Origin of the sequence: Methylobacterium oryzisoli (assembly GCF_046557895.1) — a bacterium.
Lineage (GTDB): Bacteria > Pseudomonadota > Alphaproteobacteria > Rhizobiales > Beijerinckiaceae > Methylobacterium > Methylobacterium oryzisoli.
This window is the reverse complement of the sequence record NZ_JBKIBX010000005.1, coordinates 3,484-115,736: the sequence shown is the minus strand read 5'-3', so window position 1 is coordinate 115,736 and position 112,253 is coordinate 3,484. Positions and strand designations below refer to the sequence as shown.

Annotated in this window: 101 protein-coding genes and 1 riboswitch (1 of these 102 running past the window's edge); of the genes, 61 read left to right on the top strand and 40 right to left on the bottom strand. The window is 72.1% G+C overall.

Annotation, left to right across the window (positions count from 1 at the left end):
- From ugpE to ACKUB9_RS07185, 4 genes are all read left to right on the top strand, one after another.
- Positions 1-444, top strand: partial view of a sn-glycerol-3-phosphate ABC transporter permease UgpE gene (gene ugpE / locus ACKUB9_RS07200; protein ID WP_407519688.1) — the 3' portion only. The gene continues 399 nt to the left of window position 1, outside the view; only the last 444 of its 843 coding nucleotides appear in the window; its start codon lies off the left edge, out of view; its stop codon occupies positions 442-444.
- Positions 445-472: 28 nt separating this feature from the next.
- Positions 473-1,552, top strand: a complete 1,080-nt coding sequence (locus tag ACKUB9_RS07195; protein WP_407519689.1) for an ABC transporter ATP-binding protein — start codon at positions 473-475, stop codon at positions 1,550-1,552.
- 156 nt (positions 1,553-1,708) lie between these two features.
- The gene (locus ACKUB9_RS07190; protein WP_407519690.1) at positions 1,709-3,010 is read left to right on the top strand and encodes an MFS transporter; all 1,302 of its coding nucleotides are present in this window, start codon (positions 1,709-1,711) and stop codon (positions 3,008-3,010) included.
- 236 nt (positions 3,011-3,246) lie between these two features.
- The gene (locus ACKUB9_RS07185) at positions 3,247-4,530 is read left to right on the top strand and encodes an arsenic transporter (protein WP_407519691.1); all 1,284 of its coding nucleotides are present in this window, start codon (positions 3,247-3,249) and stop codon (positions 4,528-4,530) included.
- A 7-nt stretch (positions 4,531-4,537) separates the two neighbouring features.
- On the opposite strand, the gene ACKUB9_RS07180 is transcribed toward ACKUB9_RS07185, so the two are convergent.
- From ACKUB9_RS07180 to ACKUB9_RS07160, 5 genes are all read right to left on the bottom strand, one after another.
- The gene (locus ACKUB9_RS07180; protein ID WP_407519692.1) at positions 4,538-4,789 is read right to left on the bottom strand and encodes a hypothetical protein; all 252 of its coding nucleotides are present in this window, start codon (positions 4,787-4,789) and stop codon (positions 4,538-4,540) included.
- A gap of 122 nt (positions 4,790-4,911) precedes the next feature.
- Positions 4,912-5,124, bottom strand: a complete 213-nt coding sequence (locus ACKUB9_RS07175; protein ID WP_407519693.1) for a hypothetical protein — start codon at positions 5,122-5,124, stop codon at positions 4,912-4,914.
- Positions 5,125-5,450: 326 nt separating this feature from the next.
- The gene (locus tag ACKUB9_RS07170; protein ID WP_407519694.1) at positions 5,451-6,947 is read right to left on the bottom strand and encodes an ATP-binding protein; all 1,497 of its coding nucleotides are present in this window, start codon (positions 6,945-6,947) and stop codon (positions 5,451-5,453) included.
- 96 nt (positions 6,948-7,043) lie between these two features.
- Positions 7,044-7,733, bottom strand: a complete 690-nt coding sequence (locus ACKUB9_RS07165; RefSeq protein WP_407519695.1) for a glutathione S-transferase family protein — start codon at positions 7,731-7,733, stop codon at positions 7,044-7,046.
- Between the two features lie 87 nt (positions 7,734-7,820).
- Entirely contained in the window at positions 7,821-9,491 is a 1,671-nt protein-coding gene (locus ACKUB9_RS07160) for an L-lactate permease (RefSeq protein ID WP_407519696.1), read from the bottom strand.
- Between the two features lie 194 nt (positions 9,492-9,685).
- Between ACKUB9_RS07160 and ACKUB9_RS07155 the strand changes: the two genes are divergently transcribed.
- From ACKUB9_RS07155 to ACKUB9_RS07125, 7 genes are all read left to right on the top strand, one after another.
- The gene (locus ACKUB9_RS07155; RefSeq protein ID WP_407519698.1) at positions 9,686-10,105 is read left to right on the top strand and encodes a CopG family transcriptional regulator; all 420 of its coding nucleotides are present in this window, start codon (positions 9,686-9,688) and stop codon (positions 10,103-10,105) included.
- A 92-nt stretch (positions 10,106-10,197) separates the two neighbouring features.
- Entirely contained in the window at positions 10,198-11,391 is a 1,194-nt protein-coding gene (locus ACKUB9_RS07150; protein ID WP_407519699.1) for an extracellular catalytic domain type 1 short-chain-length polyhydroxyalkanoate depolymerase, read from the top strand.
- A gap of 190 nt (positions 11,392-11,581) precedes the next feature.
- The gene (locus ACKUB9_RS07145) at positions 11,582-11,953 is read left to right on the top strand and encodes a PepSY domain-containing protein (RefSeq protein ID WP_407519700.1); all 372 of its coding nucleotides are present in this window, start codon (positions 11,582-11,584) and stop codon (positions 11,951-11,953) included.
- A gap of 78 nt (positions 11,954-12,031) precedes the next feature.
- Entirely contained in the window at positions 12,032-12,709 is a 678-nt protein-coding gene (locus tag ACKUB9_RS07140) for a response regulator transcription factor (RefSeq protein ID WP_407519702.1), read from the top strand.
- Positions 12,706-14,184, top strand: a complete 1,479-nt coding sequence (locus ACKUB9_RS07135) for a sensor histidine kinase (protein ID WP_407519703.1) — start codon at positions 12,706-12,708, stop codon at positions 14,182-14,184. Before ACKUB9_RS07140 ends, ACKUB9_RS07135 begins: the two co-directional genes overlap by 4 nt.
- A gap of 95 nt (positions 14,185-14,279) precedes the next feature.
- A complete protein-coding gene (locus ACKUB9_RS07130; RefSeq protein WP_407519704.1) occupies positions 14,280-14,507 on the top strand; it encodes a hypothetical protein in 228 nt (75 codons plus the stop codon).
- Positions 14,504-14,782, top strand: coding sequence for a type II toxin-antitoxin system RelE/ParE family toxin (locus ACKUB9_RS07125; protein ID WP_407519705.1), 279 nt, complete (start codon positions 14,504-14,506; stop codon positions 14,780-14,782). Before ACKUB9_RS07130 ends, ACKUB9_RS07125 begins: the two co-directional genes overlap by 4 nt.
- Positions 14,783-14,791: 9 nt before the next feature.
- Here ACKUB9_RS07125 and ACKUB9_RS07120 read toward each other — a convergent pair whose 3' ends face one another.
- Positions 14,792-16,027: an MFS transporter gene (locus tag ACKUB9_RS07120; protein WP_407519706.1), complete on the bottom strand. Its 1,236-nt coding sequence runs from the start codon at positions 16,025-16,027 to the stop codon at positions 14,792-14,794.
- A 335-nt stretch (positions 16,028-16,362) separates the two neighbouring features.
- Between ACKUB9_RS07120 and ccmI the strand changes: the two genes are divergently transcribed.
- From ccmI to ACKUB9_RS07100, 4 genes are all read left to right on the top strand, one after another.
- Positions 16,363-17,490: a c-type cytochrome biogenesis protein CcmI gene (ccmI, locus tag ACKUB9_RS07115; protein WP_407519707.1), complete on the top strand. Its 1,128-nt coding sequence runs from the start codon at positions 16,363-16,365 to the stop codon at positions 17,488-17,490.
- Between the two features lie 168 nt (positions 17,491-17,658).
- Complete coding sequence (gene ccmE, locus ACKUB9_RS07110; protein ID WP_407519708.1) at positions 17,659-18,171, top strand: cytochrome c maturation protein CcmE; 513 nt, start codon at positions 17,659-17,661, stop codon at positions 18,169-18,171.
- A 106-nt stretch (positions 18,172-18,277) separates the two neighbouring features.
- Positions 18,278-20,266 (top strand): heme lyase CcmF/NrfE family subunit, encoded by a 1,989-nt coding sequence (locus tag ACKUB9_RS07105; protein ID WP_407519709.1) that lies wholly within the window; start codon positions 18,278-18,280, stop codon positions 20,264-20,266.
- Between the two features lie 4 nt (positions 20,267-20,270).
- The gene (locus tag ACKUB9_RS07100; protein WP_407519710.1) at positions 20,271-20,747 is read left to right on the top strand and encodes a cytochrome c-type biogenesis protein; all 477 of its coding nucleotides are present in this window, start codon (positions 20,271-20,273) and stop codon (positions 20,745-20,747) included.
- A 4-nt stretch (positions 20,748-20,751) separates the two neighbouring features.
- On the opposite strand, the gene ACKUB9_RS07095 is transcribed toward ACKUB9_RS07100, so the two are convergent.
- The gene (locus ACKUB9_RS07095) at positions 20,752-21,897 is read right to left on the bottom strand and encodes a GGDEF domain-containing protein (protein WP_407519711.1); all 1,146 of its coding nucleotides are present in this window, start codon (positions 21,895-21,897) and stop codon (positions 20,752-20,754) included.
- A 361-nt stretch (positions 21,898-22,258) separates the two neighbouring features.
- On the opposite strand from ACKUB9_RS07095, the gene ACKUB9_RS07090 reads away from it, so the two are divergent.
- The 3 genes from ACKUB9_RS07090 (at position 22,259) to lanM (ending at position 24,890) form a co-directional block, all read left to right on the top strand.
- Positions 22,259-22,858, top strand: a complete 600-nt coding sequence (locus tag ACKUB9_RS07090) for a PilZ domain-containing protein (RefSeq protein WP_407519712.1) — start codon at positions 22,259-22,261, stop codon at positions 22,856-22,858.
- A 157-nt stretch (positions 22,859-23,015) separates the two neighbouring features.
- The gene (locus ACKUB9_RS07085; protein WP_407519714.1) at positions 23,016-24,338 is read left to right on the top strand and encodes a hemolysin family protein; all 1,323 of its coding nucleotides are present in this window, start codon (positions 23,016-23,018) and stop codon (positions 24,336-24,338) included.
- A 147-nt stretch (positions 24,339-24,485) separates the two neighbouring features.
- Positions 24,486-24,890 carry a lanmodulin LanM gene (gene lanM, locus ACKUB9_RS07080; protein ID WP_407519716.1) on the top strand — a complete coding sequence of 135 codons (405 nt, stop codon included), beginning with the start codon at positions 24,486-24,488 and terminating at the stop codon, positions 24,888-24,890.
- A gap of 37 nt (positions 24,891-24,927) precedes the next feature.
- Here lanM and ACKUB9_RS07075 read toward each other — a convergent pair whose 3' ends face one another.
- Positions 24,928-25,155 carry a hypothetical protein gene (locus ACKUB9_RS07075; RefSeq protein WP_407519717.1) on the bottom strand — a complete coding sequence of 76 codons (228 nt, stop codon included), beginning with the start codon at positions 25,153-25,155 and terminating at the stop codon, positions 24,928-24,930.
- Positions 25,156-25,434: 279 nt separating this feature from the next.
- Between ACKUB9_RS07075 and ACKUB9_RS07070 the strand changes: the two genes are divergently transcribed.
- The 3 genes from ACKUB9_RS07070 to ACKUB9_RS07060 all read left to right on the top strand — a co-directional run bounded on the left by ACKUB9_RS07070 (position 25,435) and on the right by ACKUB9_RS07060 (position 27,848).
- Positions 25,435-26,460 carry an adenylate/guanylate cyclase domain-containing protein gene (locus ACKUB9_RS07070; RefSeq protein ID WP_407519803.1) on the top strand — a complete coding sequence of 342 codons (1,026 nt, stop codon included), beginning with the start codon at positions 25,435-25,437 and terminating at the stop codon, positions 26,458-26,460.
- A 324-nt stretch (positions 26,461-26,784) separates the two neighbouring features.
- Entirely contained in the window at positions 26,785-26,925 is a 141-nt protein-coding gene (locus tag ACKUB9_RS07065) for a hypothetical protein (RefSeq protein WP_407519718.1), read from the top strand.
- A gap of 467 nt (positions 26,926-27,392) precedes the next feature.
- Complete coding sequence (locus ACKUB9_RS07060; protein WP_407519719.1) at positions 27,393-27,848, top strand: Ros/MucR family transcriptional regulator; 456 nt, start codon at positions 27,393-27,395, stop codon at positions 27,846-27,848.
- A 46-nt stretch (positions 27,849-27,894) separates the two neighbouring features.
- Here the strand turns inward: ACKUB9_RS07060 and ACKUB9_RS07055 are convergent, their stop codons facing one another.
- Positions 27,895-28,677, bottom strand: a complete 783-nt coding sequence (locus ACKUB9_RS07055) for a DUF1194 domain-containing protein (protein ID WP_407519720.1) — start codon at positions 28,675-28,677, stop codon at positions 27,895-27,897.
- Positions 28,678-29,017: 340 nt separating this feature from the next.
- Between ACKUB9_RS07055 and ACKUB9_RS07050 the strand changes: the two genes are divergently transcribed.
- The 3 genes from ACKUB9_RS07050 (at position 29,018) to ACKUB9_RS07040 (ending at position 31,115) form a co-directional block, all read left to right on the top strand.
- Positions 29,018-29,767, top strand: a complete 750-nt coding sequence (locus ACKUB9_RS07050) for a restriction endonuclease (RefSeq protein WP_407519721.1) — start codon at positions 29,018-29,020, stop codon at positions 29,765-29,767.
- A 128-nt stretch (positions 29,768-29,895) separates the two neighbouring features.
- A complete protein-coding gene (locus ACKUB9_RS07045; RefSeq protein WP_407519722.1) occupies positions 29,896-30,153 on the top strand; it encodes a hypothetical protein in 258 nt (85 codons plus the stop codon).
- Between the two features lie 86 nt (positions 30,154-30,239).
- Entirely contained in the window at positions 30,240-31,115 is an 876-nt protein-coding gene (locus ACKUB9_RS07040; RefSeq protein WP_407519723.1) for an SDR family oxidoreductase, read from the top strand.
- Positions 31,116-31,155: 40 nt separating this feature from the next.
- Here ACKUB9_RS07040 and ACKUB9_RS07035 read toward each other — a convergent pair whose 3' ends face one another.
- Positions 31,156-31,422, bottom strand: coding sequence for a DUF6894 family protein (locus tag ACKUB9_RS07035; protein WP_407519724.1), 267 nt, complete (start codon positions 31,420-31,422; stop codon positions 31,156-31,158).
- Between the two features lie 285 nt (positions 31,423-31,707).
- Here ACKUB9_RS07035 and ACKUB9_RS07030 point away from each other — a divergent pair, with 285 nt between their 5' ends.
- Together ACKUB9_RS07030 and eutC are read left to right on the top strand one after the other, a co-directional pair.
- Complete coding sequence (locus ACKUB9_RS07030) at positions 31,708-33,087, top strand: ethanolamine ammonia-lyase subunit EutB (protein ID WP_407519725.1); 1,380 nt, start codon at positions 31,708-31,710, stop codon at positions 33,085-33,087.
- Positions 33,084-33,878 (top strand): ethanolamine ammonia-lyase subunit EutC, encoded by a 795-nt coding sequence (eutC, locus tag ACKUB9_RS07025; protein WP_407519726.1) that lies wholly within the window; start codon positions 33,084-33,086, stop codon positions 33,876-33,878. Before ACKUB9_RS07030 ends, eutC begins: the two co-directional genes overlap by 4 nt.
- A 6-nt stretch (positions 33,879-33,884) precedes the next feature.
- Here eutC and ACKUB9_RS07020 read toward each other — a convergent pair whose 3' ends face one another.
- The 7 genes from ACKUB9_RS07020 to urtA all read right to left on the bottom strand — a co-directional run bounded on the left by ACKUB9_RS07020 (position 33,885) and on the right by urtA (position 42,780).
- The gene (locus ACKUB9_RS07020) at positions 33,885-35,144 is read right to left on the bottom strand and encodes an MFS transporter (RefSeq protein ID WP_407519727.1); all 1,260 of its coding nucleotides are present in this window, start codon (positions 35,142-35,144) and stop codon (positions 33,885-33,887) included.
- 312 nt (positions 35,145-35,456) lie between these two features.
- The gene (locus ACKUB9_RS07015; protein ID WP_407519728.1) at positions 35,457-36,137 is read right to left on the bottom strand and encodes an invasion associated locus B family protein; all 681 of its coding nucleotides are present in this window, start codon (positions 36,135-36,137) and stop codon (positions 35,457-35,459) included.
- Between the two features lie 515 nt (positions 36,138-36,652).
- Positions 36,653-37,135 (bottom strand): Ros/MucR family transcriptional regulator, encoded by a 483-nt coding sequence (locus ACKUB9_RS07010; RefSeq protein ID WP_407519729.1) that lies wholly within the window; start codon positions 37,133-37,135, stop codon positions 36,653-36,655.
- A gap of 648 nt (positions 37,136-37,783) precedes the next feature.
- Positions 37,784-38,494, bottom strand: a complete 711-nt coding sequence (urtD, locus tag ACKUB9_RS07005; protein WP_407519804.1) for an urea ABC transporter ATP-binding protein UrtD — start codon at positions 38,492-38,494, stop codon at positions 37,784-37,786.
- Between the two features lie 104 nt (positions 38,495-38,598).
- On the bottom strand, positions 38,599-39,756 hold the full coding sequence (gene urtC / locus ACKUB9_RS07000) for an urea ABC transporter permease subunit UrtC (protein ID WP_407519731.1): 1,158 nt from the start codon (positions 39,754-39,756) through the stop codon (positions 38,599-38,601).
- Positions 39,757-39,760: 4 nt separating this feature from the next.
- Entirely contained in the window at positions 39,761-41,371 is a 1,611-nt protein-coding gene (gene urtB, locus ACKUB9_RS06995) for an urea ABC transporter permease subunit UrtB (protein WP_407519732.1), read from the bottom strand.
- 122 nt (positions 41,372-41,493) lie between these two features.
- Positions 41,494-42,780: an urea ABC transporter substrate-binding protein gene (urtA, locus tag ACKUB9_RS06990; protein ID WP_407519805.1), complete on the bottom strand. Its 1,287-nt coding sequence runs from the start codon at positions 42,778-42,780 to the stop codon at positions 41,494-41,496.
- Between the two features lie 261 nt (positions 42,781-43,041).
- Between urtA and ACKUB9_RS06985 the strand changes: the two genes are divergently transcribed.
- Positions 43,042-44,706, top strand: a complete 1,665-nt coding sequence (locus ACKUB9_RS06985; protein ID WP_407519733.1) for an alpha-amylase family protein — start codon at positions 43,042-43,044, stop codon at positions 44,704-44,706.
- A gap of 190 nt (positions 44,707-44,896) precedes the next feature.
- Here the strand turns inward: ACKUB9_RS06985 and ACKUB9_RS06980 are convergent, their stop codons facing one another.
- The 5 genes from ACKUB9_RS06980 to ACKUB9_RS06960 form a co-directional block, all read right to left on the bottom strand.
- Positions 44,897-46,567 (bottom strand): SpoIIE family protein phosphatase, encoded by a 1,671-nt coding sequence (locus ACKUB9_RS06980; RefSeq protein WP_407519734.1) that lies wholly within the window; start codon positions 46,565-46,567, stop codon positions 44,897-44,899.
- A complete protein-coding gene (locus ACKUB9_RS06975; RefSeq protein WP_407519735.1) occupies positions 46,564-47,394 on the bottom strand; it encodes a GGDEF domain-containing protein in 831 nt (276 codons plus the stop codon). The genes ACKUB9_RS06980 and ACKUB9_RS06975 overlap by 4 nt, the downstream gene beginning before the upstream one ends.
- Positions 47,391-47,780, bottom strand: a complete 390-nt coding sequence (locus ACKUB9_RS06970; RefSeq protein ID WP_407519736.1) for a DUF1987 domain-containing protein — start codon at positions 47,778-47,780, stop codon at positions 47,391-47,393. The genes ACKUB9_RS06975 and ACKUB9_RS06970 overlap by 4 nt, the downstream gene beginning before the upstream one ends.
- A 14-nt stretch (positions 47,781-47,794) precedes the next feature.
- Positions 47,795-48,346 carry a SiaB family protein kinase gene (locus ACKUB9_RS06965; RefSeq protein WP_407519737.1) on the bottom strand — a complete coding sequence of 184 codons (552 nt, stop codon included), beginning with the start codon at positions 48,344-48,346 and terminating at the stop codon, positions 47,795-47,797.
- Between the two features lie 288 nt (positions 48,347-48,634).
- Positions 48,635-49,873 carry an ABC transporter substrate-binding protein gene (locus tag ACKUB9_RS06960; protein WP_407519738.1) on the bottom strand — a complete coding sequence of 413 codons (1,239 nt, stop codon included), beginning with the start codon at positions 49,871-49,873 and terminating at the stop codon, positions 48,635-48,637.
- 245 nt (positions 49,874-50,118) lie between these two features.
- Between ACKUB9_RS06960 and secA the strand changes: the two genes are divergently transcribed.
- The gene (gene secA / locus ACKUB9_RS06955) at positions 50,119-52,989 is read left to right on the top strand and encodes a preprotein translocase subunit SecA (protein ID WP_407519739.1); all 2,871 of its coding nucleotides are present in this window, start codon (positions 50,119-50,121) and stop codon (positions 52,987-52,989) included.
- A gap of 183 nt (positions 52,990-53,172) precedes the next feature.
- Here the strand turns inward: secA and ACKUB9_RS06950 are convergent, their stop codons facing one another.
- Both ACKUB9_RS06950 and ACKUB9_RS06945 read right to left on the bottom strand, forming a co-directional pair.
- Entirely contained in the window at positions 53,173-54,300 is a 1,128-nt protein-coding gene (locus ACKUB9_RS06950; RefSeq protein ID WP_407519740.1) for a M20 family metallopeptidase, read from the bottom strand.
- A 92-nt stretch (positions 54,301-54,392) separates the two neighbouring features.
- Positions 54,393-56,003, bottom strand: a complete 1,611-nt coding sequence (locus tag ACKUB9_RS06945) for an SUMF1/EgtB/PvdO family nonheme iron enzyme (RefSeq protein WP_407519741.1) — start codon at positions 56,001-56,003, stop codon at positions 54,393-54,395.
- A gap of 238 nt (positions 56,004-56,241) precedes the next feature.
- Between ACKUB9_RS06945 and ACKUB9_RS06940 the strand changes: the two genes are divergently transcribed.
- From ACKUB9_RS06940 to ACKUB9_RS06930, 3 genes are all read left to right on the top strand, one after another.
- Complete coding sequence (locus ACKUB9_RS06940) at positions 56,242-57,162, top strand: DUF4399 domain-containing protein (RefSeq protein ID WP_407519742.1); 921 nt, start codon at positions 56,242-56,244, stop codon at positions 57,160-57,162.
- Between the two features lie 171 nt (positions 57,163-57,333).
- On the top strand, positions 57,334-57,477 hold the full coding sequence (locus ACKUB9_RS06935; protein WP_407519743.1) for a hypothetical protein: 144 nt from the start codon (positions 57,334-57,336) through the stop codon (positions 57,475-57,477).
- A 177-nt stretch (positions 57,478-57,654) separates the two neighbouring features.
- A complete protein-coding gene (locus ACKUB9_RS06930) occupies positions 57,655-59,232 on the top strand; it encodes a caspase family protein (RefSeq protein ID WP_407519744.1) in 1,578 nt (525 codons plus the stop codon).
- 24 nt (positions 59,233-59,256) lie between these two features.
- On the opposite strand, the gene ACKUB9_RS06925 is transcribed toward ACKUB9_RS06930, so the two are convergent.
- Complete coding sequence (locus ACKUB9_RS06925; protein WP_407519745.1) at positions 59,257-60,216, bottom strand: TAXI family TRAP transporter solute-binding subunit; 960 nt, start codon at positions 60,214-60,216, stop codon at positions 59,257-59,259.
- A gap of 233 nt (positions 60,217-60,449) precedes the next feature.
- Between ACKUB9_RS06925 and ACKUB9_RS06920 the strand changes: the two genes are divergently transcribed.
- On the top strand, positions 60,450-61,664 hold the full coding sequence (locus tag ACKUB9_RS06920; RefSeq protein ID WP_407519746.1) for a CoA transferase: 1,215 nt from the start codon (positions 60,450-60,452) through the stop codon (positions 61,662-61,664).
- Between the two features lie 12 nt (positions 61,665-61,676).
- On the opposite strand, the gene ACKUB9_RS06915 is transcribed toward ACKUB9_RS06920, so the two are convergent.
- On the bottom strand, positions 61,677-62,357 hold the full coding sequence (locus tag ACKUB9_RS06915) for a TerC family protein (RefSeq protein ID WP_407519747.1): 681 nt from the start codon (positions 62,355-62,357) through the stop codon (positions 61,677-61,679).
- A gap of 261 nt (positions 62,358-62,618) precedes the next feature.
- Positions 62,619-64,040: an SLC13 family permease gene (locus ACKUB9_RS06910; RefSeq protein ID WP_410824685.1), complete on the bottom strand. Its 1,422-nt coding sequence runs from the start codon at positions 64,038-64,040 to the stop codon at positions 62,619-62,621.
- A 153-nt stretch (positions 64,041-64,193) separates the two neighbouring features.
- Here ACKUB9_RS06910 and ACKUB9_RS06905 point away from each other — a divergent pair, with 153 nt between their 5' ends.
- Positions 64,194-64,847, top strand: a complete 654-nt coding sequence (locus ACKUB9_RS06905) for a GntR family transcriptional regulator (protein ID WP_407519748.1) — start codon at positions 64,194-64,196, stop codon at positions 64,845-64,847.
- Between the two features lie 33 nt (positions 64,848-64,880).
- Here the strand turns inward: ACKUB9_RS06905 and ACKUB9_RS06900 are convergent, their stop codons facing one another.
- The 3 genes from ACKUB9_RS06900 to ACKUB9_RS06890 form a co-directional block, all read right to left on the bottom strand.
- Positions 64,881-65,111 (bottom strand): hypothetical protein, encoded by a 231-nt coding sequence (locus ACKUB9_RS06900; RefSeq protein ID WP_407519750.1) that lies wholly within the window; start codon positions 65,109-65,111, stop codon positions 64,881-64,883.
- A gap of 238 nt (positions 65,112-65,349) precedes the next feature.
- Positions 65,350-67,431, bottom strand: a complete 2,082-nt coding sequence (locus tag ACKUB9_RS06895; protein ID WP_407519751.1) for an alkaline phosphatase — start codon at positions 67,429-67,431, stop codon at positions 65,350-65,352.
- A 156-nt stretch (positions 67,432-67,587) separates the two neighbouring features.
- Positions 67,588-68,127, bottom strand: a complete 540-nt coding sequence (locus ACKUB9_RS06890; protein WP_407519752.1) for a DUF5872 domain-containing protein — start codon at positions 68,125-68,127, stop codon at positions 67,588-67,590.
- 189 nt (positions 68,128-68,316) lie between these two features.
- On the opposite strand from ACKUB9_RS06890, the gene argC reads away from it, so the two are divergent.
- The 6 genes from argC (at position 68,317) to ACKUB9_RS06860 (ending at position 75,630) form a co-directional block, all read left to right on the top strand.
- Positions 68,317-69,264, top strand: coding sequence for an N-acetyl-gamma-glutamyl-phosphate reductase (argC, locus tag ACKUB9_RS06885; RefSeq protein WP_407519753.1), 948 nt, complete (start codon positions 68,317-68,319; stop codon positions 69,262-69,264).
- Between the two features lie 681 nt (positions 69,265-69,945).
- Complete coding sequence (locus ACKUB9_RS06880; protein ID WP_407519754.1) at positions 69,946-71,199, top strand: pilus assembly protein TadG-related protein; 1,254 nt, start codon at positions 69,946-69,948, stop codon at positions 71,197-71,199.
- A 100-nt stretch (positions 71,200-71,299) separates the two neighbouring features.
- Positions 71,300-72,610, top strand: a complete 1,311-nt coding sequence (gene serS, locus ACKUB9_RS06875; protein WP_407519755.1) for a serine--tRNA ligase — start codon at positions 71,300-71,302, stop codon at positions 72,608-72,610.
- Entirely contained in the window at positions 72,610-73,371 is a 762-nt protein-coding gene (surE, locus tag ACKUB9_RS06870; protein ID WP_407519756.1) for a 5'/3'-nucleotidase SurE, read from the top strand. The genes serS and surE overlap by 1 nt, the downstream gene beginning before the upstream one ends.
- A 9-nt stretch (positions 73,372-73,380) precedes the next feature.
- A complete protein-coding gene (locus ACKUB9_RS06865) occupies positions 73,381-74,028 on the top strand; it encodes a protein-L-isoaspartate O-methyltransferase family protein (protein WP_407519757.1) in 648 nt (215 codons plus the stop codon).
- 132 nt (positions 74,029-74,160) lie between these two features.
- Entirely contained in the window at positions 74,161-75,630 is a 1,470-nt protein-coding gene (locus tag ACKUB9_RS06860; protein ID WP_407519758.1) for a peptidoglycan DD-metalloendopeptidase family protein, read from the top strand.
- Positions 75,631-75,687: 57 nt separating this feature from the next.
- Here the strand turns inward: ACKUB9_RS06860 and ACKUB9_RS06855 are convergent, their stop codons facing one another.
- Positions 75,688-76,203 carry a TspO/MBR family protein gene (locus tag ACKUB9_RS06855; RefSeq protein ID WP_407519759.1) on the bottom strand — a complete coding sequence of 172 codons (516 nt, stop codon included), beginning with the start codon at positions 76,201-76,203 and terminating at the stop codon, positions 75,688-75,690.
- A gap of 95 nt (positions 76,204-76,298) precedes the next feature.
- Between ACKUB9_RS06855 and ACKUB9_RS06850 the strand changes: the two genes are divergently transcribed.
- Both ACKUB9_RS06850 and ACKUB9_RS06845 read left to right on the top strand, forming a co-directional pair.
- The gene (locus tag ACKUB9_RS06850) at positions 76,299-77,453 is read left to right on the top strand and encodes a trans-sulfuration enzyme family protein (protein ID WP_407519760.1); all 1,155 of its coding nucleotides are present in this window, start codon (positions 76,299-76,301) and stop codon (positions 77,451-77,453) included.
- 96 nt (positions 77,454-77,549) lie between these two features.
- Entirely contained in the window at positions 77,550-78,002 is a 453-nt protein-coding gene (locus ACKUB9_RS06845; protein WP_407519761.1) for a hypothetical protein, read from the top strand.
- 73 nt (positions 78,003-78,075) lie between these two features.
- On the opposite strand, the gene mdoH is transcribed toward ACKUB9_RS06845, so the two are convergent.
- Complete coding sequence (mdoH, locus tag ACKUB9_RS06840) at positions 78,076-79,968, bottom strand: glucans biosynthesis glucosyltransferase MdoH (protein WP_407519762.1); 1,893 nt, start codon at positions 79,966-79,968, stop codon at positions 78,076-78,078.
- 377 nt (positions 79,969-80,345) lie between these two features.
- On the opposite strand from mdoH, the gene ACKUB9_RS06835 reads away from it, so the two are divergent.
- From ACKUB9_RS06835 to ACKUB9_RS06800, 8 genes are all read left to right on the top strand, one after another.
- Entirely contained in the window at positions 80,346-81,509 is a 1,164-nt protein-coding gene (locus tag ACKUB9_RS06835; protein WP_407519763.1) for an NAD-dependent epimerase/dehydratase family protein, read from the top strand.
- Complete coding sequence (locus tag ACKUB9_RS06830) at positions 81,506-82,603, top strand: NAD-dependent epimerase/dehydratase family protein (protein ID WP_407519764.1); 1,098 nt, start codon at positions 81,506-81,508, stop codon at positions 82,601-82,603. The genes ACKUB9_RS06835 and ACKUB9_RS06830 overlap by 4 nt, the downstream gene beginning before the upstream one ends.
- A 110-nt stretch (positions 82,604-82,713) precedes the next feature.
- Entirely contained in the window at positions 82,714-84,012 is a 1,299-nt protein-coding gene (locus tag ACKUB9_RS06825; RefSeq protein ID WP_407519765.1) for a TIGR04295 family B12-binding domain-containing radical SAM protein, read from the top strand.
- Positions 83,997-85,154 carry a glycosyltransferase family 4 protein gene (locus tag ACKUB9_RS06820; protein WP_407519766.1) on the top strand — a complete coding sequence of 386 codons (1,158 nt, stop codon included), beginning with the start codon at positions 83,997-83,999 and terminating at the stop codon, positions 85,152-85,154. The genes ACKUB9_RS06825 and ACKUB9_RS06820 overlap by 16 nt, the downstream gene beginning before the upstream one ends.
- Positions 85,151-86,263, top strand: a complete 1,113-nt coding sequence (locus tag ACKUB9_RS06815; protein ID WP_407519767.1) for a CgeB family protein — start codon at positions 85,151-85,153, stop codon at positions 86,261-86,263. Before ACKUB9_RS06820 ends, ACKUB9_RS06815 begins: the two co-directional genes overlap by 4 nt.
- 556 nt (positions 86,264-86,819) lie before the next feature.
- Positions 86,820-87,917 (top strand): CgeB family protein, encoded by a 1,098-nt coding sequence (locus ACKUB9_RS06810; protein WP_407519768.1) that lies wholly within the window; start codon positions 86,820-86,822, stop codon positions 87,915-87,917.
- Positions 87,914-89,038, top strand: a complete 1,125-nt coding sequence (locus ACKUB9_RS06805) for a CgeB family protein (protein WP_407519769.1) — start codon at positions 87,914-87,916, stop codon at positions 89,036-89,038. The genes ACKUB9_RS06810 and ACKUB9_RS06805 overlap by 4 nt, the downstream gene beginning before the upstream one ends.
- A 91-nt stretch (positions 89,039-89,129) precedes the next feature.
- Positions 89,130-90,152, top strand: a complete 1,023-nt coding sequence (locus ACKUB9_RS06800) for a UDP-glucuronic acid decarboxylase family protein (RefSeq protein ID WP_407519770.1) — start codon at positions 89,130-89,132, stop codon at positions 90,150-90,152.
- A 13-nt stretch (positions 90,153-90,165) separates the two neighbouring features.
- Here the strand turns inward: ACKUB9_RS06800 and dusA are convergent, their stop codons facing one another.
- The 3 genes from dusA to ACKUB9_RS06785 form a co-directional block, all read right to left on the bottom strand.
- Positions 90,166-91,197, bottom strand: coding sequence for a tRNA dihydrouridine(20/20a) synthase DusA (gene dusA / locus ACKUB9_RS06795; RefSeq protein ID WP_407519771.1), 1,032 nt, complete (start codon positions 91,195-91,197; stop codon positions 90,166-90,168).
- A 120-nt stretch (positions 91,198-91,317) separates the two neighbouring features.
- Entirely contained in the window at positions 91,318-92,361 is a 1,044-nt protein-coding gene (locus ACKUB9_RS06790; protein ID WP_407519807.1) for a Ppx/GppA phosphatase family protein, read from the bottom strand.
- Positions 92,362-92,619: 258 nt separating this feature from the next.
- Entirely contained in the window at positions 92,620-93,087 is a 468-nt protein-coding gene (locus ACKUB9_RS06785) for a response regulator (protein ID WP_238235881.1), read from the bottom strand.
- Between the two features lie 200 nt (positions 93,088-93,287).
- Here ACKUB9_RS06785 and ACKUB9_RS06780 point away from each other — a divergent pair, with 200 nt between their 5' ends.
- Together ACKUB9_RS06780 and ACKUB9_RS06775 are read left to right on the top strand one after the other, a co-directional pair.
- Complete coding sequence (locus ACKUB9_RS06780; protein ID WP_407519773.1) at positions 93,288-94,214, top strand: 3-hydroxyacyl-CoA dehydrogenase NAD-binding domain-containing protein; 927 nt, start codon at positions 93,288-93,290, stop codon at positions 94,212-94,214.
- Positions 94,211-95,044, top strand: coding sequence for a beta-keto acid cleavage family enzyme (locus ACKUB9_RS06775; protein ID WP_407519775.1), 834 nt, complete (start codon positions 94,211-94,213; stop codon positions 95,042-95,044). The genes ACKUB9_RS06780 and ACKUB9_RS06775 overlap by 4 nt, the downstream gene beginning before the upstream one ends.
- Before the next feature lie 56 nt (positions 95,045-95,100).
- Here ACKUB9_RS06775 and ACKUB9_RS06770 read toward each other — a convergent pair whose 3' ends face one another.
- A complete protein-coding gene (locus tag ACKUB9_RS06770; protein WP_407519776.1) occupies positions 95,101-96,522 on the bottom strand; it encodes a S8 family serine peptidase in 1,422 nt (473 codons plus the stop codon).
- 11 nt (positions 96,523-96,533) lie between these two features.
- Positions 96,534-96,812 carry a hypothetical protein gene (locus tag ACKUB9_RS06765; RefSeq protein ID WP_407519777.1) on the bottom strand — a complete coding sequence of 93 codons (279 nt, stop codon included), beginning with the start codon at positions 96,810-96,812 and terminating at the stop codon, positions 96,534-96,536.
- Positions 96,813-97,128: 316 nt separating this feature from the next.
- Between ACKUB9_RS06765 and ACKUB9_RS06760 the strand changes: the two genes are divergently transcribed.
- From ACKUB9_RS06760 to ACKUB9_RS06750, 3 genes are all read left to right on the top strand, one after another.
- Positions 97,129-97,515 carry a hypothetical protein gene (locus ACKUB9_RS06760; RefSeq protein ID WP_407519778.1) on the top strand — a complete coding sequence of 129 codons (387 nt, stop codon included), beginning with the start codon at positions 97,129-97,131 and terminating at the stop codon, positions 97,513-97,515.
- 266 nt (positions 97,516-97,781) lie between these two features.
- Positions 97,782-99,002: an efflux RND transporter periplasmic adaptor subunit gene (locus tag ACKUB9_RS06755; protein WP_407519779.1), complete on the top strand. Its 1,221-nt coding sequence runs from the start codon at positions 97,782-97,784 to the stop codon at positions 99,000-99,002.
- Positions 99,003-99,014: 12 nt separating this feature from the next.
- The gene (locus ACKUB9_RS06750; RefSeq protein ID WP_407519780.1) at positions 99,015-102,209 is read left to right on the top strand and encodes a multidrug efflux RND transporter permease subunit; all 3,195 of its coding nucleotides are present in this window, start codon (positions 99,015-99,017) and stop codon (positions 102,207-102,209) included.
- Between the two features lie 149 nt (positions 102,210-102,358).
- Here the strand turns inward: ACKUB9_RS06750 and ACKUB9_RS06745 are convergent, their stop codons facing one another.
- Together ACKUB9_RS06745 and ACKUB9_RS06740 are read right to left on the bottom strand one after the other, a co-directional pair.
- Positions 102,359-102,550: a hypothetical protein gene (locus ACKUB9_RS06745; RefSeq protein ID WP_407519781.1), complete on the bottom strand. Its 192-nt coding sequence runs from the start codon at positions 102,548-102,550 to the stop codon at positions 102,359-102,361.
- Between the two features lie 70 nt (positions 102,551-102,620).
- Complete coding sequence (locus tag ACKUB9_RS06740) at positions 102,621-102,923, bottom strand: hypothetical protein (protein ID WP_407519782.1); 303 nt, start codon at positions 102,921-102,923, stop codon at positions 102,621-102,623.
- Positions 102,924-103,404: 481 nt separating this feature from the next.
- On the opposite strand from ACKUB9_RS06740, the gene ACKUB9_RS06735 reads away from it, so the two are divergent.
- Entirely contained in the window at positions 103,405-103,608 is a 204-nt protein-coding gene (locus ACKUB9_RS06735; protein ID WP_407519783.1) for a CsbD family protein, read from the top strand.
- Positions 103,609-103,792: 184 nt separating this feature from the next.
- On the top strand, positions 103,793-104,542 hold the full coding sequence (locus tag ACKUB9_RS06730) for a sigma-70 family RNA polymerase sigma factor (protein WP_407519784.1): 750 nt from the start codon (positions 103,793-103,795) through the stop codon (positions 104,540-104,542).
- A 7-nt stretch (positions 104,543-104,549) separates the two neighbouring features.
- Here ACKUB9_RS06730 and ACKUB9_RS06725 read toward each other — a convergent pair whose 3' ends face one another.
- Positions 104,550-105,221 carry a hypothetical protein gene (locus ACKUB9_RS06725; RefSeq protein ID WP_407519785.1) on the bottom strand — a complete coding sequence of 224 codons (672 nt, stop codon included), beginning with the start codon at positions 105,219-105,221 and terminating at the stop codon, positions 104,550-104,552.
- Between the two features lie 234 nt (positions 105,222-105,455).
- Positions 105,456-105,662: riboswitch (cobalamin riboswitch) on the top strand.
- A gap of 27 nt (positions 105,663-105,689) precedes the next feature.
- Between ACKUB9_RS06725 and ACKUB9_RS06720 the strand changes: the two genes are divergently transcribed.
- From ACKUB9_RS06720 to ACKUB9_RS06700, 5 genes are all read left to right on the top strand, one after another.
- Positions 105,690-107,963 (top strand): TonB-dependent siderophore receptor, encoded by a 2,274-nt coding sequence (locus ACKUB9_RS06720; protein ID WP_407519786.1) that lies wholly within the window; start codon positions 105,690-105,692, stop codon positions 107,961-107,963.
- Positions 107,963-108,703: an ABC transporter ATP-binding protein gene (locus tag ACKUB9_RS06715; protein WP_407519787.1), complete on the top strand. Its 741-nt coding sequence runs from the start codon at positions 107,963-107,965 to the stop codon at positions 108,701-108,703. Before ACKUB9_RS06720 ends, ACKUB9_RS06715 begins: the two co-directional genes overlap by 1 nt.
- The gene (locus ACKUB9_RS06710) at positions 108,700-110,094 is read left to right on the top strand and encodes a DUF3526 domain-containing protein (protein ID WP_407519788.1); all 1,395 of its coding nucleotides are present in this window, start codon (positions 108,700-108,702) and stop codon (positions 110,092-110,094) included. Before ACKUB9_RS06715 ends, ACKUB9_RS06710 begins: the two co-directional genes overlap by 4 nt.
- The gene (locus ACKUB9_RS06705) at positions 110,091-111,572 is read left to right on the top strand and encodes a DUF3526 domain-containing protein (RefSeq protein WP_407519789.1); all 1,482 of its coding nucleotides are present in this window, start codon (positions 110,091-110,093) and stop codon (positions 111,570-111,572) included. Before ACKUB9_RS06710 ends, ACKUB9_RS06705 begins: the two co-directional genes overlap by 4 nt.
- The coding region (locus ACKUB9_RS06700; protein ID WP_410825786.1) for an acetyltransferase domain-containing protein at positions 111,569-112,253 on the top strand (685 nt) is incomplete at its 3' end. The genes ACKUB9_RS06705 and ACKUB9_RS06700, both read left to right, overlap by 4 nt.

The following is a 112,253-nucleotide window of genomic DNA, read 5'->3' as shown; positions in this document are numbered from 1 at the left end:
GTCGCGGCGGACCTGCGCCTGCTCGACACCTATGCGGGCCTGACCCTGCCGCTGATCGCCTCGGCCACCGCGACCCTGCTCTACCGGCAGTTCTTCCTCACCGTGCCGACCGAACTCGTGGAAGCCTCCCGCATCGACGGGGCCGGGCCGGTGCGGTTCTTCTTCGACACGCTGCTGCCCCTCTCGCGCACCACCACGGCGGCGCTGTTCGTCATCCTGTTCATCTACGGCTGGAACCAGTACCTCTGGCCCATTCTCGTCACCACGCGGAGCGACATGCAGACCGTGGTGATCGGCCTGCGCAAGATGACCACCATCACCGACCAGCTCACCGAGTGGCAGCTCGTCATGGCGACCGCCATGCTGGCCATGCTGCCGCCCGTCGTCGTGGTGGTGGCGATGCAGAAGCTGTTCGTGCGCGGCCTCGTCGAGACCGAGAAGTGACCGCCCCCCTGTTCGATCGGATCTCTTGATGGCGCGCCTCGTCCTCGACCGGTTGGGCAAGACCTACGCGGGCGGCGTCGAGGCCGTGCGGGGGGTGAGCCTCGACGTGCCGGACGGCGCCTTCTGCGTCCTCGTCGGCCCGTCCGGCTGCGGCAAGTCCACGGTGCTGCGGATGATCGCCGGGCTCGAGACCGTGACGGCGGGCGCCATCAGCATCGGCGCGCGGGTGGTGAACGAGGTCGAGCCGGCCGATCGCGACATCGCGATGGTGTTTCAGAACTACGCGCTCTACCCGCACATGCGCGTCTACGACAACCTCGCCTACGGCCTGCGCAACCGCGGTACGCCGAAGGGGGAGATCGAGACCCGGGTGCGCGAGGCGGCGCGGATGCTCGGCCTCGGCGACTTCCTGACCCGCTACCCGCGCCAGCTCTCGGGCGGCCAGCGTCAGCGCGTCGCCATGGGGCGGGCGATCGTGCGCAAGCCCCAGGTCTTCCTGTTCGACGAGCCGCTCTCCAACCTCGACGCCAAGCTGCGGGTGCAGATGCGGGTGGAGATCCGCCGCCTGCAGCGGCAGCTCGGCGTCACCACCGTCTACGTCACCCACGACCAAGTGGAGGCGATGACGATGGCCGACCGGCTCGTGGTGATGAATGCCGGCCGCATCGAGCAGGTCGGCACCCCGCTGGAGATCTACCGCCGGCCGGAGACGCGCTACGTCGCGACCTTCATGGGCGCCCCGCCGATGAACATCCTGCCGGGCGAGGCGGTGCCGGAGGGCGTCCGGCTCGCCGGCGCGCACTTTCCCGCGCGGCACGGCCTCGCCCCCGGAAGCCCCGTGGAGATCGGCCTGCGGCCGGAGGCGCTGCGCCTCGCGCCGGAGGGCCTGCCGTTCCGGGTCGCCTTCGCGGAAGAACTCGGCGCGACGCGGCTCCTGCACGGGGAGCTGGCCGGGGCGCCCCTGGTGGTGCAGGTGCCGGCGGGGCCCGAGCCCGCCGAGGGCGCGAGCGTGTCGCTGGCCGTCGACCCGGCCGACCTGCACCTGTTCGACCCCGCGAGCGGCCGGCGGATCGATCCGGACGGCCCGGCCCCGGACCGGACAGCTTAAGCGCCCGGCCCTGCGGTCAACGAGGCCGGGCGGCTGGCCGTCAACTCCCTCTGCGTCACCGCGTCGCAACATCGGATTACAATGGCACGGATCGCCGTAACGGTCGTTCAGCAGACCGGACGGGGTTTGCCTGTCGCTTCCGCAGAGAGAGCGAAGATGCCACAGTCGATCGCGGGTGCCTCCGCGCGCCAGCCCTCCGCCCGCGCCCTGCGGGGACTCGACGCGCTGAACTTCACCCTGGCGGACGTGCGTGACGGGCTCGGCCCCTACCTCGCCATCTACCTCGTCGCCGTGCGCGGCCCCGACCAGGGCTGGAACGAGGCGACCGCCGGCCTCGTGATGACCATCGCGGGCCTCGCCGGCCTCGTGGCCCAGACGCCCGCGGGCGCCCTGATCGACCGCAGCCGCAACAAGCGGGCGATCGTCATCGCGGCGGCGCTGGCCGTGACCCTCTCCTGCCTGTCGCTGCCCTTCCTGTCGGGCTTCGCCGCGGTGGCGGCGAGCCAGTCGCTCGCCGGCATCGCCGGGGCGATCTTCCCGCCCGCGCTGGCCGCCATCACCCTCGGGGTCGTCGGGCCGGCCCACTTCTCGAAGCGCATCGGCCGCAACGAGGGTTTCAACCACGCGGGCAACGCGGTCTCGGCCGGGCTTGCGGCAGGGCTCGCCGCGCTGTTCGGACCGGTCGTGGTGTTTTGGCTGATGGGGCTGATGGCGGCGCTGTCGATCGGCGCGATGCTGATGGTGCCCGCCCGCGAGATCGACGACGACCTCGCCCGCGGCCTCGACGGGCAGCAGGCCGAGCACCATGCCCCGCCCTCCGGCTTCGCGGTGCTGCTCCAGAACCGCACCCTGATGCTGTTCGCGCTGCTCGTGGCCCTGTTCCACTTCGCCAACGCGGCGATGCTCCCGTCCGTCGGGCAGCAGCTCTCCCACCTGATCGGCAAGGACTACGCCACGTCGCTGATCGCGATCTGCATCGTGGCGGCGCAGTGCGTGATGGTGCCGGTGGCGCTGGTCGTCGGCGCCAAGGCGGATGCCTGGGGCCGCAAGCCGATCTTCCTCGCCGCCTTCGCGGTGCTCGCCCTGCGCGGCGTGCTCTACACGCTGTCCGACAACCCGTACTGGCTGGTGGGCGTGCAGCTCCTCGACGGGATCGGCGCGGGCATCTACGGGGCGCTGTTTCCGATCGTGGTCGCCGACCTCACCCGCGGCACCGGGCGCTTCAACGTCAGCCAGGGCGCGGTCGCCACGGCCCAGGGGCTCGGTGCGGCGCTGAGCGCTTCCTTCGCCGGCATGCTAATCGTCGGCGCGGGCTACGCCACGGCCTTCCTGGCGCTCGCCGCCATCGCGGCGGCCGGCTTCGTCCTCTACCTCGTCGCCATGCCGGAGACGCGGGAGCAGGCCGGCGCGGACACCGTCCCGCGCGGGGCGGCGCCCGCGGGCGCGCCGGCGGAGTGATGGCGGCCGGCTCTCGCCCGGTCGCCCGCCGCAACGATTCCGTATAGAGCGCGGGATTCCCTCTCCCGTGCGGGAGAGGGGTAGGGGATCGAAGATCCCCATGCCCTTCTCCCGCACGGGAGAAGGGTTCCCCGCGCTTCACACCGGGCCGTTGGCGCGGGTGAGCGCCCGAACCCCCAGCCCCCGCGCTCGCTCCACCGCCCGCGCCTCCCTGCGTCAGGATCTTCAACGCCGCCATGCCCGCCTTCCTGCCCACCACCCCGGCGGCGATCGATGCCGCCACCTGGGGCATCGCCGGCCTCGCGACGGCCGGGGTGATCGCCCGCCCGTTCCGCTGGCCGGAGGCCGTCTGGGCGGTGACGGGGGCGGCCCTGCTGGTACTGCTCGGCCTGCTCAAGCCCGAGGCCGCGCTCGCCGGCATCGCGCGCGGCACCGACGTCTACCTCTTCCTGATCGGCATGATGGTGCTGGCCGAACTCGCCCGGCAGGAAGGGCTGTTCGACTGGCTCGCCGCTCTCGCGACGCGCGCCGCCGCCGGCTCGGCGACGCGCCTGTTTCTCCTCGTCTACGCGGTCGGCACCCTCGTCACGGTCTTCCTGTCAAACGACGCGACGGCGGTGGTCCTGACGCCCGCGGTCTACGCGGCCTGCCGGGCGGCGCGGGTGCGCGATCCCCTGCCCTACCTGTTCGCCTGCGCGTTCATCGCCAACGCGGCCTCCTTCGTGCTGCCGATCTCGAACCCGGCCAACCTCGTGGTGTTCGGCGCGCAGCTGCCGCCGCTCGGCGCGTGGCTCGCCCGCTTCGCCCTGCCCTCGGCGCTGGCCATCCTGGCCACCTACCTGGGCCTGCGCCTCGTCTTCCGCCGCGCCCTGGCGGCCGAGACCGTCGCCACGGCCGTGGAGCGCCCGAGCCTGTCGCTGGGCGGGCGCCTCGCCGGCCTCGGCATCGCGGCCGCGGCCGCGATCCTCACCGGGGCCTCGGCGCTCGGGCACGACCTCGGCGTGCCGACCCTCGCGGCCGGGCTCGCCACCGCGGCGCTGATCCTGCTGGCCACCCGCAAGGGGCCGGGCGATCTGGTGCGCCACGTGTCGTGGAGCGTGCTGCCGCTCGTGGCCGGGCTGTTCGTGCTGGTGGAGGCCCTGGAGCGCACCGGCCTGATCCGGCTCCTGGCCGGGATGCTGCGCGAGGCGGCCGGCGGCCACGCCGCCGCCACGGCCTGGGGTGCCGGTCTCGTCACGGCGTTGGCCTGCAACCTCCTCAACAACCTGCCGGCGGGGCTGATCGCCGGCAGCACCGTGCAGGCCGCCGGGGTGCCGGATTCCGTGACCGGGGCGGTGCTGATCGGGGTCGATCTCGGCCCGAATCTGTCCGTCACCGGCTCGCTCGCCACGATCCTGTGGCTCGCTGCGCTGCGGCGCGAGGGCGAGCAGGTGGGGGCGTGGCGCTTCCTGAAGGTCGGGCTGGTGGTGACGCCGCCCGCGCTCGTCCTGGCGATCGCCGCGCTGGTCGCCATCGGCTGAGACATTCTCAGGGGCGGCGAAATCGGCCCGCGCCGGTCTCCGCGCCGGGGGAACGCAGGAAGGCCGGATCGACCAGGGGGGCGGGCAGGTCCCCGTCGGCGCTGAGCGCGTCCGCGATCGCGTCGGCCTCGTCCATGTCGAGGCCGACCTGCAGCACGCCCTCGATGATCGCCGTCAGGCCCGTGCGCACGTCGTAGACGGTCCAGCCCCGACGATCGCGGCGGATGTCGTACCGGATCAGATCTGCTTTCGCGTTCATCGTCGCCGTCCTGTCGTTCGACTGTGCTGATGGGGGACATACCCCCCGGGATGACCGGCTCGCGTGCTGCCGCGCACACGGCTTCGCGGTGCCCTCGACTCGGTCGTGCACGCCCTCCGGGCTCACCGGGGCGGCAGCGCGCCCCGGACGTAGCCGCGGGAGATCCATCGCTCGCAGCGGCGCTCGCGCCGCTCGGCCTCGCGCAGATCGGCGAGGGCGTCCGCGATCGCCCGGTGCAGCGCCGTGGCCGCATCGCCGCCCGACGCCTGCAGGTAGGCCGCGGCGATCGCCTCGACGGTCGAGGGCGCTGCGTCCGCTTCCAGACCCTGCGCCATCGCCGCCCGACTCACGTTGAGAACATAACGTGAACAAACCACGAGCGGCCGGATCGGTCAAGCTGGCGCCGGGGCCGTATGGATTGCGGGGACGCGGCGGAGCAGCGCACCCTATGGTCGCCAAATTATTGATTTCTTTACCAATTCACGCGGACGCGGCGGCCCGTGGCGGGACGCGCTCAGTCTCCCCCGGTGTCATACCCGGGAGGCCCCGGTCCGGTGCGACGGCGGCTCCGACGCCGTGATCCCCCAGGCGCGCGAAGCCGCAGCGGCGCCGTGCGGCCCGGGCCGTCCGGAGGCCGGACCGGTCCTGTCCGGCGGTCCGATCACTCGGCGGCGAACAGGCCCGGCAGGGAGGCACCCTGCGCCTTGGGATCGCCGGGGCCGGTCTCGCAGCCGAGCGCCGGCACCGCGACGATGCGGTTGCCGCGGAAATCGGTGCGGCAGACCACGGCGCCCCGGTTCTCCACGAAGGCGAGGAGCCGGCGCGCCCGGCCGGGGGAGCGCGAGCCGATGGCGCGGGCGAGCGCGTCGTCGGAGGGGCAGGGCGCACCCTCCCGGGCGGCGCGGGCGAGGAGCAGGAAGAGCCCCTGCACCTCCTCGGGCAGGCCGGCGCAGGCGCCCAGCACCGTGTCGGCCTGCGCATCCGCCCCGTCGAGGCCGGCGCGGGCGGCGGCGAGCCGCCGCCGGAAGGCGGGCAGGTCGAGGGGGTCGGGGCCGAGCCGGCGCATCCGGCAGCGCACGAGGAAGTCCTGGTAGAGCACCGCCACGGTGTGGTGGCCGGCATCCGGGTCGGCGGCGATCTCGCGCAGGATCGTGTCGAGGGCGGCTTCGCGCTCGGCCTCGCTCAAGGGGCTCGCCTCCTCGGCGGGCTCCGCGGCCGGGCGCGCCTGCGCGAGCTGCTGGAGGAGATCGGCGGGCGAGGGCCGCGGCGCCGCCGGGCGGGGGCTCGGCAGGCGCAGCGGCTCGTCGGCGGACGGCGTCAGGATCAGGTCGCGCAGGTCCTCGGCGGCGGGCGCGGGCAGCGGCACGAGCTTGGGGCTCGTGGAGCGCGGCGAGGTCTCGACCGGGCCGATGCGCAGGGGCAGAGGGCGCTTCGACAGGGCCGGCCCCAGCGCCACGAACTGGCCGCGCTCCAGATCGCGAAAACTCTCGGCCTGGCGCCGGTCGAGGCCGAGCAGGTCGGCGGCGCGCGCCATGTCGATGTCGAGGAAGGTGCGGCCCATCAGAAAATTCGACGCCTCGGCGGCGACGTTCTTGGCGAGCTTGGCGAGGCGCTGGGTGGCGATGACGCCCGCGAGCCCCCGCTTGCGGCCGCGGCACATCAGGTTGGTCATGGCGCCGAGCGACGCCTTGCGGGCCTCGTCCGAGACCTCGCCGGCGGCGGCGGGGGCGAAGAGCTGCGCCTCGTCCACCACCACCAGCACCGGATACCAATGGTCGCGCTCGGCCTCGAACAGGCCGCCGAGGAAGGAGGCGGCGGCGCGCATCTGCGCCTCGACGTCGAGGCTCTCCAGCGTCAGCACCACCGAGACCCGGTGGGCGCGGACCCGCGCGGCGATGCGCTGGAGATCGGCCTCGCCGTGGGCGCCGTCCACCACCACGTGGCCGTAGCGGTCCGCCAGGGTGACGAAATCGCCCTCGGGGTCGATCACCACCTGCTGCACGTGGGCGGCGCTCTGCTCCAGGAGGCGCCGCAGCAGGTGCGACTTGCCCGAACCCGAATTGCCCTGGACGAGGAGGCGGGTGGCCAGCAGTTCCTCGAGGTCCAGCGATGCGGGCCCCTGCCCGGCCGCCACGCCCATCTCGACACTGATCGTCATCGCGGCTCCGCGCTCACCCGGTCGAACCGTCTAACACGGCCGGCGGCGGGGCGATCCGCGGGAGGCGGGCGGGTCCACAGGAGTCGCGGGGAGCCTTCAGGCCGCGACGAGCGCCCGCGAGTCCGGGCCGAGCCGCGCCAGCATCCGCTCGCGCCACGCCGCCACGGGGTCGTCGGGTTCGAGGAGGGCGCGCGGGCTCACGCTGCGCGCCCACAGGAAGGCGCCCATCACGATGTGGTCGGCGTAGAGCGGGCCGTCGCCGCCGAGGAAGGGCTGGGTGCGCAGGGTCGCGCGCAGGGGCGAGAGGGTGCGCCGGAAGACGGCGAGCTGGGCGTCGGGGTCCGGGCAGACCGCCTCCAGCGTCCTGCCGAACCGCGCCTCGCGGGATTGCCGGAAATATTCCCGGTCCTGCGGGGCGATGACGCCGTAGATGTCGGTGAGGAGGAGCGGCACCAGCGCCGGATGCAGCACGCCGTCGGCCCAGTGCCCGATGAAGCGGGTGAGCGCCTGCGCCTGCGGCCCGCCGAAGAGGCGCGGGCCCTCGGGATAGATCTCTTCGAGGTAGGCGGCGATGGCGGCGGATTCGGCGAGGCTTCGCTCGCCGTCCACCAGCACCGGCACCTTGTCGCTGCCCGCGAAGGCGATCGCCTCCTTCTCGGTGAAGCGCCAGGGCCGCCCCTCGAAGGGCAGCCCCTTGTGCTCCAGGGCGAGGCGGATGCGCCAGCAGAAGGGGGAGAAGCGCCGGTCCGGCTCGGCCCCGGCGAGTTCGTAGAGGAGGCGGGTCATCGAGGGTTCCGCAAGGAGTGTCCGGGGGCACGCCGCCCCCGGCCGTGCACGTCGGTGCAGCTCAGCGCGTCAGTGCAGCACCGCACGTCAGTGCAGCACCATGGCGGTGAAGGGATACACGTAAGCCTGGAGCATCACGAGTCCGCCGACGAGGCAGGCCAGCACGATCGAGTGCCAGAACACGAAGCGCAGGATCCGGCTCTCCTGGCCGAAATAGCCGGTGGCCGTGGAGGCAACCACGATCGACTGCGCGTCGATCATCTTGCCCATCACGCCGCCCGACGAGTTCGCCGAGGCCATGAGCACGCCCGACAGGCCGAGCTGCTCCGAGGTGATCCGCTGCAACCCGCCGAACAGCACGTTCGAGGCCGTGTCCGAGCCGGTGAGCGCGACGCCGAGCCAGCCGAGCAGCGTGCCGAAGAACGGGTAGAGCAGCCCGGTGCCCGCGAAGGCGAGGCCGAGCGTGGCGTCGACGCCCGCGTAGCGCGTGAGCACGCCCAGCGCCAGCATCGCCGCGATGGTGATGAGCGAGGTGCGCAGGACCCAGATCGTCTCGAGGTACGCCTTCGCCATCCGCACCGGCCCGAAGCCCATGATGAGGCCCGAGATGATCGCCGCGAACAGCACGCCCGTGCCGGTGAACGACATGTAGGTGAACAGGAACACGGCGGCCTCGGGATGCGGCTGGGCCACCACCGGGGGCACCTTCATGATCAGGTTGTGCAGCCCCTCGACCTCGTAGCGCCACGTGAAGAGCGGGTTGACCAGGGCCTTGAACCAGCCCGTGCCCCAGATCGCCACGATCACCGAGAGGATGATCCAGGGCACCCAGGCCATCACGATCTCGCGCTGGGAGGCGGTGCGCCCGACCGCGGCGGCGGCCGGGCGCGGGGGCGCGTAGCTCATGGAATCGTCGTGGGTGCGCAGGGCCGTCGAGGTCCAGGCCTGCGCCGGGTGCCAGACCTTCAGGAAGGCGACGAGCGCGCCCATCGAGATCAGCGAGGCGCCGATGTCGACGATCCACGGGTTGACGTAGTTCGAGATCAGGAACTGGGCCCCCGCGAAGGAGGCGCCGCAGACCAGGATCGCCGGCCAGACCTGCATCATGCCGCGGAAGCCCGCGAAGACGGCGATCAGCCAGAAGGGCACCAGGACCGAGAAGAACGGCAGCTGGCGCCCGATCATGGCGCCGAGCACGTAGGGGTCGTAGCCCGTCACCGAGGCGAGGCCCTGGATCGGCGCGCCGAGCGCCCCGTAGGCCACCGGCGCCGTGTTGGCGATGAGCGACAGGCCCGAGGCCGCGAGCGGCGAAAAGCCGAGGCCGATCAGGATCGCCCCCGTGACGGCGACCGGGGTGCCGAAGCCCCCCGCCCCCTCGAAGAAGGCGCCGAACGCGAAGGCGACGAGGAGGAGCTGCAGCCGCCGGTCCGTGGTGATGCCGGCCACCGATTGCTGCAGGGTCGCGAACCAGCCCTTCTCGACGGTGAGCCGGTAGAGGAAGATCACGTTGAGGATGATCCAGCCGATCGGAAACAGCCCGGTGGCGACGCCGAGCGCGGTGGCCCGGAGGGCGAGCCCGGTGGGCATCCCGAACAGCACGATCGCCACGAGGAGCGCGATCACGAGGGAGATCACGGCCGCGATGTGCGCCTTGACCTTGCCGCTCGCGATCAGCCCGAGGAGCGCCACGACCGGGACCGCGGCGGCGAGCGTCGACAGCCACGCGTTCCCGAACGGGTCGTAGACCTGATTCCACATGGCGACATTCTCCGTCCTGCCTTGCGCGGGGCGCTTAACAGACGGACTTGGCGCACTCAACGCAGCCTTGCAGATGGCGCCCTGCTCTCTCTCGGCGCGAAATACGGGACGGCGAGATTTTTGCTGCAGCGCACTTGCTGCATCTGCGAAGAAGCCCCATCTTCCATCCGACCGGATGGTGACGGGATGGTGCGATGAGCGGGAGCGTTCACGAGTTGCGGCCGCGGCCGGGCGACAGCGAGAAGATCACGATCAATCTCGGCTACGTCGACCTCGGCCATGTCGACCTCCTGGTGCGGGACGGTTTTTACGCCAACCGCACCGACTTCATCCGCACGGCGATCCGCAACCAGATCGACCGGCACGACGAGGCCACCCGGCGCTCGGTCGCCCGCAAGGCGGTCGAACTCGGGCTGCGCCACTTCGACCGCGCCGACCTCGAAGCGGCGCGCGACGCCGGCCGGCCGCTGCACATCCGGGTGCTCGGCCTCGCCACGATCGCCGCCGACGTCCCGCCCGACCTCGCGCGCGAGGCCATCGCCTCCGTCGAGGTACTGGGCGCACTCCACGCGAGCCCGGCCGTGAAGGCCGCGCTCGCCGACCGGATCCGCTGAGGGTCCGGCCGCCACCGACGATTGCCGGCCGGGTCCCGCACCCGGCCCCCGCGACTCCGCGACCGCTCGGTCGCTTCGGAGAGAGATCCCTCATGCGCAACAAGCGTCTTCCCGGCATGGCCGAAGCCACCCGCCTCACCCGCGAGGGCCGCCTCGGCGAGGCGATGGCCCTGATCCAGCGGGCGGTGCGGGGCGCGCCCGCCGCACCCCCCGAGCCCGGTCCCCGCTCGCTGCGCCTGCCGCCGCCCGAGGGGACGCCGCCGGCCGGCCCGGCGCCGTCCGAACCCGCGCCGTCCGACCGGGCGCCGTCCGACCGGGCGCCGTCTTGGACCGGCCCCGCGCTGCCGGACCTGCAGGAGACCCTGCGCAAGGCGATGCGCGAGGTCGGCCGCACGGTCGGGCCGCTGTTCGAGGGCGTGGCCGAACCCGCCCCGCGGCCCGCGACGGAGCCCGGCCGCTTCCTCGACCTCAGCTTCGCCAATGCCGAGGGGCAGCGCGCCTACAAGCTCTACGTGCCGAGCGGCTACGACGGCCGGCCGGTGCCGCTGGTGGTGATGCTGCACGGCTGCACCCAGAACCCGGACGATTTCGCCGCCGGCACCGGCATGAACGGCGTCGCCGAGGCCGAGACCTTCCTGGTCGCCTACCCGGCCCAGACCGCGGCGGCCAACCACGCGCGCTGCTGGAACTGGTTCGTCACCGCCGACCAGCGCCGCGACCAGGGCGAGGCCTCCCTCATCGCCGGCATCGCCCGCGCGGTGATGGCCGAGTACGCGGTCGATGCCGACCGGGTCTACGTGGCCGGGCTGTCGGCCGGCGGGGCGGCGGCCGCGAACCTCGCGGCGGCCTATCCGGACCTCTTTGCCGCGGTGGGCGTCCATTCGGGCCTCTGCGCCGGGGCCGCGCACGACCTGCCCTCGGCCCTGCGCGCCATGCGCCAGGGCGGCGAGTGCGGCTCCTCCTTGCGCGACCCGCTGCCGACCATCGTGTTCCACGGCGACCAGGACGGCACGGTCCATCCGCGCAACGGCGAGGCGATCATCGCGGCCACCGGCGCCACGCCCCTGCGCGAGGAGGCCGGCGTGTCGCCCGGCGGACGGGCGTGGCGGCGGCGCATCCTGGCGGACGGGCGCGGCCGCCCGGCCCACGAGCACTGGGTGGTGGAGGGCAGCGGCCACGCGTGGTCGGGCGGCACCGCGGCGGGCAGCTACACCGACCCGCAGGGCCCCGACGCGGCGCGCGAGATGTGGCGGTTCTTCCGCGAACATCCGAAGCCGCGCCGGTGAGGCGGCCGCGCGCCGCCTCTCGCTATCCCCGGAAGACCGGGTGACGGCGGGCGGTCCCGGTCGGGCACCCGCCGAACCCCGGGTTCGTCAAGTGGCGGGAGGGACACGAGGATGTGACGCGGCAGGACCGGCGAAACCGGTCATCCTGCCATTCAGGCCGCATTCAGTGCCCCGGCCCGATGGTCGAGTCATGCGTCACGTCGCCCTCATCCTGCCTGTCGGAGCCGCCGCCCTCGCCGCGATGGGCTGGTACGCGCTCGCGCAGGAGGCGACCGAGCCGGCCGCCGCGGTCCAGACCCAGTCGGTGCGGATCTCCCAGGCGGCCCAGACCTGCCTGTCGCCGGGCGACCTGCGCGAGGCGGTGGCCGAGAAGCGGGTGGTGGAGCCGGTGGCGGCGATCCGCGCGGCGCGCACCGCCGTGCCGCGGGCCGAGATCGTGCGGGCCAACCTCTGCCGCCGGGACGAGGTGCTCGTCTACATGCTGACGGCCTTGCGCCGGGACGGGCAGTTCGTGCACGTCATGGTGGATGCCCGCTCCGGCCAAGTGGCCGGCCAGTGGTGAGGCGCCGGCCCGGGCTCGGGCCGGCCGGGACCGCCCGCCGCCCGCGCCGGGCCGGGATTGTGAGGAACGAGGCTCGCCGTGCGTCTGCTCGTCGTCGAGGATGACCGGGATCTCAACCGGCAGGTGGTGACCGCCCTGGAACAGGCCGGCTACGCAGTCGACAAGGCCTTCGACGGCGAGGAAGGCGCGTTCCTGGGCGAGACCGAGCCCTACGACTGCATCATCCTCGACATGGGCCTGCCGAAGGCGGACGGGGTGTCGGTGCTCTCAGGGTGGCGGCGCGCCCAGGTGAAGACGCCGGTCCTGATCCTCACCGCCCGCGACCGCTGGAGCGACAAGGTCAACGGCTTCGACGCGGGCGCCGACGACTACGTGACCAAGCCCTTCCACATGGAGGAGCTGCTCGCCCGGGTGCGCGCCATCCTGCGCCGCGCGGCCGGGCACGCGTCGAGCCAGATCAGCGCCGGTCCGGTCACCCTCGACACCCGCTCGGGCCGGGTGTTCGTGGACGGCAGCCCGGTCAAGCTCACCTCGCACGAGTACCGCCTGCTCTCCTACCTGATGCACCATACCGGCCGGGTGGTCTCGCGGGCGGAACTCACCGAGCACCTCTACGACCAGGATTTCGACCGCGACTCGAACACCATCGAGGTCTTCGTCGGCCGGCTGCGCAAGAAGCTCGCCGTCGACCTGATCCAGACCGTGCGGGGCCTCGGCTACCTGATCGATCCCGGCACGGGCGCCGCCCCGCCATGAACGCGCCGGCCCGGGGCGTGGCCGGCAGCGTCGGCCCGGAGACGGAGGCGGTCGCGCCCGCCACCCCTCCCCTGTGGCGCCCCTGGCGGCGGCGCTCGATCGCGGTCCGCCTCGCGGTCTCCTCGCTGCTGTCGAGCGCCCTGATCCTGCTGGTGGCCGGGCTCATCCTCTCGACGCTCTACCGCGAGACGACGGAGCGCGCCTTCGACAGCCGCCTGATCGTCTACGCCAACGATCTGGCCACCAACCTCGTCACGCCGGGCGAGCCGGATGCACGCGCCTTCGGCAGCCTCGGCGACCCGCGCTTCGACCTGCCGCTCTCGGGCTGGTACTGGCAGGTGGGCCGCCCGAACGCCAAGCCGCGGGACCTGCGCACCTCGCGCTCCCTCGTCGGCGTGCCGCTGCCGCCCCCCGACCACGCGGTCGGCGAGGCCGGGGCCGGACAGCTGCGCAAGGGCTACGGCCGCGCCCAGGACGAGCGCCCCTTGCGCATCATCGAGCGGGCGGTGGATCTCGGCGAGGAGGGCCGATACCTCGTGCGGGTCGCCGGCCCCTCGGACGAGATCGAGTCCGACATGCGCCGCTTCACGGTGGCGCTCACCACCACCTTCGCGCTCCTCGGCCTCTCGCTCGGGCTCGCGGCCTTCCTGCAGATCCGCTTCGGCCTCGCGCCGCTGATCAAGCTGCGGGCGGCGCTCGGCGCCATCCGGCGCGGCGAGGCGGACCGCATCTCGGGCGAGTACCCGCGGGACATCGCGCCGCTCGCCGGCGAGGTGAACCTCCTGATCGAGACCAACCGCGAGATCCTGGAGCGCGCCCGCACGCAGGTCGGCAACCTCGCGCACGCGCTGAAAACCCCCCTGAGCATCATCGTCAACGAGGTGGGGGCGAGCGACGCGTCGAGCGATCTCGCGATCAAGGTGCGCGAGCAGGCCGCGATCATGCGCGATCAGGTCAACTACCACCTCGACCGCGCCCGGGCGGCGGCGCTCGCGGGCGCGCTCGGCACCTTCACGGACGTGGAGCCGGTGGTCGCGGCGCTGACCCGCACCTTCGGCAAGATCTACCGCGACAAGGCGCTGACCTTCGACACCGCGATCACCCCGGGCCTGCGCTTCCGGGGCGAGCGGCAGGATTTCGAGGAGATGATCGGCAACCTCGTCGACAACGCCTCGAAATGGGCCACCGCGACGGTGGCGATCCGCGCCGAGGTGATCGGCCAGGGCGACTATCCGCACCTGATCGTCACCGTGGAGGATGACGGCCCCGGCCTGCCGCCGGAGGACCGGGCGGCGGTGCTCAAGCGCGGCAAGCGCCTGGACGAGACCAAGCCCGGCTCCGGCCTCGGCCTCTCCATCGTCTCGGACCTCGCCACCCTCTACCGCGGCCGCCTGCGGCTGGAGGCGGCGAGCCTCGGCGGCCTGCGGGCGGTGGTGGAGATCCCGGGCGACGTCAGCCCGGCGGCGCAGCGGTGAACGAGGCCCGGCGTCCACGTGATCGCGGGCTATGCACAGCGGCCCGTCGGACGGACTCGCTTCCCGCCTGCATGATCCCCAGGCATACTCGCGGCATGACGGACCTTCTGGAGAAGGCGGTGGCGACCGCACGGGGCCTTCCCCCCGAGATGCAGGACGACATCGCGCGCATGGTTCTCGCCTTCGTGGGCGACGACCTGTCCATCTACCGGCTCACTCCGGAGGAAGAAGCCGACCTCGATGCATCCGACGCCGAGGCCGCGCGCGGCGAGTTCGCCACGGATGAACAGATGCGCGCCCTCTGGGCCAAGCATGGCCGGTGAGGGTTCGCTACACCCTCACCGCCGCCCGGCAGATCGAGGCCGCGCTCGACTATCTGGCCGCACACTCTCCTCAGGCCGCACGCGGCCTGCAGGATCGCATCCTGTCCGTCGTCGCGCTGCTGCAGGCGCATCCGCAGACGGGACGGATGACGAGCAGGTCGCATATCCGCCGGTTTCCGCTCGGCACCCATCCCTATCTGCTGGATTACGCCGCGACGGACGATGAGATCGTCGTGCGCCGCTTCCGGCATGCGGCACGCCGGCCCCTGCCCTGAACCTCCCGGCTACTCCGCCGCCGCGGGCCGCGCCTCGCGGCGGAAGGCGGCCTCGGCGGCGAGCGAGACCGCCCAGACCGCGAGGCCCGCCAGCGCGAGCCCCGCGCCGACGAAGCCCGTGTCCGGCAGGGCGAGGCCGTGCGCCAGGGCGAGGCCGGCGAGCCAGGGGCCGAGCGCGTTGGCGGTGTTGAAGGCCGAATGGTTGAGCGCCGCCGCCAGGGTCTGGGCGTCCTCGGCGACGTCCATCAGGCGGGTCTGCAGGATCGTGGCGAGCCCGCCGCCGCAGCCGATCAGGAAAACCACGCCGCCGAGCGCCCACAGGCTGCCGGTGGCGAAGGGGTAGAGCGCGAGCGCCCCCGCGCTCCAGGCGAGGGTGAGGCCCGCCGCCGGCATCTGCGCCCGGTCGGCCGCCCAGGCGCAGACGAGGTTGCCGATCGTCAGCCCGACGCCGAACACCCCGAGCACCACCGGCACCGTGGCGGGCGCCGCCTGCGTGACGGTGAGCAGCGTCGAGGCGAGGTAGGTGTAGACCGCGAACAGGCCGCCGAAGCCGACCGCCCCGGTCGCCAGCGTCAGCCAGACCTGACCGCGCTTCAGGGCGCCGAGTTCCGTGAGCGCGCTCGCGCCCGGGGCCGGGCGCCCGGCCGGCGCGAAGCGCCAGACCAGGGCCGCCGTCGCGAGCGCGAGCAGCGCCACGAGGCCGAAGCTCCAGCGCCAGCCGAAGGCTTGGCCGATGCCGTTGGCGAGCGGCACGCCCACCACGGTCGCCACCGTGAGGCCGGCCAGCACCCGCGCCACCGCCTGCGCCCGGCGCTCCTGCGGCACAAGCGAGGCGGCGACGAGGGCCGCGACGCCGAAATACGCCCCGTGCGGCAGGCCCGCCAGGACCCGGAAGGCGAGCATGACGGGGTAGGTCGGCGCCAGCGCCGAGAGGCCGTTGCCCAGCGCGAAGAGCAGCATCAGGCCGACCAGCAGCGTGCGCCGGGCGAGCCGCGCGGCGAGCACCGCGATCACCGGCGCCCCCACCACGACGCCGAGCGCGTAGGCGCTGATGACGTGGCTGGCGGTCGGCGCGTCGATGCCGAGGTCGGGCGCGAAGTCCGGCAGCAGGCTCATGGCCGCGAACTCGGTGGTGCCGATGGCGAAGCCCCCCATCGCCAGCGCGAACAGGACGAGGGCCGGATGGCTGGCGCGGCGGGCGTCGTCCCGCGCGGGAGGCGGAGAGGCAGGGATCGTGTCGGGCATGGCGGCTCAGGGCAGGCGGGAGCGCGGGGGAGCCGGACCAAAGTTGCATCGCAGCAATTGTTTCGCAATGCAGCATCCGCAACCCGGACCTGCGGGAACCGGCGGCTCGCGTGACACCGTGTCGCCACGTCGTGCGATCGTGTCGCCGGGACCCCGGCGCTAAGCATCGTTCGCCAAAGGGGTTCACCGGTCCGGCGGCCGAACCGTCGAGGCGCTTGAACGTCGAGGTGCTTGGCCGAACCGCCTTCGGGCCGTTCTGCTCGGCCTCTCGTCCCTCCATCCCGTTTGCCGCCGGACCGGTCACCGCCTCGGCGAAGGGTACTTCGAGGAAACGGATGGCGATCTGGGTTGTCTTCGCGCTGATGACCGGGGCGGCGGTGTTCGCGCTGCTGTGGCCGCTGTCGCGCCGGCCGCATCCGTCGGCCCCGGACGGGAGCGCGGAGGCCGTGCTCGCTACCGAGACCGGGTTCTACGAGGACCAGCTGCGCGACATCGCGCGGGATGCCGCCCGGGGCCTCCTCGCCCCGCAGGAGGCGGAGGCCGCGAAGGCGGAGGCCGCGCGCCGCCTGCTGCGGGCCAGCCGCGTCACCGAGGGCGCCGCCCCGCCCCGGGTCGGAGAGCCGGCCCTGCGCCACCGCCGCGCGGCCTCCGCCTTCGCCCTCTCGACGGTGCCGCTGCTGGCCCTGCTGATCTACGGCCTCTACGGCTCGCCCGACCTGCCCGCCCAGCCGCAGGCGCAGCGCCTCGCCGCCGCCCGGAAGGACGCGGGCGATCTCTCGGCGGCCGTGGCGCGGATCGAGACCCACCTCGCTCGGGAGCCGAACGACGGCCGCGGCTGGGAGGTGCTGGCCCCGGTCTACCTGCGCGCCGGGCGTATGGACGACGCGGTCAAGGCCTACGAATCGGCGCTGCGGCTCCTCGGCGACACCGCGCCCCGCCTCTCCGATTACGGCGAGGCGCTGGTGGCGGCGGGCGACGGCATGGTTTCGGACAAGGCCCGCGGCGCCTTCGAGCGGGCGCTCGCCCTCGACCCCGAGGCGGTCAAGCCGCGCTTCTACCTCGCCCGCGCCGCCGAGCAGGACGGCAAGCGCGACCTCGCGCTGGAGCGCTACACGGCGCTCGCCGCCGCCTCGCCGCCCGACGCGCCCTGGCTGCCGGTCCTGCGCGACAGCATCCAGCGCCTCGGCGGCAGCGCACCGGCGCCTTCGGCCGCCCCGTCCCTGAGCGAGGAGCAGCGCACGGCGATCCGCGGCATGATCGCGGGCCTCGACCAGCGCCTGTCCGAGAAGGGCGGCACGCCCGACGAGTGGGCGCGGCTCGTGCGCTCCTACGGGGTGATGGGCGAGCGCGACAAGGCCGAGGAGGCCCTGCGCCGCGCCCGTGCCGCGCTGGCCGACAAGGCCGCGCCCGTGGACGCCGTGGCGCGCGACCTGGGACTGACTGCCGCGCCGGCATCCCCCTGATGTCGCAGGGCGTTCCGGGCCGGCACCGCTTACGCGCAGGCTCGAACTGCTCTACACAACGGGCGGATCCGCAAGCGTGCCGGGAGACGCATCCGATGTCCGCGACGCCGCAGCGCCTCCGGCGACGGGCCGCGCCCGCCCGGGAGGCACGCCCATGAAGGCTCACCCATGACGCGCAAGCGGCGGCGTCTCGTCACCATCGGCGTCTGCGGGGCCGTGCTGGCCGTCGCCCTCGGCCTCGTCCTGTGGGCGATGCGCGGCACCATCGTGTTCTTCCGCTCCCCCAGCGAGGTCGCGCAGGCCGTGGTCGCCCCGGGGGTGCGCTTCCGCCTCGGCGGCCTCGTGCAGGAGGGTTCGGTCTCGCGGGGCCCCAACGAGACGGTGAGCTTCACGATCACCGACACCGCCGCCGCCGTGCCGGTGCGCTACCGCGGCCTGCTGCCCGACCTCTTCCGCGAGGGCCAGGGCGTCGTGACGGAGGGCGTGCTGGAGCCGGGCGGCGTCTTCCGGGCCGACACGGTGCTGGCCAAGCACGACGAGACCTACATGCCGCGCGAGGTCGCGGACGCCCTCAAGGCGCAGGGGCGCTGGCAGGAGGGCGCCAAGGAGGCCGGCAAGCCGGGAGAAGCGCCCCAAGCCGCCCCCAGGGCGGCGTCCGGGACGGACACGGCGACGCGCTGAACCGCCGCACGGGCGTGCGGCGGAAGGTCTTCGCGGCGCGGCCTGCGAAGGGGACTAGGATCACTGAGGGCTTTTCTCGGCCCGGCACACCGGAGAGGCGGCTTCCTTGCTGATCGAGGCTGGTCACTACGCGCTCGCGCTGGCGCTCGCCCTGTCGCTGGCGCAGGCCGTGATGCCGTTCTGGGCGGCGCGGATCGGGGACCCGGTGCTGCGCAGCGTCGCCGGACCGGCGGCGCTGGCCAGCTTCCTCTGCATCGCTTTCGCGTTCGGCGCACTCACCTATGCGCATGTCACGTCGGATTTCTCGGTCCAGAACGTCTTCGAGAACTCCCACGCGCTGAAGCCGCTGATCTACAAGTTCTCCGGCGTCTGGGGGAACCACGAGGGCTCGATGCTGCTCTGGGTCCTGATCCTGGCGCTGTTCGGGGCGATCGTGGCGCTCGCGCGCGACGCGGTGCCGGCAACCCTGCGCGCCAACACCCTCGGCGTGCAGGCCGCCATCACCTTCGTCTTCCTGCTCTTCATCCTGACCACCTCGAACCCCTTCGCGCGCCTCAACCCGGCGCCGTTCGAGGGGCGCGACCTCAACCCGATCCTCCAGGATCCCGGCCTCGCGATCCACCCGCCGCTCCTCTACGTCGGCTATGTCGGATTCTCGATCAGCTTCGCCTTCGCCATCGCGGCCCTGATCGAGGGGCGCATCGACGCCGTCTGGGCGCGGGCGGTGCGGCCCTGGACGCTGATCGCGTGGTGCTTCCTCACGGTCGGCATCGCGATGGGCTCGTACTGGGCCTATTACGAGCTCGGCTGGGGCGGCTGGTGGTTCTGGGACCCGGTCGAGAACGCCTCGCTGCTGCCCTGGCTCGCCGGGACGGCGCTCGTCCATTCCACGGTGGTGATGGAGAAGCGCGACGCGCTGAAGGTCTGGACGGTGCTGCTCGCCATCCTGACCTTCTCGCTCTCGCTGCTCGGCACCTTCCTGGTGCGCTCGGGCGTCCTGACCTCCGTCCACACCTTCGCCACCGACCCCACCCGGGGCACCTTCATCCTGGGCATCCTGATCCTGTTCATCGGCGGGTCGCTGGCGCTCTACGCGTGGCGGGCGCCGACCCTGCGCCAGGGCGGCCTGTTCGCGCCGATCTCGCGCGAGGGCGCGCTGGTGCTCAACAACCTCTTCCTGTCGGCGGCCTGCGCGACGGTGCTGGTCGGGACCCTCTACCCGCTGGTGCTGGAATCGCTCACCGGAGACAAGATCTCGGTCGGCGCGCCGTTCTTCAATCTCACCTTCGTGCCGCTCGTCGTCCCGCTCCTGCTGCTGGTGCCCTTCGGGCAGTCGCTGGCCTGGAAGCGCGGCGACCTGCGTGCGGCGGTGCAGCGCCTGCTCGCGGCCTTCGGGGTCGCGATCGCGGTCGCGCTCGGGCTCGCCGCCCTCACCTGGGGCGGGCCGGTGGCGGCACCGCTCGGCATCGGGCTCGGCGCCTACCTGGTGATCGGCGCGGTCATGGAGATCGCCGCGCGGGCGAAGGGCCGCTCGTTCGGCCTGTCGGTGCGCCGGGCCGTGGGCCTGCCGCGCTCGGCCTGGGGCACGGCGCTGGCGCATGCCGGCGTCGGCCTCACGGTGATCGGCATCGCCGCCCAGGCCTGGAGCGTCGAATCCCTCGCCACCGTGCCGCGGGGCGGGAGCCTGACCGCCGGTCCCTACACGGCGACGCTCGACGGCGTCGTGCCCCGCACCGGCCCGAACTACACCGAGACCGTGGCGCAGCTGACGATCCGCGACCGCGACCGGACCCGGATCGGCAGCCTCGAACCCGGCCGGCGCTTCTACAGCACCCGCAACATGGCGGTGAGCGAGGCGAGCCTGCTGACCGTCGGCGTGAGCCAGGTCTATGCCAGCGTGGGCGAGAGCCAGCCCGACGGGTCGCTGGGCCTGCGGCTCTACTACAAGCCGCTGGTGCTGCTGATCTGGATCGGCGCCGTGGTGATGGCCCTCGGCGGCGGGCTCTCGCTCACCGACCGGCGCTTCCGCGTCGGCGCGCCGGTCGCGCGCCGCGCGCGGGAGGCCGCCCTCCCCAAAGCCGTCCCGGCGGAGTAGCGGCATGCCTCGCACCGCAGCCCGGCGGGGCCTGGGCCTCGCTCTTCTCGCCCTAAGTCTTCTGGTCTCGCCGACCGCCCGCGCGGTGCAGCCCGGCGAGGTGCTGCCCGACCCCAAGCTCGAAGCCCGTGCGCGCGACATCTCGGCGGGCCTGCGCTGCCTCGTCTGCCAGAACCAGTCGATCGACGATTCCGACGCTCCCCTCGCCCGCGATCTGCGGCTGATCGTGCGCGAGCGCCTGCGCCAGGGCGACGACGACAAGGCGGTGGTGGATTACGTGGTGCGCCGCTACGGCGAGTTCGTGCTGCTGCGCCCGGTGCTGGCGTGGCACACGGCGCTGCTGTGGCTGACGCCGCTGCTCGCGCTCCTCCTCGGCGGGTTCGCCCTCTGGCGCGGCGCGCGCCGCCGCCGCCCGCCCGCGCCCGCCGCCCTGTCGCCCGCCGAGGAAGCGGCGGTGGCCGACCTGATCCGCCGGCCCTGACCGCTCAGGCCGCCCGCTCCCGCGCCGAGATGGCCTCCGCGAAGACGACGCGGTCGCGCCCGAGCGCCTTGGCCCGGTAGAGCGCCCGGTCGGCCCGCGCCAGCAGGTCGTCGAGGGCCGCCCCGGTGCTGCCGCCGATGCTGACCGTCACGGCGAGCCCCGCCACGCTCTCGGCCCGCATCCCGGCGACCGCCCGTAGGACGGTGCGGGCGAAGGGCCCCGCCGCGATCGATCCCGGCAGCAAGCAGGCGAATTCCTCGCCGCCGACGCGCCCGAACGGGGCGTCCGCAGGCAGCAGCGCCCGCACGACGGCGCAGAAGCCGACCAGCACCGCGTCCCCGACCCCGTGGCCGTAGGTGTCGTTGACGCGCTTGAAGTGGTCGATGTCGAACAGGAGCAGCGTGGCCGGCCCGCGGGCCAGCAATGCCGCGGCCTGCGCCTCGAAGGCGCGGCGGTTGGCGATGCCGGTGAGCGGATCGGTCTGGGCCGCGAGGCGCTGCTCGCGCTCCAGCCGCTCCTTGGCGAGCGCCATGAACAGGAAGGCGATCGCCACCGTGTAGAGCAGGGCGGCGAAGCACAGGATCGCCACCCACGGCGTCGCGGCGGGCGGCACGTCGCGCGGCAGCGGGAAGGCGAGCGTGACGGGCACCCGCACCGCGTAGAGCAGCGCCTCGCTCGCGAGGAGCAGCGCGGCCGGGTAGCGGGAGACCAGGGGCTCCGCCTTCCGCCCGCGCCAGATCTCGGCCGCGGCGGCGGCGCAGTAGAAGGCGCCGAGGCTCGATGCGAGGATCACCCGGGCGTCGATCGAGGCGTAGAAGGCCGGCACCGCGCAGGCCGTCAGCCAGGCGAGCGGACCGGCGAGCAGCCAGGCCGGGGGCGTGCGCCGGCCCGCGAAGCTGCGCGCCCCGCACCAGATCAGCCCGTAGGCCCCGAGCATCATCGCGTTGGCGGCGCCGATCGACAGGACGTCCGGGATCACCCCGCGCCCGCAGAGCAGCGCGGAGGCCGCGGCCCCGAGGAGGTGGGCCACGCCCAGGATCGCCAGGGCGCGCATGCGCCGCGCCTGGCTCCACGACAGCAGGAACAGGATCCCGACGATCAGGGCGACGAAGACCGTCACGGCCATCAGGGTCGAGGCATCGAGCGTCATCGGCGCGTGTCTGGGCTGGCCGTGGGGGTGCGATGCCGCGGGAGCCCGGTGGGACCGGGCCTGAGTCGCCTCACCACACCACGTGATGGTGAACATTTTTCGTCATCCGGCGATGAGCGCTTCCTGCCGTTGCAGAAGCGGCCGGCCAGGAGATGGGCCCGACCCGGGACGGGTGCCTTGGCCATCCACGTGAGGCTTCCCGAGCGGAAGGCCGCGACAGACCCCTTCGGCGCGCCGAATTCGACGGATTGTCGCGTCGCATTAAGGGCCGGGCAACCCTGGCGGCGCCAAGCTCGCGCGGCTCGGAACTCGCGCGACCCGCCTCCGCGAGCACATGCCGGGCGAGTGCAGGAAGAGCTTGATGCAACAGTCGAGAGAGGGTTCGGCATCGACCCGGCGGTCCGATTCGCGCGCGACCGCGCTGCGCGTCGTCGGACGCTTTCTCCTCCCGAACGGCGCGGAGCACGCCTGCGAGACGCGCACCCTCTCGCCCGATCACGCCGAACTCGTCACGGCGGTGCAGGGGCTGCCGGGCGATTCGGTGACGATCTACCTCGACAACATCGGCGTCCTGTCGGGGGTGATCACCGGCGTGACGCCGTCCGGCTTCTCCGTCGCCATCACGGTCGGCGCCGAGCGGCGGGCGCGCATCGCGGCGCGGCTCGACTGGCACGCGGCGCGCGCCAGCGGCATGGCCGAGCAGCGCAGCGACACCCGCATCGTGCCGGCGGAGACCGCCGTGCGGGTCCGGCTCCCGGACGGCGGCGTGATGTCCGGCCGGCTCATCGACCTGTCGATGACCGGCGCGGCGCTGGCGGTCGCGGCCCGCCCCGATCTCGGGGCCACCGTGACGGTCGGCAAGCGCTTCGCCACGGTGGTGCGCCACCTCGACGGCGGCATCGCGGTCACCTTCAAGCTCCCGTTCCGGCCCGAGACCTTCAACGAATCCGTCGTGCTCTGACCCGCGCCAGGGCGGGCGGGCCGCGGCGGCGCCCCCGTCCCGGCCCGCGGACGCTGCGGAAATGCCGCCGGGCGGATAGCCCTGCCGGCCGCAGACGGGCTATGACAGGAGCCGCGGCGCGGGCTGAGCCTGCCGCCGCGACGCGCCACGGGAGGCGGTGATTTTTTCCGACAGTCCTTGGGGAACAGGCCTCGGCTTGTTCGCCGTCGTGTTCCTGGTCTTCGCGAACGGGTTCTTCGTCGCGGCCGAATTCGCCCTCGTGGCGGTGCGGCGCAGCCGGGTTCAGGAACTGGTGACCGAGCGGCGCACGAACGCCGCCACGCTGCAGCAGGCCACCGACCATCTCGACGCGCATCTCGCGGCGACGCAGCTCGGCATCACCATCTCGTCCCTCGCGCTGGGCTGGGTCGGCGAGCCGGCGCTGGCCCACCTGATCGAACCCCTGCTCGCGTGGCTGCCGGAGCCGCTGGGCCGCACCGGCGCCCACGCCATCGCGGTGGTCATCGCCTTCGTGGTCATCACCTCCCTGCACATCGTGCTGGGCGAACTCGCGCCCAAGAGCCTCGCGCTCCAGCGCAGCGAGCGCACGGCGCTGGCGGTGGTGCGTCCGCTGCGCGTCTTCCTCTTGGTCTTCCGGCCCGCCATCCTGTTCCTCAACGGCCTCGGCAACGCGGTCCTGCGCGCCTGCGGGCTCCAGCCGGGCTCGGGCGAGGACAGCCTCCACTCGCCGGCCGAACTCACGCTCCTCGTCGCGGCGAGCCAGGAGGCGGGCCTGATCCGGGAATCGCAGCAGGAGGCGGTGTCCCGCATCTTCGGCATCGGCAAGCGCCGGATCCGGGACATCATGACTCCGCGCCACGAGGTCGACTGGATCGACGTCGAGGATTCCCGCGAGGTGATCCTCGAGACCATCCGGGCCTGCCGCCACGAGGGCTTGGTGGCGAGCCGGGGCGAGATCCACGAGATCATCGGCGTGCTGCGCAAGCAGGACGTCCTCAACCAGCTCCTCGACGGCGCGCCGATCGAGGTGAATGCCCTCATCCGCGAGCCGATCGTGGTCCACGAGGGCATGCCGATCCTGCGGGTGCTGGAGACCTTCAAGGCCAAGCCGGTGCGGATGGCCATCGTGGTGGACGAGTACGGCGACCTCGAAGGCATCGTCACCCAGACCGACCTGCTCGAAGCGATCGCGGGCGACATCCCGGACACCGAGGACGAGGAGCCGATGGTGGTCGAGCGCAGCGACGGCTCGCTGCTCATCGACGGGATGATGCCGGTGGTGGAGGCGTTCGACCGCCTCGGCCTGGGCGAGCGGCCGGACACGGACGATTTTTCCACGCTGGCGGGCTTCGTGATCTCGGAACTCGGCCGCATCCCGACCTCGGGCGACCACTTCCAGTGGCACGGCTGGCGCTTCGAAGTCGTCGACATGGATGGGCGTCGGGTCGACAAGGTGCTGGCGGAGCGCACGGACGGCTGAGTCCGGATCGGTCGGCGCGAGCGGATTTCTCGTGTGCCGAGATCTGGCCGCGCGCCGGGACGCCCCTACGTCAGGCAGGCATTGGCCGGATGCCGGGCCGCGGCCTCGACGGCTCGTCCAGCGGCGCCGGCGCGGAGGATGTCTTCGATGCTCACGACCCGCCACATCGTTCTGCTCGGCGCGCTCGCGACGGCCGTGCCGTTCGCCGCCCAGGCCAAACCGGCGCCCCGCGACGCCGTCATCAAGGCGGTGGACACCGACGCCGACGGCACGATCGACCTCCCCGAGGCCAAGGCTGCGGCCGCGGCGGTCTTCGACCGGCTGGAGAAGGATGCGGACGGCACCCTCGATGCCCGGGAACTGCGCGGCCGGGCGAGCGCGCGCGACCTCAAGGCGGCGGATCCGGACAGCGACGGGACGCTCACGAAGGACGAGTACCTCGCCCTGGTGGAGGCCCGCTTCAAGCGCGCCGATCCCGACAACGACGGCACGCTCGACGCGAAGGAGATGCGGACGCCGGCCGGCAAGGCCCTGGGGCGTCTTCTCCGGTGAGCGGAGGGCGGGCCCGGCGGCCCGCCTCTCCCTCGTGTCAGTCGCAGCGCTCGCTGCGGACCGTCTTGGTGTCGCCGAACTCGTTGGTCTTGCGCACGGTCTTGGTCTCGCAGTCGCCCACCGAGCCGGTGGTGTCGACCGAGCGCTTCTCGATCACTGTGGAGCGCTCGCGCTCGACCGGCGCGTCGCGGCGGATGATCACGTCCTGGGCGAAGGCGGGCGCGCAGGCGAGGGTCGCGAGGGCGGCGAGGGTGAGGATGCGCATGGAAGCCTCCTGGCTTGAGCGTAGGTTGCGCCTCAAACGCGGCCGCGGCGAAAACGGTTCCTGAATCGCCGGACCGGCGCGGGATGGTCTCGGCGAACGACGGCTCCGATCGTCCGGGTGATGCCGGAGCGCCCTGAAAAGAGCCCCAATCGGGTCCTACGCGCGGGTCCGACCCGTACTGGAGGGCTCCGTCCCGTGCCCGGCGCCGCCCCGCTTCCCCGCACCCCGACCGACCCGCAGCCGGGCCGGACCGCGCGGGCACCGCTCCGGAGTGCCCCGCTGACGGTCATCCCGCAGCACGCGTGGTTCTGGGTCGCCATCCTGGCGCTCAGCGCCGGCGCGGGGGTTCTCTACGACACCCTCTTCAACAACGGGATCCCGCTCGTCGCGGCGATCTACGGTTTTTGCACCGGGGCCTGCGCCCTCACGCTGGAGCGCGGGGTGCTGATGCCGCGCCTCCAGTCGCGCTTCCGGCGCCTGCCGACCTTCCTGTACGTGCCGGTGGCCGAACTCGCCTATGTGGGGATGATCGCGCTCGGCCACGGGCTCGGCGGCCTCGTGGTCTGGAGCACCGGGCTGAGCCAGGACCGCTTCGCCGACGCGGTCGTGCCCTCGCTCCGGGTTCTCGTCTACGCGCTGGCCGTCTCGGCGCTGCTCGTCTTCGTGGTGCGGATGCGCGACCTCATCGGGGCTGAGGTCTTCGTCAACCTGATGATCGGGCGCTACCACAAGCCGGTCGAGGAGCAGCGCATCTTCCTGTTCGTGGACGTGGTCGGCTCCACCGCCTACGCGGAGACCTACGGCGCCCTCAAGGCCCAGGCCTATCTCGGCGCCGTGTTCGCCGCCCTCGCCGAGCCGGTGCGGCGCTGCCAGGGCTCGACGGACGATTTCGTGGGCGACATGGCAATGATCACGTGGCCGATGGGCCGCGGGCTGCAGGACGCGCGCTGCGTGGCCTGCGTGTTCGCGATCCGCGACACGCTCGCGCGCGAGGCGGCGTCCTGGCGCGAGCAGTTCGGCACGGTGCCGGAGATCCGCGCGGCGCTCCACGGCGGCTCCGTCGTCACCGCCGAGGTCGGGGTCGACCGGCACAAGATCGCGTATTTCGGCGATGCCGTGAACGTGACCGCCAGGATCGAGACGCTGTGCCGGACGCTCGACACGCCGGTCCTGATCTCCGCCGACCTCCTCGACCGGCTGCCCCGGCTGCCCGAGGGCATCCGGGCGCGTCCCCTCGGCCGCCACGCGGTGCGCGGGCGCGACCAGGCGCTGTCGGTGGTCGCCCTGGAGCGCGCGGCGGGCTGAGGTCCCATCGCGGCGGGCGGATCCCCGTCTCCGAGGCCGCATGGCTGTCCGGGGAAAATGCCTCGACAAGGATGGCGCGGGGAACCCCTCTCCCGTGCGGGCTAGCCTATTCACACATCGCCGAATGAGGCGCGGGATCTCCTCTCCCCACACGCGGGGAGAGGAGAACCTGCACGACCCGACGTGTGAACCCGCAAGCCCGCACGGGAGAGGGGTTCCCGCGCCATCCTTGTCGAGGAATTTTCTCCGGACAGGCCTGCCGTGGCCGGAGCCAGGAACCGGTCGCGACGCGCCGCCGTTCCTTGTTCGGAGCGAGGGCCGGACATGCCTCCCATCCGCAAGCAGACGAGCGAGGACGGGCGGTGCACGCTCGTGATCGGCGATTCCGTCATTCTCGCGGACCTGAGCGAGGCCGACGCCGATGCGATCATCGCGGCTTACGGTCGTATCATCGCCGCGGCCTGATCCGGCATTCGGACCTTTGACGGTTCCTTAGCGCCCGTCTAAGTTGCGTCAGGCCGATCTGCGGCGACACGCCGCGCGTCGGTCGTCACTCCCAACGCACGAGCCCTGCATTCAGAGCCTTCGCATTCGACCCGGCCGCCGGGCAGGCTCTCGCTGCGTTCAGCAATACCAGTACTTTTCTACCTAGAACTCCGCCAAGAAACGGAATGCAGCGCCTCGGAGCCCCTCCCAAGGGTTATGCCGAGTGACCGTCTGTGACGTAATTTACAACCGTGAGCCGCGAAAGCGACACGAACCCCACGGTTGCAAGTGAAGACCGTGGGGATTTTGTTTTCCTCTTGCACGAAGGGCTTGAACGCAATATTTGGTAAAGCCGGCAGTAGGCAAACCTGCCCCGGCTCACCTGACTCATGCGGCCGGAATGTCTCGACGTTTGCAGGTTCCCCGGCGCAATGAGGGCAGGCAGGATGAGTGAGAGTACAGCTTCGACGGACCACATCGAGCTGGCGGCCGACATCGTGTCCGCTTTCGTGAGTAAGAACTCGGTTCCGGTGGCGGAACTGCCCGGTCTGATCGCCATGGTTCACACGGCCCTGGGCGGGCTGGGGAAGGCGACGGCCGAGGAGAAGCCGGCCGCCCTCTCGCCGGCGGTGCCGATCAAGCGCTCGATCACTCCGGAATTTCTCATCTGCCTGGAAGACGGCAAGAAGTTCAAATCGCTCAAGCGGCATCTCCGCTCGCGTTACGGCCTCAGCCCCGAGCAGTACCGGTCGCGGTGGAATCTGCCGCCGGATTATCCGATGGTGGCGCCGAACTATGCGGCGGCCCGCTCTGAGCTGGCCAAGACGATGGGCCTCGGGCAGCAGCGGCGGAAGTCCTATCCGGTCAGCCGCAAGGGGCAGGCCGCCCGGGCGGCCGAGTAGCGGGCCTCGTCGGCCGGCCGCCCTGGCGGCCGGCCCCTCTAGGATATCAGTCCCATTCGGGACTCGGCCGGTCCCCGACGAGGCAGTTCGCCCGCGGCCCGGCCTGGATGCGCTGCACCCGGGGCGGCTCGGGCTGGCCCGCCACCTCGCGCACGATCTTGGTGCGGATGGCGTCCGCGAACTGCTCGCGCTCGCGCACCGGCACCATGAAGCTGCCGTTCCCGCCGATCACGCAGTCCCGGTAGTAGAGATCGAGGTCCTTGATGTCCCAGGGACCGCTCGGCTCGCGGATCATCAGCGGCAGGCCGTTGATCACGATGCCCTGCGCCACCGCGTCGTCGCGCGCGCGGGTCACCGGGCGCCCCTGGTTGTTCGGACCGTCGCCCGAGACGTCGATGACCCGCCGCAGGGGCTCCAGCCCGGCATTGGCGAACAGGCCCACCGAGAAATCGATGGCGCTGGCGATCGAGGTCCAGGTCGAGCGCCGCGGCGGGCTCTGCGACAGCAGGTCCGCGAAGGCGAGAGCCTCCTCCCGCCCGGCGATCAGCGTCCAGGGCACCACCACGCGCTGGTTGCCCACGCCGGCCCACTCGACGTAGGTGACGGCGATGCGGCCGAGGAGCCCCTGGCGCACGGCCTGATGCACCACGGCGGAGCGGAACGCCTCGACGTAGCCGCTGCGCTGGATGAACTGCTCGTCGGCGGTCATCGACAAGGAGACATCCACGGCGAGCACCAGGGCGACGTCCACCTCCGTGGGGGGTTCGGCGCCGCGACTGCTGGTGACGCAGAGCAGGCAGGCGAGAACGGCGGCAACCCAAGGCCTCATCGGCGAACTCCCGCGCGCCGGACCCAGGGGATCGGCGCGGCCACGCCCCGTCGATCCGCCCGGATCTCCTTGATGTCACATCCTCTTCTCAACCGAACCGAGGACCGCTTCGGCGAATGATGCGCAAGGGCCGGCCGGCCGAGCATCGGCCGAGTGACGGCCCGGGTGCAAGCGCCGCGCCGCCCTTGCGCTGATCGGCCCCGCCCCCGGCCGCGTTCCGGCCGGGAGGCCGGCACAAGACGCCTGTGGACGCCGCGCCCCGTCCGCGCCCGGTTAGCCCGCGGGCAAGCGCCCGCTGCCAGGGTGCCGGCGTGAGGAGGGAGGCATTGAGGAGGAAGGCATGGCCGCGCCGCGCAGCATCGCCGATCTGCTGTTCTGGCCCGTGGTGGCGGGCGGGGCGGCGAGCCTGTGGTTCGGGCGTCCGGCACTCGTGGTCACGGCCCTGGTCGTCGCCGCCGTGCTGGCGCATCGGCTCGGACGCGGGGGCCGCTTCCGGCGGCGGGTGCGCCGGCTGGTGGCGCCGCACGGCGAAACACTCGCCCTGCGGCGGCGCCAGGAGACCTATGTCGATCCCTACGACAACGTGATCCTCGACGGCTGGCTGCGCGAGCGGGACTACTTCGTGGCCCGCACCCTGCGGCCCCGGCTCGACGCCGAGGGCTACGGCGACCTCGCCGAGGCCCGCCGCGAAGAAATCCTGGCGATCGTCGAGGCGGCCTCGCTCGCGGAGGAAGCGGACGCGGCGGAGGCGTGGCCGGAGGACGGGATCGCCTACGAGCGGTTCTGCGCCGCACTGCTGGAGCGCGCCGGCTGGCAGGCCCGCGCGACCCGGGCGGCCGGGGACCAGGGGGCCGACGTGATCGCCGAGTGGGACGGCCTGCGCCTCGTCCTGCAGTGCAAGCGCTACGCGAAGCCGGTGGGCAATGCCGCGGTGCAGGAGGTGGTCGCCGCCCGCAGCTACTGGAACGCCGACCGGGCCGCCGTGGTCTCGAACGCGGGCTTCACCCCGGCGGCGCGCAAGCTGGCGGGCGCGACCGGCGTGCTGCTGCTCCACCACGACGATCTGGCGAGCCTGCGGCCGCGGCGCTGACGCGCGCCGGCCCGGGGCGCGGACGGGGCGCGGAACAGCTTTCGCACGGGACCGTTGGTCAGGCGTCGCGCACGGGCCCTCCCGGGACCGGAGCCGCGCGACGGATGCCACATCTGGGAGATCGTTCGATGCGCGCGCTCGGCCTCGTGCTGGCCCCGCTATTCCTGGCCGCTCCGGCCTCGGCGCAACCCCTTCCGTTCTTCGACGACGGGCCGGAGGTGACCGGCAGCGTGCGCGCGGCGCCGCCCGGCGCCTACGCGGTGCAGCCCGACGGGTACGGCCCCCGCGTCTGCCAGAAATGGTGCCCGGCCGACATGGTCCCGTGCGATCCGCCGAACTTCAAGATCGCGGACGGGCGCTGCCGGCCGAACAGCGGCCGTTTCTGACACGGCCCACTCATCCTTCCGGGTGATCCTCCCGGTCGCGGCTCGGCGCGCGACCGGTCCCTGTCCTGCGTCCAGGAGCCACCGCCATGCCGGATTTGCCCAAGCCGGATTTCCCCAAGCCGCCCTTCAGCCGCCAGAAGCAGATCCCCATGCCGGGCCGGGATTCGGAGATGGATCCGCGGCCCGATTACGGCGAGACGCACTACCGCGGCACGGGGCGCCTCGCCGGCCGCAAGGCGATCATCACCGGCGGCGACAGCGGCATCGGCAAGGCGGTGGCGCTGGCCTTCGCGCGCGAGGGCGCGGACGTGCTGATCAGCTACTACGACGAGCACGACGACGCGCGCGAGGCCGGCCGCCTCGTCGAGGAGGCCGGGCGCAAGGCCGTACTGGTGCCGGGCGACATCAAGGACCCGGCCCATTGCCGCGCCATCGTCGAGAAGGCGGTGGCGGCCTTCGGCGGGCTGGACATCCTCGTCAACAACGCCGCCCACCAAGCCACCTTCCAGTCGCCCGAGGAGATCAGCGACGAGGAATGGGACGTCACCTTCCGCACCAACATCCACGCGATGTTCTACCTGACCAAGGCGGCGATGCCGCACATGCGGCCGGGCAGCGCCATCATCAACACGACCTCGATCAACGCCGATACGCCGAGCCCGCAGCTTCTCGCCTACGCCACCACGAAGGGCGCGATCCAGAACTTCACCGGCGGCTTGGCGCAGTTGCTGGCCGAGAAGGGCATCCGCGTGAACTGCGTCGCGCCGGGTCCGGTCTGGACGCCGCTGATCCCCTCGACGATGCCTCCGGAGAAGGTCGAGAATTTCGGCAGGCAGGTGCCGATACAGCGGCCGGCCCAGCCCTTCGAACTGGCGCCGGTCTACGTCATGCTGGCGGCCGAGGAGGCGAGCTACGTCTCGGGCGCCACCGTGGCGGTCACGGGCGGCAAGCCGCTGATCTGACCGCATCCCTCGCCCGCGCCGAGCGCCGCGGGCGGGATCCTCAGGCCGCCAGGCCGTCGGCCCGGGCGGCGCCGCTCGTCACGATGGCGCCGAGCGCCACCCGCATCACGGTCTGGCCGGTCTCGTCGCGCACCCGCAGCGCGAGATCGGCGCGCCGGCCGCAGGGCAGCGGCACGGCCGCGCAGGAGCGCAGCGCCCGCACGGCCTCGGCCCGCGCGACGCCGTCGTCCGCCAGAACCACGCCGACCTCGTCCCGGGCGTCAAAGCCCTCCGCTTCGAGATCGAAGAAGTAGCGATGCACGGGCATCCTCCTCACTGACCGCCTTGTGAAACCCCAAGTGGAAGCGGGCCGCTTTCACATGTGATAGTTGCTTGGCCTTGTTGCCCGGCCCGATCGTTGGCCACGAGGCAAGACGCATTCCAGCGGCGCGGCATCAGCCTAAATAGTCGGACGGCATGATCGGGCGAGGGCCGCGCCCGACAAAATCCGCGGATGGGGTCCGCGGGTGACATCCACGCGGCATGCGCCTCCCGCCGGATCGCGTCCCGCACGGCGTTTGCTAAGGTCGTGCGTCGAGGCAGGAGATCGCCCATGGCCTACCGGCACGTCGTCGGCCCCCGCAGCTGGGTCTTCTCGGATCTGGCGGACCTCATGGCCAAGGCGAGTCCGATCCGCTCCGGAGACCGGCTCGCCGGCATCGCGGCGGGCTCGGCGGAGGAATCGGTGGCGGCGCGCTGGTGCCTCGCCGACCTGCCGCTCACCGACCTGATCAACCGGCCGCTCATCCCCTACGAGGAGGACGATGTCACCCGGCTGATCCTCGACACCCACGATGCCGCGGCCTTCGCGGCGATCGCCCACCTGACGGTGGGGGACTTTCGCGAGTTCCTGCTCACGGCGGACGCCGCGACGCTGAGCGCGATCGCGCCGGGCGTGACGCCCGAGATCGCCGCCGCGGTCTCGAAGATCATGCGCAACCAGGATCTGATCCTGGTCGCCCGCAAGGCCCGGGTGGTGACGCGCTTCCGCAACACGATCGGGCTGCCCGGCACGATGGCGGTGCGCCTGCAGCCGAACCACCCCAGCGACGATCCCGCCGGGATCACCGCGGCGATCCTCGACGGCCTCGCCTACGGCTGCGGCGACGCGGTGATCGGCATCAACCCGGTCTCGGATTCGGTGCAGGCGCTGACGGGCCTGCTCCACCTCCTCGCCGAGACGATCGACCGCTTCGCCATCCCGACCCAGGGCTGCGTGCTCACCCACGTCACCACCACGCTCGAGGCGATGAACCGGGGCGTGCCGGTCGACCTCGTCTTCCAGTCGATCGCCGGCACGCAGGGCGCGAACGCCTCCTTCGGCGTGACGCTGCCGATGCTCAAGGAGGCGCACGAGGCGGCGCTCGCGCTCCGGCGCGGCAACCTCGGCGACGACGTGATGTACTTCGAGACCGGCCAGGGCTCGGCCCTGTCGGCGAACGCGCATCACGGGGTCGACCAGCAGACGCTGGAGGCGCGCGCCTACGCGGTGGCCCGCGCCTTCCGGCCGCTCCTCGTCAACAGCGTCGTGGGCTTCATCGGCCCCGAATACCTCTACGACGGCAAAGAGATCATCCGGGCCGGGCTGGAGGACCACTTTTGCGGCAAGCTGATGGGCGTGCCGCTCGGGGTCGACGTCTGCTACACCAACCACGCCGAGGCCGACCAGGACGACATGGACACCCTGCTCACGCTGCTGGGCGCGGCCGGCGTGACCTACGTGATGGGCGTGCCGGGGGCCGACGACGTGATGCTGAACTACCAGTCGACCTCCTTCCACGACCAGCTCTACCTGCGCGAGGTGCTGGGCCTGAAGCGGGCGCCGGAATTCGCCGCGTGGCTCGACCGCATGGGACTCGCCGATGCCGAGGGCCGGCTCCTGCCCGGCGGGGCGGCCCCGCTGCTGGCGGGTGCGCCGGGTCTCGCCGCATGAGCCCGGAGGAAGCGTGGCGGCGCCTCGCCGCCCTCACCCCGGCCCGCATCGGCCTCGGCCGGGCCGGATCCGGCCTGCCGACCCGCGAGGTGCTGCGCTTCGCCCTCGCGCACGCGCAGGCGCGCGACGCGGTGCACGCCGCGCTCGACGGGGGCAGCCTGCAGGCGGGCCTGGCCGGTCTCGGCCTCCCGGCGGTCGCGGTCGCCTCCGCCGCCCCGGACCGGGCGACCTACCTGCGCCGGCCCGATCTCGGCCGCCGGCTCGACGCGGCGAGCCTGGAGCGCCTGCGCGGCGCGGCGCACATGCCCGTCGACCTCGCACCCGTGGACCTCGCGCTCGTGGTGGCGGACGGCCTCTCGGCCCGGGCGGTGCACGAGGGCGCGGTGCCGCTCCTCGCCGCGCTTGCGCCCGCGATCGCCGCATCGGGCTGGTCGCTGGCGCCGGTGGTGATCGCCGAGCAGGCCCGCGTCGCGCTCGGCGACGAGATCGGGGCGGCCCTGCGGGCCAGGGCGGTCGCGGTGCTGATCGGCGAGCGGCCCGGCCTCTCCTCCCCCGACAGCCTCGGGGTCTACCTCACCTTCGCTCCCCGCCCGGGCCGCACCGACGCGGAGCGCAACTGCCTCTCGAACGTGCGCCAGGCCGGGCTCCGGCCCGACCTGGCGGCCTTCAAGCTGCACTGGCTCCTCACCCAGGCCTTCGCGCGCGGCCTCACCGGCGTGGCGCTGAAGGACGAGAGCGACCGGCTGCTCCCGGCCGAGCCGGACCCCGCGGCGCTCGACGCGCCGCGGTGAGCCGGTTCAGGCGCGCTGCGCGCCCGGGATCAGGCCGGGTTCGGGCTGCGCCGCCTCGGCGGGGGCGAGGACCTTGCCGCGCGGGCCGACCCAGGTGCCGACCCAGCGGCGCGACCACAGGGCGAGGCAGCCGAGCACCACGGCCGTGAAGACCGCGTAGCCCACGAACCCGGCCGCGAATCCGCCGGTGAACTGCTTCGAGAGGCCCATGGCGTTCGGCAGGATCGCGCCGCCGAGCGCGCCGACCTCACCGATCATCGACCCGGCCACCGCGGTGTTGGTCGGCCAGCGCAGGGGCACGAGCTGAAACAGTGCCCCGTTGCCGGCGCCGAGCGCCGCGAAGCAGACCATGAACAGGATCGTGGTGAGGAGGAGCGACGGCGAGGCGGTGAGCAGCAGGAAGGAGCCGACCGCGGCGAGCAGGACCACGGTGAGCACCAGGATGCCGCCGATGCGGTCGGCGAAGTAGCCGCCCACCACCCGGATGCCCGAGCCCATCAGCGCCGCCAGCATGGTCAGGCGGCCCGCCTCGACCTTGGTCACCGCGAACTGCTCGTAGAAGAAGGTGGGCAGGAAGTTCGACAGGCCGATGAAGCCGCCGAAGGTGATGACGTAGATCAGGTTGAAGGCCCAGCCGTCCTTCTCGAACAGGCAGGAGACGTGCTCGCGGAAGCTCTGGTGCTCGCGGTCCGGCGGCTCCTTGGCGAAGACGATCATGACGACGAGCGGCAGCGCCATGACGAGGCCGGCGAAGCCGTAGACCGCCTGCCAGCCATAGGCCTGGGCGAGGGGCGGGGCGAACAGCACGGCGAGCACCGTGCCGGAATTGCCCGCCCCCGCGATGCCCATCGCCAAGCCCTTGTGCTGGGGCGGGAACCAGCCCGAGCCGAGCGAGAGCGCGACCCCGAAGGACGCGCCCGCGATGCCGAGCAGCACGCCCATGGCCAGCACGTCGCCGTAGCTGTGGATGAAGAAGAACCCGTAGGCCATCGCCACCATGATCAGCACCATCTCGGTGATGGCGGCGTTCTTGCGGCCGATGTACTGGGCGAGCACGCCGAGCGGAAAGCGCATGATGGCGCCGGCCAGGATCGGCAGGGAGATCATGAAGCCGGTCTGGGCCGGCGAGAGCTTGTAGGTCTCGGTGATGAACGGGCCCATCGCGCCGTTCAGGACCCAGATCGCGAAGCAGAAATCGAAGTACAGGAACGCGGCGAACAGGGTCGGGGGATGCCCCGACTTCATCACGGTCTTGAAGCTGGCCATGCGTCGAGCCTCGAACTGGACCCCCGCGGGGGCTTTCGTCACGTCGCTGGAGGAGGACGATGCGCGGGGCCGGCCGCAGCCGCCTCCGTCATCCCCGATCGAACGGACAACCCTGTCCAAGGCACGGGCGCCCTTGCCCGGAGGCCGCGTGACGGCCTGCCCGGGCGGCACGTAGCAGCTATCGTGCCAGTGAGGCCGAAGCGGAGGCGGCCGGCATCCCCCTGGGCGGGTGGCGCGCGCGCCGCGCCGCGGCCTCGCGGCTCTGCCGCGAAATCAGGCAGGCAGGCGGCGCCTGCCGCCCGCGAAGGCAGATCAGCCCGCGAGAACGCCGAGCCGGGCCAGGGCAGCGGCGAAGCCCGCCAGCGGCACCGTGATGGTCTCCGCCTCCCCGTTCGGCCGCGTGCCGGTGACGCGCAGCGCGACCGCGGTCTTCATCGCGTCGGTGGCGACGGTCGGGAAGCTGATCGGCACGATGCAGCCCGCCGCCACGCAGGTCGTGTAGACCGCTCCCTTGCCGAGGGTGGCGTCGTCGAGCTTGAAGCTGATCCCGGGCTCGAGCTGCAGGCCGAGCGGCATCAGCACCACGCCCTCGCTGCGGCCGTCGCGGGGCTGGCGCAGCTCGATGCTGAAGCGCCGCCGCCCGGTCTGCGCCTCGCCCTGCGCCTGCGAGAGCTGGCACTCGCGCGCCTCGCCCTCGCGGGTGCAACTCACCGTCCAGTCGCCGTAGACCTCGGTCACGGCGCTGGCGCCCGGCGGCCAGCCGGCCGCCGCGGGCGCCCGGGCCGCCTCGGGGGCGGGGGTGGGCGCCGGCGCCGGGGCGGGCTTGCGGGCGGGCGGCGGGCGGCGCGGCGCGGGCTTAGCCGGAGCGGCGGGGGCCGCCGGCTCCTCCGCCGGGGCGGCCTCCTGGGCGCGGGCGGGCGGGGCGGCGAGGCCGAGCGCGAGAGCCAGCGCGAGGGCGAGACCGGGCGAAACGGGCGATCGGCGAGACGTCATGCGGGCTCCCTAGGGGACCGCCGGCCGCGGCGGCCGGTCCGGACTCGGGTCCCTCTAGAGCCGCCCGGCCCCGATGGAAAGCCGCGTCCGCGCGCAACATGTCATTGATACTGTTTTGACTTTGACCAATGAAAGAGCACCGCGCCCGGCTCCGGGGTTCCTCGGGCCGGGCGTGGGCAGCTCTGAATGAGGTCGTGGGTGGCCAGAGCTGCAAACCCAGTCGATCAGGGTCTCGCACCCGCCTCTTTCCCGGACGACCGAAACGAAGTGGAAGGAGATCCGGGATCCAGCCGAGGAAGTGCCGCGCAGCAGCTCAGATTTTCACCGTTGCAGACACAGAGACGCTTCGCGACATCTTGCTCTGGATCCCGGATCTCTTTCCGCTTCGCTTCAGTCGTCCGGGAAAGTGGAGGAATCGGCAGCGGGGTATCTCACCGCTCGACAAGGCCGTGTGCAACGGTCGTGCATGTGAGGCCGCGTCCGGTCGCACCGCGACCGAGCGCGGCTCCGGCCGCTCAGGGATCGCCCGGCCCGGGGGTGGGCTTCTTCCACTCCATGAGTTGCGCGAGCGGCCCGAGGTCGGGGTCCGCGCCGCCCTCGTCGTCGGAATCCTTGCGCAACCGGCCGCGCACCAGCGCCCCGCGGGCGATCTTCGCACGCTTGGCCGCGTAGTTCGGGGCGATCATCGGATAGGTGGGGTCGAGGCCCCACTTCGCCCGGTACTGGTCGGGGGTGAGCCCGCGGCTGGTCAGGTGGCGGCCCAGGGTCTTGTAGGGTTTCCCATCCTCCAGGCTGATGATGTAGTCGGGCGTGACGGTGCTCTCGACCGACACCCGCGCCGTCGGTCGCTCCGGGGCAGGCGCCCCAGCGTCGTCCACATCCTTCAGCGCCGAGTGGACGAGACGGATCAGTTCCGGCACTTCGGCGACCGATATGCTGTTTCTCGCCAGATAGACAGAGACGATGTCTATTGTTTTTTGTGTTAACTCTGTCGTCATGGCGCTTCGTTTCGGCTCGTTCGACCCGGCGGAGTTTAATATGGAGGACGGGTTCCGACTGTCAACGGCGGGCTCGTTCGGAATTGCTCAGTAAACAACCGCAATTGGATCGCGCCATCACATCTGAGTAGATCATGCTCACGACTTTCGGCTGCGTCAGAACGCCGGCCCGGATCGATGGTTCGCGTCCAGAATCGGTCTCTTTGGACTTCGACGCAGACATTCCGGCCGTATTTTCAGTTGGTTCCTGAATAGTTCAGCACATCTGCCTCGCGATCCACGGCAGCGTCGATGTAAAATCCTGAGGCGCGCGCAGGGGCAACGATCGCGCGACGATGTCGCCGACCCATTGATCGGCACGCGAGCGGATCCTGCGGAGACTTGAACGGATCGAAGACCGGATGGACGGGCGCTGACGCGGGCGCAGCCAGTATTGTGAGCCGGCATTACGACGCGGCCCGCCAACTTCACTGGCAGCGGGCGTGGTTCGACGCCGTTTCTGCGCGACGCGTCCGGCCCCGGTTGCCGCGCGCCAGGATGGCCGCCGGGGCCGTCACGGCTCCTGCGCCGCGCGCCTGCGACGCCGAATCGCGTGGATATTCGCGCCCCGCGGATCTGGGACCCCGCGGCTGCGGCCGTCGCGCCGGCTCAGCGGCCGAGATAGACCTCGACCACCCGCGGATCGGAGGACACGGCGTCGATCGATCCTTCGGCCAGCACCGCCCCCTCGTGCAGGCAGGTGACGCGGCAGCCCAGCGCGCGCACGAAATGCATGTCGTGCTCGACCACCAGCACCGCGTGATCGCGGGCGATGCCGCGCAGGAGCGCCGCCGTCGCCTCGGTCTCCGCGTCGGTCATGCCGGCGACGGGCTCGTCCACGAGGAGGAGCTTGGGGTCCTGCGCCAGCAGCATGCCGATCTCCAGCCACTGCTTCTGGCCGTGCGACAGGTCGGCGGCGGGGCGTGCGCGGTGGGCGAGGAGCCCGGTCGTGCTCAGGATGGCGTCGATGCGCTCGGCATGGCGCCGGTTGCGCCAGCCGAACAGCGAGGCGGCGGCCTCCCGCGGCCCCTTCAGGGCGAGCAGGATGTTGTCGGCCACGGTGTGGCTCTCGAACACGGTCGGCTTCTGGAACTTGCGGCCGATGCCGAGCTGGGCGATCGCGGCCTCGTCCATCCGGGTCAGGTCGTGCACGCCGTCGAAGACCACCTCGCCCGTGTCGGGCCGGGTCTTGCCGGTGATGCAATCCATCATCGTGGTCTTGCCGGCCCCGTTCGGCCCGATGATCGCCCGCATCTCGCCGGGCATCAGCGTCAGCGACAGGCCGCGCAGGGCGCGGTAGCCGTCGAACGTCACCCGGATGTCGTCGACGTAGAGGAGCGCGGTGGTGAGGCGGCGCTCCTGCGGGACCGCCTGGGTCGTGGGGCGGCGGTCGTGCGGGACCGCCTGGGTGGCGATGGCGGCGCTCACGATCCGCGTCCCTCCTCGGCGAGCTTGGGGGCGATCTCGCCGGGGGCGGGCCCCGGCAGGGCGGCCCGGGCGCGCCGGCCGCCGATGGCCTCGACCAGCGTGCCGACGATGCCGCGGGGCAGGAAGAGCGTGACGACGACGAAGAGCGCGCCGAGCATGAACAGCCACGCGTCCGGCATCGCTCCGGTGAGCAGGGTCTTGGCGTAGTTGACGAGCACGCCGCCCAGCGCCGCGCCCACCAGCGTGCCGCGCCCGCCGACCGCCACCCAGATCACCGCCTCGATGGAGTTGGCGGGCGCGAACTCGGAGGGATTGATGATGCCGACCTGCGGCACGTAGAGGGCGCCCGCCACCCCCGCCATCATGGCCGAGACTGTGAAGGCCAGGACCTTGAAGTGCTCGGTGCGGTAGCCGAGGAAGCGGGTGCGCGATTCCGCGTCGCGGATCGCGATCAGCACCTTGCCGTAGGCCGAAATCGTCATGGCGCGGGCGATCAGGTAGGCGAGCGCCAGCGCCAGCGCGGTGAGCACGAACAGCGTCACCCGCGTGCCCTGCGCCTGCACGGAAAAGCCCAGGATGTCCTTGAAGTCGGTGAGGCCGTTGTTGCCACCTAACCCCATGTCGTTGCGGAAGAAGGCGAGCATCAGCGCGAAGGTCATCGCCTGGGTGATGATCGACAGGTAGACCCCCGTCACCCGCGAGCGGAAGGCGAGCCAGCCGAACACGAAGGCGAGCAGCCCCGGCACCAGCAGCACCATGAGGGCCGCGACCGGGAACCAGTCGAAGCCGTACCAGTACCAGGGCAGGTCCTTGTAGTTCAGGAAGACCATGAAGTCCGGCAGCACCGGATGGCCGTAGACGCCGCGCGGGCCGATCTGGCGCATCAGGTACATGCCCATCGCATAGCCGCCGAGCGCGAAGAAGGCGCCGTGGCCGAGCGAGAGGATGCCGCAATAGCCCCAGACGAGGTCGAGGCTGAGCGCAAGCATCGCGTAGGCGAGGTACTTGCCCATCAGCGAGACCGCGTAGGTCGGCACGTGCAGGGCGGAATCCGGCGGAGTGAGGAGGTTGAGGACCGGGACCGCCACCGCGAAGGCGGCGAGGATGCAAAGGAAGATCCAGCCCTTGCGGTCGATGAGGCCGTCGAACGTCATGGGGTCAGGCCTCCACCGCGCGGCCCTTGAGCGCGAACAGGCCGCGCGGGCGCTTCTGGATGAACAGCACGATGAAGACGAGGAGCAGGATCTTGCCCAGCACCGCGCCCGCGAAGGGTTCGAGGAACTTGTTGGCCACGCCCAGCGTCAGCGCCGCCACCAGCGTGCCCCAGAGGTTGCCGACGCCGCCGAACACCACGACGAGGAAGGAGTCGATGATGTAGCTCTGGCCGAGGTTCGGCGAGACGTTGTCGATCTGCGACAGCGCGACGCCCGCGATGCCGGCGATGCCGGAGCCGAGCCCGAACGTGAAGGCGTCGACCCAGGGGGTGCGGATGCCCATGGCGGCGGCCATGCGCCGGTTCTGCGTCACCGCACGGGTCTTGAGGCCGAAGGAGGTGGCCTTGAGGATCAGGTTGAGGCCGAGGAAGACCGCGAGCGCGAACAGCACGATCCAGAGCCGGCCCCAGGTGATCGAGAGGCCGAACACGTCGACGGCGCCGGCCATGTAGGAGGGCGCGCCGACCTCGCGGTTGGTGGGACCGAACAGCGAGCGCACGGCTTGCTGCAGGATGAGGCTGACGCCCCAGGTGGCGAGCAGTGTTTCCAGGGGCCGGCCGTAGAGGTGGCGGATGATGCCGCGCTCGATCAGGATGCCGACGCCGCCCGCGACCACGAAGGCGAGCGGGATGGCGATCGGCAGCGACCAGTCGAACAGGCCCGGCATCTGCTGGCGGATCACCTCCTGCACCAGGAAGGTGGTGTAGGCGCCGAGCATCACCATCTCGCCATGCGCCATGTTGATGACGCCCATCACCCCGAAGGTGATGGCGAGCCCGATGGCGGCGAGCAGCAGCACCGAGCCGAGCGAGATCCCGTACCAGGCGTTCTGGAGGTTCGCCACGATGGCGAGCCGGGTCTCGACGCTGGCGATCGCCCGGGCGGCGCCCTCGCGCACGCCCTGGGACGGGTCGGCGGAGAGGCCGCGCAGGATCGCCAGCGCGTCGCCGTCGCCGCGCCCCTGCAGCACCGGGACCGCGCCGATGCGGGCGGCTTCCGGGGCGTCGGCCTTGGCGAGGAGGGCGGCGGCGCGGGCCTCCTCCATCGCGCGCTTCACGCCCGCATCGGTCTCGCGGGCGAGCGCCGCGTCGAGGGCCGGGAGCGCGGCGGCGTCGCGGGCCTTGAACACCGCATCGGCGGCGGCCCGGCGCAGGCTCGGGCTCGGTGCCACGAGGTTGAGGGCGCCCTGCGCGGCGTCGATCGCCCGGCGCACGCGGTTGTTGACCCGGACCGGCTTGAAGCTCTCCGTCCCCGGGAGGGCGGCGCCGGTGCGGGCGTCCGCAAGGCCGGCCCCCGTGCCGCCGGCGCCCTGGATCGCCAGGGTCTTGTCCTCGGGGCGGTAGAGAAGCTTGCCCTCGGCGAGCGCCTTGAGGACGGCCCCGGCTCTCGGATCGCCGCTGAGCGCGAGCGCGGCGATGCCGCCCTCGATGTCCGAGTAGCTGTCGCTCGCGAGCTTCGCGTAGGCGGCGTCGGCCGGCGTCTGCGCCCCCGCCGGCTGCAGGCCGGCCGCGCAGAGGGCCGCGAGGGCGAGGAGGAGGGTGAGCCAGCGGCGCATCCGGGGGTGTCCGATCGGGGAGAAGGGCCGCGCCTCACGGAGGCGGCGCGGGCAGCGCGTGAAGCATCCCCTCTCCCTTGCGGGAGAGGGGTTCCCCGCGGGTCACGCGGGACCGGAAGGGCTCACGCCCCGCCGCACTTCTTGGTCTTGGTGTTGTAGTTGCCGCAGTTGAGCTTGACCCAGTCGGCTTCGAGGTCCTTGGAGCCGTCGAGCTCCTTCGACCACGCGTCGCCCGGCACGAGGCCTTCGGTCTTCCACACCACGTCGAACTGGCCGTCGCCCTTGATCTCGCCGATGAAGACCGGCTTGGTGATGTGGTGGTTCGACAGCATCTCGGAGGTGCCGCCGGTCAGGTTGGCCTGCTTGGTGCCGGGCAGGGCCGCGATGATCTTGTCGGGATCGACGGTGCCGGCCTTCTCGACCGCCTTCACCCACATGTTGAAGCCGATGTAGTGGGCCTCCATCGGGTCGTTCGTCACCCGCTTCGGGTTCTTGGTGAAGGCCTTCCACTTGGCGATGAACGCCTTGTTGTCGGGCGTGTCGATCGACTCGAAGTAGTTCCAGGCCGCGAGGTGGCCGAGCAGCGGCTTGGTGTCGATGCCGGCCAGTTCCTCCTCACCGACCGAGAACGCCACCACCGGGATGTCGGTCGCCTTGATGCCCTGGTTCGCCAGCTCCTTGTAGAACGGCACGTTGGCGTCGCCGTTGATGGTCGAGACCACCGCGGTCTTCTTGCCGGCGGAGCCGAAATTCTTGATCGCTGCGACCCGTGTCTGCCAGTCGGACTGGCCGAAGGGCGTGTAGTTGATCGAGATGTCCTCAGGCTTCACGCCCTTCGACTTGAGATAGGCTTCGAGGATCTTGTTGGTCGTGCGTGGGTAGACGTAATCGGTGCCCTCCAGCACCCAGCGCTCGACCTTCTCCTCCTTCATCAGGTAGTCGACCGCCGGGATCGCCTGCTGGTTCGGCGCCGCGCCCGTGTAGAACACGTTGCGCTCGCTCTCCTCGCCCTCGTACTGGACGGGATAGAACAGGATCGAGTTCAGCTCCTTGAACACCGGCAGCACGGACTTGCGCGATACGCTGGTCCAGCAGCCGAACACCGCCGACACCTTGTCCTTCGCGATCAGCTCGCGCGCCTTCTCGGCGAAGAGCGGCCAGTTGGAGGCCGGATCGACCACGACGGCTTCGAGCTTCTTGCCGAGAACACCGCCCTTCTTGTTCTGCTCATCGATGAGCATGAGCATGACGTCCTTGAGGGTGGTCTCGGAGATCGCCATCGTGCCCGACAGGGAGTGCAGGATACCGACCTTGATCGTCTCCTGCGCGGAAGCGGCGGTCGCCGAGAGGGCGCCCAACGCCACGCCGCCCGCGACCGTCGCGCGTGCGAGCCATGCCTTCCAGGACATCGTCATGTTTTCCGTTTCCCCGACCCGTTCTTGCGGTCGCGGAGGCACCGGCAAGCGATGTGCCAAGTGGCAGGCCGGACCGGAGCCGTGCCGAAAACGCGCGCAGGCGCCTGAAAACCAGGGCAGTTCCGCGACGGCCCGGCCGCGGCCTGCCTAATTCTGAGGCAGAGAGCCCATTCTCCCGGCGCAGGCGCCCGTCCGGCTACGCCGCGGCCAAGCCGGCCCTACCTTCCTCAGCGGGCAGGCCGGGCGCGAGGGCGCATGATCGACGACCTCTGGTACAAGAACGCGGTGATCTACTGCCTGTCGGTGGGCACCTTCATGGATGCCAACGGCGACGGGATCGGGGATTTCGAGGGGCTGGAGCGGCGCCTCGACTACCTGCAGGGCCTCGGGGTCACGGCGGTCTGGCTGATGCCGTTCCAGCCCTCGCCCCAGCGAGACCACGGCTACGACATCACCGACCATTACGGGGTCGACCCGCGCTACGGCACGCTCGGGGATTTCGTGGCCTTCACGCACGCGGCCAAGCAGCGCGGCCTCAAGGTGCTGATCGACCTCGTGATCAACCACACCTCCGACCAGCACCCGTGGTTCCGCTCCGCGCGCTCCGACCCGGATTCGCCCTACCGCGACTGGTACGTCTGGTCGAAGACGAAGCCGGCCCACGCCGACCAGGGCATGGTGTTTCCCGGCGTGCAGACCACCACCTGGACCTACGACAAGGTCGCGCGGGCCTACTACTTCCACCGCTTCTACGAGTTCCAGCCCGACCTCAACACCGCCAACCCGCGGGTGATGGCGGAGATCCTGAAGATCATGGGCTTCTGGATCCAGCTCGGCGTGTCGGGCTTCCGCATGGACGCGGTGCCGTTCGTGATCGCCCGCAAGGGGCCGGAGGTCTCGGGCAAGCCGGACGAGCAGTTCGGCATGCTGCGCCAGCTCCGCGAATTCCTGCAATGGCGCTGCGGCGACGCGATCATCCTGGCCGAGGCGAACGTGCTGCCCGAGCAGGATCTCGACTATTTCGGCGACGACGCCGACCGCATGCACATGATGTTCAACTTCCAGGTCAACCAGGCGGCCTTCCTGGCGCTCGCCACCGGGCGGGCGGAGGCGGTGGGCGCGGCGCTCGCCCGCACGCGCGAGCGTCCGGCCTCCGCGCAATGGGCGCAGTTCCTGCGCAACCACGACGAACTCGATCTCGGGCGGCTCTCGCCTAAGGACCGCAAGGCCGTCTTCGCCGCCTTCGGGCCCGAGCCCGACATGCAGATCTACGGGCGCGGCATCCGCCGCCGCCTGCCGCCGATGCTGGGCGGCGACCGCCGCCGGCTCGAACTCGCCTACAGCCTGATGTTCACCCTGCCGGGCACCCCGGTGCTGCGCTACGGCGACGAGATCGGCATGGGCGACGATCTTTCGCTGCCCGAGCGCGAGAGCTGCCGCACGCCGATGCAATGGTCGGACGAGCCGCAGGGCGGCTTCACCAAGAGCGCGCGCCCGACCGCGCCGCCGATCGGCACAGGCCCCTACGGCTTCGAGCACGTCAACGCCGCGGTCCAGCGCCAGGACCCGAACTCGTTCCTCAACTGGCTGGAGCGCATCGTGCGGATGCGCAAGGAGGTGCCGGAGATCGGCTGGGGCGACTTCGCGGTGATCGAGACCGGCGCCGAGAGCGTGCTCGGGCTGCGCTACGACTGGCGCAACAACGCGGTGCTGTGCCTGCACAACTTCGCCTCGCAGCCTCTGGAGATCACGTTCTCGACCGAGCTGCCGGAGCTGGGCGGGCTGCTGATCGACCTCCTCACCGGCGAGCGCAGCCGGGCGGACGAGGCGGGCCGGCACCGGGTGCTGCTGGAGGGCTACGGCTACCGCTGGTACCGGGTCGGCGGGCTCGACTACCTGCTCCGGCGCAGCGAGTTGTGATACCAACGGTCATTTCCAATGACCGTTGGTTCCGCTCTCGAATTTTCGTCAAGCCCAGGATCCCGGATTTCTGGGCTTGATGTCGAAAATTCGAGATAACTCAACGGCCCCGTCGATCCCGGGCCTGCCCGGGATCGAGATCGATGCGTCAGCATCCTGGGCCGTTGGTATGAGCCCCCTCCCCTGCCGGTCAGGGGAGCCGGAAGGCGACGAGGGTCATGTCGTCGCGCCGCGGCTCGGAGCCGCGATAGGCGGCGAGCGCGGCGTCGAGGGCCGCGACCTGCTCGGGCAGCGGCCGGTCGGCCGCGGCGGCGAGGCGCTCGGAGACGGCGCGGTAGCCGAGCAGGCGCGACGGCTCGCCGGGCGCGGCCCCCATCTGGTCGGTGACGCCGTCGGTCATCAGGTAGAAGGTCGCGTCGGGCGCGACCGTCACCACCGTGTCGGTCTCGGGGAGCGCCTCGCGGCCGGTGCGCGGGTAGCCGAGGCCGCGGCGTCCGCCGCGCAGGCGCTCCGTGCGTCCCCCGCACACCTGCAGCAGCGACAGGCCCGCCCCGGCGAAGCGCAGCGTCCGGCTCGCCGGATCGACGACGCAGATGCCGCAATCGAGCCCGTCGTCGGATTCCGCCCCGCGCCCGTCCTGGCGCAGGCGCGCCCGCACCATCGCGTCGAGCCCGGAAAGGATCGCGGCGGGCGAGCGCAGGCCGCGCTCGTGCAGCAGCCGGTCGAGGGCGGTGGCGACGATCAGGGTCAGGAAGGCGCCCGGCACCCCGTGCCCGGTGCAATCCGCCACCACGATCACGCCCTGCCCGTCGATCGTCTCCAGCCAGAAATAATCGCCGCCCACGAGGTGGAGCGGCTCCCACAGCACCGCGACGTCGAGCCCGGCGCCGGCGAGCGCGGCCCGGTCGGGCAGCACCGAGGCCTGGATGCGGCGCGCATAGGCGATGCTCTCGATCACCTGCCGGTTGGCCGCTTCGAGCTTGGCGTGGGCGGTCTCCAGCTGCTGGAGCAGCTGCTTGGCCTCGTCCCCGCTGCGCAGGCCCTCCACCATGCTGTTGAAGGCGGAGGAGATCGCGTCGATCTCGTTGCTCGGCCGGACGACGCCGAGATCCACCATCGCCCAGCGCTTGTGCTCGACCTCGCGCATGGCGCCGAGCAGGCGGGTGAGGGGGCCGAGCACGTGCCGCCGCACGGTGGTGCGCAGGGTCAGCACGAAGGCGAGCATCAGGACGAGGCTGGTGCCGAGCGCGAGCAGCGCCTGCTTCTCGGCATTGCCGCGCAGCGCCTCCGCCGAGAGGACGAGCGAGAGGCTGCCCGCGCGGTCCTCGCCCGGCGCGGCCAAGTCGGCGGAGAGGTGCAGGAGGTCGAAGGCGCGCCGGCCCGGCGCCTCGCCGGCGCTGGCGACGAGCCGCCCCTCGCCGTCGCGGAGCGCGGCGTACCGGAAGGCCGGGTCCAGGGCGAGCGCCTGGAGCGCCGCGTGGGCCCGCTCCGGCGCCGCGCTCCAGCCCGGCTGGGCGAGGTTCGCGGCGGTCACGCCCGCCAGGAGCGCGCCGCGCTCGCGGTAGAGGCGGAACTCGTCGGCGTAGTTCACGCAGGCGATGCCGATCTGCGTGGCGAGGACCACCGCAGCGATGACCGGGTAGATCCGCAGGAAGAGCGTGTGGGCGAGGCCGTCGAGGTTGCGCCCGCGCGCCGCCCCCCGCAGCGCCCCCGGGCGCATGATGCCGGCCACGGTCTCGGCGCCCGCCGGCTCGGCGAAGCCGAGCTGGGTCAGCACCTCCCCGCCGCGCAGGGGGCCCGCGCCGCGCAGCGAGCCGCCGCGGCGCGGCGCGGGGTCGGCGGGGGTCTCGGCGAGGCTCACGGCGCCTGCGCGCCCCGCACGCAGTTGCGGCCCGCGGCCTTGGCCGCGTAGAGCGCCGCATCAGCGCGCCGCAGCAGGTCGGCGAGGGAATCCTCCGGCTCCAGGACCGCGAGCCCGACGCTGACCGTGATCGAGAGCGGTCCCTGCTCGGTGGAGACCGGCACGGCGGCGACCGCGAGGCGCAGCCGCTCCGCGAGCGCCAACCCCTCCGCGCGGTCGGTATCGGCGAGCAGGATGGCGAATTCCTCGCCCCCCGTGCGGCCGATCGCGTCGAGGGAGCGCAGGTGGCCGCGGCAGACGCCGACGAAGGCGGCGAGCGCCGCATCCCCGGCCCCGTGGCCGAAGCCGTCGTTGATCATCTTGAAGCGGTCGAGATCGAGCATCAGCAGGCAGGCCGGGATGCGGCTGCGCTGGCTGCGCAGGGCCTCGCGCTCGCCGATCTCCAGGAAGCGGCGGCGCGTCAGCGCCCCGGTGAGGTGGTCGGTGTCGGCGAGGCGGCGCAGCTCGGATTCGAGGTGGATGCGCTGCTCGATCTCCCCGGACAGCGCGTCGTTGAGGGCCTGCAGCTCCCGCTGCTGCTCGGCCAGCCGCGTGTTGGCGCGCTGCAGGTCGCCCTGCATGCGGTCGCTGAGGCGCACGAGCCGCCGCTGCTCGCGGTAGCCCCGGCGGTAGGCGCCCGCGAGCTCCTGCACGCCCTCGGCGACCTCGGCGAGGCGCGCGAGCATCACCTCGGTGCGCCCGAGGATCGCCTCCTCGGTGTCGAACAGGCTGAAGCCGTCGCCCGCGGCCTGCGGCAGTTCGGTGACGGTGGCCTTGCGCGCGGTCACGCCCGGGCCTCCCTGACCATCTCGAAGCGGGCGTGATCGAAATCGGCCGCGAAGTCCTCGCCGGCCTCCTCGATCGTGTCGTCGCCCTCGGCGTAGACCCAGCGGATCGTCACCGGGCGGCCGTCCGCCGCCGCGTCCTCGAGCGGCATGAACAGGTTCATCAGTGCCTTGGCGCTCGACGAGTTGAAGTAGGCGAGGCCGACCTCGAACACGATCGGCCGGGGATCCGAGGCGCCGAGGAAGCTGCGCAGGGATTGCAGCAGCGGCCCGTAGAAGGCGGCGGCGTCCTCCGGGTAGGATTCGCCGCGCATCGAGAGGTGGCCGGCCGCGAAGTCGAAATCGACCCGGGGCGAGCGGTCCGTGGGCGGGAGTTGGATGCGATCCATCGTGGCGCCCCGTCTCAGATGTAGGCCTTGAGGCAGAACAGGCTGAGATCGGCGCCGATCTCCTGGAAGTCGTACTCGACCGGGGCGCTGGAGCGCCGGGCGATCTCGATCAGGCCGATGCTGCCCCCGAGGCTGCCCTCGTCGGGCGGCTGGCGCAGCTTCTCGCGGTAGGTGCGCCGCAATTCCTCGGCCGAGAGCCCGGCGAGGTGATCGAGCCGGTCGCGCAGGGCCGGCACCTCGGCGCTGCTGACCTCGTTGCCGCAGACGACGAAGAAGCGGCCGGCGTCCGCCCCGACCGCGATCATCCCGGCGCTCACGCGGGGCAGGGGCGCGTCCGCGGCCGTCACCTTGCGGGCCGAGTAGCGGATGATGTTCTGCGCCTGCTCGACGAAGATCGAGAAGACCCGCTTGGCCACGGTGGCGTCGGTCTCCGCCTGCTGCATGCGCAGCTTCAGCACCTCGCCCAGCGACACCATCACGTTCTCGGACAGGTCGCCGCCGAACGAGAGGATCACGCCGTTGCGCTTCGAGGCCTCGTGGAAGGAGCGGAATTCGTGCGCGAGCAAGGAGGCCTCCCCGCAGGGCGGCCCCACGCCAGCAGCCGGCCCGCACTATCGAAAGACGAGCCTTCTTGTATCAGCGCAAGCCTCAACGGATTCTTACTGAATCCAGGAACAATCGGGCGAGCAGATCACGTTGATCGCGCCAGCCCGCCCCTGATCGATCATTTTTCAGGCAGAATGCTCAGCAAATATACTTGCCGGCGATCGAAGTGCGCGGCGGGCAGCGACGGAACGGCGCCCGACCGGAACGCGGGGCGGGATCCGGGGGCGGCCCCCCGGATCCCGTCAGCCTCACTGCGTCAGCGGGCAGCCGCTGTCCTTGGCCGACAGGAACGCCTTGTCGCCGGGAATCGTGGCGAGCAGCTTGTAGTAGTCCCAGGGGGCCTTCGATTCCTCCGGCGTCTTCACCTGGAACAGGTACATGTCGTGGACCATGCGGCCGTTGGCCTGCACCTTGCCGCCGCGGCCGAAGAAGTCGTCCACCGGCAGTTCGCGCATCTTCTTGGCCACCGCCTCGGTCTCGTCGGTGCCGGCCGCCTGCACGGCCTTGAGGTAGTGCGTCACCGAGGAGTAGGTGCCGGCCTGGATCATGCTCGGCATGCGGCCGAACCGGGCCATGTAGCGCTTGGCGAAGGCGCGGTTCTGGTCGTCGAGGTCCCAGTAGAAGCCCTCGGTGAGCACGATGCCCTGCGCGGCCTTGAGCCCGATGCCGTGCACCTCCGCCAGGGTGAAGAGCAGGGCGGCGAGGCGCTGGCCGCCCTGGACGATGCCGAACTCGGCCGCCTGCTTGATCGAGTTCGAGGTGTCGAGGCCGGCATTGGCGAGCCCGATGATCTTCGCGCCCGAGCCCTGCGCCTGGAGCAGGAAGGACGAGAAGTCCTGCGCGCTCAGGGGATGGCGCACGGCGCCCAGCACCTTGCCGCCCTTGGCCTGCACGAACTTGCCGGTGTCGTTCTGCAGCGCGGTGCCGAAGGCGTAGTCGGCGGTGAGGAAGAACCACGTGTCGCCGCCGTTCTCCACGAGCGAGCCGCCGGTGCCGACCGCGAGCGCGTGGGTGTCGTAGGCCCAGTGGAAGCCGTAGGGCGTGCACTGCTTGCCGGTGAGGTCGGTGGTGGCCGCCCCGTCGACGATGGTGATCTTCTTCTTCTCGCGCGAGAGGCCCTGCACGGCGAGCGCCACCGAGGAGGTGGTCAGCTCCATGATGGCATCGACCTTGTCGGTGTCGTACCATTGCCGGGCGACGTTGGAGGCGATGTCCGGCTTGTTCTGGTGGTCGGCGTCGACGACCTGGACCGGCACGCCCAGGACCTTACCGCCGAAATCCTCCACCGCCATCCGGGCCGCCTCGACCGAGCCGCGCCCGCCGAAATCGGCGTAGACGCCCGACTGGTCGTTGAGGATGCCGATCTTGACGATGCCGTCGGAGGCACCGGTCTGGGCCTGGGCGCCGGGCAGAGCGGCCAAGGGAACGGCCAAGAGGCCGGCGGCGAGCGCGGTCGTGCGGGCGAGCGCCCGGGCCAGGTTCCTCATCGCGTGTCACTCCCCGTGGGCGGTCGGTGGCGGCCGCCACTCTTGATCGGCTCGCACTTATGTCGCAGGAACGAGGCGAATCAAGCGCCCGGCCGGGCTTGCCCCGTACGCCTTTCGCAGCACGCCGCTGCGGCGGCGGACCGCCCGGCGGCGCGCAGTGCCTTTCTGGTGCGCGCGCGCCTATATGGCTCTATAACGCGCGCCGTCGCGCGCCCCCAGACTGTACGATCGATCGCAGGTTCACGATGCTCGGTGCCATCGCCAAGAAGATTTTCGGGTCGTCGAACGACCGCCGGGTGAAGGGCTACCGGCCCCGGGTCCAGGCCATCAACGCGCTGGAGCCCGAGATGGAGGCCCTGAGCGACGAGGCCCTGCGCGCCCGCACCGACGCGCTCAAGGCGGATCTCGCCGCCGGAAAGGCACTCGACGACATCCTGGTCCCGGCCTTCGCCACGGTGCGCGAGGCGGCCAAGCGCGTGCTGGGGCAGCGCCACTTCGACGTGCAGCTCATCGGCGGCATGGTGCTGCACGAGGGCGGCATCGCCGAGATGAAGACCGGCGAGGGCAAGACGCTGGTGGCGACGCTCGCCACCTACCTCAACGCGCTCGCCGGCAACGGCGTCCACGTCGTCACGGTCAACGACTACTTGGCGCGGCGCGACGCGGAGTGGATGGGCCGGGTCTACCGCTTCCTCGGGCTGAGCGTCGGCGTCATCGTGCACGGGCTCGACGACGGCGAGCGCAAGGAGGCGTATGCCTGCGACATCACCTACGGCACCAACAACGAGTACGGCTTCGACTACCTGCGCGACAACATGAAGTACGAGCTGAACCAGATGGTTCAGCGCGGCCACGCCTTCGCGATCGTGGACGAGGTCGACTCGATCCTGGTGGACGAGGCGCGCACGCCCCTCATCATCTCGGGGCCGATCGACGACCGCTCCGACCTCTACGTCGCCATCGACGCCCTGATGCCGCGGCTCGCGCGCGAGGATTACGACCTCGACGAGAAGCAGCGCACGGTCTCGCTCACCGAGAGCGGCAACGAGCACATCGAGGAATTGCTGCGCGAGGCGGGCGTGCTGAAGGAGGGCGACCTCTACGACGCCCACAACATCACGCTCGTCCACCACGTGAACCAGGCGCTGCGCGCCCACACCCTGTTCACGCGCGACAAGGACTACATCGTCCGCAACGACGAGGTGGTGATCATCGACGAGTTCACCGGCCGCATGATGCCGGGCCGGCGCTACTCGGAGGGGCTGCACCAGGCGCTGGAGGCCAAGGAGCGGGTCACGATCCAGCCCGAGAACCAGACGCTCGCCTCCATCACCTTCCAGAATTACTTCCGCCTCTACAAGAAGCTCGCCGGCATGACCGGCACCGCCTCGACCGAGGCGGACGAGTTCCAGGAGATCTACAACCTCGGCGTGGTCGAGATCCCGACCAACAGGCCGGTCGAGCGCGTGGACGAGGACGACGAGGTCTACCGCACCGTCGAGGAGAAATACGCGGCGATCATCACCGAGATCGACAAGGCGCATGCCCGCCACCAGCCGGTGCTGGTCGGCACCGGCTCGATCGAGCGCTCCGAGCACCTCGCGGCGCTCCTCGTGAAGCACGGCTACAAGACGCTGGACTACAGCAACGCCTCGGCGATGGAGGAGGTCTACGCGGCGGCCCGCGAAGGCCGGGTGACCAGGAAGTTCGCGGTGCTGAACGCCCGCTTCCACGAGCAGGAAGCCTACATCGTGGCCCAGGCCGGCGTGCCCGGCGCCATCACCATCGCGACGAACATGGCCGGCCGCGGCACCGACATCAAGCTCGGCGGCAACGTCGAGATGCGCGTCGAGCAGGAGCTCGCCGGGATGCCCGAAGGGGCCGAGCGCGAGGCCCGCGTCGCGGCGATCAAGGCCGAGATCGAGGAAAACCGCGCCAGGGTGCTGTCCTCCGGCGAGGCGGCCGACCCGGAGGCGGGCCGCAAGTCCGCGCTCCCGGGCGGCCTCTACATCGTCGGCACCGAGCGCAACGAGAGCCGGCGCATCGACAACCAGCTGCGCGGCCGCTCGGGCCGCCAGGGCGACCCCGGCCGCTCGAAGTTCTACCTCTCGCTTCAGGACGACCTGATGCGGATCTTCGGCTCCGACCGCATGGACGGCATGCTGCAGAAGCTCGGGCTGGAGCAGGGCGAGGCGATCATCCATCCCTGGATCAACAAGGCCATCGCCAAGGCGCAGCAGAAGGTCGAAGCCCGCAACTTCGACATGCGCAAGAACGTGCTGAAGTACGACAACGTCATGAACGACCAGCGCAAGGTCGTGTTCGAGCAGCGCCGGGACTTCATGGCGCAGGAGAGCGTGCGCGAGACGGTCGACGAGATGCGCCACGGGGTGGTGGACGACGTCGTGGCGCGGCACATCCCCGAGGACGCCTATCCGGAGCAGTGGGACGTTCCGGGCCTGCGCGAGAGCGTGACCAACCAGCTCAACCTCGACGAACCCGTGGAGGACTGGGCCAAGGAGGAGGGGATCGCCGACGAGGAGATCCGCGAGCGCCTGCGCAAGGCCGCCGACGAGGCCTACGCCGAGCGCGTCTCCCGCAACGGGCCGGACCTGATGGCCTACGTGGAGAAGCAGGTGCTGCTCCAGAGCCTCGACCATCTCTGGCGCGAGCACCTCGTCACCCTCGACCACCTGCGGCAGGTGATCGGCTGGCGCGGCATCGCCCAGCGCGATCCGCTCAACGAGTACAAGTCCGAGGCGTTCGAGCTGTTCAACGGCCTGATCGGCGCGTTGCGCGAGCAGGTGACGGGCCAGCTCATGCGCATCGAGATCATGATGCAGGAGCCCGAGGCCCCGACCCTGCCGCCGATGTTCGCCCAGCACCTCGATCCGGTCACGGGCGAGAACGAGTTCGCGCTGCCGGAGGGCGGCTTCGGCGGGGGCGGCGGCGCGGGAGGCTTCGCGGCCGAGGGCCTCAGCGCCGACGGCGCCGTGCTGGAGCGCGACCCGACCAACGCCGCCACCTGGGGCCGGGTCGGCCGCAACGAGCCCTGCCCCTGCGGCTCGGGCAAGAAGTACAAGCACTGCCACGGCCGCTACGCGGCGGAGGTGTGAGGCGTAGGACAGCGCGGGGAACCCCTCTCCCCGCTCTGTCTCCCATTTTCACTCACACCGCCGCATGGAGCCCGGGATCCCCTCTCCCGTGCGGGAGAGGGGTTCCCGCGCCTAAATTGGCGGGCGTCGCCGATGAGGCGAGCGAGCAGGGCCGGCAGCGCTCCTGTTCCGTGCCCCTCCCCCCTACGGCAGCGTCTCCAGCAGCCGCTGCATCAGCCGGCGGCGGGGGGCGATGGAGGAGATCAGGGCGTATTCCTGCAGGGTGTGCGCCCCGTCGCCGTCGATGCCGAGGCCGTCGAGCGTCGGGATGCCGAGGGCGGCCGTGAAGTTGCCGTCCGAACCGCCCCCGGTGAGCGGCACCTCGCCGAGATCGAGGCCGAGTTCCGCCGCGGCGAGCGCGCGGGCCCGGGCGTAGAGGCGGCCGATCGCCTCCGTGCGGCCGTAGGGCGGCCGGTTCATGCCCCCCGTGACGGTGACGGTGAAATCCGTAGTCCCCTGCAGGCCGAGGATCCGCTCCGCGCAGGCGCGGCCGTCCGCCTCGCTCACGACGCGCAGATCGACGCTGAAGCGGCAATGCTGCGGCACCACGTTCTCGGCGGTGCCGCCCGCGATCAGCCCCACCGTCGTGGTGATGCCCCGCGGGTAGTCGGTCATGTCCTCGATGGCGAGGATCAGGCGGGCCGCTTCCCGGACGGCGTTGCGGCCGTCTGCGTGGCGGCTGCCAGCATGGGCCGGGCGGCCCTCCACGTGCACGTCGAAGCGCCCGACGCCCTTGCGGCCGGTCACGACCTTGCCGCCCTCGCGCGCGGGCTCGGTCACCAGCACGGCGGCGGCCTCGCGCCCGAGAGCCTCGATCAGCCCGCGGGTCGTCGGCGAGCCGATTTCTTCGTCGCTCGTGAACAGGAAGACCAGGGGCCGGCGCGCCGCCCCGCCCCGCGCGGCGGCGAGGAAGCCCTGCAGGGCGAGCCACGCCCCGCCCTTCATGTCGTACACGCCCGGACCGTAGAGGCGGTCGTCCTCGACGCGCACGGGCAGGTCGCGGGCGGCGGTGCCGAGGGGATGCACCGTGTCGAGATGCGACAGGACGAGGAGCGCGGGCTCGCCCGTCCGCGGTCCCGCCCGCAGGATCAGGCTGTCGCCGAGGCCGTCGCGGCCGGCGATCCGCTCCTGCGCGATCCCGGCGCCCTCGGCCTCCGCGGCGACGAGGTCCATCATCCGGTTGACGCCCGCCGCGTCGGTGGTCGGGCTCTCCACCGCGAGCCAGCGCGAGAGGGCGGCGACGGCCTCGGCATCGGTGGGGGTGGCGGACATGGGGGACTCCGGGGCACGGACGAACGACGCCTTCGCCCATCCACGTCCTGCGCCGGCACTGCAACGGGGGGCGGCGCAGGGGCCGCCTGCGCTCAGGGCAGGTCCCGCACCACCCGGAACCCGTTGGCGTAGTAGCGGATGTCGCGGTCGTAGCGGAAGCGGGCACCCGAGCGGGCGGCGGCGGCCCGGCCCGTGAAGGAGCCGCCCCGCAGCACCCGCAGCTGGCACTGGCCCGCCCGCCAGGGGGCGCCGTCCGCGGGCGCGCCGCGGTAGGTCGGGTTCCAGCAATCCTCGACCCATTCCGCCGCGTTGCCGGCGGTGTCGTAGAGCCCGAACCCGTTCGGCCGGAAGGACCCGACGGGCAGCGTGCGGCGCGGCGGAGCGGGCGAGCAATCCTCGCAATTCGCCCGGCCGTTGCCGGCAACAGCTCCCCACCAGAACGGCGTGGTGGAGCCGGCGCGGGCGGCGTATTCCCACTCGGCCTCGCTCGGCAGCCGGTAGGTCCGGCGGGCCTGGGCGGAGAGCCAGCGCAGGAAGGCCTGCACCTCGTCGTAGCTCACGTCGATCACCGGGCGGTCGCCGCGGCCGAAGCCGTGGTCGTCGACATCCGCCTTGCAGGCGCCCGCCGCCGCGCAGGCATCCCACTGGGCGAAGGTGACCTCGTGCCGGCCGATGGCGAAGGGCCGGCGGATCACCACCCGGTGGGCGGGTTTTTCGAACTCCGCCTCGCCCGTCATCGTGAACTCGCCCGGCGGCACCACGACGAGTTCGGGGCAGGTGCCGCAATCCTGGAAGGTCTCGCCGGGCCGGGGCACCCCGCCGGCGGGCGCCTCGGCGACCGGCGCCGGACCGGGCGCGGGGGGCGCAGGGGGTGGTGCCGGGGCGGGAGCGGGAGCAGGTGTGGGCGCGGGGGCGGCGCGCGGCCGGATGCCGGGCGATGCGAAGACGAAATCTTCGAGCAGCGAGGAGGAGACGAAGGGCACGCGCTTGGTGCCGGTCGCCCGGGCCACCGCCATCCGGGTGCGCGCGAAGGCCTGCTCGGCGCTGAGGTCCGGCGTCGCGATCTGGCGGATCAGTTCGCGCACGAACAGGCCGCCATCGTCGCCGTCCTCGGGCGGTCGGTCGAGGGCGGTGCTGAAGATCGCGAGCGTCCCGTCCCGCATCTCCGGCGCGGCGAGCCCCTCCGGCAGGGCGCGGAACCGCTCCTCGAACGGGTTCCGGCGCGCCGCCTCGATGATCACGATGGTGGCGGAGGCGCCGCGGCGCGCGATCTCCGCCAGGACGCCGTCGAGCTCCACCCCCTCCTGGCGCACCTGCGCCTCCGAGGCGATCGGGCTGCCCACGGGCACGAGGTAGCTCTGCTGGCCGGCCCGGATCGCGTAGCCGTTGAAGAACAGCACCACCGCCGCGCCGCGCCCGATCCGGTCCGTGAAGGCGTCGATGCGCTGGCGCATCTGCGCCCGGCCGAGGTTTTCCGCGAGGTCGGTCTCGAAGCCGAGCCGCGCGAGTTCGTCGGCGAGCAGGCGGGCGGTGCGGTTGGTGCCGAGCGGGTCCGGGCCGCCGGGCGCGTAGGCCGAGTTGCTGAGGAGGAGCGCGAGGCGCGCTCCCTGATCGACCACCACGGCCCGGGACTGCGCCAGGGCGGCCGTCGCGCCGAGGCCGAGCAGGACGGCGAGCGCCCAGACGGCGAGCCGAGAAGCCATTCCGGGTCCGTGCTGCCTCATCCTCGATTCGCACCCGGTCTGCGGCGATGTCAACTTGTATCCGCAACACAGCGAACTACGGAAGGGCCGAACTTCCCAGGTGAGAACGCGGAGTGCGGCATCCTGTCGCACCGTTCATTAGTGGTAGACTATTATATACAACTGAAAAAATCGATCTGTGCTTCAGACACGGTCGAAGATCTGGTGGGATCCGGTGCTCGTCGCCAGGGGAGGCCCCATGACTCCGATCAGGACGACCCCGCTGAGGCTCGCGTCCGCCCTGCTGCTCTGCTGCCCGGCGCTCTCCCTCCACGCGCCGCCGGTCCTGGCACAGACCGCGCAGCCCCCGGACGCCGCCCGCGGCGGTCCGTCCCCGGCGCCGTCGGGCGCGTCGGTCTACTTCGTGGACCTCAAGGACGGCGCCGTCATCCCGTCCAAGGCCACGATCCACTTCGGCCTGCGCGGCATGGGGGTGGCCCCCGCGGGCGTGCAGCGCGACAATGCCGGCCACCACCACCTGCTGGTCGACACGCCGCTCCCGCCGCTCTCCGAGCCGATCCCGAACGACTTCAACCACCTGCATTTCGGCGCCGGACAGACCGAGGCGGAGCTCTCCCTGCCGCCCGGCGAGCACACGCTGCAGCTGTTGCTCGCGGACCACAAGCACATCCCGCACTCGCCGCCGATCGCGTCCGAGCGCATCCGGGTCACGGTGCGGGACGGCGAGGCGCCGGTGGCCGCCCGCGGCGGGCCGGTGCGGCGCCAGCCCTCGCCGAAGGGCGCCAAGGTCTACATCGTCAGCCCTGGGAACGGCGCCTACGTCACGCGCACGCCGATCATCCGCTTCGGCCTGATCAACATGGGGATCGCGCCCGCGGGGATCGCCAAGGCCAATACGGGCCACCACCACATCCTCGTCGATACCCCCCTGCCCTCCTTCGACCGGCCGATCCCGAACGACTTCAACCACCTGCATTTCGGTGCCGGGCAGACCGAGGCGAAGATCACCCTCTCGCCAGGGCCGCACACGCTGCAACTCCTCTTCGCCGACGAGCACCACGTCGTGCACGACCCGCCGGTCTATTCGCGGCCGATCCGGGTGTTCGTCACCGCCTCGGGCCGCCCGCCGCCGCGGGTGGCGCGTGGCCCGAGGCGATGAGGGCGGTGCCATGCGTACCTCACCCATGCGTACCTCACCCCTTCGTGCCCAACCCCAGCGTGCCCACCTCACACCTGCCCATCCTACGCGTGCTCATCCATTGCGTGCACTGGAGCACATCCCCCTGCCGACGGAGATGCGATCGTCCCGGTCGACCATAGGGAGGCGTCCATGACCCTCACGATCTTCGATCCCCGCACCGGCACCCAGGTGAAGGTGTGGTTTCCCGATACACCCAAGGAGCCCCAGCCGACGCCCGCGCGGGTGATCCCGCATCCCGGGGCGACGGCTCGGCGCAAGGCTGCGTTCGGCTGAGCATCGTCCACCGAGGCGGCCGGTCCGGCGCATGCGCGCGAGCGCAACTCCTGAGGATCGCGCCGGCGACGGACGGGATCCCGCGCCGCGGCCGCCGGGTGTAGGCTGCCCCGGCCGCGGCGTGCGACCGGGTTTCCTGCGGGGGTGCGACGTAACCGCTCGAAGCGGAGGCGGGTGATGGCCGTGAGGCTGGCCAAGAGGTTGGCCAAGAGCTTAGCCAAGTGGGGACTCGGATGGCTGCTGGTGCTGGCCGGCGCCCTCGCGTGCGCCGTGAGTGCCGTCGCGGCCGAGCGGCGCGTCGCCCTCGTCATCGGCAACGGCGACTACCGGACGGTCCCGGTCCTCGCCAATCCGGGCCGGGACGCCGCGGCGGTGTCCGCGATGCTGAAGGGCGCCGGCTTCGACACGGTCGAGCTGCGGCAGGACCTCGGCAACCTCGATCTCAAGCGGGCGCTGCGCGAGTTCATGCAGACCGTCCGCGACGCCGACATCGCGCTCGTGTACTTCGCCGGCCACGGCATCGAGGTCTCGGGGGTCAACTACCTCCTGCCGACCGACGCGCGGCTGAAGAGCGACTTCGACGCGGAGGACGAGGGCCTTTCGCTCGATCGGGTGGTGCGCGCCATCGAGCCGGCCCGGCGCCTGCGCGTCGTCATCCTGGATGCCTGCCGCAACAACCCGTTCCAGAACCGGATGCAGCGCACGGTGAGCGTGCGCGCCGCGGGTGCGGGCCTCGCCAAGGTCGAGCCGGCGGTGAGCGACACGCTGGTGGCCTACGCGGCCCGGGCGGGCTCGGTGGCGGAGGACGGCGCCGGCGAGCACAGCCCCTTCACGGCGGCCCTCCTGAAGCACCTGCCGGTGCCCGGCCTCGACATCCGGGTGGCCTTCGGGCGGGTGCGCGACGAGGTGCTGCGCGCGACCAACGGCAAGCAGGAGCCGTTCGTCTACGGCTCGCTCGGCGGCGCGACCGCCGCGCTGGTGCCCGATCCGCGCGGCGACGACGCGTCCGATCCGACGGGCCGGCGGCTGCGCGAGACCCGGCGCGACTACGAGTTCGCCGAGCGGGTCGGCACGAAGGAGGCCTGGGGCTCGTTCCTGGCGGCGCACCCGACGGGGTTCTACGCCGATCTCGCCCGCGCGCAGGTCGGCAAGCTCACGGTCAGCACGGGAGCCCTGCCGGAGGTGCCGCCCGAGAGCAGGCCCCTGCCCCAGAACCTGCCCAAGCCTCTCACCAAGCCTCTCACCAAGCCCCTGCCGGAGACGCGCCCGCGCAGCGAGGATCCGGCCACGGCGGCGGTCGATCCCGGTCCCAAGGCCCTGCCCCCCGCGGCCGGCCGTGCCGATGTCTGCCAGCGCGACGCCGAGACCCTGGCGCGCCTGCGCGCGCGGCGGGTGCCCGAGGAGATCCTGCGCTTCCGGCGCGAACTGGCCTGCGAGGAGCTGCGGCCCCAGCTCGCGCGGCTCATCGAGAGCACGGCCGCCGAGGAGGCGCTGCCGCCCCCGAAGGTGGTGCCCGATCCGGAGCCGCTGCGGCCGGTCCCGGGATCGGGCCGCTCCCCCGCGCCGGCCCTCCCCCCGGCATCGGCCGCGCGGGCCGCCGGCGCGTCCGGCACCTGCGAGCAGGAGGCCCAGACCCTCGCGCGGCTGCGCGCCTCGCGGGACGCGCAGGAGATCGGCCGCTTCGCCCGCAGCTTCGCCTGCCAGGATCTGCGCCCCCAGGTGCTGCGCCTGCGCGAGAGCGTGCTGGAGGAATAGGCATCCGGGCGGGACCCGCGGGCCTCATGGCGAGAGGGCGCCGGCCTCGCGCAGGAAGGCGGCGGTGGCGGGATGAAGCCACGCGGCCGGGACCGCGGCGGCGAGGTCGCGCGGATCGCTCGCCCGCTCGTGCGGCAGCTGCCGCGCCAGGGCGTCCCGGCCGCGATCGATGGCCCGCACGAGCCGCGACACGGCGGCGTCCGCCAGGCCCGGTCGGGCGAGGATGAAGCTCCACGAGCCGACCGTCGCGATCGCCTCGGTCTGCGACGGGAAGGTCCCGGCCGGCACCGTCATGCGGCGCAGCGACGGGCTCAGGGCGAGGATGGCGTCGAGCGTCTCCGCCGACGGGCCGAAGAAGCGGGCGCCGCCCGGCGCGGCGGCCATCGCCCGGAACCCCGGCCAGCCGAGGCCGCCGCCCCAGAGCGCGGCGGCGCGGCCGTCGCGGACCATCTCCGGACCGTCGCCGGCCCGGTCGAGCAGGATCGGCCGGATGTCGCGCTCCGGATCGAGGCCGGCGCCGCGCAGCACCGTCCGGCCCATCGCGGTGAGGCCGGAACTGCGCGTGCCGAGCGCGACCGGCCGGCCGCGCAGATCCGCGACCGCGCGCACCGGGCTCGCCGCCGGCACGACGAAGAGACCCGGCGCCGCGTAGACGGGGGCGACCACCGCGAGGCCGGCCCGCTCCGGCCCGGCCAGGGCGTCGTAGGCGTACTCGCCCTGCACGAGCGCCAGATCGACCTGGCCCGCCCGCAGCAGCGAAAGATTTTCGATCGACCCCGTGGTGGCGCGCCGCGCGATCTCCAGCGCCGGATCGACCTCGCGCAACGCGGCGGCGAGCGCCTCGCCGTAGGCCGGAAAGCCGCCGCCCGGAGTCGCCGTCCCGAGCACGAGGCGCAGCGGTTCTTCCGCCCGGGGCGCCCCCACCGGCCAGAGCGGAACGGCCATCGCCATCGCGGCGGTGATGGACAGCCAATGTCTCAGCATGACGGGTCCTGCCCTTCCGGGATCCGCGGGTGCCCGGCCGGGCGCGCCGGGTGATCGTAGGCGCAGAGGGCGGGCGAGCGAAGCACCGATGGCGCCGCGGCTTGAACGACATCGTCGCGTCCCGCCGGCCCCAACTGGCGGGCCTGCTATCCATCCGCGTTCGCCCTCCGTAAGCTCGGGCGGCGCGCCCGCGGGGCAGGACCGCACGACCGGCGGCGCGCGGGGAGGTCGGCATGGTCAAGATCCTGGCGGGGCTGCGCATCGTCGAGGGCTCGGCCTTCGTCGCCGCGCCGCTGGCCGGCATGACGCTGGCGCAGATGGGCGCGGACGTGATCCGCTTCGACCGCATCCGCGGCGGGCTGGACCACGCCCGCTGGCCGGTGACCGATCAGGGCCGCAGCCTGTTCTGGGCCGGGCTGAACAAGGGCAAGCGCAGCCTCGCGGTCGACATGTCCACCCCGCGCGGACAGGAGGTGGTGACCCGCCTCATCTGCGAGCCCGGCGAGGGCAAGGGCATCTTCCTCACCAACCTGCGCGTGCGCGGCTGGATGGATTACGACACGCTCCGGCAGCACCGGGAGGACCTGATCATGATGTCGGTCACCGGCGACCGCCACGGCGGGCCGCAGGTGGACTACACGGTCAATCCCGCGGTGGGCTTTCCCCTCGCCACCGGGCCGGAGGGCTCGACCGAGCCGGTGGGGCACGTGCTGCCGGCCTGGGACTGCATCACCGGCCAGCAGGCGGCTTTGGGCATCCTGGCGGCGGAGCGCCACCGCCGCCTGACCGGCCGCGGCCAGGTGGTGGAACTCGCGCTCAAGGACATGGCGCTCGCCATGCTGGGCAATCTCGGCCTCATCGGCGAGGTGACGGTGAACGGCACCGACCGGCCCAAGGTCGGGAACGCGCTCTACGGCGCCTACGCGCAGGACTTCGTCTGCCGGGACGGGGAGCGCGTGATCGTGGTGGCCCTGACCCCGCGGCAGTGGGACAACCTGCAGTCGGCGACCGGGACCAAGCCCGCGATGGACGCGCTCGCCGCGCGGCTCGGTGCCGACCTGCGGCAGGAGGGCGAGCGCTACCACCACCGCCACGCCATCACGGCGGTGCTGGAGCCCTTCTTCGGGGCGCGCCGGCTCGACGAGTTCGCGGGCGCCTTCCAGGCCGCCAGCGTCACGTGGTCCCGCTACCGCACCTTCCGCCAAGTCGTGGAGGAGGACCCGGACTGCTCGACCGACAACCCGATGTTCTCGCACCTGGAGCATCCGGGGATCGGGTCGTACCTCACCCCCGGCAATCCGATCGTCTTCTCGGACGTGGAGCGCGTCGCCCCCCGGCGCGCGCCGAGCCTGGGGGAGAACACCGACGAGATCCTGGCCGAGATCGGCTACGGCGACGCCGAGGTCGCGCGCCTGCACGACGACGGCATCGTGGCGGGGCCGCGCTGATCCCGCCCGCGCTCAGGACAGACCGCTGGATCCCATGACGCTGCTGACGACCGGCCAGACTTCGAGGAAGCCGCGATAGATCATGTCGAGGGCCACGTAGAGGATGATGGCCAGACCGACGTAGGCGATCCAGTGGTACTTCTGCAGCAGGCGGGCGATGAAGCTCGCAGCGATCCCCATCAGGGCGATCGACAGGGCGAGGCCGAAGACGAGGACGGCCGGGTGCTCGCGCGCGGCCCCCGCCACGGCCAGCACGTTGTCGAGGGACATCGACACGTCCGCCACCACGATCTGCCACGCCGCCTGTCCGAAGGTCTTGCGCGGGGCATGCTCGGCGATCTGACCGTCCCGGTCGAGGTCGCGGTCCTCCAGGGCCTCCTCGGCTTCGAGGTCCAGCTCCGCGTGGCCCGCCCGCAGCTCGCGCCACATCTTCCAGCAGACCCAGAGCAGCAGGATGCCGCCGGCCAGGAGCAGGCCGACGATGGCCAGCAGCTGGGAGACCAGCCCGGCGAAGATGATGCGCAGCACCGTGGCGGCCACGATCCCGATCAGGATGGCCTTGTTGCGCTGCTCGCGCGGCAGGCCCGCCGCCGCCAGGCCGATCACGACCGCGTTGTCGCCGGCCAGGACCAAGTCGATCATGATGACTTGGAGGAAGGCCGAGAACGCTTCGGCCGTCAGGAGTTCGCTCATGACGAGAGCCCCCGCGGGAGGCCGTGCTCGGAGATGGGGTACGACATGTCTCGGGAGACCCTCGTGCTCGCCGGCAGCCGCGCGGATGCGGACCGGTTCCTGACTGACGCGCCTGCCTGGGGCGAGCCTTGCCCCCGGTCGCCCCAGAAAAGGGCAGCTTTGCGGCTCCGCCGCATTCATCGCGTGGACACCGGTCCGGCGGCCGCGGCGATGCGGGCGTGAGAGTCCTCGGGCCGCCGGGCGGCCCGAGGACGGCTCGGCTCAGATGACGATGAACAGGAGCCACACCACGACGGGCGCCACGACCGTCACCAGGGCGCCGTAGCCCATCAGCTTGCGGAAGAAGGCATCCCGGTCGACGCCCTTGGCGGTGGCGAGCACGATCGCGCCGTTGGTCGAGAAGGGGCTCACGTCCACGATCGTGGAAGACACCGCCATCGCGCCGATGAAGCCCACCGGATTGACGCCCGTGCCGGCCTGCAGGAATGGCACCGCCAGGGGGATGAGGGAGCCCAGCACCGCCGTCGAGGAGGCGAAGGCCGACACCACCGCCCCGATGAAGCAGAGCAGCAGGGCCGCCATCATCGGCGAGGCGAGACCGGCGACGCTGTTTCCGACGAACCCGATCGTGCCCATCTTCTCGAGCACGAACACGTAGGTGCTCACGCCGGTGATCAGCATGATCTCGGGCCAGCTCACCTGCCCGATCGCCCGCTTCTGCAGGTTCGGCGCCATCAGCGACAGGACGAGCCCGATGGTGATCGAGACGAAGCCGATATCCAGGTTGAAGGCCAGGACCAGCACGGCGAGCGCGACCAGCCCGACGAGCGTCAGCACTTGGTAGATCCGCGACCCGCCGGTCGCCTCCGCCTCGGGACGGCCCTCGGCGAGCGGATCGTCGAGGCCCTGTTCCAGCTTCCGCTCCTCGGTGAACGCCTCGGCCTCCGCGTCCCCGAAGGCCTGGGGTCCGCGCTGGGGCTGGGTCACCCGGACGTGCGGGACCTCCACGCCGCCGGACACACCCGCGACCGCGGCCTTCGCCCCCATCAGCCTGCGCCCGCCCATGAGGAAGAACAGCAGGACCGAGACGGCGAGGTTCACGCCGAGGCTCGCGAAGAACGTGAAGAGCTCGTTGAGCGGAAGGCCGGCCTTGGCCACGACCGTGTTGGTGATGCCGCCGTAGATGCTGATCGGCGAGAAACCGCCCCCCTGCGCGCCGTGGATGACGAGCAGGCCCATCAGCAGCGGGTTGATGCCGTAGCGGGCGGCGAAGCCCAACGCGATCGGGGCGATGATCGCGACGGCGGCCGGACTGACGGCGCCCACCGCCGTGAGCGCTCCGGTGATGCCGAACATGATCCACGGGATGGCGGCGAGGCGGCCCCGCACGGCCTTGACGGCGAGCTGCACCAGCCAGTCGATGGTGCCGTTGTTCTGCGCGATGGCGAACAGGTAGGTGATGCCGACGAGCGTCAGGAAGAGGCCGCCGGGAAACCCCGCGATGATGTCCTTGGTGCTCATGCCGGCCGCGAGCGTGCCGACCAGGAAAGCGCCGACGAAGGCCAGCACCCCCATGTTGACCGGCCAGATCGTGGCCACCACGAACATGGCGCAGAGCGCGTAGATCGAGATCAGGTGAGGCGTCACGCGTGTTTCCTCCGAGTGTTCGGCCGCAGCGCTCATCGAGGCCGCCCGACGGGGGGCTTGGATGCCTCCCTCGCTTTGCCGGTCTTGTAGCCGAACGGTACGCAGAAACAAGCGTCTTGTATACAAGAAAGGCGTTGAAGGATTACGGCGGCAGCCCTATGGTGGCCGGCGCCCCTCGAAGGATGAGCGATGCGCCGCGCCGAAGCGCTCCGGGATCAGCTTGAGCAGGACATCGTGACCGGCCATTTCCGGCCGGGCGATCGTCTGGACGAGCAGAGCCTCGCCGCGCGCTTCGGGGTCTCGCGCACGCCGATCCGCGAAGCCCTGATGCAGCTCGCCTCGACCGGCATGGTGGAGCTGCAGCCGCGCCGCGGCGCGTTCGTGGCCTGCCTCACCCTCAAGGCGGTGGTCGAGCGCTTCGAGACGATGGCGGCGCTGGAGGGCATGTGCGGGGCGCTCGCCGCGCGCCGGATCACCGAGGAGCAGCGCACCCGACTCGTCGAGGCGCACGAGGCCTGCGTGGAGGCGACCCGGAACGGCTGCGCGGACACCTACTACTACGCGAACGAGCGCTTCCACGGCACCGTCTACGAGGCCTGCCACAACCTCTACCTCGCCGAGCAGGCCCGGCAGCTCCACACCCTGCTGAAGCCGTATCGCCGGCTCCAGCTGCGCGCGCGGCACCGCGTCTCCCAGTCGCTCGCCGAGCACGCGCAGATCGTGGAGGCGATCACGGCCGGCGATTCCGCCCAGGCGGAGCATCACCTGCGCGAGCACATCCTGATCCAGGGCGAGCGCCTGAACGACTTCATCAGCAGCTTCGGCACCGCCGACGTCGCCTGAAGGCCGGGCCGGCAGCGCCGGCCCGCACCGCCGCTACCGAACGGGAACGCCGAAGCGCCAGGACAGCGCGTGCTCCGGCTCGGGGCTCACCCGGGTGCGGGCGGACGCGAACGACCGGGCCGCCTCGAACCGCAGCCGCGCGCGGTGCGTCGCCGCGACCGCGGCGAGGATCCGCCGCATCAGCGCGACGGGCGCCGCCGGGCGGGCGTGCCGGTCGTCGGCACGACGGGGCGAGAGAGTCTGTGAGGGGATGCGGGAGGCCATGATTCAACTCCGGAGCGATGGCTCGGCGGTTCAGGCGTTCCCTCGTCCCCTCATATGGGGATGGTCTGCTGCGCTGCAACATGGCGCGCGGGCGGCGGTCGGATCGGCGAAGGTTTTTCGGGGCTTCGGACTCGCCCCGGCGGCCTGCCCGGCCGCATCCGGCTTCGCTATGCGCCGCTCGTGAGCGGCGCCGCGTCGTGCAGCATCGCTGGCCGCAGCCAGCGATGCCGGGCTGGCCTCAGCTGAACGAGAAATTGGCCGCCGTGAGGCTGGCGAGCGCGACGTTCTGAACCGTCAGGCTGGAATCGGGCGCCACCGTGATGACGACGTCGCCCCCCTGCTGGGCGCTCGCGGCCTGGACGGCGGCGAACGAGCCGAACACCCCCGAATTGAAGGCGATCACATCGCGCTCCGCGCCCGCGACCGTGAAGTCGCGGATCACGTCGCGGCCGTCGCCGCGGCCCACCGCGAAGGTGTCGCCGCCCGCCCCGCCCATCAGGAGGTCGTCGCCGGCATTGCCGAACAGCAGGTCGCTGCCCTCCTCGCCGTAGAGGGCATCGTTGCCGATCCCGCCCGACAGGTAGTCGCTGCCGCTGCCCGCGCCGAGGAAATCGTCGCCCTCCTCGCCGAACAGCTGGTCGTTGCCGGCGCTGCCGAACAACGTGTCGTTGCCGAGATAGCCCCGCACTTGGTCGTTGCCGAGGCCGCCATCCACGCGGTCGTTGCCGGCATCGCCGAACAGCACGTCGTTGCCGGCCGCGCCGTCGAGGGTGTCGTCGCCGCCCAGGCCGCGCAGCACCTCGTTCGCGGCGCTGCCGGTGATCCCGTTGTTCTGGTCGTTCACCTGGACGGCGCTGAGGCGCACCTGATCCAGCAGGTACTGGCCGACCTCGGCCTGGTCGGTGAAGGCCTGCCCGCTGCCGGCCACGACCTGGCCCTGCGCGTTGCGCACCACGTCTTGGTCGTCGGCCAGGGAGACGAGTTGCCCGGCATTCGCCCCGGTGGTCAGGAGCGGGACGATCTGGTTCGAGTGGTTGTTGCTGAACCAGCGGTATTCCGGCACGCCGTCACGGTCGCGGTCGGGCTGCACCGGCTGGAAGGGGATCGTCGCGCCTTCCGGCCCGAACAGCAGGTGGTCATGGTCGGCGGTCACGATGACGAGGGTGTCCTCCATCGTGGCCCGGCTGTCGGGCGAGTTGACCCAATCCATCACCGACTTCACCGCATCGTTGAAGTCGACGTACTCCTCGATCATGCGGCCGAAATTGTTGCCGTGCATGGCGCGGTCGACGGCGCCGCCCTCGATCGAGACGTAGAAGCCGTCCGGATCGACGTTGAGCCGGTTGAGCGCCGCGAGCGACAGCTCGGACAGGGTCGGCGAACTCTCCAGGCGCGGCACGCTGAACGGGATCTCGGTGGCGCCGGCGGGCGCGGCGCCCGAGCGGTAGTAGTTGGTGCCCGTGAACGCCTGCGGCACGATGGCGAGCCGCTCGCTGGTCGGCGTGCCCGTCGCGGCGGCCTGGATGGAGGCGCGGTCCTGCAGCAGCGTCCAGCTCTGGCCGTCGTCGGAGCGGAAGGTGTCGTTCTTGAGCGCGGCCCAGAGGTCGGCCCCGATCCACTGGTTGTTGGGGGTCGCGACGCGCCTTCCGTCGTCGTTGAAGTCCGGGTTGCCCGTGCCGGCGATCACGTCGAGCACGCCGTGCTCGAACATCTCCTGGGCGATCTGGTTGGCGTTGGCGCGCGCGACGTTGTGGGCGCCGCCCGTGGCCGCCGGCGTCGCGTCGCTGAGCTGGACCGTCGAGACCACGCCCGTCGCCTTGCCGAGGGACTTGGCGACCTCCGCGAGCGTGGTCTCGGTGAGGCCGCTGCCGTCGACGTTGACGGCGTTGTTGTAGCTCTTCTCGCCGTTGGTGAGGGTGCTCGCCGTGTTGGCCGAATCCGGAGCGGTGGCGCGGTTCCACTCGTAGCCGTCGAAGGCCCGCAGGTAGCCGGCGCTGTTGGTGCCGGCCACGGGGTCGAAGTCGTAGTTCTTCGCCGGGTCGTAGACGGCGTTCGGATCCTGCGCGAGGCCCGCGAGGCCCGCGATCGGGGCGTTGCGCGTCGAGAGCGGGTAGACCGACTGCGCGGTCGCCTGGAAGCCGGGCCCGTCCGTCACGAGGCCGTTGGCGCCGCCCGAGCCCCGGCGGGGGTCGTTGGCCGCCAATCCGTTCAAGTAGAGCCGGGTCGCCTCGAGCGTATTGGCTCCGGCACCGTCGGCGATCATCACGATGACGTTCTTGATCGGGCTCGCCGTCCCGGCAGCCGAAACCCCTGCAGCCATAGCCATGTCCCCCAGCAGAGCATCCGCTGTCGCGAGGCGTTGGACCGGCCTTCGCCTGGAAACAGTCCGGCAATACTCCCCTGGAGATCGCTTGCGACGGCGTGATGACAGGAGCCGCGGGCGGGCGGCGGGCGCCCGATCCTCGCGTGGCGCTGCTCAGGCGCCGAGGGCGCGCTCCAGCTCGCCCTTCGACATCCGGGAGCGGCCCGGGATGTCGCGCTCCCTGGCCCTGCGCATCAAGTCGGCCTTGGTGGCGCCCGTCGCGGAGCCCTTGTGGGCCGGTCCGGATTTGCGGGCGGAGGCTGTCTTGGCGGAGGCTGTCTTGGCGGCGACGTCCTTGGGCTGCCGCGAATGCTGCCGGCCCTTGGCGCTGTCGGCGCGCTTCTTGGCGGTGGTGCGCCGGTACTCCGCGTCGCTCAGGTGCTCGCGGGCCGCCTTGGGCAGGTAGCGCTCGCCGGTCTGGCCGCTCTTGGCGCCCGATTGCGTGCCCCATTCCTCGTCGGTCCACTGCTTGAGGTGGTTGTCCGAGGACTTCTTGCCCTCGTAGCCGCCGCCCTCCTCTTTGTATTCCTGGACGGCCATCTGGGCCTTGCGGGCCGACCATTGTCCGGGCTTGCCGCCCTTGGAGGAGCGCGTGACCTGCGCCTTCACCTTGTCCCAGAGCTTCGGATCGGTCTTCTTGGCTGTTCCGGCCATCGCGCCCTCTCTCGGTCTCGTCCTCTGTCGATCGTGGCCCACCAACAGGGGCTCGCGCGCCGGGGTTCCGCAGGGGGCGGCCCGCTCGACGGGCCACCACCTTGGACCAGGCGGTTGACTCGGGCCGTGACTGCCCGCATCCACCCCGGGTCGCGGCGCCGCAGCAGCGCCCGCGCGGAGCCTAAGACCATGACCAGAGACACCCTGCAGCGCCCGAGCGTCTTCATCGACGGCGAGGCCGGCACGACCGGTCTCGGCATCCGCGAGCGCCTGGAGCGATTCGACGACATCCGCCTGCGCTCGATCCCGCACGAGGCGCGCAAGGACCCGCAGGCGAAGCGCGCGCTCCTGGCCGAGGTGGACCTCGTGGTCCTGTGCCTGCCGGACGACGCGGCGAAGGAAACCGTGGCCATGGCGGACGGCCTGCCCGGGGGCGGCCCGCGCATCCTCGACGCCAGCACGGCGCACCGGGTCGCGCCGGGCTGGACCTACGGATTCGCCGAGATGACGCGCGGCCAGCGCGCGGCCCTGCGCGCCGCGCGGCGGGTCGCCAACCCGGGCTGCTACCCGACGGGCGCCATCGCGCTCCTGCGCCCGCTCGTCGAGGCGGGGCTGATCCCGGCCGACTTCCCCATCAGCATCAACGCGGTCAGCGGCTACAGCGGCGGCGGGCGCAAGATGATCGAGGATTACGAGGCGGGCACCGCGCCGGCCTTCCAGCTCTACGGGCTCGGCCTCGCCCACAAGCACCTCGCCGAGACGCAGGCCTACAGCGGCCTCACCCGGCGCCCGATCTTCATCCCGTCGGTCGGCAACTTCCGGCAGGGCATGCTGGTGTCGATCCCGCTGCACCTCGACGCGCTGCCGGGCCGCCCCGCGGCCGGCGACCTCGAAGCGGCGCTCCAGGCGGCCTACGCGGGCGAGACGCTGGTGCGCGTGGTGCCGGGCGCGGAGGACGGCGCCCACCGCGAGCGCCTGGAGCCGGAGGCGCTGAACGACAGCGACCGGCTGGAGCTGCGGGTGTTCGGCTCGGACGTGCACGCCCACGCGGTGCTCGTCGCGCGCCTCGACAACCTCGGCAAGGGCGCCTCCGGCGCCGCGGTGCAGAACCTGCGCCTGATGCTCGACCTCGAGTGAGGGCGCGGCGGCTCTCCCTCGCGCGCTCGCCCTTCGCATGGCTGTCCGGGGACAATCGATGGCGCGGGGAACCCCTCTCCCGTGCGGGAGAGGGGCAGGGGTGAGGGTCCCGGGAGGGGGCAGCAAGACGTCTCGACGCTGTCGCTACCAGCACTGACGTCAGCAGCTGATTCTGAACCCTTCCGCTCCCCTCACGACGCTCCACGCATCACTACGGCACCCTCCCGGGACCCTCACCCCTGCCCCTCTCCCGCACGGGAGAGGGGTTCCCGCGCCATCCTTGTCGAGGATTGTTCCCCGGACAGGCCTACCCCTTCGGGAGCCCGAGACGTCGGAGAGCCGCCCGCCCTGCACAGACGAGACCGCCGCCCGGACGGTGTGGGCGCGGGGATCGTCTCGGGCTGCGACGCGATCGATGCCCTCCTCGGACGCGGATGGGCGCGGGCGCTCGACGGCCGCTCGCTCAACGCCATGGCGGTCCGCGCGCAGGACTGGACGGTCCACGGGCCACTGGGCCCGCTGAAGCCGGTCGCCGCTGCGGGATCGCGGCAGCATCCCGCTAACCCTTCGGACGCATGGCCGTGCCCGCCACCGACCGCATTGGCGATGGCGTAAGCATTACTCCCCCACGGTTTCGCAGTGCAGACGGGTGGGGCAATGGCGCGGCGGATGGGCTGGGGCTTGCGGCGGGGACGGGCTTTCGGGGCCGACACCGCCGGCGGCGTGATGGTGGTCTTCGCCCTGCTGGCCCCCGTCCTCCTGGGCGCGGCCGGCACGGCCGTCGACTACGCCTCGTGGACGCGCCAGCAGGCGCATCTGCAGGCCGCCGCCGACGCCGCCGCCCTCTCGGCCGCCCGGGAATTGTCGGTGAGCACGGCGGATCTCCGCCGGGTCGATGCGGTCGCCCGCAGCATCGTGCTGGCGCGCCTCGACGCGGCCGGGCTCCGGCAGGTCCCGATCGTGGCGGCGGCGCTGCCGGACGCCGCGTCCGTGCGGGTGGAGGTGCGCATGCCCCGGCAGGACAGCTTCGCGGGCCTGCTCGGCGTGGCGTCCGGGGATCTCGCCGCCGACGCCACCGCCATCCTGAGCGGCCGGCGCAAGCTCTGCGTGCTCGCCCTCGACGCCGCCGCGGCCGAGACCGTGCACCTCAAGTCGAATTCCTGGCTCACGGCGCGGGACTGCGACGTCCACTCCAACGCCCGGCACGCGGCCGGCGTCGCCAGCGACAGCGGCATCCAGGTCACGGCCGCCAAGGTGTGCTCGGCCGGCGGCTTCTCCGGCCAGGGCTCCTTCCGGGGCAGCCGCATGAGCGATTGCGCGGCGATCCCCGATCCGCTCGCCGGCCGCGCCGCGCCCGCGTCCGGCCCCTGCCTGCCCGGCACCTCCGTGATCGACCGCGGCACGCCCGGCAGCCGCCACCGCGTGCCCGCCGGGACCTATTGCGGAGGCCTGTTCATCGGCGGCAACTCGGTGGTGACGCTCGAACCCGGCACCTACGTGATCAGCGGCGGGCCGCTCGTCATCGATTCGAACGCCGACGTGGCCGGCGACGGCGTCGGCTTCTACCTCACCGGTGCGAACGCCCGGTTCCAGTTCCTCAGCAATGCCAGGGTCGACCTCGACGCGCCCACCGGCGGGCCGCTCGCGGGCCTGCTGTTCTACGAGGACCGCGGCGCCGGCGAGATGCGCGAGCACGAGATCAAGTCGAACTACGTCTCCAACATGACCGGGACGATCTACCTGCCGAAGGGCCGCCTCGTGGTGGACGCGACGAACGAGGTGGCGCAGCAATCGCACTTCACCGTCATCGTCAGCCGGCAGATCCGGCTCACCGCCAACCCGAAGCTCGTGGTGAACGCGAATTACGGCCTCACCAGCGTGCCGGTGCCCAAGGGGCTCGGCCCGATGGACGGCGAGATCCGGCTGGCGGAGTGAGCGCGGGGCCGCCCACCCTTGTCGCGGGCCGGGCGATGCTGCAAAGCGTCGTCGCCTCTCCCAGGGCGGTCCGGCGGACCGCCAGATTCGGGCCCGTGACATGCACGACATCCGCGCCATCCGCGAGACTCCGCAGGCTTTCGATGAAGGCCTGCGCAAGCGCGGGCTGGAGCCGCTCTCGCCCGCGCTGATCGCCCTCGACGATGCCCGCAAGGCCGCGGTCTCGGCCGCGCAGGCGGCCCAGGAGCGCCGCAACGCCCTCTCGAAGGAGGTCGGCGCGGCCAAGAAGGCGAAGGACGAGGCGCGCGCGCAGGGCCTGATGGCCGAGGTGGCCCGCCTCAAGGACGAGGCCCCCGCCCTCGACGCGGCCGCCGACGAGGCCAAGCGCAAGCTGGACGAGGCGCTGGCTGCGATCCCCAACACCCCCAAGCCCGATGTGCCCGTGGGCGCCGACGAGCACGGCAACGTCGAGTACCGGCGCTTCGAGGGGCGCGGGCGCCAGGAGAGCGGGCGCCAGCACTTCGAGATCGGCGAGGCCTCCGGGCTGATGGACTTCGAGGCGGCGGCCAAGCTCTCGGGGTCGCGCTTCGTGGTGCTCAAGGGCCATCTCGCCCGGCTGGAGCGGGCGCTCGGCCAGTTCATGCTCGACCTGCACACCACCGAGCACGGCTACACCGAGGTCGCTCCCCCGCTCCTCGTGCGCGACGAGGTGATGTTCGGGACCGCGCAGCTGCCGAAATTTCGCGAGGATCAGTTCGCGGCGCTGCCGGGCTCCCTCGACCCGCAGGCCGGGCCGACCCGCTGGCTGATCCCCACCGCCGAGGTTCCCCTCACCAACCTCGTGCGCGAATCGATCCTCGCCGAGGACGAACTGCCCTTGCGCTTCACCGCGCTCACCCCCTGCTTCCGGGCCGAGGCCGGGGCGGCGGGGCGCGACACCCGGGGCATGCTGCGCCAGCACCAGTTCACCAAGGTCGAACTCGTCTCGATCACCACGCCGGACCAGTCCGCCGAGGAGCACGAGCGCATGCTGGCCTCGGCCGAGGCGGTCCTGAAAAAACTCGACCTGCCCTACCGGGTGATGACGCTGTGCACCGGCGACATGGGCTTCGCCGCGCAGAAGACCTACGACATCGAGGTCTGGCTGCCGGGCCAGCAGACCTACCGGGAGATCTCGTCCTGCTCGGTCTGCGGCGACTTCCAGGCCCGGCGCATGGAGGCGCGCTTCCGCCCCCGCGAGGGCAAGGGGGTGCTCCCCGTCCACACCCTCAACGGCTCGGGCGTGGCGGTCGGCCGCGCGCTCATCGCCGTGATGGAGAACTACCAGAACCCGGACGGCAGCGTCACGGTACCGTCCGCGCTCGCGCCCTACATGGGCGGCCTCACCCGGATCGAAGGACCGAACAGCTGATGCGCATTCTCGTCACCAACGACGACGGCATCCACGCGCCGGGGCTGAAGGTCCTGGAGGAGATCGCCCGCGAGATCTCGGACGACGTCTGGGTCGTGGCGCCGGAGACCGACCAGAGCGGCGTCTCGCACTCGCTCTCGCTCAACGATCCCCTGCGCCTGCGCCGGATCTCCGAGCAGCACTTCGCGGTGAAGGGCACGCCCTCCGACTGCGTCATCATGGGGGTGCGCCACATCCTCAAGGAGCGGGGTCCCGACCTCGTGCTCTCGGGCGTCAACCGCGGTCAGAACGTCGCCGAGGACGTGACCTATTCGGGCACCATCGCGGGGGCGATGGAGGGGACGATCCTGGGCGTGCGCTCCATCGCCATGAGCCAGGCCTACGGGGCGGGCGGGCGCGCCAACGTGAAGTGGCACACGGCCGCCCATCACGGGGCGCGCACGGTGCGGCGCATCCTGGAGGCCGGGATCGAGCCGGGCATCCTCGTCAACGTCAACTTCCCGGATTGCGAGCCGGACGCGGTGCAGGGTCTCGCGGTGGTGGCGCAGGGCATGCGCAACCAGCAGCTCCTCGCCATCGACGAGCGCCTGGACGGGCGCGGCAACCCGTATTTCTGGCTCGCCTTCGCCAAGGCGCGGTTCGAGCCGGCCAACGGCACCGACCTCAAGGCCATCGCGGAGGGGCGCATCTCGGTCACGCCGCTGCGCCTCGACCTCACCGACGAGCCGACGCTGACGCGGTTCGCGCAGGCGCTCGGCTAGCCCCCTCCCGTGCGCCAGACCCTCGGGGCGGTGGAGGCCGCCGCCTTCGTGCTGGCCTTGCGCGCCCGCGGGGTCCGCGACCCGGCCGTGCTCGGCGCGATGGAGCGTGTCCCGCGCGAGCGCTTCGCCCCGCCCGCCCTGCGCGCCTGGGCCCGCCGCGACCTCGCGCTGCCGCTGCCCTGCGGCCAGACCATGACGGCCCCGAGCGTCGTCGCGGCGATGCTCACGGCCCTCGATCCGCCGCGGGGCGCGCGGGCGCTGGAGGTCGGCACCGGGTCGGGCTACGCCACCGCCCTGCTGCTGCGCCTCGGCTGCGCCAGCGTCGAGAGCCTGGAGCGCTACGCGGGCCTCGCCGAGGCGGCGGCGCGGCGCCTCGACGCCGAGGGCTTCGCGGCGGCGTCCGTCGTCCACGCGGACGGCTGCGCGCCAGGCGAGGGCGCGTTCGACCGCATCCTCGTCAACGGCGTCGTGCCGGCCCTGCCCGACGCGCTGCTGGCGCGCCTCGCCCCCGGCGGCCGGCTCGTCGGCGCCGTCGCGGGGGCGGGCGGCGCCCGGCTCGCGGTGGTGGAACGGGGCGAGGAGGGCTTTGGCCGGCGCCAGCCGGAACCCGCCCTGCGGCTCGCCCCGCTCACGCCCGGCCTCGCCGAGACCCTTTGAATCGGCCGCGCAACCTTACTGCTGATCCCGCACCCGCAACGGAAGCTTAACCTGAATAGGATTTGAATTCCCTTCATCGGGTTGCGTGTATGTGCGGGTGCGTCGATGCGGGATCGTGCGGCTGGGAACGGGATGCGGACGCTGTCGCGCTTCGCTCTCATCGGTCTGATCGGGGGTGCGTCGGCAGCCTGCAGCTCCGACACACTGCGTCTGGGTGATCCGTTCACGAACCCGTTCTCGGCCAGCACGGCGAGCACGGAGCCGGGCGCCACCGGCAGCCTGCCCGAGGGCGAGGCCGTCGCTCCGCTGCGCTCCTCGCCGATCCGCTCCGAGGCGCTGCCCGCGCCGGGCGCCGGCCCGATGCCGCTCTCCGGCCGCGCCGCTCCGGCGCCCCAGAGCGCCCCCCAGAGCCCGCGCGTCATCGCCTCGACGGCGCCGGTCACCAGCGCCGCCGGCGGCTGGACCGCGCGGGGCGGCACGACCATCACGGTCGGCCCGGGCGACACGCTCAACCAGCTCTCGACCCGCTTCGGCGTGCCGACGAGCGCGATCCTGTCGGCCAACGGCCTGTCGGGCGCGAGCCAGGTCACGCCCGGCCGGCAGATCGTGATCCCGGTCTACGACGCGGGCGGCTCCGCCGCGCTGACGCCGCGCGCCGCCCCGGCGGCGCCCCAGCCCCGCATGGTGCTGCAGCAGCCCAAGCCCGAGCCGCGCAAGATCGAGATCAGCAAGCCGGAGCCCACCCGGGTCGCCTCGCTGGAGCCGACCCGCAAGGTCGCCGAGGCGCCCGAGCGCAAGGCGCCGGTCCGGCCGGGGCAGGCCACGCCCGCCCCCGTGAAGCCCGCCGCCGCCGAGCGGGCCGCCAAGCTCAACACCCGGCCGGCCGAGCCGGTCCGGACCGCGAAGGCCGAGGTCAAGGAGGTGAAGCCCGAGCCGAAGAAGCCCGCCGAGAAGGTGGCGGCCAAGCCCGAGCCGAAGCCTGAGCCGAAGTCCGTCGCCAAGGTCGAGCCCAAGCTCGAAGCGAAGAAGCCCGTCGAGAAGGTCGCCAAGCTCGAAGCTCCGAAGGTGAAGCCCGAGGAGCCGAAGGCTGAGGCCAAGAAGGCGGTCGAGGCCAAGCAGCCGGTCGAAGCCAAGAAGCCCGCCGAGGCGCCGAAGGTCGAGGCGGCCAAGCCCGAACCCAAGGTCGAGGTGGCCAAGGCCGAGCCGAAGCCCGAGCCCGCTCCGGCCCCCGAGGAATCCGCCTTCCGCTGGCCGGCCCGCGGCCGAGTGATCGCCGGCTACGGATCGAGCGGCAACGAGGGCATCAACATCGCGCTGCCCGAGGGCACGCCGGTGAAGGCCGCCGAGGAGGGCACGGTCGCCTACGCGGGCAGCGACGTGAAGGGCTACGGCAAGCTGGTACTGGTGCGCCACGCCAACGGCTACGTCTCGGCCTACGCCCATAACGGCGAGATCGAGGTGCGCCCCGGCGAGAAGGTGAAGCGGGGCCAGACGATCGCCAAGTCGGGCTCGTCCGGCAACGTGACCTCGCCGCAGCTCCACTTCGAGATCCGCAAGGGCGCGACCCCGGTCGATCCGATCCCGCGCCTCGCGAGCAACTGAGACCCCGGCATGACCGAGAAGCCCCCTCCCCAGAGGGGGCTTTTTCGCATTCCGGGGTCAGTTCATCCGCCACACCGCCGCGTTGACCAGCGTCGCGTAGGAGACCCAGGCGGCGTAGGGCAGGAGCATCAGGGCAGCGGGCCGGTCGAGGGGCCAAAAGAGCCGGATCGTCCACAGGATCATCACCAGGAGGGCGACGATCACCACGAGCCCGCCCAGGATGTCGTGCGCGCCGAAGAACACCGGGGTCCAGGCGGCGTTGAGGGCGAGCTGGAGGAAGAAGGCCGCGAGCGCGAGGCGGCGGGTGCGCCGCGCCTCGCCGGGCACGGGCGCGGTGCCGAGCACGCGCCAGCAGGCGAGCGCCATCAGCGCGTAGAGGATCGTCCAGGCGACCGGGAAGAGCCAGTTCGGCGGCGTGAAATCCGGCTTGGCGAGGCCCGCGTACCATGTCGGGATGTTGGGGGTGGTGAAGAGCGGGCCGGTCGAGGCGGCCAGCAGCACCGGCAGCACGGCCAGGAGGACGCGCGGCAGGGCCGGCAGGACGGGGGCTCGGGTCGGGCTCTCGGCTCGCATGACGGGGATCTCGTGCGGGAATGCCCCCGACCTTGCGCGCGCGCACCCGTTCTGCAAGGGCGTGGCGTTGCCGCATCCTTCCGCCGGAGCCCGCCATGAGCCGCGAGACCTCACCGCCCAATTGGTCGAAGCGCAGCCTCGCCGCCCAGGCGCTCGGCCATGTCGAGCCCGTGACGAAGGCGGTGGTGCAGCCGATCCACCTCGCCACCACCTACATCCGCGACCCCGACAATCAGTACAGCTCCGGCTTCGTCTACGGCCGGCCCGACAATGCCACGGTGCGCGAGGCGGAGGGCGTGCTGGCGATGCTGGAGGAGGCCGAGGCCGGGGCGCTCCTGTTCGGCTCCGGCATGGCGGCGGCGACGGCCGTGTTCGCGGCCCTCGACCCGGGCGACCACGTGGTGGCGCCCACCGTGATGTACTGGGCGCTGCGCCGCTGGCTCGCCGAGGAGGCGACGCGCTGGGGCCTCAGGGTCGATTTCGTCGCCACCGACGACCTCGCCGCCCTGAGGAGCGCGATGCGCCCGGGCGAGACCAAGCTCGTCTGGCTGGAAACACCCTCGAACCCGCTCTGGACCGTCACCGACATCGCGGCGGCGGCCGAGATCGCCCATGCGGCGGGCGCGCGGCTCGCGGTCGATTCCACCGTCGCCTCGCCGGTCGTCACGCGTCCTCTGGCGCTCGGGGCGGACGTGGTGATGCACGCCGCCACCAAGGTGCTCAACGGCCATTCCGACGTGATCGCGGGGGCGCTCGCGGGCGCGCGGGCGGACGCGTTCTGGGCCCGCATCCAGCGGGTGCGCGCGAGCCAGGGGGCGATCCTCGGTCCGTTCGAGGCCTACCTGCTCCTGCGCGGGATGCGCACCCTGCACCTGCGCATCGCCGCCCAGATGGCGGGCGCCGCCACGCTCGCGGGGCGCCTGTCGGAGCATCCGGAGGTCGCCGCGGTGCTCTATCCGGGCCTGCCCGGCCATCCGGGCCACGCGGTGGCGGCCCGGCAGATGGAGGGCGGCTTCGGCACCATGCTGTCGATCCGGGTGAAGAGTGGCGAGGCCGCCGCGATCGCGGTCGCGGCCCGGGTGGCGCTGTGGAAGCGCGCCACCTCGCTCGGCGGCGTCGAGAGCCTGATCGAGCACCGCGCCTCGGTGGAAGGCCCCGGCACCCCCTGCCCGCCCGACCTCCTGCGCCTCTCGGTCGGCATCGAGGACCCGGACGACCTTTTCGCGGACCTCGACCGGGCGCTGCTCTAGCGCGGAGGGATCGGCCTTCCCGGCTCACGGTCCGGTGAACCGATCGGCAGCGTGGCGCGTTTCCGCAGCAAAGCTCGCCAGATTCCGAGGCCCGCCATGCCAGCCGCCCTTCCCTTCGCGCTCCTCGGGGCGCAGCTCGTCCTCGCCGCCGCGGACGGTCCGCCGAACCTCGACATCCGCGCGACCTGCGAGTCGCCCGGCCGCACGGCCGTTAGCAACGAGACCGGCTCCGACGGCTGCCTGCGCTCCGAGCGTCAGGCCGGCGACGACCTGCGCAAGCGCTGGGGCAGCTTCCCGGCGGCGTCCAAGCGGCAATGCTCGCAGCAATCGCAGGCTGGCGGCTTCCCGAGCTACGTCGAGATGCTGACCTGCCTCGAACTCGCCAGCGGCATCGCCCCGGGCGGTGCGGCCAGCGGGCCGGGCGGTCCCACCACCACCGGCAGCACCGGCTCCGAGACCAGCACGTCGAGCGGCACCAAGCTGACCGACGAGCCCTCGGCGAGCCAGCGCACCGATCCGCTCAAGGTGCTCGGCAAGCCCGCGCGCTGACGGATCGAGCCCGGCCTGCTCGACCGCTTGGCCTGCCTCCGTCGGACCGGCAGCCACCCTCGGCGGACGAGGCTCAGCGCGGCGGGGAGGCGGCGGCGTCGTCCGTGGCGGTCGAGAGCCAGACCGGCGCCTGACCGCCAGCCTGGACCGGCCGCGGGCGCGCCGGCAAGGGGACCGGAACCGGCACGCCGGCCCGCGCCGCCGCGAGGTCGCGCAGTTCCGGCGCCTGATCGGTGTCGTCGGCGGTCAGGAAGAGGCCGCGGCGGCGGGCGCGGGCGCCGAGATCGGCCCGGCTGGTGATCACGCTCAGGGCCGGGCTGAGGAGGAGGCCGGCCGCCACCGGCGCCATCCACAGGGCGAGGAGCGGGTCGCCCGCGGCGGCGAGCGCGGCGGCGAGCAGCGCGCCCGCGGCCAGCGCGTCGACCTGCAGCCGGCACGCCTCGCCCCACGGCACCCGGCGGTCGTCGCGCACCTGCGCGTCCCAGCGCACCACGCGCCCCGCGAAGGTGGTGACGACGGCGCCCGCGTTGAACAGCGTCAGCACCGGCCACAGCAGCACCCACAGCCCCTGCTCCAGGGCGGCGCTGGCCAGGAGCCGCGTCAGGCCTCCGAAGGCGCGCCGCCGGGCGGGGCTGACGAGCACGTGGGCGAGGCTCAGGACCTTGGGGGCGGCGAGCACCGTCACGGTCAGGACTGCCAGCGCATGGGCGGCCAGGGTGTCGCCTGTGAGCCCGTAGGCGAGCAGACCGAGGTCGCCGCCCGCCGCCGCCTGCCAGGTGCCGAGCGCCAGGAAGGCGACCCAGAGCGGCGAGGCGAGATAGGACAGGATGCCGACGAGGAGATGCCAGCGGCTGCCGGCGGTGAGGCCGGGCGTGCCGAGCACGCCGAGATGCTGGAGGTTGCCCTGGCACCAGCGCCGCTCGCGGCCGAGGAGATCGATCAGGTTCGTCGGCATCTCCTCCCAGGTGCCGCCCTCCTCCGGCAGGAGGCGCAGCTCCCAGCCGGCGCGCCGGAAGAGCGCCCCCTCGACCGTGTCGTGGCAGAGGATCTCGCCGCCGAGCGGGGCGCGGCCCGGCAGCACCGGCAGGTCGGCGCTGTCCGCGAAGGCGCGCACGCGCAGGATGGCGTTGTGGCCCCAGTAGCTGCCGTCCGGCCCCTGCCACGTGTCGAGGGCGCGGATCGACAGCGGCGCGTAGAGGCGCACGGCGAATTGCTGGATGCGGGCAAACAGCGTGTCGCGCCCGGCCGCGTAGCTCACGGTCTGGATCAGCCCGACCCGCGGGTTGTCCTCCATCAGCCGGATCATCCGGCGCATGGTGGCGCCGCTCATCAGGCTGTCGGCGTCGAGCACGATCATGAAGTCGTACTCGTCCCCGTAGGTGGCGCAGAACTCCGCGATGTTGCCGGCCTTGCGGCCGGCATTGTCGGCCCGGCGCCGGTAGCGCAGCCGCGGCAGGCCCGGGCCCGCCGCCCCGCACCACGCCTGGGCGCGGGCGAATTCGCGCTCCTCCGCCGCCGCGATGGCCGGATCGCGCGTGTCGCTGAGGACGAAGATGTCGAGGTCGCGCCCGTCCCCGCCGGTGCGGGCCAGCGAGCGGGCCATCACCCGGATCGCCGCGAACACCGCGGCGGCATCCTCCGCGTGGATCGCCACCAGCACGGCGGTGCGGCTGCGCCCGGTCGGGGCCGGCGCGGCGGTCCCGGCGGCGATCTCGACCGCCGACATCACCCGCCGCCCGAGCGCCGCCGCCGCGGCCCCGTAGATGTACTGCCACGCGACGTAGGATTGCCACGTCATCACGAGGCAGAACAGCACCAGCACCGCGCCGTCGAGGAGGCCGGCCGGCCATCCCGTGGCCAGGGCGGCGAGCCACGCCGCCGCCCCCGCGGTCGCGAGGGTCGGGAGCGCGAGGGCGAGGCGCCGGCGGAGCAGCGTCGCGTCGGGCGGCGGGGATGAGAACGACATGGGACGGCGAAACTCGATCCAGGGAGAGAGCGCCTCCCGGTCGCGGGGCACGAGACCCCGGACCGGGCGGGCCGGCGGACGAAGCGGCATCGGACGGCAGGCCCCGCGGCGGGCGAGACCGCAGCGGCGGATGCCGCAATGCCTACCGCGATTGACCTGAATGACGCCAGAACGATGACGCTGCGGGCAGGAGGCGGGGCGGGCCGCGCGGGAACCCCTCCGTGGGTCCCCTCCTCCATCACACCCGCGGGATCCCCTCTCTCGTGCGGGAGAGGGGTTCCAGCGCTCGAACACACCCGCCGCCGATCCACCCGCCCACGCGATCTCCCGCCCCGGGGGACTGTCCGTCCCGAACGAGGTACTTACATACAGGAGGGATGTATGCCTCACGGCCCGTCCGGGGCCGGCGCGAGAAAGGCGGGAGCGTGACGCAGACCATCCTGATCACCGGCGGGGCCGGGTTCATCGGCCGGGCCGTCGCCAGGGCCCTGATCGCACGGGGGGACCGGGTCCGCGTCCTCGACAGCCTGATCGAGCAGGTCCACGGCGGGGCCGCTCCCGCGGAGATGCCGGAGGGCGTCGAGCTGCACCGGGGCGACGTGCGCGACCCGTCCGCCGTCGCCCGCGCGCTGCGGGGGGCCGACGCGGTGATCCACCTCGCCGCCGAGGTCGGGGTGGGGCAGAGCATGTACGCGGTCGAGCGCTACGTCTCGGTCAACGACCTCGGCACCGCGGTGCTGTTCCAGGCCCTGATCGAGCGGCCGGTGCGCCGGGTCGTCGTCGCCTCCTCGATGAGCGTCTACGGCGAAGGCCTCTACCGCGACGCGCAGGGACGCCTGATCGAGGACGCGGTGCGCACGCCCCGCTCCGGGCCGGACGCCCCTTGGGACCCGCTCGGCGCCGACGGGCAGCCGCTGCAGCCGGTGCCGACCCCGGAGTGGAAGCGCCCGGACCTCGCCTCCGTCTACGCCCTCTCGAAATACGCCCAGGAGCGCCTGACGCTGATGCTCGCCCCCGCCTACGGCATGGAGGGCGTGGGCTTGCGGCTGTGGAACGTCTACGGGCCCGGGCAGGCCCTCTCGAACCCCTACACGGGCGTGCTGGCGATCTTCGCCTCGCGCCTGCACAACGGGGCGGCGCCGGTGATCTTCGAGGACGGGCACCAGCGACGCGACTTCGTGCAGGTCGACGACGTGGCGCAGGCCTTCCTGCTCGCCCTCGACCGCCGGGAGGCCGCGGGGCAGGTCTACAACATCGGCTCCGGGGAGCACCGCTCCGTGCGCGAGGTGGCCCAGCTGCTGGCCCGGGCGATGGGCCGCACCGACCTCGTGCCCGAGATCGCCGGCAAGCAGCGGGCGGGCGACATCCGCCACTGCATCCCCGACATCACCAAGGCCCGCACCGAACTCGGCTACGCGCCCCGGCGCGGCTTCGCGGACGGGCTCGCCGAACTCGCCGCCTGGGTGGCCGCGCAGGAGGACGCGCAGGACCGGGTGGCGGAGGCGCGCCGCGAACTCGAGAAGCACGGGCTGGTCGCATGAGCGGCCATCGCGGCCGGCGGCCGATCCTCATCACCGGCGGGGCGGGCTTCATCGGCGCCAACCTCGCGGACGCCCTGGCCGGCGAGGGGCGCGACGTCCTGATCTACGACGCCCTCCTGCGCCCGGGCGTGGCGGCCAACCTCGACTGGCTCAAGGCCCGCCATCCCCACCGGATCACCGCCGTGGTGGCGGACGTGCGCGACCGCGACGGCCTCGCGGCGGCGGCCGCCGACGCCGAGGCGGTGTTTCACCTCGCCGCGCAGGTCGCCGTGACGACGAGCCTGGCCGAGCCGACCATGGACTTCGACGTCAATCTCGGGGCGACGCTCCACCTGCTCGAAGGGCTGCGCCGCCGCCCGGAGCCGGTCCCGCTGATCTTCGCCTCCACCAACAAGGTCTACGGCGACCTCGCCGACCTCGCGCTGCGGCACGAGGGAGAGGCCTACCGGCCGTCGAACGACATCCTCCACCGCCACGGCATCGGCGAGGACCGGCCGCTCGACTTCCACACCCCCTACGGCTGTTCGAAGGGCGGCGCCGACCAGTACGTGCTCGATTACGCCCGCAGCTTCGGGGTGCCGACCTGCGTGCTGCGGATGAGCTGCATCTACGGCCCGCGCCAGATGGGCACCGAGGACCAGGGCTGGGTCGCCCACTTCCTGATCCGGGCGCTCGACGGCGAGCCGATCGCGATCTACGGCGACGGCTGCCAGGTGCGCGACGTGCTCGACGTGTCGGACGCGGTCGCGGCCTACCGGGCGGTGCTGGCGCAGATCGGCACGGTCCGGGGCCGGGCCTACAACCTCGGCGGCGGGCCGGCGAACGCCGTCAGCCTGCGGCAGGTGCTCGGGGCGATCCGCGACCTCGTCGGGCGCCCGCTCGACCTGTCGTTCCACGCGTGGCGGGCGGGCGACCAGCGCTACTACGTCTCCGACACCCGCCGGATCGCGGCCGATCTCGGCCTCGCGGCCCCGGTGCCGTGGCGGCGGGGCCTCGCGCGCCTCGCCGCATGGCTCGCCGAGACGCGGGGCATCGCGCTGCCCGACGCCGCGACCGGGCGCCGACGACCGGCCGCGGCGGTCTCCGGCGCCTGACCCGGCCGGACCGGGAAGCCCCGGCGAGGGACCTTGCCGAGGCAGGCGTCTCCGCCACTTCCTTCCCGGATCCTCACCCCCAGTATACGGCAGATGTCAGGACCCCGTCGTTGAGAGCAGCCCTCGTCAACCCGCCCTGGACCTTCGCGCAGAGCATCTATTTCGGCTGCCGGGCGCCGCACCTGCCGATCGAGCTCGGCGCCTGCAAGGTGCTCCTGGAGGCGGCGGGCCACGAGGTGCTGATGCTCGACGGCGCGCTCGACGGTCTTTCCCTCGAGGACACGGCCGAGCGGGTGGCGGCGTTCGCGCCCGACATGACGGTGGTGACGACGGCCCCGACCTACCTGTTCTGGCGCTGCGCCCAGCCGGAACTGCGGGTGCCGCGGGCCTTCCTCGACGCGCTCGGCGGGCGCGGCGGGCGCACGGTCGCGGTGGGGCCGCACGGCTCGGTGACGCCCGAGACGACCCTCGCCAAGCTCGGCTGCGACCTCGTGGTGCGGGGCGAGTGCGAGGAGGTGGTGGCGGCGCTGGCCGGGGGCGGCCTCGCCGATCCGGGCCGCGTGCCCTCCCTCGCCTACCGGGACGCGGACGGGATCGCGGTCACCGGGGGCCCCGCCGCGACGCGCTTCACCGACCTGCCGGCCCTGTCCTGGCCCGATGCCTGGATCGCCCGCCACCGCCACCACCACCACCGCTTCGAGGCCGAGCCGGACGGGCCGGGGGCGGAGGTCGAGGCGTCGCGGGGCTGCCCCTACACCTGCACCTTCTGCGCCAAGCTCGATTTCCGCGACAAGTACCGCCGCCGCGACGTCGCCCTCGTGCTCGACGAGATTGATCGGCTGGTCGTGCAGGGGGTGACCTACCTCTACTTCATCGACGAGATCTTCCTGCCCCAGAAGCCGCTGCTGGAGGCGCTGGTGGAGCGCCCGGTCGCCTTCGGGGTGCAGACCCGCATCGACCTGTGGAAGCCCGACATGCTCGACCTCCTCGGCCGGGCGGGCTGCGTGTCCATCGAGGCCGGGGTCGAGAGCCTGACCGCGGAGGGCCGCGCCCTCCTCGACAAGAACTGCCGCGCCTCCACGGACGACCTCGCCGAGCGGCTGATCCACGCCCGGCGCTCGGTGCCCTTCGTGCAGGCCAACCTGATCAAGGTCGCGGGCGACGACCCCGCCCTGGTGGCAGCGTGGCGGGAGCGGCTTCGCGCCGCGGGGGTCTGGGCCAACGACCCGGTGCCCCTCTATCCCTATCCCTCGTCCCCCGATTACCGGCGCCTCTGGGGCGAGCCGGACGGGCAGGCCTGGGAGCGGGCACACGCCCACTACCTCGGCCAGTTCGACCGGTTCAGCGACATCCAAGAGGAGCGGCCGGCCCCCTTGAGCGAACTGGAATCCGCATGCTGCCGGGCCTGACCGCCGCGTCCCCGCGGACGCCGCCCCTCTCCGTGTTCATGACCGCGGATGCGGTAGGCGGCGTCTGGCAATACGCCCTCGACCTCGCCCTCGACCTCGACCGGCGCGGAATCGGTGTGACGCTCGCCGTGCTCGGCCCCGAACCCGCCGCCGACCAGCTGCGCACCGCCCGCACCATCCGGGGCCTGGACCTGCGGGTGATGAACGTGCCCCTCGACTGGACCGCGCTCACGCGCGGGGAGGTCGAGGCCGCGGCGTGGCGGGTGGCCGAGGAGGCCGGGCGATCGGGGGCCGGGATCGTCCACCTCAACAGCCCGGCGCTCGCCGCCATCGCGGCCTTCCCGGCGCCGGTGGTGGCGGTCGCGCATTCCTGCGTGACCACGTGGTGGGAGGCGATGCGCGCGAGCCCCCTGCCGCCGGACCTCGCGTGGCGGGCCGAGCTCGCCGGGGAGGGCTATCGCCGGGCCGCCGCGGTGCTGGCGCCGACGCGGGCCTTCGCGCAGGCCACCGCCGCCGCCTACGGCCTCGCCACTCTCCCGTTGGTGGTGCCGAACGGCCGGCGCAGCCCCGCCGAGCGCGGCCACCGCACGCCGCGGGGCGCCGGCGCCTCGCCCTTCGCCTTCACGGCCGGGCGGCTGTGGGACGAGGGCAAGAACGCCGCCGCCCTCGACCGGATCGCCGCCCGCCTCGCCCCGCGGCCCTTCCTGGCCGCCGGCTCTCTCGACGGCCCGAACGCCGCCTGCTTCGCGCCCCGTCACCTGCGCAGCCTCGGGCGGCTGAGCGACCAGGACATGGCCCGCTGGCTCGCGGGCGCCCCGATCTACGTCTCGGCCGCCCGCTACGAGCCGTTCGGCCTCGGCGTGCTGGAGGCCGCGAGCGCGGGCTGCGCCCTCGTCCTGTCCGACATCCCGACCTTCCGCGAGCTCTGGGACGAAGCCGCGATCTTCCTGCCCCCCGACGACGATGCGGGCTTCGCCCGGGCGATCGAGCAGGTGGCCGGGGATGCGGCGACCCGCGCGCGCCTGGGCGCCGAGGCCAAGGCGCGCGCCGAGGCGTTCACGGTCGAGGCGATGGGGGCGGGCGTGCTGGCCGCCTATGGCCGCGTGCTGGAGGCCGCGCCGCGGGCCGGAGCCTCCGCGTGAGGATCGTCGTCTTCACGCATTCCCTGCGCTCCTGCTGGAACCACGGCAACGCCCATTTCCTGCGCGGCACCCTGCGGGAGCTGATCGCGCTCGGCCACGAGGTCGCGGTGCACGAGCCCGCGGGGGCCTGGAGCCTCGCGAACCTCGTCGCCGACCACGGCGAAGCCGGGGCGGCGGCCTCGCTCGCCGCCTACCCGGAGCTGACCTCCCGGATCGACCCGCCCGGCAGCGATCCGGCCGCCCCTCTCGACGGGGCGGACCTCGTGCTGGTCCACGAGTGGACCGAGCCGGCCCTGGTCGCCCGGATCGGGGCGGCGCGGGCGGCGGGCGGACGCTTCACGCTCCTGTTTCACGACACCCACCACCGGGCGGTGAGCGATCCGGCGGCGATGCGCGCCTACGACCTCTCGGCCTATGACGGCGTGCTGGCCTTCGGGGAGACGCTGGCGGCGGTCTATCGCGGCTGGGGCTGGGGGAACCGCGTCACGGTCTGGCACGAGGCCGCCGACACCCGCCTCTTCCGCCCGCCCGCCGCGGAGGGTCCGCGCGAGGGGCTGGTCTGGATCGGCAACTGGGGCGACGGCGAGCGCAGCGCCGAACTCGACGCCTACCTGTTCCGGCCGGCCCGCGAGGCCGGTCTCTCCCTCGACGTCTGGGGCGTGCGCTACCCGGAGGAGGCGCTGACGACCCTCGCGCGGGCCGGGGCGCACTACCGCGGCTGGCTCCCGAACGCCCGCGCCCCGGAGATCTTCGCGCGCCACCTCGCCACCGTGCACGTGCCGCGGCGCTTCTACGTCGAGACCCTGCCGGGCATTCCCACCATCCGGGTGTTCGAGGCGCTCGCCTGCGGCATCCCGCTCGTCTGCGCGCCCTGGCGCGACGCCGAGGGGCTGTTCACCCCCGGCGCCGACTACCTCGTCGCCGCGGACGAGGCCGCGATGGCCCGCCACCTGCGGGACCTGCGCCACGACCCGGCCTTGCGCGCGGCGCTGGCCGCCCACGGTCTGGCCACCATCCGGGCGCGCCACACCTGCGCGCACCGGGCGGCCGAACTCCTCGCGACCGTCGAGCGGCTGCGGGGCCAGCCAGCCCTTCGGGCGGCCGGATGAGGAGCGGCGCCGTGCGAGTCTCCACCGCCGTCCATGACCCCCGCGGGATCCCCTCTCCCTGGCGGGCTTGCGGATTCACACTTCGGGTCGGGCACGTTCTCCTCTCCCCGCGTGCGCAGGCCTGTCCGGGAAAAACCCCCGACAAGGACGGCGCGGGGAACCCCTCTCCCGTGCGGGAGAGGGGCAGGGGTGAGGGTCCCGGGAGGGAGCCGCAGAGAAACACGGAGCGTGGTGAGGGGAGCGGAACGCTTCAGTTCAGCAATCAACCTCAGTGCTGGCAGCGGGCGCCGTCGTGCTCATTTGCTGCACCCTCCCGGGACCCTCACCCCTACCCCTCTCCCGCACGGGAGAGGGGATCCCGCGTCTCATTCGGCGATGTGTGCATCTGCAAGCCCTGGCGGGAGAGGAGCAAGCGCGGGATCCCCTCTTCCGTGCTGCCCGCGCTTCATGCGGGAGAGGGCTTCCCCGCGGCTCATTCGTCACGGGCAGCGCAGCGGCTGACCGGGGGTGCACCGGCATCGCGCACCCCAGCGCATCCCCCCGAAGGCGAGGCCGCATGACCAGCATCGCGTTCTACGGCTCCAGCCTGCTCTCCTCGTACTGGAACGGGGCCGCCACCTACTACCGGGGCCTGATCCGCGACCTCGCGGGGCGGGGATGGCGCACCACCTTCTACGAGCCGGACACCTTCGACCGGCAGCAGCACCGGGACATCGATCCTCCGGACTGGGCGGAGGTGCGGGTCTATCCCGCCACCGAGACGGCGGCGCAGGCCGTCGTGGCCGAAGCGGCGCGGGCGGACGTGGTGGTCAAGGCTTCGGGCGTCGGCGTGTTCGACGACCTGCTGCTCGTCGGGCTCGCGCGGGCGGCGCGGCCCGATGCCGTGCGGCTCTTCTGGGACGTCGATGCGCCGGCCACCTTGAGCGAGATGCGGGCGGCCCCCGACCATCCCCTGCGGCGGGTCCTGCCCGATCTCGACCTCGTGCTCACCTACGGCGGCGGTCCCCCGGTGGTGGCGGCCTACGAGGGCTTCGGCGCCCATCGATGCATCCCGGTCTACAACGCGCTCGACCCAGACACCCACCATCCGGTACCGGCCGATCCCCGCTTCGCCGCCGACCTCGCCTTCCTGGGCAACCGTCTGCCCGACCGGGAGGCCCGGGTGCGGGATTTCTTCCTCGATGCCGCCGCGCGCCTGCCCGGGCGCCGCTTCCTGCTGGGCGGCAACGGCTGGGAGCCGCAGCACCTGCCCGCCAACGTGCGCCACATCGGGCACGTGCCGACGCGCGACCACAACGCCTTCAACGGCTCGGCCAAGGCCGTGCTCAACATCGCCCGCGACTCGATGGCGGCGACCGGCTGGTCCCCGGCCACGCGGGTGTTCGAGGCGGCGGGCGCGGGCGCCTGCCTGATCACCGATGCCTGGACCGGCCTGGAGATGTTTCTCGCGCCCGGCGAGGAGGTGCTGGTGGCCCGCGACGGGGCGGAGGTCGCCGCCCACGTGGCGGAACTGACTCCGGAGCGTGCGCGGGCGATCGGCGAGGCCGGGCGGCGGCGCGTCCTGGCCGAGCACACCTACGCCCGCCGCGGCGCGCAGGTGGATGCGATCCTGCGCGAGGCGCTCGCCGCCCGCCGCGCCCGGAGCGTCGCATGACCCGCCCGCTCGACCTCGTGGTGCTGGGCCTCAGCCTGTCCTCGTCCTGGGGCAACGGCCACGCCACGACCTACCGGGCGCTGCTGCGGGCCTTCGCGGCGCGCGGGCACCGGGTGACGTTCCTGGAGCGGGACGTGCCCTGGTACGCGGCCCACCGCGACCTCGCCGCGCCCGATTACTGCGACCTCGTGCTCTACCGCGACCTCGGGGCGCTGCGCGACCTGCGCCCGCGGGTGGCGACGGCCGACGCGGTCATCGTCGGCTCCTACGTGCCGGACGGAGTCGCGGTCGGCACCTGGGCGATCGGCGTGGCGCGGGCGGCGGGCGGGGTGGCGGCCTTCTACGACATCGACACGCCGGTGACGCTGGCCAAGCTGGCGCGCGGCGAGCACGAGTACCTCACCCCCGACCTGATCCGAGCCTACGACCTCTACCTCTCCTTCACGGGCGGGCCGGTGCTGGAGCGGCTGGAGCGCGAGCACGGGGCGGCGCGGGCGCGTGCGCTCTACTGCTCGGTCGATCCCGACGCCTACGCGCCGCAGGCGACCGCGCCGGTCTACGACCTCTCCTATCTCGGCACCTACAGCCCCGACCGGCAGCCGACGCTGGAGCGGCTCCTGATCGAGCCCGCGCGCCGCGCGCCGCACCGGCGCTTCGTGGTGGCCGGGCCGCAATACCCGGACGGCATCGCCTGGCCGGACAACGTCGAGCGGCGCGACCACGTCGCCCCGGCCGACCATCCGGCCTTCTACGGCCTGAGCCGCTGGACCCTGAACGTGACCCGGGCCGACATGCGGGCGGCCGGCTACAGCCCGAGCGTGCGCCTGTTCGAGGCGGCGGCCTGCGGCACGCCGCTCCTCTCGGACGCGTGGCCGGGCCTCGACACCATCCTGGCGCCCGGCCGCGAGATCGTGGTGGCGGACGGTCCCGAGGCGGTGCTGCGCGCGCTCGACCACACGCCCGAACCGGAGCGGGCGGCGCTGGCGGAGGCGGCGCGGGCGCGCATCCTCGCGGCCCACACGGCCGCCTGCCGGGCGGCGGAGCTCGAAGCGGCCCTGTGGGAAAGCCGGCCCGGGACACCTCGCCCAAATACTCACCTGGTGTATCGCAACAAGGCGTAGAAGCGTGCGTTGTGTGCGGGGTAAGTACCTCGCGCCCCGAGCCTGGCCGAACAGGCGCGGCCCGAGCAGGCCCAACCGGAGAGGAAGCCCCATGGAGCACCGCAAGAGTTCCCTCGTCCTGGTAGCCGGCGGCGCGGGCTTCCTGGGGTCGCATCTCTGCGACCTGCTGCTGGCGCGGGGGGACCGGGTGATCTGCCTCGACAGCTTCGCCACCGGCCGGCGCCGCAACCTGCGCCACCTCGAGCGCGAGACGCGCTTCGACGTGGTGGAGCACGACATCGTCCGGCCGCTGCCCGCCGCGCTGCGGCGCCAGAAATTCGACCGGATCTACAATCTCGCCTGCGCGGCCTCGCCGCCCCATTACCAGGCGGACCCGGAGCACACCCTGCTCACCAGCGTGCTCGGCACGCGCCACCTGCTGATGACCGCGGAGACCGCGGGCGCCCGCCTGCTGCAGGCCTCGACCTCCGAGGTCTACGGCGATCCGGAGGTTCATCCCCAGCCCGAGGGCTACTGGGGCCACGTCAACCCGACCGGCCCGCGCGCCTGCTACGACGAGGGCAAGCGCGCCGCCGAGACGCTCTGCTACGACTACGCCCGGGCCGGCCGCGTGGCCGTGCGGGTGGCGCGGATCTTCAACACCTACGGCCCGCGCATGCGGGCGGATGACGGGCGGGTGGTCTCGAACGTGGTCTGCCAAGCGCTGGCGGGGGACGACATCACGGTCTACGGGGACGGGTCCCAGACCCGCTCCTTCTGCTACGCGGCCGACCTCGTGGACGGCCTCGTGCGGCTGATGGAGCACGACACCCCCACCCTCGCCTTCGCGCCGGTCAACCTCGGCAACCCGGTGGAGCTCACCGTGTCGAACCTCGTGGCGCGCGTGCTGGCCATGACGGGCTCGCGCTCGGCTGTGGTGAACCGGCCGCTGCCCATCGACGATCCCCGCCGCCGCCGCCCGGACATCACCCGGGCGTCCGACGTGCTGGGCTGGAGCCCCAGGGTGCCGCTGGACCAGGGCCTGAAGGCCACGGTGCACTGGTTCGCCGACGAGGCCGAGGACGGGCCGCGCGGGACGGCGATGGCCGAGGAGGCGCGGGCCGCCGCGCCCTGACGCGGCCCCTGCGTCAGGCGGCGACCGTCCCGGGCACCTCGCGGGAGACCATCGCCACCGCCTCGCGCAAGGTGTCGAGCCCGGCGCCCGCCCGCGTGCCGGCGGTCGACAGATGGCGCCGGAAGCCCCGCGCGCCCGGTCGGCCGTTGAACAGGCCGAGCATGTGCCGGGTCATGGCGTGCAGCCGCACGCCCTCGGCGAGGCGCGCCGCCATGTAGGGCCGGTAGGCCTCGACGGCGGCGAACGGGTCGGCCACCGGGGCGGGCGCGCCGAACAGGAGCGGGTCGACGCCCAGCAGCAGCGCCGGCTCCGCGTAGGCCGCCCGGCCGAGCATGACCCCGTCGAGATGGGCGAGCTGATCGCGCGCCTCCTCCAGAGTCTTCAGGCCGCCGTTGATCGCCACCGGCAGGTCGGGATGGGCGCGCTTCAGGCGATGGACGCGGGCATAGTCGAGGGGCGGGATATCTCGGTTCTCCTTGGGCGAGAGCCCCTGGAGCCACGCCTTGCGGGCATGCACCACGAGGGCGTCGACGCCCGCCGCGCGCACCGCAGCGGTGAGCGCGTCGAGGGCGGCCTCCGGGTCCTGATCGTCGACGCCGATGCGGCACTTCACCGTGACCGGGATGCCCACCGCCGCCTTCATGGCCGCCACGCCGTCGCCGACCAGGGCCGGCTCGCGCATCAGGCAGGCGCCGAAGCGCCCATCCTGCACCCGGTCGGAGGGGCAGCCGACGTTGAGGTTCACCTCCGCGTAGCCGAACGCCTCGGCGATCCGGGCCGCGTGCGCGAGCTCCTGCGGATCGGAGCCGCCGAGCTGGAGCGCGACGGGCTGCTCCTCGGGCGAGAAACCGAGCAGCCGCTCGCGCGGCCCGTGCAGCACGGCCCCGGTCGTCACCATCTCGGTGTAGAGCCGGGCGCGGGCCGAGAGGATGCGGTGGAAGACCCGGCAATGCCGGTCGGTCCAGTCCATCATCGGGGCCACGGAGAACCGCCAAGGGCTGACGTCGCCGGGTCCTTCAGTCTGCGCGGTCACGTGGCTCCTCATTCGGTCCGTCGCGCGGCAGGGGCGCCCGGGCAGAGATGGGAGCGCCCGATAGCACGCGCAAACCGCCGCCGACAGGGACCATCCGGGTCCTCGCGCCGAGCCCTCGCGGCGCCGAGCCCGTCAGGCCGGGCGCGTGCCCCGGCGCCAGACGCCGTCCTCGCGCATCATGTTCATGAGCAGGCCCTCGCGCAGGCCGCGGTCGGCGATGCGCAGGCGCTCGGACGGGAAGGCGCGGCGGATCGCCTCCAGGATGGCGCAGCCGGCGAGCACGAGGTCGGCCCGGTCGCGGCCGATGCAGGGGTTGCGCGCCCGCTCGGAGAGCCGAGTGTCGAGGAGGTCCGAGATGGCGGTCGAGACCTCGCGGTCGCTCATCCACAGCCCGTCGATGCGCCGCCGGTCGTAGCGCGGCAGGCGCAGGTGCATGGCGGCGAGCGTCGTGACGGTGCCGGAGGTGCCGAGCAGGTGGAAATGCGGCGCATGGGCCGCGGCGCCGGCCATCAGGGCGAACTTGGTGAGCTTGTCGGCGACGTCCTCGACCATGCCCTCGAAGATCGACCGGGTGACGTCGGCCCCGCCGTAGCGCTCGGCGAGCGTGACGACGCCCACCGGCAGCGAATCCCAGGCGCGGATGCGCAGGGTCGGGTCGGCGCTGCGGGCGAGCGCGGCGCTGCCGTCGAGCCAGACGATCTCGGTGGAGCCGCCGCCGATGTCGAAGATCACCACCGACTCGGCCTGCCGGTCGGCGAGGGCGGCGCAGCCCGTCACCGCCAGGTAGGCCTCGGTGCGCCGGTCCACGATCTCGAGGTCGATGCCGACCTCGCGGCGCACCCGCGCCACGAAGGCCGGGCCGTTCACGGCGAGCCGGCAGGCCTCGGTGGCGATGGTCTTGGCCCGCACCACGCCGCGCGCGTCCATCTTGGCGCGGCACACGCCCAGCGCCTCCACGGTGCGCTCGATGGCGTCCTCGCTGAGCCGGTCGGTGCTCCCCAGCCCCTCGCCGAGGCGCACGATGCGCGAGAAGGCATCGACCACCCGGAAGCCGTAGGGGGCGGGCTCGGCGACGAGCAGGCGGCAGTTGTTGGTGCCGAGGTCGAGCGCCGCGTAGAGCCGGCGCCGGCCCGGCTGCGGGGCCGGGTTCTGGCCGGCCGGGTTCCGGCCGGGCAGGCCGGGGCCGACCGCGGCGGTCTCGCGCCGCAGGAGCGGCGCGCCGGCGCGCGCAGGCTCTCTCCGGTCCGCGGCGCGCGCCGGCCCGGGGGCGGCAGTCTCGTCCCTCACGACGCCAACGATCCTTCAGGCCCGCCGTCCCGGGCGGGCAACGCTGTCATCGGGCAAGCTTACGTGCCCGCGGGCAGAACGCAAAGCCGTGTTCGTGCGTGTTCGCAGGTCTTCGCGCGCCGGACGATGCGGCCGCCCCCCTTGGGACTAGGCCTTCATGGCCGCGGCGAGGCGGGGCTGGGGCCGCAGCAGGCTCTTGACCTGCGAGAAGGGGCGCGGGCGGTTGATCACCTCGTCGAGGCGCGACCACAGGGTCTTGGGCGAGAACGGCTTGGCGATGATCTCGTTGACCCCGAGATTGACCGCCCGGTCGATGACGTTGCGCCGCGGCTGGGCCAGCATCAGGATGATCGGCACCGTGGGAGCGGGCGAGGTCGCGGGCGTGCGGGCGAGCCGGATGAACTCCTCGCCCGAGAGGATCGCGAGGTCCCAGTCGAGCACCACGAGGTCGGGCTTGCTCTCGGCGAGCACGCCCAGCGCCTCGGCCCCGTCCGGCGCCTCCAGCACGCGCTTGATGCCCACCCGCATCAGCATGTCGCGCACGATGCGGCGGATGTAGAGGCTCTCGTCCACCACCAGGGCGGATAGGTCCGGGAAGGTCGGAGTGGCGATCATCGGCGTCGGGCGTCAGCCGCGGCAGCCTAAGCCGTCGACTCCTAGGGCTTCGCTAACGCGACCGGTCCAATGCAGGCCGCCGCGGCGGGGCCCCCCGGATGCCGGGAGACGGATCGCGCCGGAGGGCCTAAGACTGGGCCCGCTCCCCCTCACCGGCACCGGTGTCCATCCGGCGGGAGCGCTTCGGGAGGAGCGGCGGCGTGCGGGCAAGCATCATCGGCTGCGGCACCGTGGGGGCGAGCTGGGCGGCCCTGTTCCTCGCTCACGGCCACGACGTGACGGCGACGGATCCGGCGCCCGGGGCGGAGGAGCGCCTGCGCGCCTTCGTGGAGGGCGCGCGCGGGCAGCTCGCCGATCTCGGCCTGCGGGGCGCGGGCCGCCTGCGCTTCGTGCCCGGCACGGCGGAGGCCCTCGACGGGGCCGAGTTCGTGCAGGAGAACGCTCCGGAGAACGAGGCGCTCAAGCGCGCGCTCCTGGCCGAGATCGACCGGCGGGTCGCGCCCGAGGTGCTCATCGCCAGCAGCACCTCGGCGCTGGTGCGCAGCGCCATCGTGGCGGATTGCGCCAGGCCCGGGCGGGTGCTCGTCGCCCATCCGTTCAACCCGCCCCACCTCGTGCCGCTGGTGGAGATCGTGGCCGGCGACGCGGAGGTGGCGGCGCGCGCGGCCGCCCTCTACCGGGGGCTCGGCCGGCGGCCGGTGATCCTGCGGCGCGAGATGCCGGGCCACATCGCCAACCGGCTCGCCTCGGCGCTCTACCGGGAGGCGGTGAACCTCGTGGCGGAGGGGGTGGCGAGCGTCGCCGACATCGACGCCGCGCTCTGCCACGGGCCGGGCCTGCGCTGGGCCCTGATGGGGCCGCACCTGACCTACCATCTCGGAGGCGGGCCGGGCGGCATCGCGCATTACCTGGAGCATCTCGGGCCGAGCCAGGAGCGGCGCTGGGCGAGCCTGGGCCGGCCGGCGCTGACGCCGGAGGTCAGGAGCGCCATCGCGGCGGGCGTCGCGGAGGAGGCCGGCCCGCTCGGCATCGCCGACCTAGAGGCCCGGCGCGACCGTGCCCTCATCGCCATCCTGAAGGCGCGCACCCCCGTGGCGCCCGAGTCCGAGGCGGAGGACCTTGCGTGACGAAGCCGCTCATCATCATGGTCGCGCCGAACGGGGCCCGCCGGACCAAGGCCGACCACCCGGCCCTGCCGATCGCCCCGCGCGAGCTCGGGCTCGAAGCGGCGCGCTGCCGCGAGGCGGGCGCGGCGATGATCCACCTGCACGTGCGCGACCCCGAGGAGCGCCACAGCCTCGACGTCGACCGCTACCGGGCGGCGATCGCGGCGGTGCGCCGCGAGGCCGGCCCCGAGATGATCGTCCAGGTGACGACGGAGGCGGTCGGCCTCTTCTCCCCGGCCGAGCAGATGGCCGCCATGCGGGCGCTGCGGCCCGAGGCCTTCTCGGTGGCGGTGCGCGAACTCTTCGCCGAGCCGGACGACGAGGCCGAGGCCGGCGCCTTCCTGGCCGAGCAGGCCCGGGCCGGCACCCTCGTGCAGCACATCCTGTACGATGCGGGCGACGTCACGCGCTTCCAGGGGCTCGCTGCCCGGGGACTGATCCCGCTGGAGCGTGCCAGCGTGCTGTTCGTGCTCGGCCGCTACAGCACCGGCCAGCGCTCCGACCCGGCCGACCTGCTGCCCTTCCTGGCGGCCTGGAACTCGGGCCACCACCTCGACCTGCCCTGGTCGCTCTGCGCCTTCGGCCCCCGAGAGGCGGCCTGCCTGATCGCCGCGGCGGCGCTCGGCGGCGACGCCCGGGTCGGGTTCGAGAACAACCTCTGGCGCCCGGACGGCAGCCTCGCGCCCGACAACGCCGCGCAGGTGGCCGACCTCGCCGCCCTCGCCCGCGGCCTCGGGCTCGCGGTCGCGGATCCGGCGACCGCGCAGGCGCTCCTAACGACCGAGTCCTAATTGGAGTGGGACCGGAAGCCTGTTCGCCATACGCGACCCCGACGAAACGTTGCGCGTCAGGATAAAGCCGCGACGGCATTGCAGGCCTGGAAGGCATCAACCAGTCCAGCGCCAGTAGCAAGATCCGGTCCGTCAGTTGCTGCTACGCCCATCGCCGACTTGCCAGTCTTGACGTCAAATGCCGTGCTCTTGAGGATCTGCCGCACCTGATCGGGCCTCAGTTTCGGACTGATGCTCTTCATGAGCGCGACGACTCCAGCGACCTGTGGCGCAGCGGCCGAGGTTCCAGAGAAAATTCCCCATCCGAGACCTCCTCGTTTGGGCGAAAAATTCTCACCATCGAGAGAGGATCCGGGCGGCACCGGCAGCATGATGTGGCCAGGCAAGGTGCCGTCCTTGCTTTTCGTAGCCGAACCTACCACTCCGCAGAAATCCGGCACCTTCCTCTCGGGATACAGCTTGCTTTCGAAAGAGCTCGCGTAGTTCGAGGCCTCGACTTGGCCGTCGTCCTTGATCATCGCCCCGCCTATAGCCAATACTTGCGGCAGACAAGCAGGAAAAGACAAATGTCCATTTCCTCCGGAGAAACATGCGACAGTTCCGCGCGAAATGACATCAGCAACGATCGTCTCGATATCAACAAGCTCGTTAAACATGTTCGGATCGTTGGTTTTCAGAGCGTTCTTGTTGGCATTATCGATGCTCCACCCCCAAGAGCAAGTGATGATGTCAGGATTTTCTGAGATCGCTGTTTCCAAGTCGCCCGCGGCACTGCTCCCCTGTTTGACGCATATCAGGATCACGTCAGGAGCGATGGCGAGCACATTCGCGCTTTCGCCTGTGCCGTGCCCACTGTCATCCTTCTCCGCGTTTCCGGCATCCGGCCCGCTGAGGCGAACGATGTTGTAGCCGGCGCGATCGAGATACGGGTGCCGGGCGAAGCCGGAATCGACCATCGCAACCTTGACGCCCCGCCCGGTCCAGCCCCGGCGATGGCACTTCGCCGCATTCATGGCGTGCGACACCGCTTCCAATCGAAGATGATAATTGTCTTCCATAGGCGGCAGAAAACTCGTGCCAAAATACTCGACAGGACGCGGGACGTAAGCGAAATCGATCGACGCCTTGAGTGCGTCCGGGATGATCAACTCACTGGCAGGCTTTAGAAAGGTTTCATGCTTGGTGAGACGGCTCACTGCCTTCGGCGCCGCATCCGCAGACGACGGTGCCCGCTTCACATCGACTTGGAAAAGATCCGCACATTGTTGCGGCGTCATCGACATCTCAAGCCGGTTCTCTGCCGTTTTGAGCGCGGTGATGCTATGACTTGCCAATTCGACTTGCGCCTTCTGCGCCTGCTTAGGATCTGGGGTGAAGGCTTGCGCAGCGTTCGGTGCTAAGGCAGCTTCGAAACTCACCATGCGCGATATGTTCTGCCTGCTCTTCGGAACCAGTCGCACGAACACTTTGTCCGCCATCGGATCCCCCTTCAGTACAATTGAGGCGCTCGCGGGAAATATACTCTATAATCCAGCCCACTCGGTAGATTATGAAACTGAGGCGGCCCGTTGAAGTGCGGCCCATCCTCCATCACGACCTTCTGGTCGAACAACATTTCGATATCGCGCAAAGACGCACGCGCATCGATACCTCGCCTTGAAGAGCGGGAGATCTTGAAGCGATATGTTTTTAGCGTATCGATGATCCGGCTGACAAGACCATCGTCGTCCGCGCTGAATGACACTCGTATCGCAAGATCGACGGTCATGAGCCTCCATTCTCTCCATCATTTCGCATCGAAACAAAAAAATCGGATTCAATCAGGCCGCATTCTTCAATATAAATCTTATATTACGATAGAAAAATCGAAAACAAGCAATCATACACCGGCCCAGACGACAAGAAGCGAGGATTGAGTGATGTTCATCCACGCATCAATGAGCAACGTCAGCTTAGCAAATACCGACCATCCATTTTTGCATCAAACCCTCGCTACAAACCACCATGCCTCCGCTCGTCGACGGCCTGACAGAATGTCGCAGGTGGGTTGCTCCGCGGGCGCCGTGCCCCCACAGTGACGCTGCGTGTCGGAATTCTGGACCCATATCGCGCGGACCTGCGCGGCGGCCCTGATGGGGCTTGCCCTGATGCTCGTCGCGGCTCCGTCGGCCGAGGCGGCCGGCGGCCGTGCCGGGCCGGTCCTGCGCGCGGCCTCCTTCGCGCCGACGCTCCAGCTCAGCCTGCAGGCCCTGCGGATGGCCAAGCCCGGCCGCGATGCGGCCTGCGCCGTCTCGGCCCCGGGCGTCGAGCATCCCCGCTTCGACGACGGGGGCGCGGCGAGCCAAGCCTGCCAGGGCACCGCCCGCAGGCAGGCCGCCGCCTCGCGCGTCCTCCTGCCTCCTCGGTCGCTCGGCTCCTGCCCGCTGCCCGGTGCGGCGCGGCTCGACCGCCCGCCGAAGCGCACGGCCTGACGGGGCGAAAAATCCCGCACGGCGCGCGGGCGCTGCGGCGCCCGTGCCCGTACCCTGATCTCGTCCCCGGCAGCCCGCGCGGCCTGTCGCGGTTCCTGGCGCGCGTCGCGGCCACATCCCGGCCGCGGAGTGCCCTTAAGGAACGCGAATCGCCAACGACGCCACGCGGCGCGCGCCGCAGCGCCCTGCATGCCCGGGTGCCGGACATGCCCTTCGCTCGACTATCATCCGCCGCGGGCGCCCATCCCGCCGTGCAGGAGTCCACCGTGACACACCGCCTCGTCCTCGCCGTTTCGCTCGCCGCATTGCTGGCGGCCTGCAACCCGACGCAGAGGGCCGCCGCCCCCGCCCCGACGCCGCCGACCGAGGTCAGCGTCGTCACCGTGAAGGCGCAGCCGATCCCGTTCGAGCGCGAGTTGCCTGGCCGCGTGGCCCCCACCCGGATCGCCGAGGTGCGCGCCCGCGTCTCGGGCCTCGTGGTCAAGCGCACCTTCCAGCAGGGCAGCCAGGTCAAGGAGGGCGACATCCTCTACAAGATCGACCCGGCGCCCTATCAGGTCGAACTCGACAGCGCCGAGGCGACGCTCGCCCGCACCGAGGCCGCCCTGGTGCTGGCCCGCCAGCAGGCCGACCGCCTCGAAACCCTGCTCTCGCGCCAGACCGCGAGCCAGGCCCAGTACGACGCCGCCTTCGCGGGCCAGAAGCAGGCCGAGGCCGAGGTGGCGGGCGCCAAGGCGTCTCGCGACCGCGCCCGGCTCAACCTCGGCTACACGGACGTGCGCGCGCCGATCTCCGGCCGCATCGGCCGCGCCCTCGTCACTGAGGGCGCCCTGATCGAGGTCGGCAGCGCCACGAACCTCGCGACGATCCAGCAGCTCGACCCGATCTACGTCGACATCACCCAGTCGGTGACCGAGCTGAACAAGCTGCGGCGCGACCTCGCGAGCGGCGAACTGGCGAGCGTCGCCCCCAACACCGCGAGCGTGCGCCTGATCATGGACGACGGCACGCTCTACCCGCAGCCCGGGCGCCTGCTGTTCTCCGACGTCACCGCCGACCCGAGCACCGGGCAGGTGACCCTGCGCGCCGTGATCCCGAACCCGAACAACGAGCTCTTCCCCGGCATGTACGTGCGCGCCCGCATCAAGCAGGGCATCGATTCCGACGCCATCGCGGTGCCCCAGCAGGCAGTCCACCGCTCCAACGACGGCCGAGCCGAGGTCTGGCTGGTGGGCGAGGGCGACAAGGTGATGCTGCACCCGGTCGAGGTCGGCCCGGTGGTCGAGGGCCAGTGGGTGATCCGCGAGGGCCTCAAGCCCGGCGACCGGGTGGTGGCCGAGGGCTTCCAGAAGATCGTGGCGGGCACGCAGGTGAAGACGGTGCCCTGGAAGACCGCCGCCGGCCCGAGCAGCCCCACCTACCCGACCGTGGGCGGCCCGGCCACCGAGGCGGATGCCGTTGCGGCGTCCTACTCCGAATCGCGCTGAGGACGACGACGCATGGCTTCGTTCTTCATCGACCGTCCGGTCTTCGCCTGGGTCGTCGCGCTGTTCATCTGCCTGGGCGGCATCCTGTCGATCCCGCTCCTGCCGATCGCCCAGTACCCGATCATCGCGCCGCCCTCGATCGCCCTCTCGACCGCCTTTCCGGGCGCCTCGGTGGAGGATCTCTACACCGGCACGACGCGCCTCATCGAGGATGAGCTCAACGGCGCGGCCAACATCCAGAGCTTCGAATCGGCCTCCGATTCCTTCGGCGTGATCGAGATCACCGCGAACTTCGCGCCGGGCACCGATCCGGGCTACGCCGGCGTCGAGGTGCAGAACCGCCTCAAGCGCGTCGAGGCGCGCCTGCCGGCCGAGGTGCGCCAGCAGGGCATCCTGGTGGAAGAAGCCTCCGCCGCCACCCTCAACATCATCACGCTCGTCTCCACCGATGGCTCGATGGACGAGGTGGCGCTCGGCGACTTCCTCATCCGCAACGTCATCAACGAGATCCGCCGCATCCCCGGCGTCGGCCGCGCGACCCTCTACTCGACCGAGCGCTCCCTGCGCGTCTGGGTCGATCCGGACAAGCTCCGGGGGCTGTCGCTCAGCGCCGCCGACGTGACGAAGGCGATCCAGAACCAGAACGTCCAGATCGCCTCGGGCGCGGTCGGCGCCCAGCCGAGCCCCTCCTCCCACCAAGTGAACTTCCCGATCCTGGTGAAGGGCCAGATGCGGGCGCCCGAGGAGTTCGGCGCCATCGTGCTGCGCGCCAATCCCGACGGCTCGAACGTGCGCCTGCGCGACGTCGCGCGCATCGAGCTCGGGGGCGAGGACTACAAGTTCACCACGCGCCTCAACGGCGGCGAGGCGGCCGGCATCTCGGTGACGCTCGCGCCGGACGGCAACGCGCTCGAGACCGCCAAGGCGATCCGCGCCAAGATGGAAGAACTCTCCCAGTTCTTCCCCTCCACCGTGAAGTGGGACATCCCCTACGATATCACCCCGGCCGTCAACGCCTCGATCAAGAAGGTGCTGATGACGCTCATCGAGGCGGTGGTGCTGGTCTTCGTGGTGATGTTCCTGTTTCTGCAGAACATCCGCTACACGCTGATCCCGACGATCGTGGTGCCGATCGCGCTGCTCGGCACCTGCACGGTGATGCTGCTCGCCGGCTTCTCGATCAACGTGCTCACCATGTTCGGCATGGTGCTGGCCATCGGCATCCTGGTCGACGACGCCATCGTGGTGGTGGAGAACGTCGAGCGCATCATGAACGAGGAGGGACTGCCGCCGAAGGAGGCCACCCGCAAGGCCATGGGCCAGATCACCGGCGCCATCATCGGCATCACGCTGGTGCTGATCGCGGTGTTCATCCCGATGGCGTTCTTCCCCGGCTCGGTCGGCATCATCTATCGCCAGTTCTCGATCGCGATGGTGACCTCGATCGCCTTCTCGGCGCTGCTCGCGCTCTCGCTGACGCCCGCGCTCTGCGCGACGCTGCTCAAGCCGATCGAGAAGGGCCACGGCCACGCCAAGGGCGGCTTCTTCGGCTGGTTCAACCGCCTCGTCGACCGCGAGACCGCGCGCTACGGCCGCGGCGTGCAGTGGGCGATCGCCAAGTCCGGGCGGATGATGGCGATCTACCTCGTCCTCGTGGCGGGCGTGGCCTGGGCCTTCGTGCGCCTGCCGGAAGGCTTCCTGCCGGTCGAGGACCAGGGCTTCTTCACGGTCGACATCCAGACCCCGCCGGGCTCCTCCTTCAACCGCACGCTGGCGGCGGTGAAGAAGACGGAGGAGCACCTGCTCGCCCAGCCGGGCGTGGCGACGGTGACGATCGTCAACGGCTTCTCGTTCTCGGGCCAGGGCCAGATGACCTCGCAGGCCTTCGTGACCCTGAAGGACTGGTCGCAGCGCGGGCCGGACCAGTCGGCGGCGGCGCTCGTCGCCGGCACCAACGCGGCGCTGGCGAGCTACAAGGACGCCATCATCCAGGCCCTGGAGCCGCCGCCGATCGACAACCTCGGCAACGCGTCGGGCTTCAGCTTCCGCCTGCAGGACCGGGCCCAGAAGGGCTACTCGGCCCTGATGGCCGCGCAGGAGCAGCTGCTCTCGCTCGCCCGCAAGAGCCCGGTGCTGAAGAACGTCTACGTCGAGGGCCTGCCGCCCGCGCCGCAGGCCGAACTCGTCATCGACCGCGAGAAGGCGGCGGCGCTCGGCGTGTCGTTCGAGGCCATCAACGAGACCATCCAGGTCAATCTCGGCTCGGTCTACACCAACGACTTCCCCAACCGCGGCAAGATGCAGCGCGTGATCGTGCAGGCGGAGGCGGTGCAGCGGCTCAACCCGAGCGACCTCCTGAACTACGGCGTGAAGAACCAGCAGGGCACCATGGTGCCGATGTCGTCCTTCGCCGACCTGAAATGGAGCGTGGGCCCGGCCCAGATCATCGGCTTCAACGGCTACCAGTCGGTGCGCATCACCGGCGAGCCCGCCGCCGGCTACACCTCGGGCGACGCCATCGCCGAGATGGAGCGGCTGATGACGCAGCTGCCCAAGGGCTTCGGCTACACCTGGACCGGCCAGTCGCTGCAGGAGAAGCAGGCGGGCTCGCAGGCGACCCTGCTGCTGGCCCTCTCGGTGCTGATCGTGTTCCTGTGCCTCGCGGCGCTCTACGAGAGCTGGTCGATCCCGATCGCCGTGATGCTGGTGATCCCGCTCGGGCTCGTCGGCTCGGTGGCGGGCGTGATGCTGCGGGACATGCCCAACGACGTCTACTTCAAGATCGGCCTCATCACGATCATCGGGCTCTCGGCCAAGAACGCGATCCTGATCATCGAGTTCGCCAAGGACCTGTGGCGGCCGGGCACGAAGCTCGTCGAGGCGACGGTGGAGGCCTCGCGGCTGCGCTTCCGGCCGATCGTGATGACCTCGCTCGCCTTCATCTTCGGCGTGGTGCCGCTCGCCATCGCCACGGGGGCGGCCTCGAAGAGCCAGCAGGCCATCGGCACGGGCGTGATGGGCGGCATGATCTCCGCGACCGTGCTCGCGGTGATCCTGGTGCCGGTCTTCTTCGTGGTGGTGATGCGCCTCCTCCAGCGCCGTCGCGTGCGCCAAGAGGACACCCAACAGGAGGACACGCAACAGGAGGCTGGGACCGCCGAACCGGCCCGCGCCCCGGAGCCCGAGCGGCAGCCGGCCCACGGCTGAGCCTCATGCGCCGGAGCGGACATCGCTCCGGCGGAGGATGCACGAACAAGAAGCCAAGCCGAAGGGCTCTGCGCCGTTCGGCCCGGCTCCCGTGGGCGGACCGCTCCACCGCCCGTCGTCGGATTCCCTGAGGTCCTGTCTCCGGTCCGCTAGCGCTGATCGAGCTTGCGCCGCCACGCGGGGGCGGACCCGAGAAGCCGCGGGCCATCCCGGTCGACATCGTACGTCACCGGAACGCCCAGGAGGAAGGCGGGCGGCAGGTCGTCCGGGACCCGGGGCAGCACGACCTTCAGCCCGTACCCCTCCCCGCAGCGCGTGACCCCGACGCCCCTGGGCCGCATGTGCAGCCGCGACTGAACCTCATCCCAGGCCTGCCACTTGACGGAGTCCGCTTCCTGGAACGTCGCCCTCTCACGCCAACTCCATGCCCGGCTTGGCAGCCAGTATTCGCGTCAGCGGTAGAAGAGGGGGCCTGTCCGGCGGCCGCGAGGCGTCGTTGCCGGTGCGCAACTGGCGCGAGACACTCTCTGTCAGCGGTTTGGCGATGTCGGCGAAGCCGGGCGGGATCCCTTGCGAGAGGGCAATGTACCCCTCGCCGGTCTTCCAGTCGTAGCGAAGTTCCGATTTTTGAAGGTCCCGACCGACGATCTGAGCGACGGCGGGCGTCTCCTGACCGCTCCAACCGTCATCCGGCTCTTCAGTTTCGCCGATCATTTCCGCTTCCGGTGTCCCTGGGCACTCTGCCATCCATCACGCCCACCTAGAATTCTTGCAGCACCAAAACACATCCCGACCCCAGAGCGCGCCACCGAGAACCCCGATCGGGCGAATATGATCCAAAGGAACGCGACATTCGATCCGAAATCCTGCTTTTTTCCTGGGTCATCTTATTCCTCCCATCTGATATGTTGAGTATTCTATAGCAGATGGATTTTTGATTTCCAGCATCATTGCCTATCGCCAAGCAAAATTGTTGGATACATGGATAAAACTTACAGATACAATCAGTAACACCGAACCTATTCCGATGCAGATCTACAATCGCAGCTTTTCTTCCGGGGCCGGTTGAGTGGCTGTTCGATGACCCGACATCGCAGCGGCCCGCGTCTTTCTCCTGGGAACTGAGGAACCATCCGGAGGCCCGACCGTTCGTCTGTCCTGAACCGGGCACCGCTCGGACCTAAGGGAGTTTCCGATGAGCAGCACGACGGACAAGATCAAGGGTCTCGCCAACGAGGCGGCCGGCAACGTCAAGCAGGGCATCGGCAACGTCACCGGTGACGAGAAGCTGAAGGCCGAGGGCAAGGCCCAGGAAATGAAGGGCGAGGCCCAGAAGACGGTCGGCGATGCCAAGGACGGCATCAAGAACGCCGCCGACACGGTGAAGAGCAAGCTCTGATGCGATGGCCGGACGGCTGGTCCGTCCGGCCCTAAGAGCGAGGCCGATCCCCGCATCCCCTGGGGATCGGCCTCTGTTTTATCAATTATCATGTGCGATCGCGCACCTGTGAGTGGCGATTCGCCCTCGCGCTGCGCACATTTATGGTCTAGCTTGCCGGAACCCCGCGCCAGCGTGCAGACCGATGACCGACTCATCTCCCACCGGGCGGACCAAGCCCGCCCCGGCATCGCCCCCGACCCTGCCACCCGCCGTGCAGGAGCATCTCGGACGCCAGCTGCGCGACGCCTACGCGGCGCTCGGCGAGATCGAGCCGCCGGCCGCCTTCACCGGCCTGATCGGCCGGCTCGACGCCGCGCTGGCCGCGCTCGGCGCGCCGAAGGAGGACCGCTTCCGCGACGACCTCCTGGCGGCCGCCCCGGCGTTGCGCCGCTTCGCCCTCACCCTCACGGCCAATCCGGCCCGGGCCGACGACCTCGTGCAGGACACCCTGCTCAAGGGCTGGCAGAGCCGCAACCGGTTCGAGGACGGCACGAACCTCAGCGCGTGGCTGTTCACGATCATGCGCAACGCCTTCTACTCCGAGCACCGCAAGCGCTCGCGGGAGGTGGAGGACGGCGAGGGCGTCTACTCGTCCCGTCTCACCACAGCGCCCAACCAGGGCGACCGGCTCGACGTGCAGGACCTCCAAGCGGCGCTCAACAAGCTCGTGGCCGAGCAGCGCGAGGCGCTGCTGCTGATCGCGGTCGGGGATCTTTCCTACGAGGACGCCGCCGCCCTGATGCAGTGCAAGGTCGGCACCGTGAAGAGCCGGGTCTGCCGCGCCCGCGACCGGCTCGCCGAGCTGCTCGGCTATTCGGGCGGCGAACTCGGCGCCGACCGGCTCACCCGCTCTGTCATCGCCAATGGCGGCGTGATGGCGCTGGAGGGCTGACGCCCGCTCAGGCGGCCTCGCGCGCGAGCAGGGACCAGCGCGACGCCGCGCGGCGGTAGAGATCCATGTCGGAGGCGTTCAGCCGCTCGATATAGGCGCGCAGGGCCGGGCTCGGCTTCGGCCCGATGAGGCGCGAGGCGAGACTGCGGGCGTTCTTGTGCACGGCCTGGAACGACAGGCCGAAGCGTTGATTCAGCCGCGCCACGAAAGCCTCGTACTCCTCCAGGATGCCGACGAGGGCGATCCGCTCCAAGTCTGCGCTGCCGAAGGAATGCGTCTGAACGTTCTGGTTGCGCGGCTCCTCGATGAACGCCTCGAGGCTCTGGGTCGTTCGGCCGTGCTTCTTCTGGAAGACGTAGTAGGACAGCACTTGGTCGTAGGGTTCGCGAAACAGCGAGAATGCCCGCCCGGGATCGAAGCACGGCAGATACGCCGCGCTCATGTGACTGGAATAGAACGCGATCTCGTGCTCGATCAGGTAATCCGAGATCAGTCGCAGCTGCTCGCCGATCGCGATCCCCTGCCGGCAGTACATCACGTCGTTGGCGAAGGGATGGGTCGTCGGGCTATCTTTCCCATACAGCATGAAGATCTTCTCCTGCGGGAAGACCTCGTGGGCGGTGTAGCGCAGGCTGGTCCCACCCGTCTTGGGAAGATGGAGGAAGAAGAGCGGCGGCATGGATACGATCCAGATACACGCGGAAGGCGAGCGATATCTGGGTGGCAACCATTGATGGTCATGTTGTGGCAGCCGCTCCGAACCCGCCCGACCCGGCCCGCGCGGTTCACGGAATCCCCGGCGCGCCGCCCGGGCGCCCGGTGCGCAGCCCGGACGGCTGTGCTCCTGAGGACACAGAGAATGTAACACTGTTACAAACCGCTCCCCGCCGATTGACCCCGGGCGGCGGCGGAGTGACTGTCCGATCGTCAAGGTTCTCACGGGGTTGCGCCCGTGAGCGAAGAGGGAATTCGGTGGGCTCCCGCGAGCCGAGCCGAAGCTGCCCCCGCAACTGTGAGCGGCGAGCGCCTGCCGCCCCGGCCACTGGTGCTCCGCACCGGGAAGGCCAGGCGGGCGCGACGACCCGCGAGCCAGGAGACCTGCCTTGGCACGGTCACGTCTCTCGGGCGGGGTGCCCCGGGCCGGCGCATGGACGACGCGGCGCCTCGCGCCCGCCCCGCCTGCGACCGCCCGGCACCCCGCTCGACAACCGCGAGCGCGTCAGTGAGTGCCCGTCCCCTGGTCCAGCGTCCCGCATCGCGCATCGCCGTGCGACCGTCCCGGCCCCGCGGCCGGTGCTGGGCCGTCGCCGCCCTGGCGCTCGGCGCGGCGGGCACCGAGGCGCGGGCGCAGGACGCGACCATCGCCCTCGACGAGATCGCGGTGGAGGGCCGCTCCTCGGCGACGCCCGTAGCGGCGGGATCCATCGGGCTGATCGGGCCGACGCCCGGCTTCCGCGCCGACCGGGCCGTCAGCAGCACGAAGACGGACACGCCCCAGCGCGACGTGCCGCAGGTCGTGACGGTCGCCCCGCGCGAGGTCATCACCGACCTCAACGCCACCCGCGTCGACCGGGTGCTCGCCTACACGCCCGGCGTGGCCCAGCAGAACAACTTCGGCGGCCTGACCATCTTCAGCTACGCGATCCGCGGCGTGACCACCTCCGAACTCTACAAGAACGGCTTCCCGCTCAACCGCGGCTTCCCGCCCCCGCCCGACACCCAGAACGTCGAGCGGATCGAGGTGCTGAAGGGCCCCGGCGGCGGCCTGTTCGGGCGCAGCGATCCCGGCGGCCTCGTCAACATCATCACCAAGCAGCCGACGCGCGAGCGCTTCGTCGAGATGGGCGGGCTCTGGGGCTCGTTCGGGCAGGTCCGCGGCACGGTGGATTCCGGCGGCGCGCTCAACGAGGACGGCACGCTCCTCTACCGCTTCAACCTCGCGGCCGGGCGCCAAAGAAGTTTTCGCGATTTCGTGGACGGCGACCGGCTCCTCGTCGCCCCGGTCGTGAGCTGGCAGGTGACGCCGGACACGACGATCACCGTCGAGACCGAGTTCCTGCGCAACCGCATCGTGTTCGATCGCGGCGTCATCGCGATCAACCGGCAGCTCGGCGTCCTGCCGATCTCGCGCTTCCTCGGCGAGCCGGGCCAGAGCACCTATCAGACCAACGACACCATGCAGGTGCGCGTCGACCACCGCTTCGACGCCGACTGGCAGATGCGGCTCGCCACCTCCTTCAACACCGGCACGCTGGAGGGCGAATCGGCCGAGATCCGCGCCATCGCGGCCGACAACCGCACGGTCTCGCGCGACCGCAACTACCGGGATTACCGCTGGGACGTGGCGATCGGGCAGGCCGAGCTGGTGGGGCGCTTCGACACGGCCGGGATCGGCCACACCGTGCTGCTGGGCTTCGAGCGCGAGAGCACCGACAGCCGCACCGTCTACCTGCGCTCGAACTTCCGCACCGACCCCTACGCGCTCGACATCTACGCCCCGCGCTACGGCCAGGCGCTGCCGCCGCTCACGATCCCGCGCAACAACCTCGAGCGGGTGACCAACACCGCCCTCTACGCGCAGGACCAGATCGTGCTGGCGCCGGAGTGGAAGGCGCTCGTCGGCGTGCGGTTCGACTTCTTCGAGCAGTCGTTCCGGGAGCGCATCCCGAGGAGCCAGGCCGACCAGTCGCGGGCGGCGGCCTCCCCGCGGGCCGGCCTCGTCTACCAGCCGCTGCCGGAGCTCGCGCTCTACACCAATGTCGGCACGAGCTTCCGGCCGAACATCGGCCCGGACGCCGCCGCCGTCTCGCCCGGCCGGCCCCTCCCGCCCGAGACCGGGCTCGGCTACGAGGTGGGGGCGAAGCTCGACCTGTTCGAGGGCGCCCTCGGGCTGACCGCCGCCGCCTTCCGGGTCGAGCGCCAGAACGTGCTGACGCCCGATCCCAACAACAGCGGCTTCTCGATCGCGGCCGGCGGCGTGCGCAGCCAGGGCTTCGAGCTGACGGCGGCCGGCCAGCTGACGCCGGAGGTGAAGGTGCTCGCGGGCTACGTCTACGCGGACGCGGTGGTGACGAAGGACAACCTGCTGCCGGTGGGCGCCCCGCTCATCAACGTGCCGCGCCACAGCGGCAGCCTGCTCGCGGTCTACGAGGTGCAGGGCGGCGACTGGAAGGGCTTCGGCATCGGGGGCGGCGTGCGCGGCGTCGGCGCCCGCGCCGGGGACGCTGCCGGCAGCGGCTTCACCCTGCCGGCCTACATCGCGGTGGACGCCCTCGCCTACTACACCTTCGAAAACATCCGCTTCGGGCTCAACGTCGAGAACCTGTTCGACACGGAGTACTACGAGAGCTCGCTCAACGTCTTCCGGGTCTATCCGGGATCGCCGCGGCGCTTCACCGGCTCGCTCACGGTGCGGTTCTGATGCGCGAGGCCACTCTGCCGGGCGCCGTCCTGACGATCCGCGGCGCGACGAAGCGCTTCGAGGGCCGCACCGTCCTCGACGGCCTCGATCTGAGCCTCGACGCGGGCGAGGTCTACGCCCTGCTGGGGCCGAACGGGGCGGGCAAGACCACGACCATCAACCTCATCCTCGGCTTCCTCCGGGCGGATGCGGGCGAGGTCCGGGTCTGCGGCATCGATCCCGGGACCGCACCGGTCGCGGCGCGGGCGCAGGCCGCCTACATCCCCGAGCAGGTCGCCCTCTATCCCGGGCACTCGGGCGTGGAGAACCTGCGCTACCTCGCGACCCTGGCGGGCCTGCGCCTCTCCGCCGACGCGGCGCGGCTGCGGCTCGACGAGGCCGGGCTCGCCCGGGAGGCGCAGGACCGGCCGGCCTCCGGCTATTCCAAGGGCATGCGCCAGAAGGTCGGCATCGCGGTGGCGCTGGCGCGCCGCGCCCGGCTGCTCCTCCTCGACGAGCCGACCTCCGGGCTCGATCCCGCCGCCTCGGCGGAGTTCTCCCGCACGGTGCGGGCCGCCGCGTCCCGGGGCACCGCGGTGCTGATGGCGACGCACGACCTCTACCGGGTGCGGGAGATGGCCGACCGGGTCGGCGTGCTGCGTGCCGGTCGCCTCGTCGAGGAGCTCGACCCGCGCCGCCTCGACGCGGTCGCGCTGGAGCGCCTCACCCTCGCGCGGCTGGCCGGGGAGGCGGCGCCGTGAGGCGGATCGCGGCGGAACTCGCCCACATCCTGCGCGACGCGCGCCTGCGCTGGATCGGCGGCGTCCTCGTCCTGCTCCTCACGCTCGCCGGCCTCGGCACGTGGCGGGAGGCGGCGCGCGACGCCGCGGCGGTCGAGCGGATCACCCGCGCCGAGCGGGGCCGCTGGCTCGGCCAGGATGCCAAGAACCCGCATTCGGCCGACCATTTCGGCCTGTGGGTCTTCCGGCCCTCCGCCCCCCTCGCGGTGCTCGATCCCGGCACCGAGCCCTATACGGGCCGGATGGTGCGGGTGGAGGCGCACGTGTTCAACGACGCCGTCTACCGGGCGGTGCAGGATGCCGGCCCCCTCGCCCGCGCGGGCCTGGGCAGCCCTGCCGACATCGTGCAGCTCGTCGTGCCGCTCGCCGCCATCCTGCTCGGCTTCTCGGCCTTCGCGGCCGACCGCGAGCGGGGCACGCTGCGGCTGGCGCTCGGCAACGGGGCCGCGCCCGGGCGGCTCTTCGCCGGGCGCTTCGCGGCGCTCCTGGCCGCCACCGCCCTGGTGGTCGGCCTGCCGCTCCTCGCGCTGGGCACGCTTGCGGCCGCGCAGCTCGGGGCGCCGGGCTGGCACGCGGGGCTGCGGCTCCTCGCCTGGGTGGCGGCGCAGATCGCCTACGCGGCCGTCTTCCTGCTCCTGGCGATGCTGCTCTCGCTCGCCGCCCGCACGGCGCGGGGCGCGCTCGCAGCGGCGCTCGCGGCCTGGGTGCTCCTCTGCGTCGCCGCCCCGCGGCTCGCGGGCTGGGGCGTCGAGACCCTGGTGCCGGCCCGCTCCTACGCCGAGACCCGCGCCCAGATCGAGGCGGATTTCCGCGCCCACCGAACCGCGGAGGCGAGCGACGTCCGCGCCCGCGAGGTGCTGATCCGCTACGGCGTGCAGGATCCCGACGACCTGCCGGTCGACCTGCGCGGCCTGATGATGACCGAGAACGAGCAGCACAACTTCGCGGTCTACGACCGCGAGTTCGGGGCCTTCTTCGCCGGTCTCGCGGCCCGGGAGCGCGCCTACGGCTGGGCCGGCCTCGCGACGCCCCGCCTCGCCCTGCAGGCCCTCTCCCAGACCCTGGCGGGCACCGATTTCGCGCAGCACGCCCATTTCGTCTGGACGGCGGAGGGCTATCGCCGGGGCATCTCGGAGCGCATGAACGCGGAGATCCGCGACAACCCGCAGCGCGGCGGGCGCCTGCTCGTGGCCGGGCCGGGCCTGTGGCGCGAGGTGCCGCCCTTCGACCCCGCGCCCCTGCCGCTCGCCCGCTCGCTGCGGGACGCCGCGGGGCCCGCCCTGGTGCTCGCCCTCTGGCTCGCCCTGCTCGCCGGGGCGGCGACCGCGATGGTGCGGAGGCTGAGGCCGTGACCCAGGCCCGCCTGCGCCACCTGCTCGCGGCCGAGATCCGCCTGCTGCTGCGCGAGCGCCTGACGGTCGCGATCCTCGCAGGCCTCCTCGCCGCCCTGTGCCTCGGCGCGCATACGGGCGCCGCGCGCGTCGCGGCCGAGCGCGCCGCCATCGCCCGGGCCGCCGAGGACGAGGCCCGCGCCGTGCGCGACGCCCGAGCCGCCCACCTGCGCTACGCCCGGCCGAGCGCGGTCAAGGTCAATTACTGGCAGGATCCGACCCACGCCTTCGGCTACATGACCCAGTTCCTCACGGTCCACGCGGTCAAGCCGCCGACGCCGCTCGCCGGGCTCGCCACCGGGCAGTCCGACGTGCAGCCCTCCCTGATGCGGATGAGCTTCGGCTTCAGCACGGTGTTCGACGACACCGCCTACGACCTCGGCGCCGCGGGCCGGCTCCGGCTCGGCCCCTTCGACCTCGCCTTCGTGCTGGTCGCGCTCGTGCCGCTCGCGGTGATCGCGCTCGCCGGCACGCGGCTCTCCGCGGAGCAGGATTCCGGCCTCCTGCGGCTGATCGCGGCCCAGCCGGCCGGGCCGCGCCGCGTCGCGGGGGCGAAGTTCGGCGCGGCGGCGCTGGTCCTGCTCGCGGCCGTGCTCGGCGGGAGCGCGCTCGCTCTCGGCCTCTGCGGCGGTCCCGGGGCCCTGACGGAGGGGGGCGGAACGCTGGCGCTGCTCGCCGCCGCGCTCGCCGCCTACACGCTGTTCTGGGTGGCGGCCTGCGCGCTCGCGGCGAGCCTCTGGCGCGGGGCGGTCTTCGCCCTCGTGATCCTCGTGCTCGCCTGGGCCTGCGTCACGGTCGCCCTGCCCTCCGCCCTGAGCCTCGCGGTCGACGGCCTCGCGGCGAAGCCCTCGCGCATCGCGGCGATCGACGCGAGCCGGGAGGCCCAGGAGCGCTACTCCGCCGGGGAGGAGGCGCGGCGCATCGCGGCGGCGTGGCTCGCCGCGCGGGCGCCGGAGGCGGGCGCGGCGCTCCGCGACGCGCCGGAGATCCGGCGTCTGGCGCGCGACGCCTTCTACGACGCGGCCGTCGCCCCGCACCGCGAGGCGGCCCGCAGCCATGCCGAGGCGGCGGCCCGGTGGAGCCGCTGGCTGGCGCCGCTTTCCCCCGCCACGACCCTGCTCCTCGCCCTGGAGACGGCGGCCGGGACGGACGCCGCCCGGCACGCGGCCTTCCTCGACGCCGCCGCCGAGTACCGCCGCAGCCTGCGCGCCTTCTTCGAGCCGCGCATCCTCGCGCAGGCCCTGCATCCCGTGCCGGTCTGCGCCGGCTGCCAGGCGCGCCTCGACTTCGACGCCTACGAGGCGGTGCCGGCCTTCCCGGCCGCGATCGATCGGGATGCCGGCCGCCGCCAAGCCCTCGTCAGCCTCGGCTGCCTGCTCGCGGCCGCCCTCGTCCTCGCGGCCGTCGCCGGCCGCCGCTTCGCGGCCTGGCCGGCATGAGACAGTCACCCGGAAGCCCCGAGCCGGCGCGGACGGCGCCCTCCGGCCGCATCGGCTCGATCGACGCCCTGCGCGGCCTCGTCATGCTGCTGATGCTCGTCGACCACGTGCGGGAGTTCTTCCTCCTGCACGCCCAGGTCCGCGATCCGGTGGACCTGTCCGTCACGCCGGCCGACCTCTTCCTGACCCGGGCCGCCTCGCATCTCTGCGCGCCCGTCTTCATCCTGCTGACCGGCCTGGGGGCGAGCCTCTACGCGGCCAAGCACGGCAGCCGCGGCGCGGCCTCCGCCTTCCTGCTCACGCGCGGGCTCGTGCTGATCCTGCTGGAGGTGACGCTGGTGAACCTCGCCTGGACCCGCAGCCTGCTGCCGCCGGTCCTCTACCTGCAGGTGATCTGGGCGATCGGCCTCAGCATGGTGGCGCTCGCCGGTCTGCTCTGGCTGCCGCGGGCCGCGCTCCTCCTCGTCGCCCTGGCGATCATGCTCGGGCACAACCTCCTCGACGGGATCGCGGTCGCGCCGGACCAGCCGGGCTACGTCCCGTGGTCGATCCTCCATCAGCGCGGGCTCATCCCCCTGCCCTGGGGGGTGGCGCGCACCTCCTATCCGGTCCTGCCGTGGATCGGCGTCGTCTGCGCGGGCTACGCCCTCGGACCGCTCTTCCGGCCGGGCGTCGGGGCGG

Bases quoted from the DNA above. Each gene is read 5' to 3' on its own strand.
- ACKUB9_RS06845 (WP_407519761.1), top strand. From the start codon at position 77,550: ATGCCAGCCGCCCTTCCCTTCGCGCTCCTCGGGGCGCAGCTCGTCCTC.
- ACKUB9_RS06720 (WP_407519786.1), top strand. From the start codon at position 105,690: ATGGACGACGCGGCGCCTCGCGCCCGCCCCGCCTGCGACCGCCCGGCA.
- ACKUB9_RS06735 (WP_407519783.1), top strand. From the start codon at position 103,405: ATGAGCAGCACGACGGACAAGATCAAGGGTCTCGCCAACGAGGCGGCC.
- ACKUB9_RS07135 (WP_407519703.1), top strand. From the start codon at position 12,706: ATGAACGCGCCGGCCCGGGGCGTGGCCGGCAGCGTCGGCCCGGAGACG.
- ACKUB9_RS06715 (WP_407519787.1), top strand. From the start codon at position 107,963: ATGCGCGAGGCCACTCTGCCGGGCGCCGTCCTGACGATCCGCGGCGCG.
- ACKUB9_RS06920 (WP_407519746.1), top strand. From the start codon at position 60,450: ATGGTCAAGATCCTGGCGGGGCTGCGCATCGTCGAGGGCTCGGCCTTC.
- urtB (WP_407519732.1), bottom strand. From the start codon at position 41,371: ATGCGCCGCTGGCTCACCCTCCTCCTCGCCCTCGCGGCCCTCTGCGCG.
- argC (WP_407519753.1), top strand. From the start codon at position 68,317: ATGACCAGAGACACCCTGCAGCGCCCGAGCGTCTTCATCGACGGCGAG.
- ACKUB9_RS07050 (WP_407519721.1), top strand. From the start codon at position 29,018: ATGGCCGCGCCGCGCAGCATCGCCGATCTGCTGTTCTGGCCCGTGGTG.
- ACKUB9_RS06765 (WP_407519777.1), bottom strand. From the start codon at position 96,812: ATGACCGTCGATCTTGCGATACGAGTGTCATTCAGCGCGGACGACGAT.
- ACKUB9_RS07145 (WP_407519700.1), top strand. From the start codon at position 11,582: ATGCGTCACGTCGCCCTCATCCTGCCTGTCGGAGCCGCCGCCCTCGCC.
- ACKUB9_RS06895 (WP_407519751.1), bottom strand. From the start codon at position 67,431: ATGGCTGCAGGGGTTTCGGCTGCCGGGACGGCGAGCCCGATCAAGAAC.
- ACKUB9_RS07090 (WP_407519712.1), top strand. From the start codon at position 22,259: ATGCAACAGTCGAGAGAGGGTTCGGCATCGACCCGGCGGTCCGATTCG.
- ACKUB9_RS07045 (WP_407519722.1), top strand. From the start codon at position 29,896: ATGCGCGCGCTCGGCCTCGTGCTGGCCCCGCTATTCCTGGCCGCTCCG.
- ACKUB9_RS06915 (WP_407519747.1), bottom strand. From the start codon at position 62,357: ATGAGCGAACTCCTGACGGCCGAAGCGTTCTCGGCCTTCCTCCAAGTC.
- ACKUB9_RS06925 (WP_407519745.1), bottom strand. From the start codon at position 60,216: ATGCTGAGACATTGGCTGTCCATCACCGCCGCGATGGCGATGGCCGTT.
- ACKUB9_RS07155 (WP_407519698.1), top strand. From the start codon at position 9,686: ATGAGCGGGAGCGTTCACGAGTTGCGGCCGCGGCCGGGCGACAGCGAG.
- ACKUB9_RS06905 (WP_407519748.1), top strand. From the start codon at position 64,194: ATGCGCCGCGCCGAAGCGCTCCGGGATCAGCTTGAGCAGGACATCGTG.
- ACKUB9_RS07030 (WP_407519725.1), top strand. From the start codon at position 31,708: ATGGCCTACCGGCACGTCGTCGGCCCCCGCAGCTGGGTCTTCTCGGAT.
- ACKUB9_RS06820 (WP_407519766.1), top strand. From the start codon at position 83,997: ATGCTGCCGGGCCTGACCGCCGCGTCCCCGCGGACGCCGCCCCTCTCC.
- ACKUB9_RS06740 (WP_407519782.1), bottom strand. From the start codon at position 102,923: ATGATCGGCGAAACTGAAGAGCCGGATGACGGTTGGAGCGGTCAGGAG.
- ACKUB9_RS07015 (WP_407519728.1), bottom strand. From the start codon at position 36,137: ATGACGTCTCGCCGATCGCCCGTTTCGCCCGGTCTCGCCCTCGCGCTG.
- ACKUB9_RS07150 (WP_407519699.1), top strand. From the start codon at position 10,198: ATGCGCAACAAGCGTCTTCCCGGCATGGCCGAAGCCACCCGCCTCACC.
- dusA (WP_407519771.1), bottom strand. From the start codon at position 91,197: ATGAGGAGCCACGTGACCGCGCAGACTGAAGGACCCGGCGACGTCAGC.
- ACKUB9_RS06730 (WP_407519784.1), top strand. From the start codon at position 103,793: ATGACCGACTCATCTCCCACCGGGCGGACCAAGCCCGCCCCGGCATCG.
- ACKUB9_RS06910 (WP_410824685.1), bottom strand. From the start codon at position 64,040: ATGAGCGCTGCGGCCGAACACTCGGAGGAAACACGCGTGACGCCTCAC.
- ACKUB9_RS06940 (WP_407519742.1), top strand. From the start codon at position 56,242: ATGACTCCGATCAGGACGACCCCGCTGAGGCTCGCGTCCGCCCTGCTG.
- ACKUB9_RS06985 (WP_407519733.1), top strand. From the start codon at position 43,042: ATGATCGACGACCTCTGGTACAAGAACGCGGTGATCTACTGCCTGTCG.
- ACKUB9_RS07130 (WP_407519704.1), top strand. From the start codon at position 14,280: ATGACGGACCTTCTGGAGAAGGCGGTGGCGACCGCACGGGGCCTTCCC.
- ACKUB9_RS07195 (WP_407519689.1), top strand. From the start codon at position 473: ATGGCGCGCCTCGTCCTCGACCGGTTGGGCAAGACCTACGCGGGCGGC.
- ACKUB9_RS07165 (WP_407519695.1), bottom strand. From the start codon at position 7,733: ATGACCCGCCTCCTCTACGAACTCGCCGGGGCCGAGCCGGACCGGCGC.
- ACKUB9_RS07055 (WP_407519720.1), bottom strand. From the start codon at position 28,677: ATGAGGCCTTGGGTTGCCGCCGTTCTCGCCTGCCTGCTCTGCGTCACC.
- ACKUB9_RS06945 (WP_407519741.1), bottom strand. From the start codon at position 56,003: ATGGCTTCTCGGCTCGCCGTCTGGGCGCTCGCCGTCCTGCTCGGCCTC.
- ACKUB9_RS07095 (WP_407519711.1), bottom strand. From the start codon at position 21,897: ATGACGCTCGATGCCTCGACCCTGATGGCCGTGACGGTCTTCGTCGCC.
- ACKUB9_RS07180 (WP_407519692.1), bottom strand. From the start codon at position 4,789: ATGAACGCGAAAGCAGATCTGATCCGGTACGACATCCGCCGCGATCGT.
- ACKUB9_RS06970 (WP_407519736.1), bottom strand. From the start codon at position 47,780: ATGGATCGCATCCAACTCCCGCCCACGGACCGCTCGCCCCGGGTCGAT.
- ACKUB9_RS07040 (WP_407519723.1), top strand. From the start codon at position 30,240: ATGCCGGATTTGCCCAAGCCGGATTTCCCCAAGCCGCCCTTCAGCCGC.
- surE (WP_407519756.1), top strand. From the start codon at position 72,610: ATGCGCATTCTCGTCACCAACGACGACGGCATCCACGCGCCGGGGCTG.
- ACKUB9_RS07100 (WP_407519710.1), top strand. From the start codon at position 20,271: ATGCCTCGCACCGCAGCCCGGCGGGGCCTGGGCCTCGCTCTTCTCGCC.
- ACKUB9_RS06725 (WP_407519785.1), bottom strand. From the start codon at position 105,221: ATGCCGCCGCTCTTCTTCCTCCATCTTCCCAAGACGGGTGGGACCAGC.
- ACKUB9_RS07065 (WP_407519718.1), top strand. From the start codon at position 26,785: ATGCCTCCCATCCGCAAGCAGACGAGCGAGGACGGGCGGTGCACGCTC.
- ACKUB9_RS06855 (WP_407519759.1), bottom strand. From the start codon at position 76,203: ATGCGAGCCGAGAGCCCGACCCGAGCCCCCGTCCTGCCGGCCCTGCCG.
- ACKUB9_RS06745 (WP_407519781.1), bottom strand. From the start codon at position 102,550: ATGCGGCCCAGGGGCGTCGGGGTCACGCGCTGCGGGGAGGGGTACGGG.
- ACKUB9_RS07020 (WP_407519727.1), bottom strand. From the start codon at position 35,144: ATGGCCAGCTTCAAGACCGTGATGAAGTCGGGGCATCCCCCGACCCTG.
- ACKUB9_RS06930 (WP_407519744.1), top strand. From the start codon at position 57,655: ATGGCCGTGAGGCTGGCCAAGAGGTTGGCCAAGAGCTTAGCCAAGTGG.
- ACKUB9_RS06810 (WP_407519768.1), top strand. From the start codon at position 86,820: ATGACCAGCATCGCGTTCTACGGCTCCAGCCTGCTCTCCTCGTACTGG.
- ACKUB9_RS06785 (WP_238235881.1), bottom strand. From the start codon at position 93,087: ATGATCGCCACTCCGACCTTCCCGGACCTATCCGCCCTGGTGGTGGAC.
- ACKUB9_RS06850 (WP_407519760.1), top strand. From the start codon at position 76,299: ATGAGCCGCGAGACCTCACCGCCCAATTGGTCGAAGCGCAGCCTCGCC.
- ACKUB9_RS07120 (WP_407519706.1), bottom strand. From the start codon at position 16,027: ATGCCCGACACGATCCCTGCCTCTCCGCCTCCCGCGCGGGACGACGCC.
- ccmI (WP_407519707.1), top strand. From the start codon at position 16,363: ATGGCGATCTGGGTTGTCTTCGCGCTGATGACCGGGGCGGCGGTGTTC.
- ACKUB9_RS07060 (WP_407519719.1), top strand. From the start codon at position 27,393: ATGAGTGAGAGTACAGCTTCGACGGACCACATCGAGCTGGCGGCCGAC.
- ACKUB9_RS07185 (WP_407519691.1), top strand. From the start codon at position 3,247: ATGCCCGCCTTCCTGCCCACCACCCCGGCGGCGATCGATGCCGCCACC.
- ACKUB9_RS06860 (WP_407519758.1), top strand. From the start codon at position 74,161: ATGCGGACGCTGTCGCGCTTCGCTCTCATCGGTCTGATCGGGGGTGCG.
- ACKUB9_RS07010 (WP_407519729.1), bottom strand. From the start codon at position 37,135: ATGACGACAGAGTTAACACAAAAAACAATAGACATCGTCTCTGTCTAT.
- ACKUB9_RS06960 (WP_407519738.1), bottom strand. From the start codon at position 49,873: ATGAGGAACCTGGCCCGGGCGCTCGCCCGCACGACCGCGCTCGCCGCC.
- ACKUB9_RS06750 (WP_407519780.1), top strand. From the start codon at position 99,015: ATGGCTTCGTTCTTCATCGACCGTCCGGTCTTCGCCTGGGTCGTCGCG.
- ACKUB9_RS06900 (WP_407519750.1), bottom strand. From the start codon at position 65,111: ATGGCCTCCCGCATCCCCTCACAGACTCTCTCGCCCCGTCGTGCCGAC.
- ACKUB9_RS06890 (WP_407519752.1), bottom strand. From the start codon at position 68,127: ATGGCCGGAACAGCCAAGAAGACCGATCCGAAGCTCTGGGACAAGGTG.
- ACKUB9_RS06835 (WP_407519763.1), top strand. From the start codon at position 80,346: ATGTATGCCTCACGGCCCGTCCGGGGCCGGCGCGAGAAAGGCGGGAGC.
- ACKUB9_RS07175 (WP_407519693.1), bottom strand. From the start codon at position 5,124: ATGGCGCAGGGTCTGGAAGCGGACGCAGCGCCCTCGACCGTCGAGGCG.
- ACKUB9_RS07075 (WP_407519717.1), bottom strand. From the start codon at position 25,155: ATGCGCATCCTCACCCTCGCCGCCCTCGCGACCCTCGCCTGCGCGCCC.
- ccmE (WP_407519708.1), top strand. From the start codon at position 17,659: ATGACGCGCAAGCGGCGGCGTCTCGTCACCATCGGCGTCTGCGGGGCC.
- urtA (WP_407519805.1), bottom strand. From the start codon at position 42,780: ATGTCCTGGAAGGCATGGCTCGCACGCGCGACGGTCGCGGGCGGCGTG.
- secA (WP_407519739.1), top strand. From the start codon at position 50,119: ATGCTCGGTGCCATCGCCAAGAAGATTTTCGGGTCGTCGAACGACCGC.
- ACKUB9_RS07035 (WP_407519724.1), bottom strand. From the start codon at position 31,422: ATGCCCGTGCATCGCTACTTCTTCGATCTCGAAGCGGAGGGCTTTGAC.
- ACKUB9_RS06830 (WP_407519764.1), top strand. From the start codon at position 81,506: ATGAGCGGCCATCGCGGCCGGCGGCCGATCCTCATCACCGGCGGGGCG.
- ACKUB9_RS07170 (WP_407519694.1), bottom strand. From the start codon at position 6,947: ATGACGATCAGTGTCGAGATGGGCGTGGCGGCCGGGCAGGGGCCCGCA.
- mdoH (WP_407519762.1), bottom strand. From the start codon at position 79,968: ATGTCGTTCTCATCCCCGCCGCCCGACGCGACGCTGCTCCGCCGGCGC.
- ACKUB9_RS06805 (WP_407519769.1), top strand. From the start codon at position 87,914: ATGACCCGCCCGCTCGACCTCGTGGTGCTGGGCCTCAGCCTGTCCTCG.
- serS (WP_407519755.1), top strand. From the start codon at position 71,300: ATGCACGACATCCGCGCCATCCGCGAGACTCCGCAGGCTTTCGATGAA.
- ACKUB9_RS06770 (WP_407519776.1), bottom strand. From the start codon at position 96,522: ATGGCGGACAAAGTGTTCGTGCGACTGGTTCCGAAGAGCAGGCAGAAC.
- ACKUB9_RS06935 (WP_407519743.1), top strand. From the start codon at position 57,334: ATGACCCTCACGATCTTCGATCCCCGCACCGGCACCCAGGTGAAGGTG.
- eutC (WP_407519726.1), top strand. From the start codon at position 33,084: ATGAGCCCGGAGGAAGCGTGGCGGCGCCTCGCCGCCCTCACCCCGGCC.
- ACKUB9_RS07160 (WP_407519696.1), bottom strand. From the start codon at position 9,491: ATGTGGAATCAGGTCTACGACCCGTTCGGGAACGCGTGGCTGTCGACG.
- ACKUB9_RS06800 (WP_407519770.1), top strand. From the start codon at position 89,130: ATGGAGCACCGCAAGAGTTCCCTCGTCCTGGTAGCCGGCGGCGCGGGC.
- urtC (WP_407519731.1), bottom strand. From the start codon at position 39,756: ATGACGTTCGACGGCCTCATCGACCGCAAGGGCTGGATCTTCCTTTGC.
- ACKUB9_RS07190 (WP_407519690.1), top strand. From the start codon at position 1,709: ATGCCACAGTCGATCGCGGGTGCCTCCGCGCGCCAGCCCTCCGCCCGC.
- lanM (WP_407519716.1), top strand. From the start codon at position 24,486: ATGCTCACGACCCGCCACATCGTTCTGCTCGGCGCGCTCGCGACGGCC.
- ACKUB9_RS06950 (WP_407519740.1), bottom strand. From the start codon at position 54,300: ATGTCCGCCACCCCCACCGATGCCGAGGCCGTCGCCGCCCTCTCGCGC.